This is a genomic window from Pedobacter sp. N23S346 (assembly GCF_048515415.1).
In the GTDB taxonomy this organism is placed as follows: Bacteria; Bacteroidota; Bacteroidia; order Sphingobacteriales; family Sphingobacteriaceae; genus Pedobacter.
In genome coordinates this window covers 57,672-173,014 of the sequence record NZ_JBLYEE010000001.1, presented here as the reverse complement: position 1 = coordinate 173,014, position 115,343 = coordinate 57,672, and the positions used below count along the sequence as shown (strand labels likewise).

Sequence of the window (115,343 nt, the reverse complement as noted above, 5' to 3'; positions counted from 1 at the left end):
TTTCGAATTACCCCAACACCAATACCAACATAAGCACTTTTAATATTATCAAGAAATCTGCTGCTTTCAAAATCAATCAGTTCACCAAGAGCCATTTTAAAATTTAGGCTGATACTGGAATATTCATTTACAAATTGCCTGTTGTGTGGATCGGTTCTAATATTTCCGCCCTGCACTAAACCATATTGAGCTTCAACACCCAGGGATACAAAAGGAGTGAGGTAATGATTAACTTCTCCATATGCAGTATGGCCCCAACTGCCTTCTACCACATCTGTTTTAGAAAAATTAGGTCCGGCACCAAAACCGACAGACCATTTAAAATAATTAGACTGTGCAAAAGATGAATTAATTATCAGAGAGCATAAAACAGTAAGGAGCGTAGACCTGAGGCGCTTAGATGTCATGGTGTTTTTTTACAAAAATAATATGTTTATTGAATATTTATAACTTTTACCTTTGATTTATGAGCAAGTACATTAATTCAGACCAATCCCTATCGCAAAGATTTATCAGATATGCGAAAATCGATACCCAATCCGATCCTAATTCCCCTACCTGTCCTTCTACTCTTAAACAGAAAGATTTAGGTGCATTATTAGTGAAGGAGCTTCTCGAAATGGGTATTTCTGATGCAGAAATGGATAATAATGGATATATTTATGGAACGATTCCATCAAACACCGAAAAGAAAATACCGGTAATTTTCTTTTGTTCTCATATGGATACCTCGCCAGACTGTAGTGGTGCAGCGGTAAAACCGATTATCCATGATAATTATCAAGGAGAAGACTTAATTCTTCCCGATGATCACAATATCGTGCTTAAATTGTCTGATCACAGAGACTTAAAGCAACAAATCGGCAATGATATTATTACGGCTAGCGGCACCACTTTGTTAGGCGCAGACAATAAAGCGGGCCTCGCAGAAATTATGGAAGCGGCGAACTTTCTAGTTAAAAATCCTGATGTGAAACATGGAACAATTAAAATCCTCTTCACACCGGATGAGGAAATTGGTCGTGGGGTTGATCAGGTAGATCTAAAAAAACTGGGTGCAGATTTCGGTTATACCATAGATGGAGAGACATTGGGCTCGATTGAAGATGAAACCTTTTCTGCAGATGGGGCAACTTTAATAATTAATGGCGTAAGTACGCATCCTGGTTTTGCTAAGGGCAAAATGGAAAGTGCAATAAAAATTCTTGCAGATGTTATTGCTGCTTTACCAAAGGATACCTTAACACCAGAGGCTACGCATCAAAAAGAAGGTTTTATCCATCCGGTAAGCTTCACTGGCCAAGTGGAACAGGCCGAAGCACATTTCATCATCAGAGATTTTACTGATGAGAAGCTGGTCGAACATGGACAGTTTCTGGAGCAAACGGTAAAGCAAGTAATGGCACGTTACCCTAACTCCACTTTTGACTTAAAAATTAAGGCACAATACAGAAATATGAAGCAGATTTTGGATCAACATCCTCAAATTGTTCAATTTGGAATTGAAGCCATTGAAAGAGCAGGTGTTGTAGCCAAACCACAAAGCATTCGTGGTGGAACGGATGGTTCGAGATTATCTTTTATGGGCTTGCCTTGTCCGAATATATTTGCGGGCGAACACGCTTTTCATAGCAAACAAGAATGGGTAAGTGTGCAGGATATGGAAAAAGCAGTGCAAACGATTATTAACATTGCCTGTATCTGGGAAGAAAAAGGTGAATTGTAGTCTTTAGTCTAAAGTCCTTAGTCAAGAGTCCCGACTTCAGACTAAGGACTTACGACTTTGGACTAAGAAGCCTGTCCAATATCCAAACGGTTTATTTTTCCGCTTTTATCCAGTTGAAATTTAAATGCTGTTTTGAAGTCTCCCCATTGATCGGAATGAAAATCGCCATAGATAGAAAGGCCATTATCTTCTACCCTATCGATGCTGATGAAACGCTCATGGCCGAAAGCTTTTTTAAAGAAATTGGCAAACTGCATTTGATTGCCATCATCAGAAAAGGCAACGTTATCGCTAAACAACGGAAACCAACTTTTTAAATCTCCGTTTTGTAAAGCTGTAATTGCCGCTTTTACTTTAGCATTTGATAATTTTGATAAATCTAAAGCCATAATTTAAGTTGTTTGATATGCGGGGTGCCTTCAGACTTCTTAACAATGTTTCACGTTGAGTATAAGCTTAAATGTTAACAATGTAATTTAAGATCGCATTGTTTTCAATTCTGTAACCGGGCCTCCAAATTTAGCAAAAAAGATATTTTTTAAAGCATCATATTTATTACTTTTAGCCCACCATGACAACTCTTGAAAACGATTACATCAAAGTAAGCTTAGCGGCTAAGGGGGCAGAACTCCAGCGTTTATTTAGTAAAGAAACCAAACTGGAATACCTCTGGAATGGGGATGATCAGTATTGGGGAAAACACAGTCCGGTTTTATTTCCGATTGTTGGTGCTTTAAAAAACGACAGCTATACCTATAAAGACGAGACTTACCACTTGCCCCGCCATGGTTTTGCCCGTGATCAGGTTTTTAAATCCGAAAAAATAAGTGATACCGAAGCTGTTTTTACCTTAACGGAAACCGAAGAAAGTTTAAAAGTTTATCCCTTTCACTTTGAGCTTAAATTGAAATATCAGCTCAAGGATAGAAAATTAATCCTCACTTATGAAGTTATCAACACCGGTAAAGATGAGTTGCTTTTTTCGCTCGGCGCACACCCTGCATTTGCCGTTCCGAATACCCCAAAAACAGATTATACAGATTATTACCTGGCGTTTAATGCCGACGATAATTTAACGTATTGGAAGCTTGATAAAGGTTTAATTGCAAAAGATACGGGAAGTATTAAACTGGATGGACATAAGTTAAATCTGAAACACGATTTGTTTTATAATGATGCATTGGTTTTTAAAACGATGCAAAGTAATTGTATTAGTTTATTGAACACAAAAAATGATTATGGCTTACATTTTCATTTTGATGATTTTCCATTTTTCGGCATATGGGCTGCAACTGATGCGCCTTTTATCTGCCTCGAGCCCTGGTGTGGTGTAGCAGATGAGGTAGACCATAATCAGGAACTTGCACACAAAGAAGGCATAGTTCAATTGCCCGCAGGCCGTAATTGGGAACGTTTTTGGGAAGTAGAATGCTTTTAAATTTCAGATACTTAAGGAACTTGAAGGTTCCTTTTTTTATGCCTTGATTTAATGATTTAAATTTAGAGAAACAACATCAAATCTATCCTGTTGTATTATGAAAGTTTCAACAAAAATAGATAAACATGGATAACCAGGTAGAAAAAAATAAAGCCATTTGTAAAGTGTTCTTTGATGAATTATTTAATCAAAAAAACATCGATGCGATTGACAAATTTGTAGATAATAATGTAACCATTCAAAATCCATTTCCCGGACAAAGAAAAGGCGCTGACGGATATCGGGATATCAGTCAGATTTATAGCCTAGCCTTCCCTGATTTGAAAATTAATTTTAATCAAATTTTAGGTGATGGTGATAAAGTGACCTGCCATTTCACTTTAGAAGGCACGCACAAAGACATATTTATGAATGTGCCAGCCACAGGCATAAAGGTTAAGTATGACCTGGTATACATTGTAAAATTTAGCAACGAAAAAATTACCGAGCATTGGTCGTTGGTAGATTCGCTTAGCGTATTGCAACAAATAGGTGCAATTTCTATATAAATAAAAAACAAGAAACCTGATTTAAAACCTAATGACTGAAGATATTAGAATACTGTAGAAATATCGGTCACCTTTAAGGCAATCGCCATTAGCTAAAAATAAGGCTTTGAAATAAATTCGAAGCCTTATTTTTGTTTATACATTCAAGGTATCAGTTTGAAAAACCTTCCTAAATCGTTATTCTTGTTGTGGAGTCGATTAAAATTAGCCATCCACAGCAGCAGATCATGAACACCGTAAACCAGGAAATTCTTAAAACAAAACAACATTTTACTGTTCTTGATGGCTTAAGGGGAATAGCTGCATTGGGTGTGGTTACCTATCACTTTATGGAAATGGTGTATACCGATTACACTAAAAATATTATCGGACATGGTTTTCTGGCTGTAGATTTCTTTTTTTGCCTTTCGGGCTTTGTTATCGGCTATGCCTATGATGATCGGATGGAAAAAATGGGCCTAGTCGAATTTTTTAAATCTCGAATAATCAGACTTCATCCCTTAGTATTTTTTGGATCTATACTGGGCTTACTCGCCTTTTTATTTGATCCTTTTGGCGGGCATCCGGCTATTTTTAGCATGGGTAAAATCATACTTCTTTTCCTTAGTTCAGCATTCCTTATTCCTTTCCCAATTATAGAAGAAAGAGCCTTTAATTTATTTGGATTAAATGCACCATCCTGGTCATTATTCTGGGAATATGTGGCCAATATCGTTTATGCTTTTATCCTTTTCAGGCTAAGTAAAAAGTATATGGTTGCATTGGCTATATTGGGTGCCATATGTCTTCTTTTGGTAGCTTATCATAGCGGATCACTCATGGGTGGATGGGCAGGATCTAACTTTTGGGATGGAGGCGCAAGAATTTTCTACTCTTTTTTAGCAGGTCTTCTAATTTTTCGTTACAAACTTATCATTAAAAATAATTTAGGGTTTGTTGGTCTTTCTATTTTACTAAGTTTAACCTTCCTGATGCCATTTTTTAAATACAACTGGCTGGCAGAATTCTTAGTGGTATTGCTTTATTTCCCTTTGCTGATTGCTTTGGGTGCTGGTACAAACATTAGTGAAGGGTTTAAAAAGCCATGTATTTTCCTGGGGAAAATCTCATATCCTTTGTACATGACCCATTATGCTGCAATTTGGATGTTCAGCAATTATTATAATGTACATAAACCACAGGGAAGTGAACTGGCCATGATTATCATTGTGGGAGTGGCGGTATTATTGTTACTGGCTTATCTTACGATGATTTTCTATGATATCCCCGTAAGGAAATATTTGAGCAGGAAAAGAGTTCAGAAATAAGATCGAGATTGCAGACTAAACTTATTAACGTAGGTTCAATAACTATTTATTTTATGGCTTATTACATCCCCGGTCTGTGACCAGAGGCTGTATTATAAATTCGAAATGTCATCCTGAGCTTGTCAAAGGACTTATAAATAAATATCCTTAACAGTGTTTCGATAAGCTCATGATCTATCGGTCGTGTGTCCTACCGACTGAAATAAATTCTTTATTTTTTTTAATGCTTATATGTTTTAAACCTGAGCGTTCAGTTGGTGAAGATACCAAACCGATAAACTTATTTACAGGTTTAGCCAAACAAATCACTACTGAGATATCGGTCGCCACGATCGCAAGTAATAAAAACCAATAAGCCAGAATCCAGTTCAGTGGCCAGGCGAATGGCAGCAGCGCAAGCACCACCAGAGCTCATTCCGGCGAAAATACCTTCTTCTTTGGCCAGTCGTCTAGACATGTCAACCGCTTCTTCCTGGCTAATATCCATTACCCGATCTACTCTTTCCGGTTCGAAGATCTTTGGTAAATATTCTTTGGGCCAACGGCGGATACCTGGGATAGAAGATCCTTCAGTAGGCTGACAACCCACAATTTGAACGGCCGGATTTTGTTCCTTAAGGTATCTGGAACAACCCATTATCGTACCAGTGGTACCCATCGAACTGATAAAATGCGTAATCTTCCCTTCGGTATCTTTCCACATTTCTGGTGCAGTGGTTTTATAATGTGCCAGGTAATTATCTGGGTTAGCGAATTGATTGAGGAGAAAATAACCATCAGAAACACCTTTTTCTTCTGCATAATCGCGACAAGCTTCTATGCTTTCGAGCAAGGTTACCTTCGCACCAAATGCTTCCATGGTTACCTTACGCTCGCGGGTAGAATTTTCGGGCATTACCAATTCAATATCCAAATCGTAAAGTTTGGCAATCATAGCAAGTGCAATTCCGGTATTTCCGCTGGTAGCTTCTACCAATCTGGTTCCTTTTTTAATCTCGCCGCGTTCAATCGCACTGCGAATCATATTTAAAGAAGCCCTGTCTTTCACACTTCCACCAGGATTATTACCTTCCAGTTTGGCATAAATTTTTACGTTTGGATTCGGACTAAGTTTACTGAGTTCAACCATCGGTGTGTTCCCAATTAAATCTACAATTCCCGCCATAATCTTTTAATTTTTTTCTTTTATATTTCTAATGGTAATGGTTGGGGAGTGATAAACCAACGAATAAGGATCTACACTTTCAGTTAGCCAAACATTTCCGCCAATCACACTGTCATGGCCAATTGTAGTATCACCACCCAAAATGGTCGCACCAGAATAAATAACCACACGATCTTCTACAGTTGGATGCCTTCTACTGCCGGCGAACTCTTTTTTAACACTCATTGCGCCTAATGTTACCCCTTGATACAGCTTTACATGCTCCCCGATAATGGATGTTTCGCCAATTACAATGCCAGTGCCATGATCAATATAAAAGTATTTACCAATTTGTGCTGCAGGATGAATATCGATACCGGTTCTCGAATGTGCATGTTCTGTAAGAATCCGCGGAATAAGCCTGAGCCCCAACGTATTCAAAGCATGTGCAATGCGATAGAAACAAATGGCATAAAAACCGGGATAAGTTCGAATCACTTCAAATTCGCTCACTGCCGCCGGATCTCCTTTATAAATAGCAGAAATATCGGTATTAAGTAATTCGTAAAGTGCAGGCAACTGTTCGAAGAATTGATGAGTCAATTCCTGGTAATCTTTGGCTTTTCCCTCACCACTCGCTGATGCAATCAACAGGAGTTCCGTTTTTAAACGAGAGGTATAAGCAACTAATTCTTCTTTATTTTCAAATCGGGTAACGCTATGTTCAGGATATAACAAATCGACAATTTTAGCTGCCCAATTTGCTATCACTTCATTAGATGGCATTTGGCTATTCCTATCTCGTTTTTTAAATAGATAACCAAAAAAATCGTCACTCATAAAATAAATAATTAAATCTTATCTGGCATAAATGCCTTTGTTTTGTAGCGTAAATATATCCATAACCACTTATTCATACGTCATTTGCTGATCAAAATCTTCCTCGTACTCTTACTTAAATTATTTAAAGGCTGAATATTGCTCATTAACCTTAGTTATCTATTCAACATAAAACCTCAGTTTTATCGCACTAATACGTGTTGCTATCAGCTAAAAAAGCATCCATTCTCATTGCTTTCCGTTTAATATATAATCTAACCGGCGATACAAACTTATTCTGTACAGCTATTCTGTTTAAATATTTGCCCAAAAGGCTAACTAATAGTATGATAACAAAAGATCCATATCCTGATAAAACCAATATAAAAATAAAGAGGCATAAAAAAAATTGACTTTTGTCAATGCAAATCTTATTAAAACAGTTAAAAAATGTAACATTAAACCTACGCAGGGTTTATATTTTGCGAGTGTTTATATACCTTTGCACGAAATAACAATCATGAAACAATTTTCATTACGCTCAATACTCACAGCAACTCTAACTCTTTTAATATCTCATGCTTTTGCCCAAGAAAGGGTAACAGCGAATACAGTATCTTCATCATTTGAAGCTTACGAATGCATTGATGGAAATAACCTGATCAAAAAAATGATTTCGGCGAAGCATGAATTTAACAAAAAACGCAAGTCGGAAACTGTTTTGTTGTCAGAGCTTTCAGCACCGCAACATATTTTAAATAGAAATAAACCAACCATCATCACTTTTAATGGTCTTGATTATTTAATTCAGAATAACTGTGTATTGGCAGTAAAGGGATTAAATCTTTCTGATGATGTTTTAGCCCAGATTACTGAAAAACTATCATTTTTAGATCAAGTTCAATTCGATTACAACGAAAGAATAAACATGGCCTACGTAAACGAAGAAAACAATGTTCAGTACATCAGAAACTTAGATAAATGGTATTTATTAACTTTAAGAATACTATCTACTACAGTAAACGACATTGCTGCTTTAACTAAAAAACACGATGCTTCTTCTCTGGCGGCGAACTTAATTAAAATGCCAGTTCCTAATCTTAATGCCATTAGTTCACCAGCAATGGCCCAATCTACAGTTAGGTTAGCGAAGTAAGATATAATTTTTTGATTTTATATAGAGTCCCGATACGCCTGAAAACGCATCGGGATTTTTTGTTTTTATAGCTGTTTGGCGAGCTTTTTCTGAATAACATACTTGTTCAGAATGTAATCCGTCATTGGCATCAGTCTTTTTGTGCGATCTGTGGGTACACCTCCAGGTGCAGTGTAAAAATCTATGCTATCTGTCCAGACCTTATTGTACCATACTTTTCTGACAGAATTTTCGGTAAGCGTATCCGGGCGGAGTATTTTTTTTAAATTATCTGCCGTTTCTTCATTAAAGGCAATAACGGAAGTATTAGCCAGCCTTTCATCACAAGCAATTGATATGTACTGCTTCCCATTCCAATACATACATTGTTTATTTTCTTTGAAAAGAATGTAAGATGCAGTTAAAACACCAACCACAACTGCAAATGAGGCAACAGCCTTATTATATTTTTTGGGGAAACCGAAGGTATTATTCTCCTTTATAGGTTTCGGATCTTCAACTATGGTTTGAATTGTCCTGATTTCAGGTCTTTTTTCTACTTCTTTATTTGAAGCATCTATTTTCTCTTCAACTGCTGGTATCTCTACATTAGGTGGAGGATTATTTTCTATAAGAGTTTCTTCGATTTTATCTATTGGTGTCGATATATGGTAAGCATCATCCATTTGATATGGGCGAGGTTGAAAATCAATAAACCAAGCTAAAAGTTCAATATTACGATCATGCGTACCCTCGTTTTTACCTTTCAAGTAATTATCTAAAGGTTTGAATTTATCTGCGCTGGAGATCTTAATTCTTTGATAATATTCTTCTTTGCTATTTCGCAAACCAAATATTGCTCTGAAAGTCTCAAAATCCTTTTCCGTGCATCGGTCTTTAAAAATATCCAAGCATTCATTTTTGAGATTCGCAGGACTCGGCCGCTTTAAAGCTGGTGAAAGTAATCTGTCTTCTTCCATTTTTTCAAAAGCGCTAATTACTTGTCTCTTGTATAATTCAAACATAAGGAATCGTTAATCCGCACAAAGTAATTGGAATTTTTGGAATCACCAAACGGATTACCGGAATTCAATTGGAATGATCAGAATTACTGGAATTGCCTGCATATCTGCCCTTTAAACCACCCTACATTTGTTCCAGACAATCAGCGCAAGTGTTGTGAAAAAAGAAAAACAACGCCGTGCAGATTTCTAAATAAAGACAAAGATGCGGAAGTAAATAGCCGGTTTGGGAAGCAGTTATCAGCTTCCGCATTTGAGTCTCCTACTTCCCAAAAATTTTCAGAAGGCCTTCTGATTTACAACCGTAACAACCCCCTCGCATGGTGCGAGGGGAATTACAAAAGTATTTCACTTTTAAAATTTTTGAATCATGTTTATTCCATTATTTATTGCCATATTATTAGGATTTGTTAGTCCTTCAACTACGCCATGTGCCGGCGGCCCAACCACTACTGTAAATGCAACCAACAGTGAAGATGGTAATGATGGCGAAGATCCAGGGGATCAACCTCCAGGTGACGATACTGGTGGGGAGACTGGACATATCCCTAATAAAGGATAATGCGTGTATTTGTAAGGCAAGGAAACTTGCCTTACTTTCTTTATATTTGAGCAAACATAATATCCTTGAAAAATAGACTGCTCTTAGTGACCATTGTTTTAGGTATTTTAGCTTGTAACAAAAAGCAAAAAACTAATCATCAAATAGATGATATTGATTATGTTAAAGCTGAATCGTTTATGTCTAAAAATAACGATTCAGCTTTTTACTATTTTAATAAAGTGGCGACAAGTTCGAAGGATAGCTTACAAATAGCTAGAGCCTACAACGAAATGGCCATAATACAAGCAGATGCTGGAGATTACTTTGGAAGCCAAGAAACCTTACTTACCTCTCTGAATTTTTTACATGAAAATAGACCAAAAGACTTTTCTTGTCTTGCTTCAAATTACAATGAACTTGGAGCAACTAGCCTTAATATAAAAAATTATGACGCTGCTATTTTATATTATGATTTAGCAATAAAGTTCACAAAGAATAGCGAATTTAAACAGATAATTTCTAATAATAAAGCTGTAGTTTATCAGAAGAATAGGAACTATCAATTGGCCCGTAAAATTTATAATAATGCCATTTCTACTACTACTGATAATAAAGAATATGCAAGAATTTTATCTAATCTTGCCAAAACTAAGTGGCTTCAGAACGAACAATATAATGCTGCTCCAGATTTTCTAAAGGCGTTAGAAATTCGTATAAAGGAAAAGGATGAATGGGGGTTAAATGCTAGTTATTCTCATTTGTCAGATTTTTATTTTAAAAAAAATCTTGATTCTGCCATATATTATTCAACCAAAATGTATAAGATTGCTCGAAATCTTGATAGTCCAGATGATCAACTGGAAGCTTTGCAAAAGCTAATAAAATTATCCCCGACCAATACTGCCAAACAATATTTTGAAATTTATGCCAGCTTATCTGATAGCCTACAAACTGCCCGCAACGCTGCCAAAAATCAATTTGCCCTTGTCCGCTACGAAACAGAAAAACACAAAGCTGATAATCTCAAATTACAAAAAGAGAACGGTGAAAAGAAATACCAAATCATCATCATCTCTTCAGTCGCGTTATTCATCTTAGTAGGTGGTATTTTCTGGTATCGCAAAAGAAAAAGAGATATTGAAATAAAAAGCCAAAAAGCCATCACCGATAGTAAATTAAAGACTTCTAAAAAGGTACACGATGTGGTAGCCAATGGCTTGTACCGGGTAATGACGGAAATCGAAAACCAGCAGGATCTTGATCGAGATCACGTACTGGATAAAATTGAAGACCTTTATGAAAAATCACGGGATATCTCGTATGAAAAACCAACGGAAGCCAATAAACCTTTTCATGAAATCCTTTCTGCAATATTAACTTCATTCGCAACAGAAAACAGAAAAGTATTAATTGCAGGTAATGATGCCGAATTGTGGCTGAAAGTGAGCGAGCAAACCAAATACGAACTCGAACACATTATTCAGGAGCTGATGGTGAATATGAAAAAACATAGCCAGGCCAGCAATGTGGTGATGCGGTTTGAAAATAATGGCGAACAAATCAAAATTTATTACACCGATAATGGTGTGGGAATGCCCAAAGACAAAGAATTTAATAATGGTTTGCGGAATACGGGAAACCGTATAGAAGAAATTAATGGAGCAATTATCTTTGATACCGAAGTGGAAAAAGGGCTTAAAATCCAGATCTCCTTTCCTATTTCCTAAATATTAATGATGATGTTTAAAAGCGTATTAATTGCAGAAGACCATGAAATGACCAGCATTTCTGTGCGTAAAACTTTAGAAGACCTGAATATTACAAGAACTGAATACACCTATTATTGCGATGATGCTTTAATGCATATCAAAAAAAATATGCAAGGTGAAGCACCATTTGATTTACTCATTACTGATCTTTCTTTCGAGGAAGACCACCGGAAACAAGAAATTGCCGGAGGGGTAGAACTTATTGAGGCGGTGAAAAAAATAGCCCCAAATATTAAGGTGCTTGTATTCTCTGCAGAAAACAAACCTGCATTGATTGATGACCTTTTTAAAAAATATGGCATCAATGGTTTCGTGCGTAAAGCACGCCATGATGCTAAAGACCTGAAGCTGGCCATTGATGCTTTGGCAAAAGGCAAAACCTATCTTTCGCCCGATTTAAAACAAAGTGTAAAACAAAAAAATACTTTCGAATTTACCAATTACGACATCACAATTATCTCTCTGCTCTCTCAGGGTACGCTTCAAAAAAACATTCCCTCTTATTTGCAGGAAAACAACATCAAACCATCGGGTTTAAGTAGTGTTGAAAAACGATTAAATATGATGAAAGAGGTATTGGAATTCTCTAAAAATGAGCAATTGGTGGCTTATTGTAAAGACTTTGGCATTATTTAATCAGTAAAATTTAAATAATTTGTAGTGATGAGCAAAAGCTACATTCCATTCTCAAATATTTACCGTTAAAACTGACGAAGTTTTCCTCCGCACTTTCCCTTTGAAACTTCGCAAGTTAACTTGGCATTTCAATTCAAACATCAAGGCATTAAGATATTGAGCCCTAATTTAGATTTCTTAATGCCTTAATGTTTATAAACTGATGAGTTCTCTGCCTTTTGCCTGGATCCTGGTTGTAGCGTCTCGCTAAGACCACATTTAATTTAACATTAAGATTTTGAGCACTCATCAACCATCCTAAACACATTTATTATTTTTATGTTAAATAATTGATGTTTACGGTTTCCCGTATAAAATCCCTTCTGATCATCACTAATTTTGAGCTCAGAAAATCACCCAAAAAATAATATCGAATAACAATTAGCGCTCGGAAAAATGTTGAGGTTGCCTTAAGGTTGAATAAAATAAAACTGGCAACCTCACATTTTAAAGTTTGTAAAAGTATTGTCCATACATCCCATGAAAATTCTTTTCTTATCTTTTTTCTTTTTGGCAACGGCTACTTGCAAAGAAACCACAACAGTTTACCTTTGTAACAGCGGAGGTAGCAAAAAATATCACCTCAGCACCGGTTGTCGCGGCCTGAGTAATTGCAATCACAAATTAATTTCAATCTCCTTAGATAAAGCAAGAGATCAGGGTAAAACCTTATGTAAATGGGAAAAATAACTACACTTGTTTTACTGCTGTTGATTCAGCCTTTTTTACAAAAGATAGAATCGCAGAACTTAAACCTCAAAAACCAGACTTTCAGTGCAAAAGTGATTCGTATTATGGATGGCGATACGATGGAAGTTCTCTACAAAAATACCCCGATAAAAATTCGTCTGGCCCATATTGATTGTCCGGAGAAACGACGCTCACAACCTTTCGGTAATAATGCGAAGCAAGCGCTATCTGATTTATGTTTCGGACAATATGTAATGGTGTATGGTCAGAAATATGATCGGTATAAACGGTTAATTGCGGTGGTCAGCAATCAAAGAAAGCAAGTAATTAATCAGGAAATGATCAGGCAGGGAATGGCATGGCACTATAAAAAATATTCTACTGATGTTCTTTATTCGCAACTTGAAATCATCGCGAGAAAAAATAAAGTAGGTTTATGGCGGGATATAAATCCAATAGCACCATGGGAATGGCGTAAGCCAAAACCAAAACTGCATGTTTAATTTCTCTGTTGGTTAATGCTTCAGGAATCAAGCTAAAAAGAAAACGGGAATCATACTATGGACGACTCCCGTTTAATCTAAATTAACGCTCTCCATATAAAGACGGGGATTTTCGATCATTATTGTATGGGCTTGAAAATATTTTTCTCCCGGGCTTTTCTGCTATCGCTAAAAAGAAAACGGGAATCATCCTTATGGACGACTCCCGTTTAATCTAAATTAACGCTCTCCATATAAAGACGGGGATTTTCGATCATTATTGTATTGAGCTTAAAATATTTTTATTTTTTAATATCGCCAAGCCGTTTACAAAAGAGGTTTAACCACTTAGAAAGCGCTTCCCACAGTTAAACACTAGGTTTAGAATCAGCCTCATCCTGAATTATTTATCAATTTCAAATTAACCTTTTTTGCCGATCTTTACGGATATAGCTCACAGTTGCTTAATTATTTCAAAAAATCAGTGTAGCGATGCAACATTATTAACCATCCTGCGACTACAAGATAGAAACCCATTAGAATAACTAAACGCTACTTGCTTCAAAAAGAACACATATCAGATACGGAATTAATTTCCATGTGCATAGAAGGAAAGGACTCTGGCTATACCGGATTGTACAACCGTTATGCGAAGGGAATTTTCAACTCTATAAGCAGACTGATTTCGCATAGTGCAGAAGCTGAAGATATTTTGCAGGAAACATTTTTCACCGCTTTCAGTGATCAGAAGCGATTGAAGGACATCAATAGTTTCGAAGCCTGGGTAAGGAGAATGGCGATTAACAAATCCATCTCTCACCTGAGGCGAAGGAAACTGATGTTTTCAGATCTGGGTGATCATGAGCTCAGGGCCGAAGCGGAATACGACCTCAGAGCAGATGAAATTTTTGAAAGCCGTGTAGAAGATGTCCGCCGTTGCATTAACGAACTCTCGGATGGATATAGAACCATATTGAACCTGTATCTCTTCGAAAAAATGACTCAGGAAGAAATTGCCGTGCTCCTGGATGTTGCGCCCTCTACGGTAAGAACACAATACCACAGGGCAAAAAAGAAAATATTAGTATCACTAAAGGATAAAGCTTATTATGAATGATCCGATAAAAGATTTTGTGGAACAGCACCGGGAAGATTTCGATCATCTGGAGGCACCCCGGTTTGACCTTGCCGGATTTAAAGCTAAACAGGCCCAGGAACCGGTGATAAAAAAGCATCGTGTTTTAAGTATCAAACCTGCACAGTGGATGGCCGCCGCAGCTGTCTTATTGGTTAGTGCTATGGGATTTTGGTTCTTCAATAGGACAGATCAGGCCAAAAGTCCTGAACAGCATGTGGGGATAAAAAAAGACAACACAAGCCAAAAAGTAATTTTGAAGCCAGATGTAAAGGTATTTACCAAAGAGGCACAAAATTTTCAGCTTGCGAAACACGAAACAGCTCCACCAGTAAAAAAGAAAAGGTTTAAAAAAGAGGTTCAGCCCATTGAGCAATTCGACCCAATGCTTATTAAGCAGTTGAGCGACAGTACTTCATCAAGCACCCGTCTTGCCGCAGTTTTAGCCATCAAAAGAAGCGATTTGATTAGTTATGATCTCCTCGATCGCCTGGCAGGAACCATTCAGCAAGATAAAAATAGTAATGTTCGTTTGGCGGCATTAAGTATCCTGGAAAAATATCAGCAGGATGCACATGTTGCTAATTTACTGGTAACGGCACTCCATCATCAGGATGATCCAATGATACAGCTATCGCTGGTTAACCTCCTGGGCAAAATGAAGAACATTAAAATTGATGAGCAACTTTATGCCCTGGTGAATGATCCAACCACAATGGAAGCCGTAAAAGATGAAGCTTACCAGATTTTACTTAAAGAAAATAAATTTTAATCACCGTAAAAAAATAAAAATATGAAATCACAACTAATCTTATTATTCGCCTTATTCACGCTCACCCTATCTGCATCAGCGCAGAAACAATATAAACTCGCTAAAAGCAACGGCAAATTGAACCTCAATATCAGTGGTGCAACGGTAGAGGGTTATGATGGAAATGAAATCATTTTTTCTCTTCCGGAAAACGAGGATGAAGAGGTAGATGAACGCGCTAAAGGATTAAAGGCATTTAACAGTTCGGGTTTTAAAGACAATAGCGGTCTTGGTTATGATGTTACCGTAACAGGAGATGATATCAATGTAAATCCGGTTAGCGTAGGTAACCAATCAAAATTAAGCATTAAGCTACCTAGAAATATCCGTGTTTCTTTCTCTAATAATAGCAACATGTATCAGGATACGGTTACCCTTAAAAATTTAAAAATGGAGATTGATGTATCGGTAACTGGCAATGATATTATGTTAATTAACAATGTTGGGCCAATGAATATTAAAACACTACATGGCTCAGTTGATGCTTCCTTCCCTGCCGACCTGAAAGGACCTATTTCGATTGTATCTGTGCATGGCCATGTTGATGTTGCTCTTCCGACTTCTGTTAAAGCCAATCTTGAAGCTATGAGTAATTATGGGAAAATCTATGCGGCTGATGACCTGAAAATTGTAATCAACCCCATAGCCAATCCGAAAGAAAATGCAAGCGGCCAGCCTGTAAAAACGATGATTATTGGAAAAGGTGTTCAGGCTTTAACTATCAAAAGATTGGCAACCAGCGGTGAAAGCAAAGATGAAACTCCGGTGTTTGGTTATGACGGTGGAAATTATTCAGAAACACTCAATGGAAAAATAAATGGTGGAGGGGTGGATCTCATTCTAAAATCCAACCATGATAACATTTACATCAGAGATAAAAAATAAAATTACCAATTACTTATCATAATTAAAACTTGTCATGTTGGCTTGTCGAAGGACCTTTATGTAATTTTTAAAGGTACTAAATCAAGTTCAGGAGGGCGACCGTTTTAACCCACCGTTCATACGAATGCGAAAAATGGTTTGGTGTTAAATGAAGTTGATGGGTGGCAATAGCAGTATTGTCAACACTACGCTCTATGTTGACAATACTGCTATTGCCGCCCTGCTCTCCGGCCTAGGAAATGATGGAAGGAGAAAACGTTTAAAGCTTCTACCACAATTTTTCATACCACCACTGCCCAAGTCAGCACATTCTCTCCCGATTCTTCATCGGGTGCTTGTGCTGCCAAAATAAAGCTTTAACGAATTTATCCGACATCAGGTCCAAGCCTTGATTTTTTTGTTACTTTTTTGATCAAGCAAAAAAGTAAGAGCCCTTCGGCGGCCAGCCGAGGCAAGCCAGCGCAGCAGAAAGGCCCATTGCTGCGCTACCATCGAAGTATATTTGTTAGATACTTGTATTTCAGTGATATAAATTAAATACAGTAAAATCTTCTACTTTACTACAGTGGCCTCCAATTCTACCTTTAAGGTTTCGAAAAGACTTTTAACCTCCACAACCGTTGTAGCCTGCTGTATGCTATGTTTCACGATCCAGTTTTGCAGGATCTGAAAACTACCAAAAAATGCATTGATATCGGTATGGTAAACATTTAATCGTACGATGTTTCTGCAATCATAATCTGCTTCGGTAATTAGCTGTTCCAGGTTTGCAATGGCCTGGGTAAGTTGAGTTGCCATATCTGCATCACTCGATTTTCCTTCTGCATCAATAGCCGTTTGCCCTGAACAATATAGTGTTCCGGTTACGGCTTTCACTTCTACCGCCTGTACATAATTTCTTTGATCCTGCCATTTCCATGGGTTTATTGCTCGTGTTTCCATTTCAAATTGTTTTAAGCATAGCGAAATTGCTATACCACAAAATTGAAGAAATAGAAAATCAAATCAATTGCGGTACATCACCATTTTAAAGTGAGCTTTGTCACACTAACCAGCCAGCCTGCTGAGGGTTTCTCTGGATACACCGAGGTAAGCAGCCAGTAATGATTTTGGAACCCGCTGAAATAAAGATGGATACTGTTTGAGCAATTGTTCATAACGCTCTTTCGCGTTGGAAGTGAGTAATGATAAAATTCGGCGCTGTGCAGCAATATTGCCGAAATGTGCCTTTTCCAGAAAAAACGATTCTACTTTTTGAAGTTCAGCACATAGCTTTCTGTAATCTGTCAGAGAGATGCACAACACCACAGTATCCTCAATACATTCGAGCGAAAGGGTTGCTGGTGTTTGCGTGAGGTAAGCATGGAAATCGCTTTCCCACCAATCTTCCATGGCAAAAGAAATAATATGTCCCTTACCACTTTCATCATGATGCACCAGCTTGGTTAATCCTGAAACCAGAAAGTACGAATACCTTACCATTTCACCTTCCTGGATAATGAACTGATGCTTTTTATACTTTTTTGTCTCAAAATGACGTTGCACAAAAGCAAACTCTTCATCTGTTAAGGCAACCTGTTTTTCGATATGTTTGCGTAATGTTTGGTACATAAAGGAGAGGTTGAATCTGATTCAGCAAAAATAAGCATTGCTTCTTTCTATCTAACTACTTGATGGATTTTTGATAAATACGGATTCCGAATCACCTGCATTTTGGACATTTTTTTTGAGTAAGAATAAAATCAATGCTTACGGTTTCCCGTAAAAAAGAGCTTTACGGTTCTCCTATTTTTGAGGTATAAATTAAAACAATCCCCTCAGATTATGAAAATTGGTAAAACTTTAGGGTTTACACAAATCGCAGGATTATTAACGCTCTTAATAATCTCTTCCTGCGGCACAGGAAGCAAAACAGCAGATCCGTTTCAGGAAGCAAAATTCGACCCTTTCGATTCTAATTTAGGAAATCGAATTGCTGCATATAATGATACTATCGCGCAAAATGTAACCAGACCAAAAACCGGAAACCCTGCGCTTTATATCGATTTCTCCTCCGGAATAAACAAAGCCTTTAATGAGGCCGGCATCAAAGGTATGATGACTGATTGCTTCAATACCATTCTCGCCAGCAAATTTGAAGTCTACAAATTGGGTTCGAATAAAGTAACACCAATGAATGTAGCCAACTCCACAGAATTGGGGCAACAGGTAAGCGATCCGAAACAATACCTGGATATCTGGGCGCCAATACAATCAGCCGTAGATAAAATTGTTGATGGTAATAACGACGCACTTCTGATTACCGATTTCGAAGAATGGCAATCAAATGCAGAAGTAACCAGTACCGCTTTCTTAAAAATTCCATTTTCAAAATGGTTAAAAAAAGGAAACAGCATCCACTTTTTTGTTGTGGATTATAAAGAAGGTACGGTTGCTAAACACCTTTATTTTACGGTTTTTAGTTCCGGGAAACCAGATGCATCAAGTTTAATTACTAAACTTTCACCCAAACTATCACCTTTAGCGGTACAATTTGACTTATCGGATCAAACCTACCGTTTGCGAACAGATTATCCTTCTGTGAAATCAGGCGGAATTTTTTACGATGTGAATGCAAAATCAGAAAACGCCAGAAATGTACTCGACTTAAAGGAAAACTACATCAACGGGTTGAAAGACGGCCATTCGTTTGAGTTTTATCCATTAGGATTAGACTGGAAAACAATCAGTGAACTTCATGCTTCGTATGCCAGCCAAAATCAGTTTAACGATTTTTTTAGAAAGCTCTTTGTAGACCTGAGTAATCAAGACAGCTATGTTTTCGGGAATTTTGAGGTTAAGGTTTCGGATGTAACGACTGATTTTGAAAATTTTGCCAAATATGATGAAGCAAAGAAACACAAGCCGAAACTGGCTAAAGGAAATAATGGGGAAGCTAAGTTAGCCGATAATCAAGACGACCCAATTGCATCAGGTTGCTACAATGCAGATGGAAAATTAAAAGCAGAATGGATTTACAAACCACAGGCCCCCGCTAGTTTAAACGAGGTGTTTGCTTTGAATAAAGCACTGTTTGATAATACAAAAGCATCAGGATTAAAGAATGTAGAATTAGGTGTCATTTTTCATCCAAAGTTCGATTTAAAAAATATTCAGAATCCTGAAGGCTTAATTAAAGTAGATCTTGTTTTAGCCAGCGCAGAAGCCAATTTATCCAATGCGAAGCTGGCAAAATTTCAATGGATTAATGCCAGGAACAAACCCAATACCGCCCTTTCAGAATCTATAAAAAACACCTTGACAGAACTTGCTCCAACAGGCAAAACAGTCTATTCATATTACATCAAAACCAAAAGTAACTAACTAAAACTTAATCATCAAATCGATCAAAAAATGGAATCTACATCAGCGTACATCATATCAATTATTACTGCATTATTTTTTCTCCTGCTCGCCGTTATTATTGCAAATGCCATCAAATATGAGGGAGGCAGTAACCCCAGCGATCCAAAATCAAGAAAAACCTGGTTCTGGCTTTTAGCCGCATTAAATCCTATTGTCTGTTTTTTATTGGGCTACTTCGTTTTCAGGCCCGATGCCAATATGATGGTGTTGAACAACTATGTAAATGCGCTAAGCATCGGCACAGCTGTTGGCTTTTTGCTATACATCGTCTTGGGCTTCGTGTTGAGCAAAATATTTGCAAATGGAAAAATTGGTCACTGGTTTTAAGCTGAACGCCCAATGGATAAATTATTCGTAATTGCAATAGGCGGCACAGGGATGCGCTGTCTGGAATCATTCACCCACCTCTGTGGGATCGGAATGTTCGATAATCAGGAAATAGAAATATTAACCTTAGATACTGATCAGAACAATGGCAATAAAGGCCGTGTGGAAGAATTGATTGCGGTTTACAACCGAATTAAATCTACCGATGTGGCTGCTGGCGGAACCCCGAATGCCAATACTTTTTTCTCTGCAAAATTAAATTTACACCGTTTTTTTACCAACTATTCTGGATTAGGACGGGAAACTTATAAGAACATTTCCAAAATTACTACAGGTTCAACAGAGCAACAGAAAGCCAATAAATTGATTTCTGATTTGTTTCTGGATACGGCATCGGTACAAGAATTTTCTTTGGAACACGGTTATCGTGCCCAAACCCATCTGGGTTCGATGTTAATGTACCATGGAATTGTAGAGGCTGCCAAAAACCTGGTGAAAGGTACTGTGGTGCAATCTCAGGAAAGAGAATTAGATGGTTTCATCACTAAACTGGAAAGTGTCGGGGCAAACGCGAGGGTGTTTATTTTCGGTTCGGTATTTGGCGGTACTGGTGCATCATCTATTCCGGTTATTCCAAAAGCACTTCAGGATTTCGTTAAAATTCGTTCCAACGGCAATTCCAGTATCGATTTTGCTAAGGCAAAGTTCGGAGCTACACTACTTACGGAATATTTCACCTTTGGCAAGCCAGATGATCAGCAAAAGAAAAGCAAGGCGAACAGCGTAATTGCCGATTCATCTTTCTTCCCCATTAATAGCCAGGCGGCCTTACAGTTTTACCAAAGCGATCCTACCGTTCAAAAGTGTTATAAGCTTCTGTACCATATTGGCTGGCCGATAGAAAGTAAAAAGATAGATGGCTACAACTCATCCAACAAAACCATTACCGGCGGAACGGAACAGGTAAATGGCTGCCACATTACAGAACTGCTTTGTGCCTGTGCTGCTTACGATTTCTTTACCCGTAAAGACGGATTTAGCAGCGCCAAGGCCGAATATTTGTATAAAGCTGTAGAATTTACAGACAATTCATTCAATTTTTCTTTCGATGATTTTGTTGGAAATGAAAATAAAGCCGGCGAAATCTTTGTCAATAAATTAGGAGCATTTTTCTCACTAGCACACATCTCCCTCACTAAAAATGGCGCCGCATTTAATGATTCGGGGATCAAAGGTTTCATTAAACAATGTGAAAACCAGAAACTGAATCAATACAGCACCATTTCAGATGCAGAATGCAAAGACATCAACGAATATTTCAAACTTTTTGCCTATACATTTAAAGATGCCAAATTTGTGCCGGGCTGGTTATACCAGGTTAGAAATTCTGTTGCACCGGGCAAATTTTTATTTCAAAGCAAAGCCTTTCCAGATAATCAGGTAGAGTTAAAAAAACTAGATGTAGGTACCATCTTTCTGGATGAAAAACACCATTGGGCTAAGGGCGGACTTTTCGGCGATCGATATGACACTTTTGTTTCGAAACTGATCAACACCAATCCGCAGGATGAGCAAAAGGTAAACACCACAAAGGAAAAATTTCTGGCGCACATTTTTAATGCACTTACCATTTCACAAAACTTCGATATAAACTAAAGGAACATGTCAGATAAAAGAATAAAGGCACTGGCTATAAAAGTTCATGCTAAAACTGAACCCAATGGCGTTGAATTTGCATGGGACAAAATACCCCAGTTAGAAGTTTTTACCAAAAATATTTTAATCCCGGAGATTGCAGTAGATCAGGAAGGCAATTCTTCAGTGAATATTGGTACCATCGTATCAGGAATTCCATCTGTATTTGCAAGGGCAAACCTGTTCAAAAGTGCGCTGGATAATATTCAGGATAAAGATGCAGAAAGCGCAGGCTTAATGCTTTTTTATAAATCGCTGGTTAGTGAGTGGAAAGGTTTTATCAGCTGTATAGCTTTAAACTATAAAGATATCGAATCAAATAGAATTCAACTATCTTATTCTGACGGACAAGGATTAAGTACCACGGCAAATATTTATGAGCCTGTAGGTGCGTTTGGCAATATGTTGTTCGAAAGGCAGCCGCTTTGGTGTGATCAGTCTTTATCAAATAATGCAGATAAAATCCCTTTTATAGATGTCATTTCTTACAAAGGCATTGTAGTAGGCGGAACTTCGCCGGATAGTTTCCTTTTCACATCTGTAGCCTATCAAATTAAAGAAAAACTACCTTTTGTAAATGTTCAGAATGGAAAGTTTATCGATCCTTTGCAATCGGAACTTAATCCGCAAGAACTTTTTAAAATTTATGGTTATGCCAGGTATATCCTAAAAAACATAGAGAAATTCAGGTTAAATTATTCAGGCTTAGCAGAATTTATCAGGCCTGAATATGGGAACATCTCTAGTTGCATGCAAGGTTGGTTAGATGAAATGGTTGTTTATCAGCAGCAAAAAGGTTACCCTAAACTGGATCAGGCGGCAGCGCCTGAAGTGGGTGCGCTGTTTACTTATCCATTCAGTATTCTTTTCAATTATTCTACAGAATTATATGGTTCAGAAGGGATTATCTACAGCGAATCAAGAGATGGTAGTATCGTTTTCGATCCAAAAGATCTTTTACTTCCCGATACTACTGAAATTGCCCAGATAGATTTCGGGCGATATGGAATGGAAACCAAAGATTATTTAAAAACTAAACCGATCTTATTACTGAGTGCTGAAACGAAAGGTCAGCCAGGCCATTACGCCTATTTTACTTTGCCCCTCACGCCTTTGGCTTTAAATGTTTTTGGTGCTACGCTCGATGCTTTAGTAGGTTTATCTGAAGCTTCTAATGTGAAATCAAGAATTACCGCTTTATATGATCCGGAGGATAAAGATGGCGAACGTTTGATTGTGAACCTGAAGTTATATACGGAAGCCGGAAATGAAATTGTAAAGGAAGTTATTTATAAAGTTACCTCATCATCTATCGTAGGCAAAGATATTTTGATGTGGCCAAATTTCATTTCTAAACAATGGAACAGATATTTTATTTATTCAGAGATTCCACACAACGATGCTAAATTCCAGACTACTCCATTTATCGGGAATGTAGAAGATGATTTTTTCAGGATTGTATTGGATGAGAAAGGTGTTCCATTATACTTGGCAAACGATGGTAAAGCAGCCAATATTCCAGAAAAATACGGAAACATTAAAGCGCAATTGCACATCGCTTCTAACAATGCAGTAGCCGATAATAAATACAAATATGAAATTTATGAAAGCAATAAGCCGTTTAAAGGAATAAAATTTGCCTACGCGGGCATTGATTGTGGATTTGGTATTATCCGTTATGATGGATCAGGAAATGCGCAATCTTTGCCCGTAAACATGCTGAATTCTCCAAAATCGCTATCAAAGGCATTTTTAGGAATAGATTTCGGTAGTACCAATTCTTCCATCGCCTATTTTTCTGATACTAAAAATGAGGTTTGTGAAAGCTTAAAACTGAGTAACAAAAGGGTTTCTCTTTTATCAACCGATACTAAAAATAATGATGAAAGGCCAGCAGTAGAAGACGAGATTTTCTTCTTTCAAAATGATGAAATTTTAACCAACTCCATTAAGTCGGTATTAACCATTCACGATTCCCGAAGGGTGGTGAATGATGGCAGTGTGCTCAACCATTCACTCATGGCACAAGCGGTTAAAGGTGGTTTTCCTTGTTTTGAAAAAAACCTGCCAATAGAATCTGCTGAAGATAACCGATACATTTTAGGTTATAACAGAATTGGAAAGGCAGAGCTGGTTTACAATATGAAATGGTCTACACAGCCTATCGATAAAAGTTATAAAACAGCCTACCTGAGTTCTTTACTATTGCATGTTTATGCGCAGTTATTTATCGAAGGCCATGAACCCCACACGCTAAAATGGTCTTACCCATCATCAATGGGAAAAGAGTTATTAAGTGAATACAGGGCCATTTGGGATTCGCTTAGGGAGATTTCACCCATAGAAAGCGATGTGAAACTGAAAACTTACCCACCATCTGATTTAGCCGATATTGGGGAAACATCCGGCGCCAGTAGCTGGAGTGCGCCTGTAGCCGGTTCGAGCTGGAGCGATACCAGTAATGAAGCGCCTGTTGCAGGATCTGCCTGGGGTTCATCTCCGGTTACCGGTTCAAATTGGGGAAGCGAGCCGCAACCTGCAGCAAATGGCTGGGCAAGCGAAACGCGGAAGCCAACAGCCGTTATTGATATTAAAACGGAAACAGGACCTTTAAGGTTCGACTTTAAAAAATTAGGCAACGAAGAATCGCTTTCTGAAGCCTGTGCCGTAGCGAATTACCTGGTGAGGCCAAATGGTGGATACTCCATTGGCCCTAATGAACTGGTACTGTGTTTTGACATTGGCGGAAGCACAACTGATATTACGGCGCTGTGCCAAATGGATGGTGGTAAGGCGATGATTAAACAAAATTCTATCCGCTTTGCTGCCGAAAGAATTGCGCAGGCCACTAAGTTTTCGCCAAACTTTAAAAACGTTTTGCTGAAAATGTGTGAGCGGAAGAACATTTCCATTCAGGGTTTAAATGCGGGTACACCTAAATACAACGAAAATACCGCTCCGTACTATTTTGAACAGGTGGTTGATCGATTGGAAGCGGCAGATTTTGAAGCCTTTTACCTCTTAATTGCTGCCGAATGTAAAGAAATGATGAGCGTTAACTTATATGTTACCGGCCTGATTATGTTTTATGCAGGGCAACTGGCTTACAAACTTCGGAATGAAATTTTGAGGTCTGAAGATGCACCTCCGGCAGTTAAAGCCATTCCACCAAAAATTAAAATTGCCTTTGCGGGTAAGGGATCGAGAATATTCGACTGGTTTGCCGCTGTAAATTCATCCGCAGCAGAAGATTATTATACCCAAATGTTTATCAGAGGGATGGGCGGGGAATCGGTAGCCAAACAAACAATTAGTCCGGTTAGCATTAATCCTTTAAAGATCATCGATATTAATTCTCATCGGGGAACAGACAATGCCGACGTGAAATACGAGGTATCTAAAGGACTGGCTATTCCAACCAACTTCACCAGCATCCTGGTGCCTACAAATAAGCAGGCCATCGAAATTCTGGGGGAAGAAAACTTCTGTGTGGTAACGCCAAGCGGAGAATTTAAATATATAGAAGCTACGAATTCGATCACGCCAGAAATGCTGGAACATATTGGTAATCATTTCATTTGCCTTCCGCCAGATGGCAAACCACATTGCCCGAGGTTTATGGATTTTGCAGATTTATTCTTTAAAGTTTCGTCTGGCATGTTCGGCCTTAAAATGAACGCATCTGATTTTATGGCTGGCTTCCAGGATATGAATATCGAAAATTACATTAAAGGAGAACCGGGCTTTATCCGTGCACAAAAACGTAAACATGAAGATCAGAAAGATTTCGATTACGTGGCTCCAATTATCATTTTAGAAGGGATGAAATTCTTCGAAAAGCATTTACTTAAAGGCATTCAAAAGGTATAATTATGAAGTTTTGTGTGCTGGCGAAAATTTCTAAGCGTACGGTTTCCTTTTGGTATCAATCTGGAAGCGATGCCTATGCGCCTTTGATTATAAAGGAATCAAACGAGATTCCTTTATATTTCTACGTAAACGGGAACGATTTTCTGTTTGGAAGTGCTGCACGGGATCTTTTTAACAGGCATGATCCATATACTTTTGGTAACTATTTCGAAATTATAAAAGATCCCGCTAAACACTTTACCATTTATGGCAATAAAAAACCTGTAAAACAGCTGCTTTATTATGGGGTAGAGCAATATTTATCCCATTTCCTGAACACCATTCTGTATAAAACCGATTCGATAGAATCTTATCGGCAACACTTTCCGCTGCGGTTTTTATTTGATCAGGATATTGAAGATAATGAGAAATCACTGGTAGAAAACTTGTTTCAGGAAGCGGGTTATTTCAACCTGAACAGGATGCAATATAGTAAGTCGTTTTTTGAGGTGCTGAGTCAAAAACAGGTTCTGTTACCTAACAAAAGCATTCTTTTATTAAGTGGAATAGATAACGTTCTGTACTTAAGCTTGTATAGAGATAAAAATGCAGCCGCCATAGGTTCTTTGAAACTGCAGGGTCAAGGTGCAGATCCAAGGGTAAGGATTTTAGCAGACATGATTGTGGAGTACATTACTTTACAGAATTCCTATTTGTCAATTGATAAGGATAGGGAAATCGCATTATTACTTCCTTTTTGTTCAGGTCTGCTTCAAGGTACAAGTGCCATCATTAATGGTGATGCCGAACTGTCTGATGGAAATAAATATTGGTTTAAAGTGAATACTAATAATCTTCATGAGCGGCTTCTGTATTACTCGAATGATAACATGGTTTATGCTGCAATAGATGATTTATTGAAATTAAATAACCTCAAAGTGGAAGAAGTAATGCTCCTGCTGGGTACTGCAGAAGTAAGTACGGCTTATTTTTTGAACAAACTTTTAAAAAGATATCAATACGTTAAAGCAGTACAACCTACCGATATCAGCGACACCATGAAAGCGCTTTTCACCGAAATCGCTACGGCTGATTATACAGTTCAACTAAAACCCCGGGAACCAGTAATTCCATCGGTATTGCCAGTTACTCCTCCTGTATCTCAAACAAAACCAATTTCCAGACCAGTACTTCCAATGCCTAAACTACCACCACCAATGCCACCTAAAAAAGAGGCTACGGCGCCAAAAATTCCTGGCGGAATTCCAAAACTTCCGGAAATAAAGAATACACCTGATACAAAAACTAATCCTGTTAAACTACCGCCCTTACCTCCAAAAAAAGGATAAAATGGGCTTAACAATTTAAATATAATGGCAATACAATTAGAAAAAAGAAAACCGGTATCACTAAAGAAAGTGCAATCAGGATTAAGAAATATTACGGCCGGATTGGGCTGGGACCCCGCCAATGTTAATGGCCATTCGGTAGACCTCGATATCTCGCTATTTATGCTGGGAGAGAATGGTAAACTGGTTTCCGATGATCATTTTATCTTTTACAACAATGCATCAAGTCCTGATGGTTCTACGGTTTATGCGGGAGATAGCAGAGGTGGCGAAGGGGATGGAGATGATGAGGTGATCAAACTTGATTTATCTGCTATGGATGCCCAGGTAGCGTTTTTATACTTCTCGGTAACCATCGATCAGAGTGAAGAAAGGGGCCATCATTTCGGTCATGTTCAAAATTCTTACATCAACATCAGAAATGCAGCCGATAATGTTATTCTCTGCCAGTTTAAGCTGAAAGATGAATTTACAAACGAAGATTCGGTGGTTTTTGCTTCCATTTCCAGAAACGGTGGCGAATGGAATGTAGAGGCACTTGGCCAGGCATTTTCTGGCGGATTAAACACATTAGTAGAATTATATCAATAAGAAATCATGAGCAGTTTTAACTTAAATAAAGGAGATAGATTTTCGCTGTCCAAGGCAGCACCCGGACTAACCGTTGTTAAAATCGGAATGGGCTGGGACCCAAATGATGAACCTGGCGGACCAGAATTTGATTTAGATGTTTCCGCATTTTCTATCGGAAGCGATTTTAAAATCCCTTCTGATTCCTACTTCACCTTTTATGGTCAGATTAGAATGGGCAATAAAATTGAAGACAAAATCGAAAAAGGATTGTTCAGGCCCTTTACTGAAGATGGTGCCATTATCGGTGCAATAGATGATCCGGATGGAACGAGAAGTGACGGCGATGATGATGAAGACATGTTTATCGACTTATCAAAAGTGAGCCATAAAATAGAGCAAATTATTGTTTGCTGCACTATTTGTAAATATCCAAACGACAATAAAAAAGACCGCAGAACCCTTGATCTTAATTTCGGCAGCGTAAATGATTGTTACATCCGGATTGTAGATGAACGTACCGGATCAGAAATCCTCAGGTATAACCTTAAAGATCAATACACCAATGAAGATGCCGTAGAATTTGGTCGCTTATTCCGTTCCGGAGACAGTTGGGAGTTTGAAGCCATGGGCCGTGCGCATACCGGAAGCTTGCAAACTTTAGTAGATATGTACACTTAAATTCAAAAAATTATGGCATTTAATTTAAATAAAAGTGAGTCGGCAGAAAAAGCCAAAACTCCATTCAACCTTGCTAAAGGAGAAACGGTTGTAGAAACTCCAAAAAGCAGAAACTGGATCATTGGTTTGATTTTAGTTTTGCTTATTGGTGGCGGCCTTTGGTATTATCTTTATACATCTTACGCACAGATATCTGAAAGCATCGTCACAAACCGAAATTTGGTGAAGGATTCTGCTGCAAATGGAAAGTTTTCAAACAATGCTTTGGCTGCTGATAATAATTCTGATACTGCTGACTCAATCGTAAATCCAAAAGATTTGAACATAACAGCTAGTGAACCTGCAAAGCCAGAAGAGAAAAGTGCGCCGAAGCCTTTTTTAAACAGTAAAGTTGCGGCAACATTTGCGCAGGGTACTACCACTTTTGCAGGCAGAAATACCCCACTCATCAAAAAAATTGTTCAATACCTGGCAGCAAACCCTAAAGCTTCCATCAACGTTAATGGTTATGCCAGCAGTGATGGGCCTTTGGCAGCAAATGAAGCAATTGCGCAAAACAGGGCTGACGCATTTAAGAAATATCTGGTTGGACAAGGTGTTGATGAAAACAAAATCGTCGCATTAGGCAAGGGCATTGAAAACCCTATCGCATCAAACGAAAGCGATACTGGAAGAAGAAAAAATAGAAGAGTGGAAATTACTTTCGAATAAAGAATTAAGGAATTATTGTGGCAAAGCAAAAAAAGAGACCAGTTAATAATAAAAAAAGAAACATAAGCGATGTGCTGATAACGCTTGGCATTTTATTTACGATCATTCTTTTTGTCGTAAAAATCACCATAGGAAGCGTTGGATGGTTGGGGGTTTTCGCCCCAATCATTACGGCGTTTTTTTTGGTCTTTATCCTGTCGGCTTTAAAAACAGTGATTAGAAAAATTTAAGTGGAAATTGGATTAATTTAGTACTGTGGAGCTAATAGTTTTAGCATTAATAGATGGCTTTTTTTTACCTCAGCGCGTTAGCAAGGTAGTAAATAAAACGATCGTCATGCTGAACTTGATTCAGCACCTTAACAAAGCTATTATTCAGAGTGCAGCGAAAAATCCCTAGGTAATTCAGCGTGAACTTCAGGATCCCTCCTGTCCAGTTTCCAATTTAAGAATGTTATCCTAAGAAAATGTCTAAATTTCATGAATGAAGATCAACTTGCGAAGTTTTGGTGGCCATTGTTGTGGGAAATACTTCGAAAGTTTTATGGTACTCTTTCATCAAAACTTGCGAAATTCTTCAGCGCACAGGCTTTTGAAATTTCGTAAGTTGATATATTATAATTTTAGACAGTTTCTAAAAAAAAATGCCGCATCGTATTATTTGCTATTACCATTACTTGCAGTTGAAAAACAAAACCCGGCCCACATCGCTGGGTTTTGTTTTTCATTCTAAACTGTCAAACTACGCTGCATTTTTTTCACTTAGGAGCTCAACTTTTTACCACATGGCAGAGGCACATTTAGTTCGATGCCTATTGGAGTCCTGTCGCAGTCCTAAGGCAGGATAGTTGCATTTTAAGGCATGTTATATTAACGAAGTGAAAGTGAGAGATTCAGACTTCAACTCATGGTATCAAAAAAGATCTCTACTGTTTTCAAAGTATTGAAGGCTTTTACAGGCTAAGCTTATTGCTTCAAAGATTAAAAACTCCAATTGTTAACCCCGTTCGTCGAGAAATTACAGGCGTTGGTCTGAATGTAACTGATGCTGGTATAATACAAGCAATTTCGCTGCAACGTTTTCCGGTTACTTGCGTCTCATCAGTATAAAAACAATAAGAAAACCTAAAACATACAGTCATGAAAACGATAGCAAAAACATTATTCGCAGCAGCATTAACAGCAGTATTATTCACTTCATCAGTGATGACAACCTTTGCCTCTGATTCGCTACCAGTAGCATCAGCAACTTCATCGCTAAAAAACATCAACCGGATCTGGGTAAGTGGCAACGTAAAAATTGTACTTACACAGGGCGAAAAAGAAAGTGTAATCGGTGCTGAAAATTATGATGCCACAAAAACATCAGTGAGTAGTAACGGAAAAACTTTATACATCAATTCTATGGAGACTAGCCAGGTTACCCTTAATATCACGGTGAAAGATTTAGAAAGAATAGAAGCATATGGCCAATCGGTAGTGATCACCAATAACAACTTCGATGTTAAAAACCTTCAATTATTCTTAAGCCAAAGTGCCACTGCAAGGATCAAAACAACAGCAACCAGTTTATACACGGTAGTTAAAGAAGATGCCGTATTGAAATTGAATGGAACGGCAGCTGAAAGTACCATGATAGCCACTAACGCAAAAAATGTAAAACTAGGTGATTTTGTAAGTTTAAAATCAGTATCATATGCTTCTGAAACCATTATGGATGCAGAAAAAACAGCAATGACTTTAGCTAAATAAGAAATTCACTTACGCTTTTTAAATATGCAGCTGCCCGAAAGGCAGCTTTTTCTTTTTTAATCCATCTGGTTCAAACATAAAGAAACTGCCTAAATTTAATGAATGAAGATCAACTTACGAAGTTTCGGTGGCCCTTTGTTGGGGGAAATACTTCGAAAGTTTTACGTTACTGCCATCAAAACTTGCGAAATTCTTCAGCCCACAAGCTTTTGAAATTTCGTAAGTTGATAAATTATAGTTTTTAAACAGCTTCTAAGTTCGAACCCTTAAAGATTTATTTTAGGTACAATACAATAATCACTTAAAAATACCGTCTTTATTGGGAGAGCGTTAATTTAGATTAAACGGGAGTCGTCCATAAGGATGATTCCCGTTTTTCATTTTAAAGCTTTTTCCCCTATCCTTTTTAAATATTGTTTTCCTATTTTGGCAGCACAGGAGGCATAATTTTATTTACCTGCGTACTAATTGAGCGGAGAAAAGCCTCTAAAGCTTGTTGCTCTTGGAATGTAAGATTCAGCTTCTTTAACATAGCCGACTTTGGTGTTTTTAAAGAATCGGGTACTTTAGCTGCCAGCGAACGTTGCGCTGCAACTGGATTGCCCAGGTTATAAAACTCAATCACATCACGAAGTGAAGGAAAATTTCCATGGTGCATCCAGGGGCCGGTAATATTTGTTTCGCGAAGCGAAGGCGTTCTGAAAGCACCTACATCCTTAAGCTTTTTGGTTATGTTATATAAGCCCAGGTCTTCAAACCTGGAGCCTAACAGAGCTTGCCCGTCATTATGAAATTTATTATCACTAAACAACGGCGTATTGTGGCAATTAATACACCTGGCCTTGGTACGAAAAAGATGAAGGCCTAATACTTCTTCATCTTTCAATATCGTTTTATTGCCTTTCACAAAAGAGTCAAAGCGGCTATTCGTACTAACAATTCCCCTTTCAAAAGTGGCTATTGCCTGCTGAATTTTATCAAGACTAATCTCTTCACTACCAAAAGCCTGGGTAAATAAAGGTTTGTACCCGGCTATCGCACTGATATTTTTTACCATCACCGTAAGGTCTTCATTCATTTCAACATGATCCTGTATCGGAAAACCAGATTGATGTTCCAGGCTGGTTGCCCGTCCATCCCAAAACAGCTTATTGTAAAAGGCAGTGTTAAAGATAGTCATCGCATTGCGTTTCCCATTCTGGCGATCGTGGCCATAAGAAACCCTTCTACCATCTCCCCAACCCAATTCCGGATCATGGCAGGAAGCACAGGCAATTTGCCGGGAGACTGACATCCGCGGATCAAAAAATAAAATCTTCCCCAGTTTTGCCTTTTCAGCACTATACGGATTACTTTTCGGGTAAACAGGCTTACCCAAAAAGCCGATATCCTTAAAGCCGGGTTTTGCCTCAGCATCCAAAGTTGCAGCGGGCCATTTCGATTGATCACCACTATAAAGCACGCGCAGCTCTTCGATGGTGAAAGACACATTCTGCAAAAAAGCGGTACTAATGATAAAGAAAATAATACCACTCAGGATGATTGCAAGTCTTTTCATTTCATTAAAGGGTTAAAGCCGTTGGGCTTAATTTGTAGGCAAATGTTCTGGTTGTGCCACCTATCGCTGATTCATTGAACGTAACACTTAAATCAATTACTTTACTGGTTTCATTGTAAGTACCAGAGCCGCTTATGCCGATTTTAAAGGTACTGGCATCTTGCCGGGTTAAGGTAATATCTTGTGTTTTCACCCTAACAACACCTGTTTTGGCACCATCGAAATCGGGGAAAAACTGCAAAACCTGGTCGGCATTAATTTTAACGGTTCTGATATTGGTGCTTCCGGTTTGCGTAGCATAAAGCCGCACCATATCGAACACGGCCACGCCAGTATCAGCTACATTTGGATTGTTGAAGCCAATAAAAGTAGGATCAGAAACCGAAATGGTAGAAAAATGACTGGCAATTCTATTCGTCCAGGTATTGGTTGCCGGATCCAGGCGATAAACAAACATCTGGTAAAAAGCCACATTGGATTGAAAAACTGCAATAGCAGATGATGATGGTGTAGCTATCGGTTGCTCTGGATAAAGATCTGCTTTATCTGCAGGCTGATCTTTTTTACAGCCTAAAATAATGGTGATGGTAATGATCAGTATAAATATTTTTTTCATTTTTCTGGCTTGATTTAGTATCCCTGGTTTTGAACCATGCTTCTATTTGCAATAATGGTATTGGATGGAATCGGCATTACCAAACGGTAGTCATCGGCAGTGATGTTGCAATTTTGTGAGGTACAATCTGCACGAACAATATCTTTCTTTCTACGGGCCAAGTCATAAAGCAGGTTTCCTTCAAAGGCTAGTTCTTTCCTTCTTTCCAGCAAAACAGCATCAATTAAAAGATTTTTGGATGTTAAATTAAGAATTACCGCGCTGGCATCACCACGCCTTCTTATGGCATTTAAATCTGTATTTGCCTGAACAAAATTCGGCGTTGCCTTTTCCAGCGCAGCTTCAGCACGGATCAGGTATAATTCTGAAAGCCTTAGTACCTTAATCGGGGTTTGCCCGGTGCCGCCGGCTGCATATTTTTTGCTAAACAAGTAAGCAACTGAATTAATGCTAATGGGATTAAACATGGTTGTCGGTCTTCTTACATCACTTGCACTATATAATCCTGTAAGATCTGCTGTAGCTGCGTATTGGCGATAGGCCGTATTTGTGAGTTCGAAGTAACCACCTAAGCCTGTGCTGTTGAAAGTATTTTCGATGGCAAGTTCAAAAATAGATTCGCTGGAAGGTGCCCTGCCTGTCCAGCTTGCTACATAATTGGCATTGGTTAACAGGCTGTACTGATTGCTTTTGATTATCTCATCAGCGGTATTGTAAGCGTTATCCCAATTGTTGGCATTTAAATAAACCTTGGCTAACAATGCCTTGGCTGATAATTTAGTGAAGAAATTTTGCTTAAGTTCTCCGTTCAATACACCCTTGTTTGTATCGTCAAAACGGCTAATCGCTTCCAGCAAATCATTAATAATTACCTGATAGGTTTCTGCAACGGTAACCCGTACCGGGGCTGGATCTCCAAAAAGCTGCGGTTTTAAAATAACTGCAATGCCTACATGAGAAGCATTCGCGGTATAATTAAAAGGTCTTGCAAAAATTCGTACCAAATCAAAATGGATCAAGGCCCGAAGACACTTTGCCTCTGCAAGAATCTTTGCTTTTTCCAGATCCGATCCCGCAGCGCCAGGGGTATAAGAAATGATATTGTTTACATTATTAAGTTCATCATACAAACCAGCATAAGTATCATTCATAGGAGAGATAATTGGCGTTTGAATCACATTGTATACATCTTCCAGCCGATTATTGATAATTTTGCTATACTTGATATTTCCCGCAAGGAGGTCTGTATAAACCATAGTATTTCGCATATAATGGTATTCAGAAAGTAAATCGCTGTAAGCACCTGCCAAAGCTGTTTTGGCACCAGGCACATCTTTAAATAAATCAACGATGGATAACTTATCGCTAGGTTGTTTATCTAAAATTTTCTCGCAGGAACTGAACGTTAATGCTGCAATACAAAGTAATAGGATTATATTTCTTTTCATTTTTTTATTATTAGAGGCCAACTTTTATTCCGGCAGTGAAAGCCATGGTTTCCGGGTAAACAAATCTTCTTTCTGCGATTCCATTTCTGCCTTTTGTTCCGGCATCTTTATACACATAAAAAAGATTATTGCCATTGGCAAATACTGATAAACTGTTGAGGCGAAGTTTTTTCGTTAACGGATCAGCAAATTTGTAGCTTAATGAAACGTTAGAGAGTTTTAGGTAACTCACATCATATAAATATCTGGAAGAGTTACTCACCAATGCTCTGGTGGTTGATAATTTGGGAATATCAGTAATATCGTCAGGTCTTTGCCATCTGTCTACCAGGTTTACACTTTGGTTTCGGTTCGCCAAATTCCTGCCATCTGCCTCGTCAGCATAGTTAAATAATTGATCTGCACCGTAACTATACAAAATATTGAAAGAAAAGCTAAAGTTTTTGTAGTCGAAATTATTGAAAAAACCGCCTTGAAAATTCGGAAGCCTATCGCCCAGCACACTCGTTTCTGTAAGTGGCAATGCGTTAATTTCCTGCGCAGAACGCAACTGTCCATTGGCATCATAAAATTGTTCAAGGCCAGTCTCCGGATTTACGCCAGCCCATCTGAAACCGTAAATGGCATTCATGCTATTGCCCTCCTTTAATCCGTTTGCATCATCGCGAAAGCCGTAAATAGAGGCAAATCCATTGTTAAAAGATAGTAGCTTGTTTTTATTCGTACCCAGGTTGAAGGAAGTTCGCCAATCGAAATTTTGTTTATGAATAACAGTTGCACCAATGCTCAGCTCAAAACCCTGGTTCCGCGTTTTGCTTGTATTGGCAGAAATGGTTCCAAATCCGGTCTCTAAAGGCACAATTACCGATGAGATTAAATCATGAATGGTATTATTATAATATTCTGCGGTGATCTGAATTTTATTGAAAAGTTCCACATCTACTCCGAAGTTGAGTTTATAGTTTTTTTCCCAGCCCAGATCAGGATTTGGTGCCGCACTTCCATCAGGATTAGCGGCAAAGTTACCCGCATAGGTATTACCTGTTGCTGTTCCGAAATCATATAAACCCTTGGCAGAATAATTACCAATTCTTGAGTTACCTGTAGAACCATAAGTAGTACGTAACTTTAACAGATTTAATACTTTGTTATCTCTTAAAAAATCTTCTTTTGAAACAATCCAGGCCAAACCCAATGATCCGTTTAAGGCAACTTGTTTATCGCCGCCAAAGATGGATGATTTATCAATTCTGGCATTTACATTCAAATAATACTTTTTGTCTAAATCATAGCCCAGTTGTGAATAATAAGACACGGTAGCACTTTCAGATTTCGAAGATGCCGAGGTTTGCGAGGCAGCCCCATTTAGCGTACGCAATCGATCGAAGGTAAAACCCGTACCCGATCCCCTTAGCAAATTGGTTTCATTATCCTCTACCTGCGTACCTAATACAAAGTTAATGGTGTTTCTTTTAAAAGTTTTATCATAAGTAGCCTGCACAAATCCAGTGTAACCAAGATAGTTCCGGTCGAAGATTCTTAAACTTCCTTTCAAATTGCTTCCAGTAGCATTAAGTGCAGAAAGATATTGCGTTTGTTTATTCTGATAAGCATTGGCACCGAAGGTTCCGGAAATAGCAATTTCATTATTAATTTTATAGCTTGCATTAATATTTCCAATAAAATCCATGCCCTGGTTACGGCTTTCATTCTGATCATTAACAGCAACAGGATTGGGTACCCCCAGAAAATCTGTATAGGTTCCGTTGGTGAAAGGCGCTAAGTTTGGAGGCAAAATAACGGCACCAAAACTGGAAAGTGTATTGCTTTTTGTAACCGTAGGACTCAGGTTAAAACCAACGCTGAATTTATCGCTGATTTTATGATCTACTTTTAAGCGAAGATAAATTTTGGTAAGGTCGTTATTTAGTGCACTCGATTGCTGGTCTCTATAACCTGTTGAAAAGCGGAAAGTTGTAGACGGAGAACCACCTGAAATATCAATGGCAGCATTATGATAAATGGCATTTCTGGAAGTAAGATCTAACCAATCTGTATTTGTTGTTGGGCTTCCGGCTTGTTGCGAAGCTAGCGTAGCCGGCACTCCATCATTAATATAAGCTTCGCGTAACAAACTATAATATTGCGGGCCACTTAACCATTTATATTTATTTATAAATTGTGCTACCCCGGTATCATAACTAAAATTTACTGCCGTACGACCTTCTTTCCCGCCTTTAGTAGTGATAATGATTACACCATTAGCAGCGTTAGCGCCGTAAAGTGCAGATGCAGTGGCATCTTTTAATATGGAAATACTTTTAATATCATCGGGATTTATACTCGACAGTGGGTTTAAATAACTTTCATTCGAAAAACTCGAATTTTCGTTACCTCGTTGTTGTTCATAAATAGGAATCCCATCTATTACATAAAGTGGCTGACTTGACGTAGTTCTGGAGCCATTAATGGCTGGCAAGGACCCCTGACCGCGGATATAAATTTTTACTGGTGTGTTTAATTCTGTTGTGGTTTCAACTTGCACCCCAGCCACCAGACCTTCCAGCATCTTATCAAAACTTTCTATAGGCCGGTCGGTTTGCAGTCGCTGTGCGCTTACCTGTGCAATACTTCCAACTACATCTTCCCGGCGCTTATCACGGGTGTAAGATCCGGTTACCACAATCTCATCCATTCCGAAAGAATCATTCTCCATTACTACGCTAAAGAAAACCTGTTTACCAACTTTTACCTCTTGCGGTTTCATACCGATATAATTAAATACTAGTATTATTTCGCTAATGTTGGCCTCATTAAGCTGATAGATAAACTCTCCTTTATTGTTGGTAACAGCGCCCTGGCGGGTTCCTTTAATAAAAACGTTTACTCCCGGAAGAGGGCTCCCGGTTTCTCTATCGGTTACCCGGCCAGAGATGGAGCGTTTAGGAACACGTACTTTCCTGATGCCTTTCCGAATGGCAATAGCATTACCACTTACTTCAAAATCTAAACCCAACTGATCGGAAAGACTTTTTAAAAGATCGGCCAGGGTAGAACTTCCACTTGAAGATAAGCTTTGATTAATATTTATTTCGTTGGAATCGTAATTAAATTTATAACCCGTTTGTTTCTCAATGTCGGCTAAAACAATTGGTAGAAGCACTGATTTTCTGTTTAGCGTTACTATAGTTTTTTCTGGATTCTTTGTTTGTCCGAAACAGTGATAACTGGCCATAACCAGCAGTATGAGCGTAAATAAATAACAGGGGGAAGTTTTCTTCATTTTTTATTTAAGAATTATGTTTTGTTTGTCTTGACTGAATGTTAAATTTCTGGCGAAACAGATGTTTTTTATAATAGTCAGGTAATCTGTTTTATTAAAAGTTCCGGTGTATTGCCATTGGCCGGAATGGCTATTGTCTATAAGGGTTATCCCGTAAGTATTTTTAATTTTTAAGGCAATTTCTTCAAAGCCTGAATTGTTAAAAATCAGCGTTCCAGCTTTCCAGTCAATTTCTTCATTTGCGTTAATAGTTTGTAAGCTTAAGCTACTTTCAGCTCTGTTAAAAACAGCTTTTTGATTTGGCTGAAGCCGTATTCCGCCAGACTTAGAACTGGTACTAACGGCTATGCTTCCTTCAAATAATGCGATTTCTATATTTTTACTTTCCGGATAAGCATCTATATTGAATTTCGTTCCGTAAACAGTGGTTTTTGTTGCGCCTGCAGTTACGATAAATTGCCGTGTGCTATCTTTGGAAACCTCAAAAAATGCCTCACCAATAAGAGAAACTGATCGCTTATTACCCTGAAATATTTTTGGGTATTTTATTGAACTATTTGCATTTAGTGTTACTGTGGTACCATCGCTTAATGACACAATTAACATCTTGCCACTACTGGTTTTTCTGGTGATGTAGGTTTGTGGCTGATTCACACCTGGCTTGATGAGGAAAAACACGCCGCCAAAAACCGCTATTAAAAAAACAGCCATTGCGGCAAACCAAAACCGGAGTGGGGCTTTGTCTCGCTCAGTTTTTACGAATTGTTCTGGCGAGGATGTTGATCCAAGAAATTGATCAAAGCGTTCAAATTCGAGATGCAATTCTTCATCAGGCAGCCTGAGGTACAAAGCAGCCAATAGTTGCTCTGCATTATAAATTTCATCGAGCTTTTCAGGGTGATGACTGATCCATTCTTCCCAGAATTTTACAGCAGTCTGATCACTTTCAAGATAATAAGCATTGAAGGATTCGTCAGCGGCAAAATCTTCCGCATGATAGGAGTGATAATCCATATTGGTGTTTAAAATAGATGTTAGTGTGGTTTACTATTGATAAGAGACCCTTAACATTCTTTTTTACCAGAAAAATCTGAATTATTTTTTAATAACTTTATAACATGCTGTAAAATAGCACTTAATCTTCGCTTGATGGGCGCTTTAAACCAACCCGTAAGCTACTCAACGCCATGTGGACGTGGTTATAGATGGTTCTGGGCTTTAGCTGTAATTGGGCGGCAATGGATTCATAACTTAAACCCTGATAAAATTTCATGGAAATAATATCCCTTTGGGTGGGTGTGAGTTTATTGATGGCACTCCAGATTTGAAGCTTCTGTTCTTCGAAATATTGTGATTCAATCAAAAGCTGCTCATACGCATACTCTTTTAACAAAGAAATTTCCGGCTGATTTTCTATTTTTTCAACCTGCTGATCTTGTTTAATTTGTTTTAAAACACGGTTGCGGACGGATGTTTTGAGATAGGCTTTAACTTGAACAACTTCACTTAAATTCTCGCGGTTATCCCATAGGTCACAAAAAAGTTCGTGAAGAATATCTTTCACCTTTTCCTTATCTGGCAGAATCCGAAAGGCATGTGCATAAAGTTCCTGATAGCAATCCTGATAAAGGGTTTTCATTGCTGTATTACTACCATTCCGAATACTTTGCCAAAGATCAGCTTGCATGTTGCTAAACATAGTTTCCCCTAAAAGAATCAGGATAAACTCAATTAAAAATAAATAATATGTTAATGTTTTGCTAGCAGGATTTTACCGAGCGGCTAAGATACAAGAATTGGTGAAATAATTAGCGTGCATTAAATCGGTTTAACTTATTTATAGTAATACTTCAATAGATTTTACATCACTATTTCCATTCCGGATTATTGATCCAGTCTTCAGGAAATCCAGAGTAATTTAATCAGCTATTGAAAGTGGAAGCTTATCGTATTACAAATTTTATGGCAAAAGAAAGCCCCTCAAGTTGCGCATGAATCAGAGGCTTGCGAGGGATTGTTATCATGAAATTAATTTAGTTGATAAAATGAAATTTTCTTTAACATATTAATATTTTGATTATCAATCCTCACATACCTTATTTCAACATTGCCCGATAAAATGGGTAAAGCTCATCCGCCAGGATTAAATGATCTGTCACACTTGGATGACTGGTACATCCATGTGGATCCATCGGTTTAAAGAAAAAAGTTTTCACTTCCCGATCTTGGGGATACAAGGCATCGACCTGGTTTTTAATCTCTACAAGTAATTGCTCAAATACCTCTTGTTGCGCTCCCTTTACCATCGGGCTGCTTAATATCGCGATCTGAGCCTTCGGATATTTAGATTTAATCAGTTTAATAAAGTTTACATAACGTTTCATAAACAATGAATCATCAAAAGGTTTCCTAACAGATTTACCATCACCAGTACTAAAATCGTTGGTGCCGAGCGCAATGCTTACAATTGCCGGACTGTAGGTTTTAAAATCCCATTGCTGTTTGGTATTGGCGTGGAAATCGAGGTGCTCATACACATCAGGCATCGCCGGGCCATCTGCATTCCAGGTTCTGTAAATTCCAATCCCACTCACACTGCTCATTAAATAATTTAGACCTAATTTTCTCGCCACTCTTGGTCCGTAAGCCAGGTAAGCATTGTGTTGATCATGGTAATCTCCCGTTCCACAAGGATAATCTGTAGTATCAGAAGCAGCGCCACAAGTAATACTATTGCCAATAAACTCAATCAGTGGAGCTTTCGGAACAGTAAGTGCCTTAACTTTTCTGGCCACAATGTTCCCTATTAAAATGGCGCCGGTGTGTGCTTCGGTTGCTTTATAAATCCAGATCGTATGTTCACCCTTTCCTGTCGCTTTTATCGTGATTGGCCTGGGTTTATTTCCATCTATCCGGATCCGTTTTTGGTAAACACCATCAATTTCATATTGCAAATAGTTATGTTCCCAGGCATTCGGCACATCTGCAAAAATAACACAGCTATCTCCGCTAAATTTAAAGCCAAAATGTGCTGCAGAACTAATTAGTTCTAGCTTTTTCGCTACGTTAATAATTGTTCTGCCAAAAGGTTTAAGCGCCGAAGCGTGGAGGGTATCTATACCTTTATCAAAGCCAATTGCCCGGGCAGAATTAAGGAAAAAAAAGGATAAGGCAAGCAGTGGGAAAATCTTAAGTTTCATTGGTTAGCAGTTTTCGATTCACAAGATATATAAATTAAAAAGCGAAATGGTCTAACGATAAAAAACTATCAACTAATGCTGAAAAAGTATGAAACTATTGTGCCGGAGACATTTACTTTAGTCTATTGATAACCAAATGTTCTTGCTTACCATTCTACCGATGGCCAGCTAAGTTAAAATCTATGAGAAAATATACCTTTTTGCTGGCTACAACAGCGATTCTATTGTCATTTCCATTGTACAGTTTCTCACAGAACCTGCACTACCAAAAAACAAATCAAGGCATAATTGTTAGGCCGGAAATGAGCTCGGCAAATGTTGGGAAACAGATTAAGATAGATGTTATTTCTGATCAGATCATTCATACGGTGATCTCTCCAAATGATGAGTTTTCAACCGAACCAAGTTTAATGGTGCTTCCGGTTAAAGCCAATGCCGATTGGACGGTGACCGAAAATCAAGATCAGATTCAGCTTAAAACGAAGTTGCTGCTGGTTAAAGTAGATGTTAAAACTGGCCAGATTCAATACCAGCACCTAGATGGTAAAAATATTCTCGAAGAAAAAACACAAGTTTCACGGTCGTTTAGTGCTGTTTCAAATGATGGCGAAGCCAGCTATCAGATCACACAAACATTTAATTCTCCTGCTGATGAAGCACTTTACGGTTTAGGTCAGCATCAGGATGATATGATGAATTACAAAGGCAAACAGGTCGTCCTGCTTCAAAACAATACCGATGTTGCCATTCCGTTTTTACTCAGCAATAAGAATTATGGCATTTTGTGGGACAATTATGCCATCACCAAAGTGGGCGATGTTAGGGATTATCAGCCACTTTCTAACCTGGCGTTATTTTCGAAGGAAGGAAATCAGGGCTGGTTAACGGCAACTTACACCGATCAGAAAAACAATAAAAAACCCATTCAAAGAGCCGAATCAGAGATCAGTTATTCCTTTTTGAGTGATATGAAAAAATTTCCGGATAGCTTTAAACTGGCCGATGGAATTGTGAAATGGGAAGGCAAAATCGCTTCCGGTTCTTCCGGCCTCCACCAGTTTAGTGTGAAATATGCGGGTTACATCAAAGTGTGGATCAATGGTGAACTGTTGGTTGATAAGTGGCGGCAGGCCTGGAATCCGGGTTCGGCTGTTGTAGGTGCCGAAATGTTAAAAGATAAAAAGTATGATTTTAAAATAGAGTGGGTTCCTGATGGAGGTGAATCTTACCTGGCGGTGAAATGTCTGGTTCCAGTAGCCAAAGCAGAAGCAGATCAATATGCTTTTTCTTCTGAAGCAGGTGATGAAATCAATTATTATTTTGTGTCGGGCGCTAATGCGGATGAAGTGATTAGCGGTTATAGAACGCTCACTGGCAAGGCCGTGCTGATGCCTAAATGGGCAATGGGTTTTTGGCAAAGCAGAGAAAGGTATAAAACACAGGCAGAATTGCTGGATGTGGTGAAAGAATACCGGGCACGTAAAATTCCGCTGGATAACGTCGTCCTCGACTGGCAATACTGGAAACCAGATAGCTGGGGCACACATGAATTTGATAAAAGTCGTTTCCCTGATGCAGATGCCATGATCAAAATCCTGCATGATACCTACCACACCCATTTAATGGTATCTGTTTGGCCAAAGTTTTATAGCGGCAATGCCAATTATGACCTCATGAATAAAAATGGCTTTTTGTATAAACGCAACATTGCCGATGGCAGAAAAGACTGGCTTGGTTATCCTTCTACTTTTTATGATGCCTTTAATCCAAAAGCCAGAAGCCTGTTCTGGAGCCTGATGAATAAATCGCTATATACCAAAGGAGTAGATGCCTGGTGGATGGACGCTACAGAACCAGATATTCATTCCAATCTACCTGTAGACGAGCGTAAGCAACTGATGAATCCTAATTTCTTAGGGTCAGCAACCAAATACTTTAATGCCTTTCCTTTGCAAAATTCTAAAGGGGTTTATGAAGGGCAGCGGGAAGCCAACCCGAACAACCGCGTATTTATTTTAACACGCTCGGCTTATGGGGGTTTGCAACGTTACGCGGCTGCCACCTGGAGCGGAGACATTGCCTCGAGATGGGAAGACATGAAATCGCAAATTGCTGCGGGCATTAACTTCTCTCTATCTGGTTTGCCTTACTGGACAATGGATATTGGTGGTTTTTCTGTTGAAAGAAGATATGAAAAACCCAATGCCGCTAATCTGGCCGAATGGCGGGAACTTAACACAAGGTGGTACCAGTTTGGTGCTTTTGTGCCTTTGTTCAGGTCGCACGGGCAATTTCCTTTCCGCGAAATTTATAACATTGCACCGCCTGAACACGCTGCCTATAAAAGCATGTTGTTCTACAACAAATTGCGCTACCGTTTGATGCCCTATATTTATTCGCTGGCCGGAAATGCCTATCAGAAAGACCACACCATGATGCGTGGTTTGATGATGGATTATGCCGCAGATGCAAAGGTGAACAACATTGGAGATCAATATCTTTTTGGCCCATCATTAATGATCAACCCGGTTTATCAATATGGTGCAACCAGCAGAAAAGTTTATTTACCCGGGCAAAACGGCTGGTACGATTTGTACACCGGAACCTATGTTAAAGGTGGGCAAACCATTACCGCCAAGGCACCATATAGCCAAATGCCGGTTTATGTAAAAGCAGGTTCCATTATTCCTTACGGTCCGGAAATTCAATATACCGCAGAGAAACCTGCTGATCCCATTACCCTTTACATTTACACTGGCCGGGATGCTACATTTACCCTTTATGAAGATGACGGCACAAGTTATGGCTATGAAAAAGGAGCATTTACAACCATCGATCTAAAATATAGTGAAAGCGATAAAACACTGACCATTGCAGATCGAAAAGGCAGTTTCAAAGGCATGCTGGAAAACAGAACTTTTCACATCATCCGGATTACGCCGAAGAAAGCAAAGCCATTAGATTTTAATCAAACACCAGAAAAAACGCTTCGATATATGGGTAGACAAATCAACGTTAAATTTTAAATATGCAGCGGCTGATTGGTACCTGGATTTTATTGCTGTTTTGCACTTAAAGACAATGGTGCTTTTTCTCAAAAAGTATTTGTTAATGGTAAAACAACTAGTTATTCAGCTGGCGGACCAGCACATCCAGAAAAAATTAAAGCCCTTTCAGGCATCACTACCGATAAAATCAAATTTGAATCGGCACCTTATTCTGTTCAATATCTTTTAGTTGAATAATCTGCTCACTTAGCCCACTAAACCATGAAAATATTTCTCCGCTTTTTATTAATAATCATTTGCCTTTCAAAATTTGCTCAGGCACAAACCGGAGTAGAAAAAGGGCGTGAACACTTACTGATTGATACGGGCTGGCGTTTTGCACTTGGTCATCCGTTCGATACCCAAAAGGATTATCAAAACGGCACAAGTTATTTTTCTTACCTGGCCAAAACTGGTTATGGTGATGGCGCCGCAGCTGCTGGCTTTGACGACCGTACCTGGCGAAAGCTCGATTTACCTCATGATTGGGCCGTAGCGCAACCTTTTAGTGAGAAAGCCAGTTTCAGTCATGGTTTTAAAGCTATCGGCCGGAATTTCCCTGACGCGAGCGTGGGTTGGTATCGCAAATCTGTTTTTATCCCGAAAGGTGATTTGGGAAGAAAAATCAGCATCGCTTTTGATGGCGTTTTCCGGAATTCGATTGTTTGGGTAAATGGCCATTATCTTGGGAACGAACCAAGCGGTTACCTCGGTTTTGAATACGACATTACCGATTACCTGAATTATGGTGGTGAAAATGTAATTGCCGTCAGGGTAGATGTAACCATGGAAGAAGGCTGGTTTTACGAGGGCGCCGGGATTTATCGCCACGTTTGGCTGAACAAAAATAATCCACTACATGTGGCGCCAAACGGAACCTTTGTACAGAGTACAGTTAATAGCAACAATGCGCTAATTGCAGCGAGCGTTATTTTAAAGAATGATGCCTTAACCACTTCAAAATTTAACATCACACAGGAAATTATTGATGCAGCTGGAAAAGTAGTGGCTTCAGGGAATTTAGAAAATCTCAGGATGAAGGCTTTAGAAGCACATGAATTTTCATTAAAGATTGCACTTAATGATCCTCAGCTATGGGATTTAGAAAAACCGTATTTGTATCAAATGATGACAAAAATAAGCGTTGATGGGCGAATTGTAGACACTTATAAGACACCCTTTGGCATCAGAACCATCCATTTCGATGCGAATAAAGGCTTCTTTCTGAATGGAAAACGCGTTCAAATTAAAGGCACCAATAACCATCAGGATCATGCCGGGCTTGGTGTAGCGTTGCCCAATGAATTGCAATATTTCAGAATCAGTAAGTTAAAGGAATTAGGAAGCAATGCCTACCGTTGTTCGCATAATCCGCCAACGGTAGAATTACTCGAAGCTTGTGATCGTTTGGGCATGCTCGTAATTGATGAAAATCGGTTAATGGGTATTAACGATCTACATTTAAACGACTTAAAAAGACTGATCATCCGTGACCGTAACCACCCCAGCATTATCAGCTGGTCTATTGGGAATGAAGAATGGAACATTGAAGGGAACATTACCGGAGCCAGGATTGCCACCACCATGCAAGCCTATGTGAAAACCATTGATAGCTGCAGGGCCGTAACTGCCGCCATCAGCGGTGGGATTGGCAATGGCATTTCTACCGTGATTGATCTTTTAGGTTATAACTATGTGGCCACCAAAAATACCGATGAACAGCATCAGAAATATCCTGCGCAATTAAGCTGGGGAACAGAAGAGGGCTCTACTGTGGCCAGCCGGGGTTTATATGTAGATAACAGACCGAGAAATGAATTGGCAGCTTATGATGTTAAACAAAATGATAACTTTTTGAGCCTGGAAAATGGATGGAAGCATTATGCCGCCCGCCCTTACCTGGCCGGAATGTTCATCTGGACAGGCTTTGATTATCGCGGCGAACCCACTCCTTTTGGCTGGCCATCGGTACTTTCTTATTTCGGCATGCTCGATTTATGTGGTTTTCCAAAAGATAGTGCCTGGTATCTGAAGTCTTGGTGGACAGATCAGCCTACCGTGCATATCCTGCCATACTGGAACTGGCAAGGTGAAGAAAATAAGCCTAAAGAAGTTTGGGTGTACAGCAATTGCGATGAAGTAGAATTGCTCCTGAATAAACGCAGTCTGGGTAAAAAGCGCATGGAAAAAAATGGCCATTTAACCTGGACGGTTAATTATAGGCCAGGTGTGCTGGAAGCCGTTGGCTTTAAAAATGGAAAAAAAATTCAAAGTGATTTAGTCAAAACAACCAATGCTCCGGTACGGGTTTCGGTAACACAAGAAAAAATACCTGTAGAGAACCCAAATATTGCCATCTTCACTGTGGCGGTTAAAGATGCATCAGGCAATGTGGTGCCCACTGCGGTTAACGAAATAGATTTCCAGGTGAGCGGGCCTGCCAGGATTATAGGCGTAGGAAATGGCAATCCAACTTCATTAGAGGCAGATCAGTTTATTGAGCAGATTGAGGTCATCAAGATTAATCACCTCGAAGAAAAGGCCATCTCCAATATAGATAACCTGATTGAAATCGATAAAAGTCAGCAAAAATGGGAAGCTGCCTTTACGCAGGAACGGACACAGGATTTTGGGAAAAAAGTAAAAGCTTTAGCTTATCAGGGTGATTTCGATCTTCCTTATTGGAATGACCAAAACAAAATTACCTTTTTCTACAAGAGCCTCGGAAGAGAACAATCTATTTATATCAACGGTAAAAACCTGGCCTCAAAGATTCCGGCAAGTGAAAAGGGAAATCGTTTTGTTCTTGATCGTTCAGTGCTAAAAGTCGGAAAAAACACCATCACCATTCTGTCCACTCCATTACTAAAGAAGAACAGCTGGGATGTTATTAATTCAGATCTGGGTGCCATTCAGCTGTACACACCAGCCGCAAAATGGAAAAGAAAACTTTTCAGTGGTTTTGCACAGGTAATCATGCAGAAAACACCGGGACAAAATGATGTATTTTTAAAAGCTTCAGGCTCCGGATTAAAACCGACAAATCTGAAGGTAAAATTTAAGTAAGCTAATGTTGTTTAATTGGTGTAAGTGATAGGAAATGAGAATGATGAAGGCAATACATTAATTCTTTTCAGCAAAAAAGTACAACACGAGCTTTTCTTGCTTTATGCTGATAATGATTGCTTTAGTTGTTCTTTATTAATGCAGATGTCTTTTTTTAACTAGGTTAAGTTAAAATACTATTACAAATGTTTCTATTAAGGGTGGTAAATTTGAGTAAAAATACAACTAACCCAAATATAAACATTATGTATAAAACGTTACGAGCAACCATGCTGTGTGTCGTATTTCTGGCTTCGCTATTCCCTGCGCTGGCACAGAACACTACAAGCAGACAAATTTCAGGAACTGTTTCAGACGAGAAAGGTACTACACTGCCCGGTGCAGTGGTTTCAGTAAAAGGCTCAAAAACAGCAGTTTCTACCTCATCAGATGGTAAATATGTTATTACCGTTCCAACAGGATCAGCCATCACATTGGTCTTCTCTTTCATTGGCCTTACCAGGCAAGAGGTTTTGGTAGGAAACAGAAATGCCATCAATATTGTGCTTAAATCGGCTACAACAGACTTATCTGATGTAGTGGTAATTGGCTATGGAAGTCAGAAAAGAGGCGATGTTAATGGTGCAATTTCTTCTGTTAAGGCAGCAGATATTGCCAATGTTCCCCAGGTAAGTATCGATCAGATGCTTCAGGGAAAGGCATCCGGCGTAACCATTACTCAAAACTCAGGTGCGCCAGGGAGTTCGACTTCCGTTCGGGTACGCGGTGTAACTTCACTTAGTTTATCCAATGAACCTTTATATGTAATTGATGGGGTGCCGATTTCCGGCGATGCGACCAATCAGGCCACCAGTGGTAGAACTGTGGGTTTATCGCCAAACAATGGCGAATCTGCTGTGAGTCCGCTTTCTGCCATCAATCCAAGTGATATCGAATCCATAGACGTATTAAAAGATGCTTCTGCTACCGCCATTTACGGAAGCCGGGCATCAAATGGTGTAATTATCATCACCACCAAACGGGGTAAAAATGGTTCGGCAAGAGTTACTTACGATGGCTATGGCGCCATTTCACAACAAGGGAAGTTTCTGGATGTGATGAATCTTCAGCAGTATGCCGTATTACAAAATGCATTGGCAGATGTAACCGGCGTTCAGCGGAGATCTGAATTTGCAGACCCTAATTTATTGGGAAAAGGTACAGACTGGCAAGATGAAATTTTCAGAAATGCGGCCATGCAAAATCATCAGCTAGGTATATCTGGCGGTAAAGATGGCTTAGATTATTACTTATCCGGAGGTTATCTTAAACAAGATGGTACGATCTTAGGCAGTGATTATAAAAGATACACTTTCCGTTCTAACATCAACAGCCAGGTAAAGCCATGGTTAAAAGTTGGCTTGTCTTTATTTGGTAGTCGTTCAAATGAAAACCAGGGCTTATCTAACAATACCGGTGTGGTTTATAATGCGCTTTTAAGTGCGCCTGATCAAGCCGTTAGAAATCCCGATGGCTCTTTTGCCGGCCCGATTCCAAATTCAAATCAGCAAGGTGGACAAATTAATCCGGTTGCACAGTCTTTGGATATCACCAACGTTTTAAATAGAAGTAATGTTAATGGTGCATTTTATGGTGAGATTAAGTTCTCAAAAGATCTGACATTAAGATCGGAAGTAAACGGCGATTTCAATTATTCTGCAGCCCGGGTATTTACGCCAACTTACCAATATGGAATTTTTGGAAACCAGACCGCCAGATTACAGGAATACAATTCAAATACCACATATTGGGGTTGGAAAGAGTATTTAACCTATGCACATACCTTCGGGAAACATAACCTTACTGCGCTTTTGGGTTATGAAGTAAATGAACAATCATGGGGAGGCACAGATGCTTCCATCCAAAAGTTTTTAAGCAATGATTTGCAAACGCTTGGTTTAGGAGACCTTAAAACAGCCATTATTGGTGAGTACAAAGACAGTCAGGCTTTAGAATCTTATTTTGCGCGTGGTATTTACACTTACAACAATAAATACAGCTTAACGGCAACCATTCGTTCAGATAAATCATCCAAATTTGTAGAAGGAAAACAAACTGGTTATTTCCCGGCATTTGCAGTTTCGTGGCGCCTTTCTGATGAATCTTTCATGGCTGGCCTGAAGGATATTGCGGATAATATTAAATTCAGATTGGGTTATGGAGAAGTGGGAAATCAGAATTTGCCAAATTACCAGTACGGATCTGCCTTAACACCAGTGGTTACTGGATTAGGTACCGGTTTTGCTGTTGATAAAGTGGCTAACCCTAACTTAACCTGGGAGAGTGCCATACAAACCAATGCGGGGATTGATTTTAGCTTAGCCAAAGGCAGAATCGATGCCTCTTTCGATTATTTCAATAAAACATCAAAAGATTTCCTTTTCCAAAAACCACTTCCGGCTTATTTGGTTGGGCAACCAGCCGCTTATTCTGGCACAGGAGTAATTAGTCCACCTTATATTAATGGTGGTAAAGTAAGCAACAAAGGTTTCGATTTTACATTAAACAGCAAAAACTTAACGGGTAATTTCAAATGGCATACTACCCTCATCCTTTCAAAATACACCAATAAGGTATTGTCTCTGGCAGATGGTGTTCCTTTTATCGATGGAAAAATTAACGTAAGCTTCTTGCAGATGACGGTAACCAGAACACAGGTAGGTGGATCAATCGGAGAATTTTACGGTTACAAAGTGAAGGATATTTTCCGTACCGATGCACAGTTGAGAAATGCGCCTGTTCAGTTTGCAAGACCAATAGCTAACAATAGCGCAGGTACCTGGTTAGGTGATATCCAATATGAAGACATTAACGGAGATGGTAAAATTGATGAGCTGGATCAGACCTCATTAGGCAATCCAAATCCAAAATTCACTTACGGCATTACCAATAATTTCTCTTTTAAATCTTTCGACTTATCGATCTTTTTAAATGGTTCTTATGGAGCTAAAATCTATAACGCATTAAATTATCAGTTGCAAGGGCTTTCTGGTCAATACCAAAATCAACTGGCATCTGCCATTAATTTCTGGACACCAACAAACACAAGTTCTAACATCCCTGCACCAAGAGGTGGAGATAATCCGAACCTTAAAAGTTCAGACCGTTTTATAGAAACCGGTTCATTCTTAAGGGTTCAGAATGTAAACCTGGCTTATAATATTCCACAGGAAATTATCCGCAAGGCTAAACTAAACAGGTTAAAAGTTTTCGCCAGTGTGCAAAACCTGTATGTATTTACGAAATACAAAGGGCTTGACCCAGAGGTAGGTAATCAGAACTATAACGTGTTTTTAACCAATGTAGATAGTGGTAGATACCCGATTCCACGCACGTTTACTTTTGGACTTAATGCAGAATTTTAACTATAAAAACATGAAGACATATATAAAATATTCCCTTGCAATTGCTGTGCTTACCATGACTACGGTAACCAGTTGTAAAAAAGAATTTTTCGATCGGCCGCCACAAAGCTCCATCACTTTAGATAACTTTTACAAAACTGCCGATCAGGTATCATCAAGCACCAACATTCTTTATAGTGCAGCCTGGTTTGGCTGGGTAACTAAAGGTGGGTGGGCCATTACAGAAATGGCCGGCGGAAACGGCCGTTCTTATTCTTCTGATGTGGCTAACTTTGGAAACTTCTCGGTAACAGATGGCAACAGTGAACTGGCTAATGCATACAATTCTTTATGGATCGTAGTTGCACAATCGAATGCGATTATTAACAACTTGCCTGCTAAAGTTCCAGCTACTGTAGATAGAAAAGTGGTTAACCAGGCTTTAGGAGAAGCGCGTTTATTCAGAGCCCTTTCTTATTTCCATTTGGTGAGGCTTTTTGGCAATGTGCCAATTATTGAAAACACCCTGGATTATGTAGAAAATTTCCAGGTAAATACCAACCCGGTAACTGATGTGTACAAATTTATTCTGAACGATCTGAAATTTGCAGAGGCCAATTTAATCCCTCAAATCAGAAGTGGAAATTCACTAGCTCAGGGTCGCGTTTCGAGTGGATCTGCAACTGCATTACTGGCTAAAGTTTACCTCTACATGCAGGATTATACAAACGCACGTGCTGCGGCAGAGAAAGTAATTTCGAGTGGCGAATTTAAATTATACGGTGCTGATGTTCCTGGCAAAGAGTTCAAGGATCTGTTTTTAACCGCCAATAATAATAACGAAGAATCGGTAATTGCATTGCAATGGGCAGGTGCAGGTGGTTATGGCAAGGGTAATCCTTTACAAGCTTCCTGGGCAGCCAATACGTCCATTACCGGAACCGGAGATGGATACGGCGTTTTAGGAGTAACATTTGATGCTTTATTTGCTTTTCAACAGGATGATAAACGTTTTAAACCAACCATTATGGTAACGGGATCAAACTATCCGGAAATCAATCAGGCGGCGGGCGGTTATACCCATCAGGCCAACCAAGGACAGGGAACAAGTGCTTTCGTTAAAAAATATGTAGTGGGTACACCTGCAGATAATGGTGGCATTGGCTCTGCACAATCTTCAAACAATAATACTTACATGATGCGTTATGCAGAAGTTTACCTGATTCTTGCCGAATCGATTATGGGTACTTCCAGAAACAGCACAAACCCTCAGGCTCTAGCGGCAATCAATAAAATCAGAACCCGTGCCGGCCTTGGTAACCTTACCGAAATCAGACGTGGTTATTTTACTGCCAACAATACGCCAGGCAAACCATCAAATGCACCTGCGCAGTTCTATCGCGATGATATTCTGGAAGAACGCAGACGTGAATTTATGTTTGAGTTTGATTATTGGTTCGATTTAGCTCGCCTGGATGGATTTAATGTAAGCAACCATCCTAATGCCATTACCATTATTAATCAACAGGATCGTGGTGCGGGTGATAACAGTGTGCCTTCAAACAGTTTTGGAAATGGCTATTACAGCATGACGAACAGTAAATTCCTGTTCCCTTTCCCGGCAACAGAAGTAGCCTCGAATCCTAAATTAATTCAACCACCAGTTCCTTATGTTTTTAAATAAAATGAACATGAAAAAGATCAATAAACAATCAAACTTTGCCATGTTCATGGTATTGTTCACCCTGGTATTGGGTTATGCCTCATGTAAAAAAACAGATGAAGGCGCTGGCGGTCAGCCGGTAATTACCAGAGTAAGGCTCATCAGTAAAACTGATACCCTTAAAAACGTGGTTCATCGCATTACGCTGGATTCAAATCTTACTTATGATGAAACCAGACAAGTGAGTTTCGATTCTACCGTTGTGGCCGGAAGATTAAATAACCAATATGCAATTGTTGGGGAGAACCTTTTAACCACGCTTTCGGTTTCTTTTAATGGCTTGCAGGTGAATTATAATCCAGCATTGCTGACAGATAAAAGCATTATCATCTCCATCCCGGAGCAAACACCTTACGGAACCAGTCAGAGCAATAAATTGGTAGTAACCACTAAGTTCGGTACTGCGAGTTTCGATTTCCCGATTTTGCAACCACCACCCGTAATTACCTCTTTTAGTCCGGTAGCGGCCGGAGCTGGCGAAACGGTTACCATTTTAGGAAGCATCTTTGAAGGCGTAACAAGAGTTGCTTTTGATTTAGTTCCTGCTGAGATTATTGGCACACCAACCAAGACACAAATTCAGGTAAGAGTGCCTGCAGGAGTTGTACAAGCCCGGATTTTAGTAACTACACCGGGTGGTACTACCCAATCAGTTGGTTCGTTTGGCTTTAAATCTCTTCTTTACGATGATGCCTTCCCGACAGGATGGGGTTCTTATTTAGGCTATAACAGTACCATAAACCTGGCTAGTACTGTTCAGGTTAAACGCGGTACAAATGCCATAGCCACCACCTTTACCGATGCCTATGGTGCATTACAAATTGGTTATAATGGCTCAACTATTGATGTAACCCGGTCAGGCTTAACAGCGATTAAATTGTCTATTTATGGAGGTGCCGGAATTGTTGCAGGAAGCCGGGTACAACTGGTTATTAATGGAAACTACGGAAACGCAGTGCCGATTACACTAACGCCAGGAACTTATACTGATTATACGATTCCACTTAAGGATTTAGGTAATCCAACGGTAATTACAGAGTTTGTGCTGCAAAGTTTAGGCAATGCCGTACCAAGTGTAATTTATGTAGACGATATTGGATTTATCTAGCTATTAGTCATTAGTCATCGGATGAATATAGCCAACGTGCTAAGTATTTACCCGATGACTAAAATGACTCAGCCTTTTTTAAAAATAAAAATGATTAAAAAAATAAATCTCTTCCTCTTAAGTTTCAGCCTTATGCTAACCGCAAATGCACAACAGGCATTTGTGAAACAAACCGCACAACAATTTACCATTGCCGGAAAACCTTATTATTTTATTGGTGCAAATTACTGGTATGGTGGTCTCCTGGCGTTGGAAAAAGATCCTGTAAAAGGGAAAAAAAGATTAATCAGCGAACTCAATTTTCTGAAATCGCGTGGCATTAATAACCTAAGGGTACTGGTAGGTGCCGAGGGCGAAGGAAAGATTAATGGGGTAGACCGGGTAAAACCAGCTTTACAGCCACAACATCAGATCTTTAATGAGGAGATTTTAAATAGTCTGGATTTCCTGTTGATGGAAATGGCTAAACGTAAAATGTATGCCGTAATTTATTTAAGTAACAATTGGGAATGGAGCGGAGGCTTTTTGCAATACCTGAATTGGAATGGCAAAATTGATCAGGAAACCCTGAAACGAAAACTCACTTGGGATGAACAACGGGATTATACCAGTAAATTTTACGATTGTGACCCCTGCAAAAGCGATTACAAAAAGCAGCTGGATTTCATCATTAGCCATAGAAATAGTTATACCGGAATAAAGTATATCAACGAAACTGCCATCATGGCCTGGGAACTGGCAAATGAACCCAGACCTATGCGTGCAGATGCAGTTGAAAGTTATCAGAAATGGATTTCATCAACAGCTGGTTACATTAAATCAATTGATAAAAACCATTTGGTTACCATCGGGACGGAGGGTTTCATGGGCACGGAAGAAAACTGGGACTTGTTTAAAGAAATTCACAGCGATAGAAATGTTGATTACCTGACGATACACATCTGGCCAAAAAATTGGGGGTGGTTTAAAGATTCACCAACAAAGGAAAGTCTTCCTGAAGTGATTCAGAAAACAACCGAATACATTCAACAGCATGAAAATATTGCCAAAGCGTTAAACAAGCCACTGGTTATTGAAGAATTTGGCTTGCCCAGAGATGGGCATTCATTTGACCCGGCATTAAGCACCCAGCTTCGCGATGAATATTTTGGAAGCATTTTTAAGCATTGGAAAAATAGTAAGAAAATGAACGGCGCAATTGCCGGGTGCAATTTCTGGACTTTTGGTGGTAGTTCCCGCCCTGTAAAAGGTCAGTTGTTCTGGCAAGATGGCGATGATTTTTCTGGCGATCCGCCACAGGAAGAGCAGGGTTTAAATGCCGTTTTGATTCAGATCATTCGACCTGGAAGGTAATCAGACAGTTTACAAAGAAGTAAGTCAACGAATTTTAAAAACAACTTTCAATTCCAATCTGATGAAGAAGAAATTTTTAATCTTATTAATTGCGGTGTTAGTAGCTGCCACAACATTTGCTCAAAACATTAATTGGGTAGAAAGAAATGGTCAGCTAAAAGTGCTGAATGGAAAAATTGTAAACAGCAAAAATGTTCCGCCACAATTGCGTGGCATCAGTTTATCATGGAGCATTTGGCAAGGAAAAAAATATTATAATCCTAAGGTGGTGAACTGGCTAAGGTCAGATTTTAGCATCAATTTGCTGCGGGTATCTATGGCGGTCCAGCCTGATAGCGGATATTTGCAACAATCCGCTGAACAAGAAAAACTGGTGGTAAAAACCATTGATGCGTCCATTGCAAACGGTTTGTATGTGCTGATCGATTGGCACGACCATCATGCAGATCAGCACCTGGCACAATCGAAAGTTTTCTTCACAAAAATGGCTAAAATATACGCTGGCAAACCTAATGTAATTTATGAGGTGTTTAACGAGCCAGAGAAAATAGCCTGGCAAACGGTTAAAGATTACGCAACACAGGTGATTGCAGAAATTAGAAAATATGATGCTGCGAACCTCATCATTGTTGGGAGCCCGACCTGGGACCAGGATATCGATGTGGCCGCTAAGGATCCGATTAAAGGTTATAACAATATCGCCTATTCCTTCCATTTTTACGCATCTGATCCAAATCATCAGGAACTTTTGATGAAAAAGGCAGATGCAGCCATCGCTGCCGGGGTGCCAATAATGGTAACTGAATGGGGCGTTGGAGAAGCTGATGGAAATGGCGAATTTAACCTCGAAAAGACGAATAAATGGCTGGCCTGGATGGAACGCCACCAGCTCAGTTGGGCGAACTGGAACATCACTGATAAAAAAGAAACCACCGCAATTCTTCAACCTGGTGCTTCAGTAAAAGGACAATGGAAACCTGAAGAACTTACCCCTGCTGGACAATATATCCGTACGCAACTCAAAAAATTAAATCAATAAATTTAAAAAATGAAATTAAAACTGGCATTATTTACAATGGCCATGCTCCATATTTCCATCGCCTTTGGCCAGGGGAATAATTATGCCCAGAAATATACCAAGTTTGAAGGCTTAGCACTCACTCCACCCATGGGATGGAACAGCTGGAACAAGTTTTCCTGCAATGTGGATGAAAAACTGATCAAAGAAACAGCAGATGCCATGGTAAGTTCTGGGATGAAAGCGGCGGGTTATACCTACATTAATATTGATGATTGCTGGCATGGCGACCGTGATAGTTTGGGTTTTATTCATCCGGATGCCAAGAGATTTCCCTCAGGGATGAAGGCACTGGCAGACTACATTCACAGTAAGGGACTAAAATTAGGCTTGTACTCTGATGCCGGTTCTCAAACTTGTGGCGGCCGGCCTGGAAGTCGAGGTTACGAATTTCAGGATGCTCTCACCTATGCCAAATGGGGTGTAGATTATTTAAAATATGACTGGTGTAATACTGAAGGATTAAAAGCAGAAGGCGCATACAAAACCATAATGGCTGCATTGCAAAAAGCAGGCAGGCCGATGGTGTTGAGTATTTGCGAATGGGGAACGGATAAACCCTGGATCTGGGGGCCTGCTGTTGGTCAGCTCTGGAGAACCAGTGGCGATATTTTCAACTGTTTCGATTGCGTGGAAGACCACGGCACCTGGAAATCTTTCGGCGTAATGCAGATTGTAGATAAGCAGGATGGCTTACGACAGTATGCAGGGCCGGGCTATTGGAATGATCCTGATATGCTGGAAATTGGAAATGGAAAGTTAACGCCAGGTGAAGACCGTGCACATTTTTCGATGTGGGCCATGCTTGCTGCCCCTTTAATCGCCGGTAATGATTTACGCAATATGGACAAAGAAACCCAGGCTGTGCTAACCAACAAGGAAATCATTTCTATTAATCAGGATTCTTTAGGTATTCAGGCATTTCGATATGCTAAAGCTGATGGATTTGAAACCTGGTTTAAACCCATGAGTAATGGAAAATGGGCGGTGTCTTTTCTAAACCGTTCGGCTACAGCTAAGAAAATCGCTTTTAACTGGAAGCAAGAAAAGATTGTAGATGATGTGTTTAACAAAACCCTCAACGTCAGCGCAATTTCTTATCAAATTAAAAATGCCTGGACGAATAAACAGCTGGGAACAACAAAGAATATTCTAAATGCAGAAGTTCCATCACACGATGTGCTAACGTTAATTTTGGAACCAAAATAATTGGTAAAAATTTGATTTGGGTTTCCTAAAAAGATACCTGAATCAATCAATTATGACCAACCAAGCCAAAAAACTAACCAACAATCATAGTTCTAAATAAACACCCTCGTTCCGGAGAAATTTTCTCTAAACTCTTTCGGTGTACAATGTTTCTTCTTTTTAAATAAACGGTTAAAGTTGGAGATATTATTAAAACCACATTTATAAGAAATTTCAGAAACTGAATGTGTGGTTTCGATCAACATCCGCGTGGCATGGCCCAAGCGGATTTCATTTAAACTATCGATGAAGGTATTTCCGGTCCGCTTTTTAATAAACCGGCTAAAGGAAACTTCCGTCATGCTTACCAACTTTGATAAATCTTTTAACGTAATGGCCTTATAAAAATTGGCATTCATAAATTCAAAAGCCTTATCAATCCGCCGGCTGTTGTAATTCATCACCTGGTCGTTGTTAAACGTGCCATCAGATAAAATCCGCATGCTTTTCGATGATGATAAATCGTGCAGAATGCTCATCAGTTCCAGTACAGAATCAAACCCTTGCAATTGGTCGATGTCCAGAATGCGTTTATAAACTTTTTCAATGGTTTCCCGGGGGAAGAGAATCCCCCGCACCGAGCGTTCAAACATTTTCCGGATAAAACTTAGTTGATTTCTTCGAAGCATTTTATCATCAAAAAGATCTTTATGCCACTGAATGGTTACCTCGGTAATCTCCTCGCTTTTGCAATGGTGGGTAGTCCATACATGAGAAAGGTTCGGGCCAATCAGCACCAGTTCCATGTCGGTAATTTCTTCAATATTATCGCCAACAATTCGCTTTGCCCCAGGTGCATTTAAAATCAGGTTCAGCTCAAATTCTTCATGAAAATGTAGCGGAAAATCAAATTCCTTTTTCACCCTCGAAAATATAGTGAAACAATCGTTCTGAGTGAGTGGCGTAATTTCCTTGATAATATTATTCATAACCTTTGGCGTTCAAAATAGATATCTTTAAGATAAAAGAACATTGATGCAATTTAATAAAAAAATGGGTTTTTCATTAAACTTCAAGGCACTTATAAGAATAAAAATGATAGTTATTCTATGTCATTTGGTTAAAATAGTATTATTATAAAAATGATTACCTTCCTACTTTAGACTTTAATTATAGCAGACCTCATTTCTAACCAAAAGATAGCAATATGATCAAGAAAACAATGCCTTTCTTCCTCTTTTTATGTGTCAGTTTCATTGTGTCTTTTGGCCAGCTGATTGATCATAAATCTACCTTGGAAACCCGGAATCTCTATAAAAACTTAACCAGCCTTTATGGCAAAGCAACGCTTATCGGACATCAGGATGACCTGGCATATGGTGTGGGTTGGAAATACCAGGAAGGACGGAGTGATATCAAAGATCTTACGGGCGAATATCCGGCAGTTTTTGGTTGGGATGTAGCAGGTTTGGAAACCAATAAAAAAGAAAATATAGATGGTGTTCCATTTGCTAAAATGGAGGATTACATCAAAAAAGCATATGATATGGGGGCAATCAGCACCTTAAGCTGGCATATGCACAACCCTGATAATGGAAAAACTGCATGGGATACCAGCTCAACTGCGGTAAAATCTATTCTTCCAAAGGGCGCTAAACATGCGCTGTATAAAAGCTGGCTAGATCAGTTTGCGGCCTTTGCCCATACCTTAAAAGGCAGCGATGGGAAAGCCATTCCAATCCTGTTCAGGCCCTTCCACGAAAATGGTGGTGGCTGGTTTTGGTGGGGAACAAAGTCGTGTACGCCCGATCAATACAAAGCATTATGGCGATTTACCGTTGGTTATTTGAAAGATAAAAAGAAGTTGCACAACCTGATTTATGTGTTTAATCCCTGCGATTTTACTACAGAAGCACAATATCTGGAACGTTATCCGGGTGATAAGTTTGTAGATGTGCTTAGCTTTGATCAGTACCAATACGGAGCAGAAAAAGGAGAAACCTTTGCCAAAGAAATTGCAAGAAACCTGGCCATTCAGCATAATATTGCTAAGCGTGTAAATAAAATCAGCGCCATTGCAGAAATCGGTTTTGTAGAAATTCCGGTAGCCAACTGGTGGACAACCATCCTGGCAAAGGCAATTCAGGAAAATAAACCTTCGTATTTGCTTTTATGGCGAAATGCCGGATACCGTGAAATGGAAAAAGATAACCATTATTATGCGCCATATCCCGGCCAGGTTTCTGCAGCAGATTTTCTTAAGTTTATTAAGCAAGATCAGATCCTTCTTCAAAAAGGACTTAAATCCATTTACAAATAGCACAATAACCAAATATGAAGTTACAATTAATCGATGTCCTGATCATTATGCTGTACCTCGGTACCATGATTTTTATTGGATTCTGGTATCGAAAAAAAGCAAAGCAAAACAAGGAAAGTTACATGATGGGCGGGAAGTCGCTGCCCTGGTATAAGTTGGGGCTGAGTGATGCCTCTGATATGTTCGATATCAGCGGAACCATGTGGATGGTTGCCCTTTGTTTCGTTTATGGCTTAAAAAGCATCTGGATTCCGTGGCTCTGGCCCGTGTTTAACCAGGTGTTTATGATGATGTTTTTGAGTAAATGGCTGCGCCGGAGTAATGCCAATACCGGAGCAGAATGGCTGCAAACGCGGTTTGGTTTGGTTGGTAAAGGCGTGAGGGGATCGCACATGGTAGTCATTGCTTTTGCACTGATCAGCTGTTTCGGTTTCCTGGCTTACGGTTTTATCGGCCTGGGGAAATTCATGGAGATTTTCATCCCATGGGATCAGGTAAAAGCTTACGTCCCCTTTGAAGTTTCTCCTCAATATGTACCTCATTTCTATGGCATCCTGTTTACCCTTTTTGCCATGTTTTACTCCATTTTAGGCGGAATGCACAGCATCGTATTGGGGGATATGATTAAATATGCCTTCATGACGGTCGGCTGTATCGCAATCGCGGTAATTGCCATGAATCACCTGCAAGGCCATACTTTAAATGTACCAAAAGGTTGGGATGATCCCTTTTTTAGCTGGAAACTCGACCTCGACTGGAGCAAAATCGCAGCCGACGCCAATAAAAAAATCGCCGATGATGGCTTTAGTCTATTCGGTATTTTCTTTGGGATGATGTTGCTGAAAGGTGTATTTGCATCGCTGGCTGGTCCGGCACCAAATTACGATATGCAGAAAGTATTGAGTACAAGAAGCCCTAAAGATGCCAGCAAAATGACGGGTTTTGTGAGCATCATTTTATTGCCTATCCGTTATTCGATGGTGATTGGCCTCACCGTTTTAGCGCTACTATATTACAATCAGATTTATTTAAAAGGACCGGATGGCGTAACCGACTTCGAAAGGATTTTACCTGCTACCATCAACAACTTTTTACCTGTCGGGATTTTAGGCATTGTACTCACCGGACTGCTTGGCGCCTTTATGGGCACTTTCAGCGGTACGCTCAATGCCGCGCAGGCTTATATTGTGAATGATATTTACCTGAAATATATCAACCCAGTTGCCAGCACTAAAAAAATCATCAACATGAATTACATCGTGGGTGTAGCGGTGGTAACCATTGGTGTGGTCCTCGGCTTTTTCGCCAACAATGTAAACGATATTTTGCAGTGGATTGTTGGTGGCCTTTATGGTGGCTATGTAGCGGCCAACTGTTTAAAATGGTATTGGTGGCGCTTTAATGCCAATGGTTTTTTCTGGGGAATGGCGGTAGGAATCGGCGCAGCATTGCTCATGCCTTATGTAACCAGTGGCCTCCCACTCTATTGGTGGCCGCTGCTTTTCGTGCTTTCCCTTGCCGGCTGCATTATCGGTACTTATGCCGCGCCACCAACTGAAGAAGCTACACTTAAAAAATTCTACAGTACAGTCAGGCCATGGGGATTCTGGAAACCCATTCATGCTTTGGTTGTTGCAGAAGATCCTGGCTTTCAGTCCAATAAAAGGTTTAAGCTAGATATGTTGAACGTGGTGTTGGGGATTATTGCCCAGTTATGTCTCACCATTTTACCCATGTATTTCATTTTGGGCATGCACACCCCTCTTTTCGCCACGATTGCGGTATTAGCCGTTATCGTCATCATTTTGAAAAGAACCTGGTGGAATAAATTAGAAGATTAGATAATACGATATAATATTTTTATGATAGATTTTGAAAAAAGAAAACTGCAACTGGAAGAAGCGCAAGCAGAACTGATTGCAGTCGATAATAAAAAAGTAGCTTTAGGAAATGGGATCTTCGACCGGTATGAAAATCCGATCTTAACTGCAGCACATGCCCCGCTAAACTGGCGGTATGATTTTAATCCTGAAAGCAATCCATTTTTATTGGAACGGATCGGAATTAATGCAACATTTAATGCTGGCGCGATAAAATTTAATAACAAGTATTTGCTTATTGTGCGGGTGGAGGGCAGAGACCGTAAATCGTTTTTCGCGGTAGCAGAAAGTGATAATGGCATTGATCATTTCTCTTTCTGGAACGAGCCGATTTTGCTTCCGGAAACAGAAGAACCCGATACCAATGTTTACGACATGCGTATTGTGGCCCATGAAGATGGCTGGATGTACGGCTTATTCTGTACGGAAAGAAAAGATCCGAATGCACCTGCGCATGATCAATCTATGGCGGTTGCACAAAATGGAATTGTACGTACTAAAGATTTAAAAACCTGGGAGCGTTTGGCCGACTTAAAAACACCATCGCCGCAGCAAAGAAATGTAGTGCTTCACCCGGAATTTGTAGATGGAAAATATGCTTTTTATACGCGTCCGCAGGATGGTTTTATTGAAAGTGGAACCGGTGGAGGTATTGGTTTTGGCTTAAGCGATTCGATTGAAAATGCAGTGATCGAAAAGGAATTTATTGTCGATAATAAAAACTATCATACCGTTTACGAAGCGAAAAACGGCATGGGTCCGGAGCCTATAAAAACGGAGCATGGCTGGTTATTTTTGGCACATGGCGTGCGGAACACGGCTGCTGGTTTGCGTTATGTTCTTTATATGTTCATGACGGATTTGAATGATTTAACAAAGGTAATCTATAAACCTGCCGGGTATTTCCTGGCGCCACAGGGCGAAGAACGCATTGGCGATGTTTCTAATGTGGTATTCAGCAATGGATGGATTTTGGATGAAGATGGAACGGTTTTCATTTATTATGCTTCTTCTGATACCAGGATGCATGTGGCCACCAGTTCGCTGGAGGTTTTAGTAGATTACGTGATGAATTCGCCGGCAGATGGATTCCGCTCTACCACCACGGTACAAGTGATCTTAAAAAACATTGAAAATAACAAAAAAGCGCAGTAACCTCCAATGGCATTGAAAGCAGATTTAGTAACCTATCAGGCAGAATTAGACCAGGAATTGGATAACATTCTGAGCTTCTGGAAAAATTTCACTATTGATGAGGTGAATGGCGGATTTGTGGGGAAAATCGACAATAATAATTACATCGATGCTACTGCACCCAAAGGAAGCGTGCTGAATGCCCGCATCCTTTGGACGTTTTCGGCCTGTTACAATTTAAAAAAAGACCCTGAAAATCTGGTGCTTGCAGATCGCGCCTTTCAATACCTTCGAGACTATTTTATAGACCCCGAATTCGGAGGCGTTTACTGGATGCTGGATGCAAAAGGAAATCCGATTGATACTAAAAAACAAGTTTATGCGGTAGCTTTTACCATCTATGCCCTGAGCGAATATTTTCTGGCCAGTAACGTAGAACAGAGCAAAGTGCTGGCGATTAGTCTGTATAACGATTTAATTCAGCACAGCTATGATAAACAAAATGGAGGCTATTTTGAGGCTTTCAGCAGGGATTGGAAAGCATTGGAAGATTTGCGCCTGAGCGATAAAGACGCGAATGAAAAGAAAACCATGAATACCCATCTTCATGTACTGGAAGCCTTTACCACACTTTACCGCATCTGGCCAGATGAGCAGTTGAAAAACAACATTATCGGTTTAATTGATGATTTCACTTCCCATATCCTGAACAAGGAAACGGGAAACCTGATCCTTTTTCTGGATGAAGATTGGAATCCTAAATCTGAAATCATTTCTTACGGACATGATATCGAAGCCGCTTGGCTTTTACTGGAAGCCGCAGAGGTGGTACATGATGAAAAATTAATTAGTGAGATTAGCGCCCTTGCTGTGCAAATGGCAACAATATCTAAAAACGGAATTGATGCAGACGGAAGCTTATGGTACGAATTTGATCCTGTTCACGATCATTTTATTAAAGAAAAACACTGGTGGGTTCAGGCAGAAGCCATGGTGGGATTTTTCAATGCCTGGCAAATTTCTGGCGACGAAAGTTTCTTACAAACCAGCCTGAATAACTGGGCATTTGTAAAAAGCAAAATCATCGATCATCAAAACGGAGAATGGTTTTGGGGCATAACCGAAACAGGCGAAATCATGGACAATGAAGATAAGGTTGGCCCATGGAAATGCCCTTACCACAATAGCCGCGCCTGTATAGAATTAATTAAGAGGATTGGGGTGGAGCTGGCGTAAACTTTGTAAAATATTGCCTAAATATTTTAGGTTTATTTGATAAATCTCATCGCAATTTCATGTTGTTTTAATAGGGTGCCATCTGGCAGTATTAAGGAATTTTTGCCATCAATTGGGTTAATGATTATATGATAACCATTCCTGCAATTTTTATAGCGAAAGGTTAATGCCTTTATTGCTTTAATTAGCCCTTTATCTTTAGCAACTTGATAGACATGCCGAGAACAACTTACGCTGAAAATACATTTGGGCGCCTGGTTTTTATTCTTCAGCGCCCAATACATTCGAATTATGGCAAGCAGCAAAAATTTCATGTTTAAATTTTACTGAAAACAACCATTTGATAAGCTGCTAAATACCCTGGTTTTGCACCAAATCCAAAGCATCCGGGATCAGGCTGTACGTATGTAGAAACACTTTCTAATCGCACATATACCCAGCCCTGGGTACGATAGGAATTTACAATTTTCTCTAACTGTTGTGCAACAGCTGGTAGTTTCCTTCTTTTGATCCAAAGTAGCGGTAAAGGGTACAACTTTATATTCCATATTAACTGATTTTTCTTGAAAATTTAGTTCTTACATTTTTCGTAATAAATGTATTTAGTCCACTTCCAGATTTTGCCAGAGATTTCATGCTTTCAATGTTTCCTGACCCGGCGCTAGCATACGTGTATTCATAGATGCTTCCTGATGTGAACTGAACCCAGATGTAGTCTGTGCCGATCTGATAAGCGGCTACTCCTGAACTACCGCCTTTATTTGCATATTTTTCCATTTGTTTCTTATTTAAGGTCCAAATGTAATATGTTAACACAGAGAATATTTACGGGTTTCCGTAGGGAAATATTTTATATTGATTTAGTTATAAAACTACCTGATGAATACCACAACAAATTTCATTTCTTGAAGGTTTCTAACACAGATATATTATCTTTTCAAGTCAGCAAGGAGAAAAGTGCCGAAATTAATTAGATTAATTTATTATCCTTACAATAAGCAATCAATTGCTCGTTATTAGAAATGTTAAGTGTAGATTTAATTTCGCTCAATCTTTTTTCCAAACTGCTTAAGCTGGAAGGCTTTATGTTATTTTTCTTTAAATAAGTAGCAACTTCTTTTTGTGAATTGCCTTCCATAAGCATAGCAAGAACCATTTTGTCGTATTCATCAAAAATAATGGAAAAATTAGCCTTCAAATCCTTTCTGAGGTTGGAAGAAAGGTACCTTTGATCCGTAGCCATTTTTTCAATTGCCGCTTTTAGATCTTTAATGTCACCCCGACCTTTAGGAATATAACCATCAAGATTCAAGTCTCGATATAAGCGACTGGCTACGGCACTTCGGTCTTCGCCAGCAAATACCAGTATTTTTAATCCCGGCTGAACTTTTTGTGTCGCCAGAATCAGATCTGTGCCATCTTCAAGTATTTGAGGTATATCATTATTGAAAGACAAATCTGTAATCAGCAGATCATATGGCTCGCCATTAGCTAAAGCTTTTTGAATGCGACTCAATGCTGCATCACAATAAGTTACATGATCGCGATTGTCTTGAACAATATTTAAGTCTGCCAATGTATTTTGAACAGAAATACTGATGCTCTTATGATCATCGGCTATCAAAACTTTTTTAAACATCATTTTCTGGATTTAAAAGCAAAACTCAATTGAATCAAAGATAATTTCAACTAGGATATCTTTTTTACGGTTTTCCTCATTTCATAAAATATGTTGGAGACAAATTTAAAAAGGAAGTCTTGCTCTAAGCAATTAATCACAATCATCATTTTGTTTTTTCAGAATACTCCTTATTTTTCAGTAGTTTTTTATGCCCAATTTTTAGTAATTACTTTTCAATCTCGCACTAAACACTGTCGGTTATTCAAAATTTTATAAATTTAGTTTTCCTAATTCCCAGTTGTAATGAAAACAAGCCTTTATTTATTTTTGTTTATTTCCCTGTCATTTGGTGCGTTGGCCCAAAAAACAGTGGTTCCAGGAAGTGCAGATATTAAGACTGCTAATCTAAATCCTGGCAAATCTTTATATACGATCTATTATGTAAAAGACACTTCCTGGACCAAAAAAGGAACCTTTACCCATGAGCTTTCTGTTTCCGGTAATGAGGTAAAGCTGGTGTCTAATTATAGTGATCAAAATAATAAATGGTACCGGAAAACTATTTCATCGGCAGATGCCAAAACATTAGCCCCATTGGCCTATAAATTTGAAGGCCCCAAAAATACCTTTCAACTTACCTTTGGCGATCCCATTACTGGTAAATTCCATTTTTTCGATAACAGGAAAGATGAATTGGTTAGTGTAGCACCAAAAGAAAAATTTGTGGATTATAATCTGGCCGAACATCTTTTTACCACATTACCACTTTCTGTAGGCTATAAAGCTACGATCCCGGAATTCTATTATGATGGTAAAACAAAGAAACTGATTACCAATTACATCATTAAAGAAGTGAAAAGCTTTCAGCAGCGTTCGCCAAAAACAGGGATTCATGAAAGCTGGCTGGTTACTGTACTAGAAGAAAGTACGGGTGCCATCTATTATTATGTGATTGATAAAAGCAAACACTTTATCTGGCAGCGGGAAATGTCTATGGCAAATGGCATGTGGGAAATCTGCGTGAACGAAGAACTGGATTATCAACCCATTAAAAATAAATTTAATAAAGAAGAGGCTTTAGCAAAGTTAGAGAAAGGAAACAGTGTAATTACAGGAACTTCATTTGCCAGAGATCATGCACGAAGGGGCATCACCCTCGTAAACATTAATAAGGCACAATATGCCCCAAAAGGAACCGTTATTTCTATTATTCCTAATTCACCCTATCTTGTAGAATGGAAAGAAGTAAATAAAAAACTCCGGAAGGGTAAGAAAATACCAGAAGTACCCATAGATCCTAATCTGACGCAATGCATCAAAACCACCAAGGTTTATGATGATCAGGGGCATTTTGAATTTACCAATCTCATGCCTGGTGAATATGTTTTAATGACCTCCTTCGGCTATACACACGCCTATTCTTATAGTTATTATGCAGGTACATCCTACCTGATGCACCCTAGTGGAGCAGTGCTTTCTTCTTCTGCAGTTTACAATACGGCAACTGCTAATGAAGGGGCAAACGCTGTTATTGAAACACTCGTAACCATTAAAACTGATGGAGAAAAATTAAAAGTTAATCTTAAAGATGTGCGATGATGAGGCTTAGTGGGATTGCAACTACTTGCAGACCTTAAGTATCTTCTTCATTGGTTCTCAAACCCGAAGCCTGGTGATGACTATTTTATAACGCTAAAGCGGAATGCAGCCAAAACAGCTGCCAGTTTTTCCAATGCGTCTATTTTGTTATCTTTAACAAAAAAACAAATGCCGCGCTATCGCATACATGCTGAGGAAAAGATCAGAGAATGCCTGCTTTTGAAAGATAGCAATATTCAGCAGGTACTTTATGAAACCTATTGTCTGGAGGTTTACGGGCAGTTTTTTATGTTTTGCAGGGAGCGCGACAAGGCCAGGGAGTTGACCATTAAGGTATTTGAAGTGGCAAGAATGGAAGTAGAAAACAATATTCCTGTAGAAGGTAGGCTACTGATCTGGCTGATGAAAATCTCCAGAAAGATCTCAAGAGAATATTTACTGGATTATTCTGTTAAAAAAAGTAGCGATCAGCGATGCATTAAGCAACTTGTACTTTCAGAAGGGTTTAGTATCCGGGAAGCTGCGGGCATACTTGGCCTTAATGTGCAGGATGCCATCATCAGGTTAAGAAAAGAATTAAAGGAACAGCATTGACAAAATGGATTTAACAGCGTTTTTAAATAGTGGCTTGCTCGAACTTTATCTAATTGGCACATTGGATCAGGAAGAGGCATTACTTGTTAATCAAATGCGGGCTGCTCATCCCGAAGTAGCCGTTGAATTGGCCACGCTGGAGGCATTCTTTGAAACGGAAGCCATGCGGCGTGTGGTAAAACCTGATCCGAAATTTGATGAGAAAATGGAATCGCTGTTTTTAAATCTTGAGATTGAACAAGTAATGCAGTTATCAGCGCCACCATTAATTACCAGTTTTTCTGATGCAAATGCCTGGCTCAAAATGATATCTCCATTATTGCCAAAAGGTAATTCCGGAGATCGGTTTGAAAAACTGTTGCGTAACGACGATAAAGTGATGCAGGCATTGGTAATTACCTCAGAAGGTGTAGAGGAAGAAGTACACGAAAATATACAGGAGAGCTTTTTGATCCTGAAAGGCACTTGTATTTGTACCATCGGTAATGAAACCATCACGATGGGGCCGGGCGATTTTATGCAAATCCCACTTCATCAGCCACATACCATTTCAGTTGTCTCAAAATCGGTTATCGCGATATTGCAGCATGTGGAGTGTACCGCATGATTTTAGAATATGGATTCTGGGCTAAAATTGATGTTGATCAGATCATGCTAAAAAAGAAAAAGCTGCCTTTCGGGCAGCTGCATCTATTTAAAAGCGGAACTTAATTTCTTATTTTGCTAAAGTCATTGCTGTTTTTTCTGCATCCATAATGGTTTCAGAGGCATATGATACTGATTTTAAACTTACAAAATCCCCTAGTTTTACATTTTTTGCGTTACTGGCTATCATCGTACTTTCAGCTGCCGTGCCATTTAATTTAAGTACTGCATCTTCTTTAACTACTGTATACAAACTTGCTGCCGTTGTTTTGATCTTAGCCGTAGCGCTTTGATACAAAAATAATTGAAGGTTCTTAACATCAAAGTTGTTATTGGTGATCACTACCGATTGTCCATAAGCTTCTATTCTTTCTAAATCTTTCACCGTAATGTTTAGGGTAACCAGGTTAGCTTCCATAGAGTTGATGTATAAGGTTTGTCCGTTACTTCTTACCGATGTTTTGGTGGCATCGTAATTTTCAGCACCTACTATACTTTCTTTTTCGCCCTGTGTAAGTACAATTTTTACATTGCCACTTACCCAGATCCGGTTGATGTTTTTTAATGATGAAGTTGCTGATGCTACTGGTACAGGCTCGGAGGCAAAGGTTGTCATCACTGATGAAGTGAATAATACTGCTGTTAATGCTGCTGCGAATAATGTTTTTGCTATCGTTTTCATGACTGTATGTTTTAGAGTTTCTTATTGTTTTTATACTGATGAGACGCAAGTAACAAGAAAACGTTGCAGCGAAATTGCTTGTATTATACCAGCATCAGTTACATTCAGACCAACGCCTGTAATTTCTCGACGAACGGGATTAACAAGGGGAGGATTTAGATTCAATGCTGATGCATGAATTAATCGCATCATTTTATGACTACCCAGGAATATGTCCATTTTTCAATGCCGTTTTTAAAAAAAAATATTGTATTATAACCCAAATAAACAATTTGATTCTTTCTAGGTTACTTTACTAAAGTTAAACTGCTAATCAGCGCATATACAGGTAGATTATTGTACGCATATCAGTATTGGTAATCTATTTATGATTGTATTAACAGCAACTTCTGTTGCCACTTATTTTAAAGTGATTTGTTGATTTTAAAATTACTGTGTAGCTATCTTTGGCTTTTAGCGAATAGTAAACTACTTAGCTTCTATTTAGGAATTAATATCATGTAATGAATTTAAAACACGGCATATGTATAGCTTAATATATACTAGTGTTGCAACCACGGTGATGCAACCTGCAAAACTTATTGAGATTTTAAAGTACTCAAGAGACTGGAATAAAGATCATGATATTACAGGCTGCCTGGCTTATATTGAAGGTCAAATAGACAATACTCATCAATGCAGGTTTATACAAGTGCTGGAAGGTCCTGAACAGGAAGTGATCAGCCTTTTCAAAAATATTAAAAGAGATACCCGGCATGGCAGTATTACCCTAATTAAACAGGGCAAGATTAAAAACCGAAATTTTGATTCATGGGAAATGGGATTTGAAAAGATGATACTTGATGATAACCCTGTTTTACAAAGTTTTTTTAAGTTAGATCCTCAGGTACTTGCGGCGCATGGCGATATCCAAAATAATATGCTGATGGAATTTATGAAGACATTCTATAATTACCTTTAAGGAAGATGGTTTGTTGTTATGCGGTGGCTATAGGTGCAAGTAGGGAGCAACCCTACCTGGAGGAGTGGGAGTAAATAAAAGCGCTCATTTCAAAAACTAAAGATCAAAGCGAAACATTTCCTTTCACCAGAAAGCTAAAATATATGCAGATTTTGATCTGATTTTTTCGTTAATACGGTATAAGCATTAGCGAACTGTTCTTTCTTCTTTAGCCCGAGGAGATTTCCCATAGTTTTCTTAATACGATATTCCAATTCGATCTTGAAATTCTTAATAAAGCTTTTAGGTGCTTTTCTGTTTACAAATTCGTTAAACTTAACGGTTTCAGGGGCCGTCATCGAGACTTTATCTTCCAGAATTTCCAATCCCTCACTTTGAAGTAAAAACCGCAACGATGTTGGCGTATACATATTAATGTGGCCATAATCAAGAAAGTGTTTCATCCTTTTGTCTACCCCAAAACGGTAATCTTTAGGTACTTCCACAACGATATATTTCGATACGCGTTTCAACTCCCTGATTAATATCCGCTCATGTTCAACATGTTCTAAAACATGAGCCAGGATAATCAAATCAAAAGAATCATCTGCATAAGGAATTTTATAACCATCAAAAGTTTGCGCTTCTTTTAGTCGGGAAAGTTTTCTATCCTTTATCAGATCGACACCACTTTCTGCAATTTCCAGAGCGTAAAGTTCCGGAGCAAAATTCCAGTCATTCAGAAAGTGCAAAATGCTTCCATCGCCAGCACCAACTTCTAAAACTCTTTGAGGCTTAATGCCTTTGCATACATCAACAATGTTTTGAGCTTTGTATTTTGCGCCAAGCATACGCCAGGCTACATCGCTATTGGTATAAAAATTATCGTAGGCCGTTTTAACTTCTTCGCTTAACATAAACCTTAATTAGATTTTTAAACAATTATTGGCTTTGTAAAATACTGATGTGGCTTTTTCATAAAACAAACCAGGTGAAATACCGCTGAAACTAATCTCTTTAAAGCCATTTTCTTTAAGCAGGATCCTTGCAGGTTCATAAACTTCACGCTCACTATCATCCAAAATAACAACGCCATCCGGAGATAAAGCAGCTAGGCTATACTTGCAACAGTTCACACGATCACGTCCATCAACAATAATAATATCAAACTGCTGATTTAATAGTGTTGCCTTTCTGGCATATTCACCATCTCTGTGCAATTCGCAAAAAATCATTTCGGCATTTGCCGGACTTGTGCCCTTCACCTTGTCGAACCAGCCTTTATCATGCTCTACTGAAGTAACCTTCCCCGCTCGTTCAGCATAAAAAATGGTCGAACTGCCAGAGCCATATTCAAAGATGTGTTGTGTTTTAGTTATTCTTTCCTTAATGAAATCGATAAAGGAGTAGGTTACCCAAGGCAAAGCTTTGCCCTTGCCATCAACGGCTTGTTTCTGATCAAAGGCCGTAAACCAGCCAGTGCTGTTTAAGTAACCTTTATGTCCGTATGATAGTAATGCTTTCAGCCTATTTGGCTTTGCAATTAGTGATGCTAGTGCTTTTAAAGTGCTCAACGTTTAAGTATTTTTTGAAATGCGGTGATCAAAAATAATGATTTTAACATCATTATACCCTGATGGCGGGTTTTAGGAATTAATAAAACATAAAAAGTGGAAACAAAACAAGCTATGAGTGTAGCAATTGAAGCGCCAACGCCTGCATATTTTGGAATAAGCCAGAAATTTAGCAAGATATTTGCAATCGCGCCAGCCGCAGTACGGTAAAATGAAATTTTGGTATACCCTTCTGCGATCAGATATTGAGAACTGGCCATCCCTAAGAAAACAAAAATGCCCGACCAAATATGAATAGATAGCATTGGTCCGGCGCCATCGTACTTTCCACTATAAGCGATGTGGATAAGATCTGAACCAAAGAAGCTGATGAATATGGCAATTGGAATATTGATATAAACCAGTAGATCGTACAAATTTCCAAGGCGTTTTTTATACCTGCTTAGGTCAGTTTTTCTGGCATTTAACAAAGCCGGGAAAACAGAAGTTACAATGGCGCTGGGAATGAAATACCAGGCCTCGCTTAAATTCTGGGCACTACTGTAAATCCCGACTGCCTTACTGCCGACACTTTTTAACATCACAACATCTATTTTCATGTAGATGGTAACCATTACTGCAGAAAGAATTAAGGGGGAAGATTTAACTAGCAATAGTTTTGCCCGTTCTTTATTGAAACTCCAGTTTAATATCTTTAAACCCCTGTTTTGATAGGCCATCACTAAGCCGGTAGCCAGAACGATTGCATCTAATATGTAGGCAAAAACGATATAAATTAAAGGCAAGCTAAACGTTATGATCAGGACTTTAAAAACGGATGTTACAATAAGACTTACATTTTGCACCTGAACAACGTATTTAGATTGCACCTGTGATTGAAAATAAGAATCAATTACATTAAATGATTTAAAAAACGATGCAAATGCAAGTAAAGCGATCAGTAGAGTGAGCGAGTCGCCAGGGTTTGATGATAAATTATGACTAATGAGATAAATCCCTATGGCAATAGGAATGAGTAATCCATTTGCAACCATTCTTAAGGCTAATGACGTACCTAAAATCTCATCTCTTTTTGAAGGTTCCTGGATAACTTCGCGAATGATAAAAGTATCAAGGCCTAAACCACCAATTGCAGCTAAAATAGCTACTAATGATAACCCAAAACTTAAATCTCCAAATAATATTGGACCCAGGTACCGTGTAATAGCCAGATTTACGATAAGACTAATCACCTTACCAAACATCAGCCAGCCCGCATTTTTTAGATACTTGTTAAACGCTTCTTCATCAAAACCTTTTATGCTTGGTAACTTCATTAGCGCAAAGATGTAAAAAAAATGCGTGAACTAAGTGAGCGGTGCGCCAACTGCTATGTCACATCGGTGGCCAGGGTCGCCATGTTTTGGATTAAGTTTAACTCCATTTTGGGTCGTTTCTATAATTTTAGTATCTGTAGCTTTAACATCAGGTGTTTTAACGGCAACTGCACTGGGTGTTGTAATTGCTTTTGAATTAAGCGGTGCGCCTACCGCGATGTCGCACCTGTGGTTCGGCTGTCCATGCGCCGGATTCATTCCTTTGGCAACTTTTACCGATGAGGGTTGGATCGCTTTTGGCTGACTACTTATGGCTGTAGCAAGCGCTACGGGTTTAGAATCTAGTGGTGCACCCACAGCAATATCGCATCGGTGATCAGGTTCCCCGTGTTTTGGATTTAATTTCTTGACTGATGTATTTACAGGTGTAGGAGCTGGAAGGGATACAGGCTGTATTGTTGTGGTGTTTTTTTGAGGTTGTGCAGCGATCGTTTGATTAAGAGGAGCCCCTACCGCGAGCGCACAGGTATGGCCTGGTTTGCCATGGACCGGATTATATATTAAAGCGCTTTTGGTACTTTGAGCGGCAGGTGAAGCAATATTTTTTTGCAGTCCATTTATACCATTTGGTGTTTGAACTAAGGCCTCCTTACTTTCCTTTGTCTCGCTATTGCAGGAACAGAAAAGAACAATTGCTGATAGGTAAAAAAAGTTTTTCATGAGCGTTAGTTTATAGTTCAATCAAATATGCTAAAATATCTTATGCTTTAAAACTCTTTTCTACTCTTTCTAATTGCTTTAAATGGTGTTTAAGGTGTATTTCTATAAATCTCAACCATTGTTTGGCATTCAGATACCCTAGGCGTGGATGTTTGGTTTTTAACTGTGGGTTTGCCGTTTCGATCGCCGAATCTAAAGTATCAATCGCCCCTTCAAATTCAATAATGAAATCTAAAGCCTCGGTTTTGCTGATTTTATTTACACGGTCTGCAATCCTCTTGGGTACTTTATATCGCTGTGCAGGTGGGAATGCACCCAACAGTAAGATCAGTCTAACAATAAAATGCGTTGGTTTCTTTTCTCCCTTTCCTGTTATACTGTTATTCAATGCAATTACAGAAAGCAGGCTTGCGTCAAAAATGTGAGAATAGACCTCGCTATAACTCCAGCCACCTATAGGCGGTGTGCGTTGAAAATCATGATCAGCATAAACAGATAATCTTGATTTATAGGAAGCTATGATTTGATGTATCGAAACCTTGACCTTTGCTACATTCATTTTTAAATATAAGCATCCTGGCTTAGAATAAATGCAATAGCTCTTTTAGGTGTGTTATTTGACCACTAACATCAGCAGGCTTCTCTTTTTTAAGGGGATTGAAAAATATCGCTTCCATTCCAAAATTTAAAGCCCCATAAATGTCAGCTTCTAAACTATCGCCAATCATAATGCTTTCCTCTTTTCTTGCTTTAGCTTTTTCTAAAGCATATTCAAAAATCAGTGGATTAGGTTTATTTACGCCAACATCTTCTGAAATAATTACATTATTAAAATAAGGGTTCAGGTTGGAAAGCTTCATTTTAGTGAGTGTGGTTTCTTTGAAGCCATTTGAAATAATATGGAGCGTATACTTGCTTTGCAGGTAGGTCAAAACATCTTCTGCACCTTCAAATAAATTAGTTTTGGTAGGTGATATAGAGACGTAATCATCCTCAAACTGATTGGGAACCGCGTCCGGACTAATGCCTAATTGAATGAAGGTTTTGCTGAACCGCTCCGCCCTGAGGAAATCTTTTGTAATTTTTCCGAGGTGATAATCAGCCCACAGTTGATGGTTATTTTCAGTATATGTAAGGATAAAATCAGAACAGGAATGAAGGCCTAAGCTTTTCAGGTTGTAGGTTTGATATAATTCATTAAGTGTTTCTTCTGCGTTGCGATCGAAATCCCAAATGGTATGATCCAGATCGAAAAAGATGTGTTTTTTATGTTGATGCATGTTTATCTGCAAAGGTAGGACTTATCAGCTTTGATATATAAATAATGCGCTGCTTTTGATTTAAATTAATTAGTTGTATGCTTGCTGTTTTTGAGTTGTAAGGAGCAATATCAATCAGATTATTGAGTGGAAAGATTGTTAATAGGACAAAAAAAATGCCTGAAGATTCAGGCATTAATTATTGTTTTTTCTTTAGATCTGGCAGGCCGAATTTCTCTAGTACTGCTAATGCTTTTTCTGTTTTTTTTACAAAGTATTGATCATCTTCATAACCTTTAACATGCTTGCTAATGATAGCATTACTATGATCTATGCTTTGGTTACTTTTCTTAATTGTAGTAGGCATATCATTTCTCCTTTTCTATTGTAAACAAATATAACGATTAATTTCCGCTGATATAATTTTGTTCTTATTGTAGTACTCCCATGTGCAAAAACCAACTGATTTGGATAGTTTTCAATAAAATCATAAACCGTGTTGGCAACAGTGGCAAGAACCTTTTCCATATCACCATTGTTACTATTTGTGATATCGCTGATGTTGCCGTCCTCACTAAGATCTCCAAAGCCAAGATTATAAACTATGCCAACTCCAGGAATAGTTAATTTTGAATATTGTACAATTTTTTCAACCGAGCCTTTTACGCCTTCGCTCGTAAATTGATAGGTTAAGAAATTATTTTTAGCAAAATATTCATATTGATCTAAGAGCATAACATCGATAGTCTTATTCAAACATAATAAATCTTGGTTGAAATTCGATGTATATGGTGTGATTAATGACGGCAGAATTTTATACATTAACGGCTATAAATATCCTTCTGTTTTGGTTTTAATCTCGTCAATCAATTCTTCATCCATATATTGATACTCATCAGGAATATCAAGTGTAATCACTTCCTTGTCGTAAAGTTCTTCAGGGAAACGCTGTGTAATTCTTTGTTGATGTTTTTTTTCCATCACAAAAATCAGGTCTGCCCAGATGATCAGTTTTGCGTTGATTTTTATCCTGGCCGAAGGTTCCGTTCCGGCAGACCGAATCTGGTGTGCCGGATGATTTTTAAAAATGTTCTCGGCAGTAGCACTTCGCCATTTGTTCCGGCTACAAACAAAAAGTATGTTTACTTTAAAATCCTGAGGGTAATGTTCACACTTTTTCGCCATAAGCCAAATCACCGGCATCGCCCAAACCTGGTACAATGTAAGATTTGCTGGTCATTTCTTCATCAATTGCCCCAAGCCAGAGTTTTGCTTTTGGGAGATTAGCACGCACATGCGTTACACCTTCTGCACTGGCAATGGCAGCAACAATATGTAATTCGGAAATTTCGTATCTGCTCATCAATTCCTTACAGCACATTACCATACTTTGTCCCGTTGCTAACATTGGGTCGGCCACAATTAAAACCCGTCCGTCAAGATCTGGCGTGGAGATGTAATCCATTTGGATAACAAACTCTCCACTTTTCTTAACTTTCCTGAAAGCAGAAATAAAACAACATTCTGCCTGATCAAAAATGTTTAGCAAGCCTTGTTGCAAAGGTAATCCAGCTCTTAAAATCGTTGCCAATACTGGCTGCTGAGCCAATACTTCACAGTTGGAAATACCAAGCGGTGTAGTCACTTCTTTGCTGATATAGGTGAGCGATTTACTAATCTCATAAGCGAAAAATTCTCCGATACGTTCCAGGTTTTTCCGAAAACGCATCGAATCTTTCTGGATATTTTCATCCCTAAGTTCCGCAATAAAGGTATTGGCTATTGATTTGGTTTTGCTGAGATTAAAAATCATAAGGTTCTATCTGTTTTAGGCTGCTTTTAATTGATTGCTAAATCTACCACTTTCCCATGAAATTAATTGGAAATTTGGTTTCCTGCATATTCCAACATGTGTTTAAAAAACGATTAAAAGCATGCTTATTTAAACAATTTGAGGATATCTAAGTAAGATTTAATAGTGTTCTTACAGAGATAAACTTCAGGTTAGCGAGATATTAAATATCGATTTAATATTAATACAAGGAATACCTTTAAAAGTTTGTGGTGAATGTCTTGTCTGGGAAAAGAATTTTATTGCTATTCCGGGTCTTTCCATTCGTTACGTGGATGATACTCATTTGATCATCAAACAGATCATATAAAATCGTATTGGTAACTTCAACATTTTTCATTGAGGTAACCTTACTTGCCTCCAGGTAGATGTTCGTGGCTTCGTGATCAATTTCAAAACCAACATATTGCAAAAGAACAGGCTTACCATTCACTTTAATTTGCAGGTGGCTGATCAGGTATTTTTTTACCACCTCATCCATAGCCGTTTTCATAGATGGCTTTGAAAGATCTGTTTTTTGTTTGTAAAGCTTAGCCAGAATGGACTCAAAGTCATCAGTAAAAATACGACAACTAACCTCCAACGATTTTTCTTTCGCATTAAAACTTAATTCTGCTGTACTTACATGAAGCGGATGTCGAACTCCAGCCGAAAGACTTAAGTAAACAAAGCATAGTAATGGGAGAAGAAATTTTAATTTCTGCATGAGGTGTTTAATCTTTAAAAAAATATTGTTGAAATCAAAGTTACGATATTAATGCTTTTTTGAACGGATTTAATGTGGTTGTCAGTATGTGATGATAGTTTTCCGTTCTTAAATCGTAACAAGTTTGGTGTTTAAGCTGGTGTTTTTAAGATAATCTTACATTTCTGCAGTAAAAAATTTAATTTTATGCCGTTAAAACTCGTAGCATCAATAGAAAATTTAATTATCCATGCCTTTACAAGATTTTATCTTTTATTTTAAGTTAGGTTGGGAACACATTATAAGCCTCGATGCATTGGATCATCAGCTTTTTATCTTAGCACTGATCGCGATTTATAGCTACACTAATATTAAACAAGTTTTAATCCTCGTAACCGCCTTTACCATTGGCCATTCTGCAACCTTATTGCTCAGTGTTTTAGATATCATCAGGTTTGATAGTGCATGGGTGGAGTTTTTGATACCCTGCACCATTGTGATTACTGCAATAAGTAATTTGTTCAGGAAAAATTTTGAAATGGAATCAGTAAGAATAAATTATTTTCTTGCTTTAGGTTTTGGATTGATTCATGGAATGGGTTTTGCAAATTCAATTAGAATGATGCTGGCAAAAGACCAAAATATGGGTTGGGGCTTATTTGGTTTTAATGTTGGTTTAGAGGCGGGGCAGATTTTTATGGTGTTGATCATTTTGATCATTACTTTTCTTACTTTTAACTACACAAAGATAAAACGAATTAGCTGGGTTCTATTTATATCAGCAGCCGTATTTAGCCTGGCTTTAAAAATGGCTTTAGAGCGAATCCCTTTCAACTAAACATAATGATTAATAAACTATTTACCTTATCTGGCCTCTTACTATTTTCTGGTAGTTTGACTATGGCTCAAAACATTCAGAATAACCCTGGCAGCAACCATGGGAATAAATTCGAACAACTGGGTACTATTTTACCAACGCCAAATGAGCAGCGTACCGCAAGTGGCGCACCGGGTGTGAAATATTGGCAACAACGGGCTGATTATAACATCAAGTGCGAATTGGATGAAAAAAATCTGCTGTTAACAGGTGCCGAAACCATCACCTACACCAACAACTCGCCAGACCCATTAACTTATATCTGGTTACAATTGGATGAAAATGAACACAGCACAAGCAAAAGTGCCAATTACCAGGATGCCACCAAAATGCCAGCTGTTGGAACCACGCAAAGCCTGGATCAGCTAAGTGCAAAGGGAGATAACGGGAATGGAATTAACATCACCAAACTTACAGATGCACTCGGTAAAAATTTAAAATACACGGTAAATAAAACCATGATGCGGGTAGATTTGCCCGTAGCTTTAAAAACCGGACAAAAATTTATCTTCAATATTGATTGGAGCTATAAAATAACCGATCGAATGAGTGTTGGCGGTCGCGGTGGTTATGAGTTTTTCCCTGCGGATGGAAACTATTTATTCACCATGACGCAGTGGTACCCACGTTTATGTGTGTATAGCGATTTTCAGGGTTGGCAGAACCACCAATTTACGGGCAGAGGAGAATTTGCCTTAACTTTTGGCGATTTCAAAGTACAAATGACGGTTCCGGCTGATCACTTAGTCGGTTCAACAGGCGAATGTATTAATTATAGCGCTGTATTAACACCTGCACAGTTAAGCAGATATAATACCGCTAAAACAGCTACAGCTCCTGTAGAAATTCAAACATTGGCAGAAGCCAAAACTGCCGAAACTAAAAAATCTACAGCAAAAAAAACATGGGTATTTAATGCTAATAACGTACGTGATTTTGCCTGGACCTCATCACGTAAGTTTATTTGGGATGCCATGCCGCAAAAGATTCAAGCCAATAATAATACTGTAATGTGTATGAGTTTCTATGGCAAAGAAGCTTATAACTTATATAGCAAGTTTTCTACAAGAGCTGTTGCACACACAATAAAAACCTATTCTGATTTTACCATTCCTTATCCATATCCTGTGGCACAAAGTATTGAAGCTGCGAACGGAATGGAATACCCAATGATTTGCTTCAACTACGGCCGTACAGATGCTGATGGAACATATAGCGAAAGTACAAAAAACGGAATGTTGGGTGTAATTATCCATGAGGTAGGACACAACTTTTTTCCGATGATTGTAAATAGTGATGAACGCCAGTGGACCTGGATGGATGAAGGTTTAAATTCTTTTGTTGAATACCTAACAGAAGAGCTTTGGGATAACAAGTTTCCAAGTAAAAAAGGCCCTGCATACACTATTGTTGATTACATGAAATTACCAAAGGATGAATTAGAGCCAATTATGACCAACTCAGAAAACATTGCTCGTTTTGGTCCGAATGCTTATTCTAAACCAGCAACTGGCTTGAATATCCTTCGCGAAACGATTATGGGTAGAGAGTTATTTGATTATGCCTTTAAAGAATATTCGAGAAGGTGGGCATTTAAACATCCGGAACCTGCTGATTTATTTCGCACGATGGAAGATGCAAGTGGCGAGGATTTAGATTGGTTTTGGAGAGGCTGGTTTTATGGAACAGATCCTTGTGATATCTCTTTAGATAGCGTAAAATTTGCAAAAGCAGATTTTCCAAAAGAGGTTCCGGCGGCAAGATCCAGGATGCTTAAAATAGATAAGCCTGCTGTAAATGCTTTTGAAGATATTTCAAAAATCAGAAACAGAGAAGAGAAAAAGGGTAACTTCTATGTAGATAAAAATGCTGCAGCACAAGATTTCTATTATAAATATGATAGAGGTTTAGTTAATATAGATACCACGCTAACAAATAAAGTAGAAACAGGAATGCCTCTCGAACCCGTAGCTGAATCAGATCAGGATAAGTATAAAAATAAGTTCTTATATGAATTGAGTTTTAGCAACAAGGGTGGTTTGGTGATGCCGGTTATTGTAGAATTTACCTACAAAGATGGAACGAAAGAGATTGATCGCATTCCGGCTCAAATCTGGAGGCATAATGAGTTAAAAACCTCTAAATTCTACGTAAAGGATAAGGAAGTTGAATCTATTCTGGTAGATCCCCTTCGTGAAACAGCTGATATCGACACCACAAATAATAGCTGGGGTGGAAAGGCGAAAGAAAGCAAGTTTAGAACATTCAAAGCAAAAACTGGTGGTGCGGTTAGAGGCCAGTCAGTTGGCTCGAACCCAATGAAAGTTGCTGCAGGTAAGTAATTATTGCCTAATTTTTCAATTAGCAATTAACAATTATTGCCTTATAAAAAATCCTCGTTGAATTATTTCAGCGAGGATTTTTTGTGAACTGTTTATTTTTTTTAAGAAATATCTTTCCAGGATTGTACCTGATATTTACTTCTGTTTTGGTTTTTAGATCCACCGTTTTGCTATTGATGGTTGACAGATATATTCCTTATTATCAAATAGATGTGCGCTCTTATTTTGAATTAACATAACTTCTATTTTGAATTTACATAACATTCATTTTGAAAATACATAAAATATATACCTGAAGTTCCATCGGTTTTTGAAATTAAATGTCTAGTATTAAGTTAAACATAAAATGTCTCGCAAAAAGGCTGAAGGCATTGTGGTATATTGTAAAAGCATTTCTTTCAGCTACTAATGTTTATTTTCCTTATCTATAAAATTTTGGGTAGGATATCTGCCAGAAAATGCTTTAAGTTAGTCACTATAATTCCATTTGTTGTTTTGTAGGTTTCACTTTTAGGCGTGATAATATATTGATTTAAAGGTTCAAGATCTTGCATACAACTAACAAACCCTTTGGAAACTGTTGGGGCGTTAGAAAGCTTAATTTCTATACATGCAATTGGTTTAATTCCTTGAACAATTACTAAGTCGCATTCTGCTCCAGTTTGCGTGCGATAAAAAAATAGTTCGGTTTGTTTTGTTTTTATCTGGGCAATCTGTTCGATAACATAGCCTTCCCAGGATGCACCTATTGCCGGGTGACCATATAAATCATTATGATCTGGGATATTTAGTAGACGATGTAAAATACCTGTATCGCGGACATAAGTTTTAGGCGACTTTACCAGTCGTTTCTTCGCATTAACAAACCATGGCTGCAATCGCCTGATGAGGTATCCACCTTCCAGAAAATCAAGATATCTGTTAACTGTTGGTGCACTTACCCCAAGTGATCTGGCAAAAGATTCTCCGTTAAAAAGATTTCCATTTAAATGCGCCAGCATACTCCAAAAATTTCTTAAAAGTTTTGGAGCCAACTCAACACCAAACATTTTTGCCAAATCTCTTTCTACATAACTTACAATAAAATCATCTAACCATTCTTTACTTGATTGATCATTTTCTGATAAAAGCGACTCTGGAAATCCGCCCCGAAACCAATGTTGCTCAAATGTTATTTCATTAGGAAGCTCTGTCAAACCAATTGGAGTGAGTTCGTTATAAGAAATCCGTCCAGCCAATGTTTCCGAAATACCTTTCACTAATTCAGGAGAAGCCGAGCCTAGAAGTATAAATCTGCCAGGAGTTCTTTTAGCGTCAATTAAAGGTCTCAGCAATGAAAATAATTCGGGCAGTAGTTGTACCTCATCAATAATGACAGTTTGATCTTGTAGTGTTTCTAAAAAAGTATAAGCATCCTGAAGCTTTGCCAAATCTCTGGGATTTTCCATATCTAAATAAATGTAATGTTCTTCCAGTTGCTTGGCTATGGTAGTTTTACCAACTTGCCTTGGGCCTAATATGGCTACAGCAGGTGCCTTTTTTAAACGTATACGAAGTTGAGTAGCTAAATTTCGAATTATTAACATATCACAAATGTACAAATTAACCTAGTAAATCAAAAGTTAAACTTTCGATTTACTAGGTTGATGCTTATCTATTGCTAGCAGAGCACTTTTGCTTATTAAGATAAAGGCACTAATAATATGAAGTCAGATCAGTTAATTTTTAAAATTTGAACGATAATATTTTGAAGAGGATTTAAGATTTTATTATCCCCGCATGAGCAACTTTCCTGACTTTCTACTGTTTAGTCTTTACAGTCGAAATCGTATATTTGATATCAATGAAATTTAAGATCACATCAGAATATAAACCAACAGGAGATCAGCCAAGTGCTATAAAACAGTTGGTTGAAGGAGTAAATGCCAATGAACATTACCAGACATTATTGGGGGTTACGGGATCTGGAAAAACTTTTACTGTAGCCAATGTAATTGAGCAGACGCAAAAGCCAACACTTATTTTAAGTCATAATAAAACGCTTGCTGCACAGCTTTACGGTGAATTCAAAAACTTCTTTCCAGAAAATTCGGTCAATTATTTCGTTTCTTATTACGATTATTATCAGCCAGAAGCTTTTATAGCCTCAAGCAATACTTACATAGAAAAAGATTTGAGCATTAACGAAGAAATAGAAAAGCTTCGTTTACGCACCACCTCATCATTAATGAGTGGAAGAAGAGATGTCATTGTGGTTTCCTCTATTTCCTGCATTTATGGTATGGGAAATCCGGAAGATTTTTCCAAGATGGTTTTCCGGTTTGCTGTGGGCTTAAGGATTTCAAGAAATGCTTTTTTACATAGTTTAGTAGAGATTTTATATTCAAGAACCACAACAGAATTTAAGCGGGGAACTTTTAGGGTTAAAGGTGATACCGTAGATATTTATCCAGCTTATCTTGATCATGCTTACCGCATATCTTTTTTCGGAGATGACATCGAGGAACTTTCTGCCATAGATCCCGTTTCTGGTAAAACAATTGAAAAACTGGAGAATATGGCAATCTATCCTGCAAATCTTTTCGTAACACCAAAAGATCGTTTTAACCAGTCGATCTGGGGAATACAGGAAGAACTGGAGATTAGAAAAAACCAGTTAATTGCAGACAGACATTTGTTAGAGGCGAAACGTTTAGAAGAGCGGACTAACTTCGATATTGAAATGATGAAGGAATTAGGCTACTGTTCCGGAATTGAGAATTATTCCCGTTTCTTTGATGGAAGAACTCCAGGGATGCGTCCTTTCTGTCTTTTGGATTACTTCCCTGAAGATTATTTGATGGTGATTGACGAAAGTCACGTAACGGTGCCACAAATCAGAGCCATGTATGGTGGTGATAGATCGAGAAAATTATCATTGGTAGAATATGGTTTTCGCTTACCCGCTGCGCTTGATAACAGACCGCTCAACTTTAACGAGTTCGAAGCCTTAGCACCGCAAACCATTTATGTAAGTGCAACGCCTGCAGAATATGAATTAGAAAAATCGGAAGGTGTAGTGGTGGAGCAGGTCATTCGTCCAACAGGCTTATTGGATCCGGTAATTGAGATCAGGCCGGCCATTAATCAGGTAGATGATCTTTTAGATGAAATCGACATCACAATAAAAGAGGGCGGACGTATTTTAGTCACCACTTTAACCAAAAGAATGGCAGAAGAGCTAACGAAATACCTGGATCGACTGAATATTAAAACGAGATACATTCACTCAGAAATTAAAACGTTAGAACGTGTCGAGATTCTTCGCGGTTTGCGTTTGGGAGAATTTGATGTATTGGTTGGAATTAACTTGTTGCGTGAAGGACTGGATTTGCCAGAGGTTACTTTAGTTGCGATTCTGGATGCTGATAAGGAAGGTTTCCTTCGTTCAGAAAAATCATTAATTCAAACCATTGGGCGAGCCGCACGTAACGATCGGGGTAGAGTAATCATGTATGCTGATGGAATAACCGATAGCATGGAAAAAACAATCTCAGAAACCAATCGACGGAGAGATATTCAGATTGCCTATAACCTGGAGCATGGTATTACGCCAAAAACCGTAGGAAAATCCCGCGAAGCGATCCTGGAACAAACTTCTGTTTTAGATTTCTCGCAAAAGGCAAGCGATAATAAAGCCAGGGCATATGTCGAAAATGCCGAGATCAGTATTGCTGCCGATCCTATTGTGCAATACATGGGTAAAGGCGAATTGCAAAAAGCAATTGATACAACCAAAAAGGATATGCAAAAAGCCGCAAAAGATATGGACTTTTTACAGGCAGCAAAACTTCGGGATGAAATGTTTGCACTGGAGAAAATGTTTGCTGAGAAGTTTGGTAAATAAAATAGTTGAGGATAACTTCCAATTCCTGGCAAAATGTAGAAATTTGCCAAACACAATTATAATACAATGAACGGGCAAAACAGAAAAGATATTTATGCAGGCTTAGAAGTAGGGATTATTTTAAAGAAAGATCAGCGATCTGGGAATATTACGTATGGTGTAGTGAAGGATTTACTTACTTCTTCTGCCTTTCACTCTCGTGGAATAAAGGTGAGATTGGATGATGGTCAGGTTGGCCGGGTAGCCGAAATTGTAGAAGATTAAAACTATATCTTGCATACTTACGTTAATTATTTGTAATCAGAATGCAATCAAAGGCGTAAAAAGTAACAAAATAAATGCTCATAAGTCTATATTTGTAACAACAGTACTTAAAGAATGGCAATAATAAAATTCATTTTCATAGCAATATTAGTGCTTTGGCTCATCAGAATGCTGATCCGACTAATACTTCCTATGCTATTTAGTAACCTGGCGAGCAAAATGCAACAGCAGGCAAGCGGGCAGACACAACAACAGCAGAGGCGATCAAAACCAGAACCAGAAGGTTCAATATCCATAGATTATATGCCACCCAAACAAACAGGTAAAACTGATAAGCTTGGTGATTTTGTAGACTATGAAGAAGTAAAAAAATAAAAAAACCCTGAGCAATGTCTCAGGGTTTTTCGTTTAGTACTTTTCTGCTTCCATTTTAATCATCTGGTTGCGTTCAAATAACAACTTTCTCATATATCTTTTTAGAATTAACCAGGTTACCAATTTACCTAATAGACCTGCCGGAGCAACAAACTCAAAAATATCAGTCATCTCTGTTTTTGTATCTAAAGATTTAAACAGGTGTTGATGGTGAAGTTTTTTAAATGGACCGCTAACCATTTCATCTACAAAAAGCTGTGGATATCCCATCTCTGTTATTTTTATCTTCATCGTAAAATAAATTTTGAAGTGACTGGCTTTCCAGGTTACGGTTTCACTCAAATTAATTAACCCTGATTGCCTGCCCGCAATGGCTTCTTCCTTAGAGAATTGCATGGATTGCAGGTGCAGATCAATACTCCTGGCCAAATCAAAGCACTTGCCTATTGGTGCGTTAATTAATGTTTTGAGTAATATTATCGCCATCTTTTAAATCCTTAAGCTTAAGATATCATGTACTGCTTCATCTATTTTGCCATATTGGAATTCAAATCCATTATCCAGCAAGACTGCAGGCTTAACCCATCTGCTTTTTAAAATCAGTTCAGTTTCGGTACCGATGATTTTTGCACCAATGGCTAGTAACCAAGCAGGAGTAGGTAGGCCAAATGGGATTCCGTAAGCCTTTCTGATGGTTTGCATCAGTACTTCATTGGTAACCGCATTTGGTGCTGTACAATTTACTATCCCATTTATTTCTAGGTGATTGAACAGCCATTCGATGGTATGGATTGCATCTTGCTCATGTACCCAGTTTACATACTGTTTTCCATCGCCCTGTCTCCCACCCAATCCGAACTTCACCAGGTTCAATAGCCTTGGAAAAGCACCATCGGCCCTACCCAATACAATGCCCATTCTTAAGGCAACCATTCTGGTTTGAGGTAATTCATTCTCAAAAAAGCTGTTTTCCCATGCTTTACAAACATCTATTGAAAAGCCATATCCAATTTCGCCAGTATATTCATCCTGAGCATGATCTTCGGCATGGCGGTAAATGGTAGCAGATGTAATATTGATCCAAAGTTTTGGTGGAATGGTTAAGCCTTTAATTACTTCCCCAAGTAAACGGGTTGGTACAACTCTTGAATCAATAATCTCTTTCTGGTTTTTCGGGGTATAACGGCAGTTTACGTTCTTACCACATAGGTTAACGAGCAAATCTGCATTTTCCATTTCGCTAACCCATTTATCTGCAGTTTTTCCATCCCAAACAATAGTTTTGATGTTTCCATTCTGAGCTCTCGGTTTTCTGGCTAATATAATCACCTGTTCCGCCTCATTACTAAAATGCTTTGCTAATAAGCTGCCCAGATATCCATTACCGCCAGCTAAAATAATTTTTTGATAGGTCATGATTTTTAAATGCTAAAGATTAACCCTAAAACGAACAGGCGATAAATAACCCAGGTGATGGTCATCAACCAACCCAGTTGTAACAATCTACTCCTGCGTATATGCTCCAAAAACATGAGTCCTGCCACCATTAAGAAGTAAAGAATATATATAACTGGATGAAGATGAACAATCTGATCTAAAATCAATCCCAAGGTAAGTAAAATTGATCCTGCAAATGAGATCGTCATCATGTTTCCCAGATAATCCCAGAGTTTTTCCCTTTTGTAGTAATAGATTATTATTCCTTGAAAGATCATCTGACCGCCACAAATAAAATACTCCCTGTATGCTCCACCTAATGGCACATATTCAGTTAGCAAATGTGCATAAACGGTGAGAATATAAGATGTACCTAACCAGGTAAGTAAAAGGTATGCCATGCGGTAAATGGCCTTAAAGGTTGGTTGAATGCTGTTTGTCTTTGCCGCAGCCGGGATAATTACTTTCCGGTTGTAAGATATAAAGGCGTAAAGTTTAGCCATTATATAAAGAAATGGCTTAAAGGCAAATAGCGGCCTGAAGGCTGGCATTGAATTTCCAATCACTTTAAAAAGACTTGCTATGCCATAGGTCACTTCACCACTTTCGGTATTTACCAACGCAATTTCGTTCGCTGCACGTTGCCGGTCTATCAACGGACAAATTTCTGCAGGTACCTTTTGATAAGACACTCGTCCATTAGCTGGTAACATACTGGTTTGAACAAATGCTTTGGTGTAGACCTCACACATCGGGCATTCTTCATCAAATAGAATTACATGGTTTTGAAGTGTTTTCATTTCTTTTAATATTTAAACTTTCAGTAATAAATGAAAGTTTGGATTAAAAAATAAAGCCATATAAAGGTATAGGGCTTAGGGTTTTTGGTGTTAGTCGGTTATCTATCTTGATACTTGCTACTGAAATCTTAATACTTTACTTAAAAACTTTCAAGACGGATCCCCAAAACCAACTTTCTTCTGCTTTCAACATTGTTTCAAGTGTTTTATCTACGTTTCCGGCAAGCTTATTAATATCTGCAACAGATTTCTTAAAGGTAATCAGTTCAGGGTCTTTCTCATTACCGGTAACTGCAGATAATTCATTTAAAACTTTCAGCACGGGTTCCAGTTCTCTTTTTTTACGTTCTTTAGCCACCTGGCGGGCAATGTTCCATACATCTTTATCTGCAAAAAAATATTCCTTGCGTTCACCTGCTTTGTGTTGCTTTTCGATCAAACCCCAACCAATTAAATCTCTCAGGGTCATGTTCGCATTTCCTCTGGAGATACTCAAATTCTCCATAATTTCCTCTGTGGTTAATGCTTCGGGTGAGATCAGTAATAAAGCATGCACTTGCGCCATGGTTCGGTTAATTCCCCATTCGGAACCTAATTTGCCCCAGGCCTCAATAAATTTCAACTTTGCTGCTGCTAATTCCATGAACAAATATAATTAAATTTTTAAACTTTCAAAAATTATTGAAAGTTTATTTATTTTGTTTTTTATGCCAGATTAATGAATCTTTACTAAGCTATTTTTTATGCTTTATTCTATCAGCGATGGTTTGTATGTTCGTATTATCTTGAAATTTTTCTAAAGTTTCGGCTAACGATGAGTCAAAGTACACTGCCAGTTTTAAAATCGGAACGGCGAGTTTTGGTTCAAACATCGTTCCTGGCGCAAAACCTGTCTCATTATTCTTAGCCCGGTCACGGTCGAACTTTACTGTTGTATTTACATATTCCTCATGTTGCTTTACTCCTGTTACATACGGTAAAAGCCATTCTATAGACTTTCTGATCGAAGACCCTTTTGGAGATTCGTAGGTATAGAAATTCTCGCCTTTTCCTCGATTGATTATGATGGCAAGCTTGAGTAATGGTTCTAAATCATAAAGATGATAATGTAAGGCATCCCTTTGCTTAAAATCCAGACTCGTTCCATCGGCATTTAAATTAATGTTGATGTGGCTTTTTAAATTATCAATAGCCCAGGTGATAAATTCAGGGTTATTTAAAACGTAACCAATTTCTCCAACTTCTTTTAACCGGTGTGCATTCCAGTTATTAATGGCGGTGGCTTTACCAGGTTTCATGCGCTTACTGTTAATTTCTGCCCGGGCAGTTTCCATTAGCCATTTGTCTATTACTTTTTTCTCCTGAGCCGGAATTTTGGTCTTAATAAGATCATAGGCTTCAATTGCTTTATCCAAATTGGTATCATCTATTGGATCACCTTTTGAATGATTGGTTTTTGCCCAGGCATTTAAAAATACTACGCATTTATTTAGATATTTCTGGTCATCGGTTAATCTATAGGACAGCGCCAATGCAAACATTTTATTCATGTCTGCCAGTGCAAGTTTTGTTTTTTCCTTTCGAAGATCTCCTTTAAGTAAACCTTCAGTTCTTATGGTATCAATAGGGTTTGGAAGATCAGTTAAATAGACAGCAGTAGATTTTTGGAAGCTCAAATAGGCTTTTTTTGTAGCAGGCTCATTTAAGGTCATCGCTTTCAAAGCTTTGATTTCTCCAGCATTTAAGCTGACAATTTGAGCTTCCGTAACCGAATACGCAATAAATAATATAAAACTAAGCACAAACTTTTTCATAATAAACAGGTTAAATTGAAGTTTCGATCTTCAAAATTAATTTTTTATTCTACTCACATTTAATTTATTCCTTTTTTATACCGCCCAATTTTTTATTTTTGACGTTCGTTTAAACTTAAACAAACCTTAATGAATAACTGGTTTAATAAAAATGGCATCCATTTAGCCATTATAGCAATTTTTGTAGTCATTACTTTTGCCTACTTCAGTCCTGTTTTGCAGGGTAAAGCACCACAGCAGGGCGATGTTTTGCAGGCGAAAGCCATGCAAAAAGAAATTATGGATGTAAAAGAAGCAACTGGTAAAGGCCCGCTATGGACAAACCAAATGTTCGGCGGAATGCCAGCCTATCAAATCTGGGTTCAGTATCCTTCAAATATTACTACATATGGTATCGATTTAATAAAAGGTGTATTTCCTGATCCGGTTGGCACAGTAATTCTATATTTGTTAGGGGCTTATCTTCTTTTTTGTGTGCTCAAAATCAATCCATGGCTTGCTGCAGCTGGCGCGATAGCTTTCGCGTTTACTTCGTACAACTTTATCATTATCGCTGCGGGACATAGCAATAAGGCATTAGCCATCGGGTTTTTTGCACCAATTTTAGCAGCTATCATTTTAACTCTACGAGGGCGATATCTGGTTGGAGGAAGTCTATTAGCCTTATTTATGGCTTTAGAAATTCGTTCCAATCACATCCAAATGACTTATTATCTTTTTATAGCATTATTCATTTTAGCTTGTATCGAACTCTATCATGCCTATAAAGATAAACAGTTAGCTGGTTATGGTAAATCACTCGGTTTTATTTCAGCAGGAATAGTATTGGCTGTTTTGGTAAATGCAGGTACTTTGTGGACAACCTATGAGTATGGAAAAGAAACCATCCGTGGAAAATCTAACTTAACGACAGATAAGTCAGAGCCTGCAAATGGTTTGGATAAGGAATATGCTTACCAATGGAGCCAGGGTGTTGGAGAAAGTTTCACTTTCCTAATCCCTAATTTATATGGTGGCGCCAGCAGTATTGATGAAATGATCAAGCCGGAAAGCAATACTTATAAGGCTGTAGAAAAGAATCTTCAAGGTGTTGACCCCAGACAGGTAATTGGCTATGTTGCTCAAAATTTAAATACAAATCAATATTGGGGAAACAAACCCGGTACCTCCGGCCCCTACTATTTTGGAGTGATTATTTGCCTGCTTTTTGTATTCGGTTTATTCATCGTTCAACACCGTTGGAAATGGTGGATTTTGGGAAGTAGTATTTTGTTGTTGTTTCTTTCATTCGGGCAAAACTTTCCATTAATCTCTGATATCTTTTTTGATTACCTACCCATGTATAACAAATTCAGAGCAGTTGAATCAATCCTAGCAGTTGTAGGTTTACTTGTTCCATTATTGGCGATTTTAGCCATCAAGGAAGCGCAAGAAGGCAAATACGATCAAAAATATTTAGTGCAGAGATTAACCTGGTCGGCAGGGATTACAGGTGGCTTATCTTTAATTATTGCGGTTATGCCAACTGCATTCTTCAGCTTTACGCAAGCAAATCAATCTCAGGTTTTGGATGCGCTAACACAAACGCTGCAAAATAATAGAGGCGCGGCAATGGAAATCATTAACGGAGTTGTTGCTGATCGTGTGGCACTTGCCCGTGCTGATGCATTGCGTACTTTATTATTCATTGCGATTGGATTCGGTTTAACCTGGGCTTTCATCACTAAAAAAATGAATATGCAATTGGCCTTTGGCTTATTGGCTCTGTTCATTTTAGTAGATTTATGGCAGGTTGACCGTCGTTACCTTAATAGCCAGAATTTCGTAAGCAAATCAGATCTTGCAAATCACTATCAAGCCAGGGATGTAGATAATTTTATTTCTGCAGATAAAGATCCAAATTTTAGGGTTTTCGATTTATCGCTCGGCGATCCGTTCAAAAGTGCTGAAACATCGTATTTCCACAAAACGGTTGGTGGTTTCCACTCGGCAAGGTTGAAGCGTTTCCAGGAGTTGGTTGATCATCAATTAACCAAAAGCATCAATCAGGATGTATTGGATATGTTGAATACTAAATATATCATTACCCAGGATCCTCAAAATGGGTCTTATAAAATGCAACGTAATCCTACTGCGGCAGGTAATGCCTGGTTTGTGGAAAGCATTCAGTTTGTTAAAAACTCTGATGAGGAAATGAAAGCCATCAGCAGTTTCGATGCTAAGAAAGAAGCCATTGTAGATGAAAGCTATAAAGCATTAGTAGACAGCAAAATTTTAGGTACTGGACAAGAAGGTTTCATCAAATTAACTGACTATAAACCTGATCATTTAACTTACGAATACTCTACTGCTAAGGAAGTAGTGGCTGTTTTCTCTGAGATTTACTATAACAAAGGCTGGAAAATGTACATCGATGGTGTTGAGAAACCCTATTTCCGTGCAGATTACGTATTACGTGCTGCAAAATTGGAAGCAGGTAACCACAAACTTGAGTTTATTTTCCATCCAACATCATATTATGCTGGTGAGAATATTTCTCTGGCTGGATCGATCATTTTAGTGATAGCCTTAGGATTCGGGATTTACACAGAAAACAGAAAGAAAAAAATGGAGTGAAAGTGTAGTTCTTTCTTTAATAGATTTACACCCCGTAGGATTTTGATCTTACGGGGTTTTTTATTTCAAGGATTGTTTTTTTTGCCACGGAAACACAGAAAGCACGGAATTTTAGTTTGGAGTCTTTAGTCAGTATTCCCCGCAGTCCAGAGTTGATCTATCAATAATTTTCTAAAATATGGGAGGAAACTCTTTTCCAAAGATCTATACAAGAGCAGTTGGGTAATTATTAGATCAATGTTATCAGTCTTATCTTTAAACAATATCCTTTAAGAATCATTTTAACATTATTTATCAATGTGAAGAATAATTTAACAATGGCGTAACATTTGTTTGATAAACAGCATCTTATCTTTATAATGTTAAAATAGATGATATGTTAGAATCACTTTTTGCCATATGCCTGCTAATTATTGTACTTTATTTTTTCAGCCCATTTGAGGTGAAACTCGATGAGGAAGAAGATTGGTAGCAAATCCTTTTTAAATCTAAACTGCTTTTCTGAAGCGGTACTAAATTCGTTCCCCCTAAATTTTATTTATGGATAAAAGAAATATTGATGTAGTCGTGATTTCCGATGTACATTTGGGTACCTATGGTTGCCATGCCAAAGAGCTTTTAAAGTATTTAAAAAGCATTAAGCCTAAAACATTAATTTTGAATGGTGACATTATAGATATCTGGCAGTTTAGCAAAAGCTATTGGCCTGAATCGCACATGAAGGTTATTCGTAAACTGATGAAGTTTGTTTCCGAAGGAGTGCAGGTTCATTATCTTACCGGGAACCATGATGAGATGCTTCGTAAATTCGATGGCATGGAAATGGGTACATTTCATCTCCAGAATAAATTAATTATGGAATTGGATGGCAAGAAGGCCTGGTTTTTTCATGGTGACGTTTTCGATGTTACTATGCAGCACTCCAAATGGCTGGCAAAAATGGGTGCCGTGGGTTATGATACCCTTATCCTCATCAATAGCTTCGTTAATTGGGTACTTACCGCATTCGGAAGAGAGAAGATGAGTTTTTCTAAAAAGATAAAAGCCCGGTTTAAAGATGCCGTAAAGTTTATTAATAGTTTTGAGCAGACCGCAGCAGAACTGGCAATCGAAAAAGGATATCAATATGTGGTTTGTGGCCACATTCACCAGGCAGAACAAAGGGAAATCTCCATGGAAAATGGGGAAGTAACTTACCTGAATAGTGGTGACTGGGTTGAAAGCTTAACTGCACTTGAATATCAAGATCAAAACTGGACCGTCTTCAAATATGATCACAAAGATTTTATGAAGGATCAAACAGATGAAGGAATCCTTTCTGATAATGAGGATTTGAAGAGCAAATTGGATATAAATATTCTTTTACAAAGTATAAAATATGAAATTGCTCAATAATTTTGAGATATTCGGGATTAAATGAAGATACTATACGCGATACAGGGAACAGGAAACGGACACATTAGCAGGGCAAGGGAGATTATTCCTTTACTTCAGAAATATGGTGAACTGGATATTCTCGTTAGCGGAACCCAGGCTGATGTGAAACTAAGTCAGCCAGTTAAATATCAGCTGCATGGTTTCAGCTTTATTTTTGGGAAAAAAGGCGGAGTAGACCATTTTAAAACCTGGTTGAACATGAATTTATTCCGTTTCAGAAAGGATATGAAGCAGTTGCCGCTAAAGGATTATAACCTGATTGTGAATGACTTTGAGCCAGTAAGTGCATGGGCTTGCAAACTTCAGGGTATAGAGTGTATCTCATTGAGTCATCAGGCAGCATTCAAATCTAAAAAGGTACCTCGTCCAAAAACACTAGACTGGGGTAAGCTTATTTTAAGTCGTTATGCACCAACAAAGTATCACATCGGTTTTCATTTTGATCGTTACGATAGTTTTATTCATACGCCTGTAATCAGATCTGAAATCAGGGCGATGAAGACTGAAAATTTGGGGCATTATACGGTTTACTTACCAGCGGTGGATGATAAAAGATTAGTAAAACTTTTTATGCAGATACCGGAAGTAAAATGGCAGGTGTTTTCCAAACATGCTAGTGAACCTTATCAGGAAGGAAATGTATCTGTTGAGCCTGTAAACAATGAAAAATTTAATAAAAGTTTAGCTACTTGCGAAGGCTTATTTACAGGCGGTGGTTTTGAAGGCCCGTCAGAAGCGCTTTATCTAAAGAAAAAATTACTCGTTGCCCCCATGCGTTTTCAGTTCGAACAGCAGTGTAATGCCTATGCTTTAAAGCAGTTTGGTTTACCTGTTATCTGGGGAAGTACAAATAACTGGCTGCCAATTATAAAAGATTGGGTGGCAAACGCTCAAAAGCATGAATTTGATTTTCCAGATGAAACAGCACAAATCATTGATGATATGGTGAAAAAATACGCCAGAGTTTAAGCTTAATCCTTTCAGCTTTCAGCTTTTTATCTTTACTTTGCTTGCTCTTTGAAAAGGCATGATTAATCAGTTTAGAAAGCTAAATCCTATTAACCTCATTTTGTTGTTGGCTTACACATTCTTTATGCGTATTGCCATATTTTATGAGTTGCCGAGTCAGTTAAATTTTGATTTTCTAGAGCCTTTTGCCAGGTTGTTGATTAACGTGGATTTGGATGATGCACTGTCTCCAGCCACCAATATTTTTTTTGCAGGCACACTCGTTTTTATTCAGGCATTAATATTTAATCGCGTAATTAATAATCATAATTTACTGGCGAAGCCCAACTTTTTGCCTGGCTTGATGTATGTTACCGGAACTAGTTTGTTTATGCCATTTATGGTTTTAAACCCGGCATTAATTACCAACATTCTACTTATTTGGATAATTGATAAATTTCTCAAACTAAATAAAAGCGCAAATTCCATCACCACTGTTTTCGATATCGGGATGATTATTGGAGTGGGAACGCTTATTTACTTTCCATTTATGTCCATGTTATTGATGATCTTTTTAGCACTTTTGCTTTTCAGGTCATTTAATTGGCGGGAGTGGATAGCCGGAATAGTGGGCTTTATCACGATCTTCTTCTTTTTGGCTGTATTCTACTATTGGAATGATAATATCGTTTCCTTTTACCAGATCTGGCGACCGCTGGGGAGTAAGTTTCCATCTGTATTTAAAATAAATTACAATGATTATTTGGTTTTAATACCTGTAACAGTGATTATTATCCTGGCATCATTGCAGCTTCGTGAGAACTTTTTCAGGAGCTTTATCAGTACCCGAAAAGGATTTCAGCTGTTATTTTTTATGTTTATCGTTGCAGGAGCTAGTTTTTATCTAAAACCCAACTTTCGTACCTGGCATTTTTTACTTTGTGTACCTCCGGGTGCAGTATTACTGGCCTATTATTTTAGTAATGCGAAGGTGCGGTGGTTCTATGAAACATTGTTCGTTTTATTTGTCCTGTCGGTACAATATTTTCTTTTTGTTTAACCTTTTTTAACAAAAAACTAGAACAAAACTTGACAAAGATTAATAGCTTTGTGGCATGAAGTTTCGCATTAAGGCTGTTTTAGGTTTTAATCTGTTGGATAAGGGCATGGTTTCATATCAGATAATAATCGCATAATTAGCGTCTTAAATGCATAGATTAACTATTGATATTGGAAACTCATCAGCGAAAATTGCTGTTTTTGCTGATCGTGAAATGATTCATCATCTTCGCTTGCTTAAGATAGGTATTATTGATCTGGCGCATTTGATCGATAAGTTTTCGCCTAAAAAAGCGATCATCAGTAGTGTAAATCAGGAAATCGCACCATTAGCGGAATTTTTAAAAAAACGTACCAATTATACCCGATTTACAACTTCATTAACCAATGGTGTGAAGAATCGATACCAGACGCCAAATACATTAGGACTGGATAGATGGGCCGCAATTTTGGGGGCAAATGGTTTATTTGGCGGATCAGCTTGCTTGGTTGTAGATGCAGGAACCTGTATCACTTATGATTTGTTGACCGGAAAAAATGAGTATTTTGGGGGAAGTATCAGCCCGGGGATAAAAATGCGTTTTAAAGCTGTGCATGAATATACCGGAAGACTGCCCCTGGTTGATTGGGATGCGAATGAAGAAATTCCTGAAGGTTTGGATACTATTTCTGCAATAAAGAATGGTGTATTGCAGGGGATAATCAATGAAATTGAAGGTTATATAGCCTTAAACAATATAAAAGAAAGTGCTTTAAAGGTGATTATAACGGGTGGCGATGCTAATTTTTTGTATAAGCAATTACAAAACAGCATCTTTGCCCCTCAAATTATAAAAGATCCCTACTTAGTATTAAAAGGATTAAATGAAGCTATTGCAGATTAAAATGTACAAAAGAATAAATTATATTGCAGCCATACTCGTTCTAGTTTGTGGTTTAGGTGCTCAGGCACAGGTTACCACTTCATCACCATATTCAAGATACGGCCTTGGAAATATAAAGGGTTCATTGCTTCCTCAGCTTAGGGCAATGGGTGGAATTTCTACTGCCGTGAATAAAGTAACCGGGTTTAATTATATCAATATGCAAAACCCGGCATCGTATTCTGGCGTCACTTTAACCACTATTGATATTGGGATGAGTGCCAGTTTAACCAGCTTATCGCGCAATAGTTTAAAAGAGTCTAGTTTCAACTCAACATTTAGTCACCTGGCTTTTGCAGTACCGGTGAGTAGAAAATCGGCCATAAGTTTTGGGATTCTGCCCTATTCAGATTTGGGATATTCCTATAGAAATAGTGTTAGAATAGATACTTTATCTGTTGATCAGCTTTACGAAGGTGAAGGTGGTTTATCAAAAGCATATTTCGGTTATGGTCATCGTTTTGGCGATCATTTAAGAATTGGCGGTAATGTGGAATATATTTTTGGAAATCTACAAACCTCCAGAGCAACTGAATACACTGCTTTAGGTGCAATTAATGCAAAGCTTCAAAATAAAAATAGTGTTGGTGGCTTAAACTATTCATACGGAATTCAGTATGATTTTAATCTTGGTGCAAAAACGCTTTTAACGCTTGGTTACTCCGGAAGTTCTGGTTCTAAAATCAATTCTGAGCAAAGTGCTTTCGCTATACAATACACCAGGGCTTTAGATGGAACTGAAAATCTTGCTATAGATACCTTAAATGCGATCAATTCAGGAAAGTCTGATTTGAAACTCCCATTAACGCACAACTTCGGAATCTCCATTCAACAAAATGATAAATGGTTAATTGGTGCAGATTTCAGAATGAGCAAGTGGGCTGCAACGAGTATTAATAATGTGAACTCTGGCTTACAGGATAGTTGGGGTGCATCATTAGGTGGACAATGGACACCAGATTACACCTCATACAACAATTATATGAAACGTATTGATTATCGTTTAGGTGTGAGCTATGATAAGACCTATATCAAAATAGGAAATCAAGATATTAAGCAAATGGGCGCGTCGCTAGGGTTTGGCTTCCCGCTTCCTACTGCGAATGCAGGTTCGGCTTTCTATAAAATCAATTTTACTACCGAGTTTGGTCAGAGAGGTACATTAACAAACAATCTTGTTAAAGAGCAATACATTAATTTCCATCTTGGCTTTACACTTAACGATACCTGGTTCCGTAAATACAGGGTAGATTAATGAAATTACAACCATTTTTATACGGTTTGATACTTGGGTTACCTCTCTTTCTGGTAGCTTGTGGAGAAGACGACCTTAAAAATGCAAATGCAGTATCTTCTAAAAAAGTAACTTTTACCCGAGACCGTACCTTGGGGGTCGAAATCATTTATAGTGATTCGGCAAGGGTAAAGGCGAAAGGTAAAGCGCCTATTATGGATAAAGTTACTCCCTCTACTGGTACAGGATATGAAGAAATGATCAAGGGAGTTAACATAGATTTCTTCAACCCCAACGGCACAATCAGTGGAAACCTGGTGTGCGATTATGCCATTAGAAAAGAAGAGATTAAGCAAACGATATTCAGAAAAAATGTTGTAGTTAAAAACGATAAGGGCGATACCTTTTCTTCTGAAGAATTAATATGGGATGAAGCTAAAAAGATCTTCTATTCTACCCAAAGGGTTTTTGTTAAAGGTGTAGATGGCAGCATTGGAGATGGAATTAACTTCAAAGCCCCTCAGGATTTCAGTACCTATGAGATGGAAACGGGAAGCGGCCAGTTAAATATGCAGGAAGGTATTGCGCCGTAAATAATAATTTTGAATGAGTGAATTTTGAATGAGAGAATACTGTTTTCGATTTGATTAAATTATATGCTATTCTATCATTCTATCCATCTCTCATTCCCTAATTAAGTAGTTCTATTTGCTTAAAAATTAAACACTTGATAAATAAAATTTTGTGTTTTCTTTTTTAAGGCAAATTTGTATCTTGCGCCCTCTTAAAAAAAACTAAATAAATTTATAAAGTACAATATGGGATTAATGACATTTTTGCGTAACCGTGCGGGCTATATCCTGGTCTTCGCTATAGGTTTTGCAATTGTTGCATTTTTAGTAGGTGATGCAATTAACGTGGGTAAACCTTTCTGGTCAGCAAACCAAAAGGTAGTAGGTTCTGTAGATGGCAATGACATCAGCATTGATGATTTTCAACCAAAGGTAGATCAAAGCTTAAATCAATTTAAACAACAATACGGTGGAAGCCTAAATCCACAGATGACTGCAATGGCGGTAGATCAAGCCTGGAATGCAGAACTTGGAAAAGTATTGTTAACAAAAGAATATGATCGTTTAGGTCTTACTGTTTCTGAAGATGAGTTGTTAGATCTTTTGCAAGGTCAAAACCCTAGCCCATTAATTAAACAATATTTTGCGAATCCTCAAACCGGCCAATTAGACCGTGCAACATTGATGAACTTTTTAAAATCAAAAGAACCTCAGGCACTTCAACAGTCTACCATGTTGCAACAGGAAATTACTAACCAGGCTTTGCAGACTAAATATTCTAATTTAATTCGCAATTCTGTATATGTAACTTCATTAGAGGCTACAGATGAATATACCAACCGCAATAAACTGGCGAATTTTAAATATGTAAGTTTAGATTATACCAGCGTTCCGGATGCATCTGTAAAATTAACCGATGGCGACTATTCTGAATATTATGATCAGAATAAAGCACGTTTTAATAATCCTCAGGAAAATCGTTCGTTTGATTATGTAACCTTCAGCATTAATCCTACTGCAGCTGATTCAGCAGCCGTGAAAGCACAGGTTGAGAAAATTGCAGCCGATTTTAAAGTGGCTAAAAATGATTCTCTTTTTGCAGCTATTAATTCGGAAGTTAAAGTTCCGTTTACTTACTTAACCAAAGGTAAATTAGATCCTGCAGTAGATTCAGCAGTTTTTGCTTTACCTGCCGGAAGTTATTACGGTCCGGTTTTATCTAACAACTCTTATAAATTAGTAAAAGTAGTAGATACCCGTTTCTCTCCTGATTCAGTTAAAGCCAGTCATATTCTAATTGATCCGGCTAAAATTGGTGGTGAAGATAAAGCCGTAAAATTAGCAGATTCACTAAAAGCATTAATTGCGAATGGTGGTAATTTTGCTCAATTGGCTCAAACCTACAGTGTAGATGGTTCTAAAGATAAAGGCGGAGAATTGGGTACTTTCGCTCGTGGAGCAATGGTTCCTGAATTCGAAAACGCAGTGTTTGAAGGAAAGGCTGGTGATATTAAAGTAGTAAAATCACAGTTCGGTGTACATGTAATCAAAATTGAAAAACAAATTGGTTCTTCTAAAGTTGCTAAGTTGGCATACATTGAGAAAGCATTAGCTGCTAGTAGTAAAACACAAGCTACTGCTTATAAAGCAGCAAGTAGCTTCTTAAACGATGTGAAAGGAAAAGACTTCGCAGCTTATGCAAAAGAAAAAGGACTTAAAGTTGCGGTGGCTGATAAGATTGCACCAACTCAGGGTTTCGCCCCAGGATTAGATAACCCACGTAAGTTAATTCAAGATGCTTATGCGGCAGATCAAGGTGATGTTTTACCAGAAATCTATACCATGACAAATGCCTACGTTGTTGCGCATCTAACTGATGTTAAACCAAAAGGTACTTTAACGTTAGCGCAAGTTAAAAAAGAAATAGAGCCAATGGTTCGCAATGCTGTGAAAGCTAAAATGTTGAAAGAGAAATTTAACAGTGCAGGCAAAGCAGGTTTAGCTCAAATTGCTTCAAAACTTGGCCGTACGGTAAATCCAGTTCAAAATATAGTTTTTGCAAACCCGATTATTCCAGGTATTGCTCAGGAAAATAAATTGGTGGGTAGTGTATTTGGTTCTCAGCCAGGTAAAGTTTCTGCTCCAATTGATGGCGATCGTGGTGTTTATGTATTCACGGTTGATGGATTCACTAATCCTGCACCAATTGCGAATATGTTCAAACAAAAAGAAGGAATGCTATTAAGCTTAGGTCAGCGTTCTTTACAATCTGCTTTCCAGGCATTACAAGATAATGCGAAGATAAAAGACAATCGTGTGAAATTCTATTAATTAGAAATTGCGTAATTTTGTAACCGTTCCGATGTTTAGTCGGAACGGTTTTTTTATTTCAATGCCATGGAGATTCAGGAAAATATTATTAATAAAGTTACCAATAGCGGATTAATCACCTTAAATCTGGAAGACTTTTATCATAAAGGCGAAAGGGTTCTTTATGATATCAAGGACAATCTTTTCCATGGACTTATGTTAAGGGAAAAAGATTTCAGGGCATTTATAAAAGACCACAACTGGGCGCAATATCAAGATCAGAACGTGGCCATTATTTGTTCTGCCGATGCCATTGTACCTACCTGGGCCTATATGCTCCTGGCCAATAGAATTAAGCCTTATGCTAACGAAGTGGTATTTGGCGGTTTAGATACGCTGGAAGCGGTGATGTTTGCCAAAGCCTTATCAAAAATAAATCCTGCAGAATATGCAGATGAGCGCGTAGTGGTAAAAGGTTGCGGGGATATTGATATTCCGGTATCTGCCTATGTAGAAGTGACCAATTTGCTTACGCCGGTAGTTAAAAGCATTATGTTCGGTGAGCCCTGTTCAACAGTTCCTGTATTCAAAAGAAAAGATTAAATTGGTTTGCTTTTTGTATATCTTTCCTAAAGATTCTGCAATTTTAGGGTTATCATGTTGAATCTCCACCATTGACACCAATAAGCAAATGAAACAAATATTAATCACCATCTCGGCAGTTTTTCTAACATTGACGAGTTTTTCACAGCAGTTACCCTTAAAAAAAGACCCTGTTTTTCAGGAGGGCGAGGTATTGCAATACCGGCTTAGATATGGCTTTATTACGGCAGCAGAAGCTACCATAAAAGTAACCAACTCTGATCTTAAGTTTGATAATAAGCCCACGTACAGGATTTCAGTCGATGCACAGACCTCTGGCACTTTTGATGTTTTCTACAAGATCAGGGATCGTTATGATTCTTATATTGATAAAACTGATTTGTTGCCTTATTTCTATCAGGAAAACATCAGGGAAGCCAGTTATAAAAGACAGGATAAGGCGAGGTTTAATCAGGATGGTAAAAAGGTAGTTTCCAATAGAGGTACCTTTAACACGCCTACTACGCAGACTTTCGATTTGGTTTCTGCCTATTACTTCGCCAGGAGTTTGGATGTGACTAAAATGAAGATCGGGGATACTTTTAAACTTAACTATTTTCTGCAGGATGAAATTTCTGCTTTAGAAATAGAATATGTAGGGAAAGAGACCATCAAAAGTAAGTTGGGTAATATCCGATGCCTTAAATTTAGTCCGTCTATTAAGCCAGGTCGGATTTTTAAGAAAGACAGTCGCCTGTATCTTTGGGTAACAGATGATGGGAATCGCGTACCTGTAAAAGCACAGGTAGAGATATTGGTAGGGGCTGTAACCATGGAATTAAAATCAGCCGCAGGCTTAAAATATGCTTTGGCAAAAGAATAATGATGATAGAAGTTGAACAGGTGCTCGTGCACGAAGATGTTTTGAAGGAGAATTTCGTTTGTAACCTCAGCAAATGTAAAGGGATTTGTTGTGTAGAGGGCGATTCTGGTGCGCCACTAGATCATGATGAGACGGCTATCCTGGAAGAGATTTATCCGAAAATCAAGCATCTTTTAAATGAAAAAGGAATTAAAGCCATCGAAGAGCAAGGTACTTATGTGATTGATGAAGATGGCGATTTAACTACTCCTTGTGTAGAAAAAAACGAAGAGTGTGCGTATGTACTATTTGAAAATGGTATTACTAAATGTGCTATAGAAAAAGCTTACGAACAAGGTATTGTAGCATGGCAAAAGCCAATATCCTGTCATTTATACCCCATCCGCATCACTAAATACCCGGAGTTTGATGTCTTGAATTACGATCGCTGGCACATCTGTCATGATGCCTGTACTTTCGGGAGGGAGTTAAAGGTTCCAGTTTATAGTTTCTTAAAAGGACCACTGATCAGAAAATACGGCGAAGACTGGTATAAAGAACTGGAGAGTTCTGTTGCAGCTATGTAACCAGGGATTCCTACCGATTCATTTAGAGGTGCCCGCAAAGCGGGGGTTGTTTCTTTGTCCTGGCCAGACGGGCTTTTTTCTTTTGGCATCAAAAGAAAAAAAAATGTCGGCTTAAATTTTTGTTTTAAAGTTTGTGGTTAGGCTTAAATAAGCTATCCCCAAAAATTTGTTAGGCCGATTTGAGCGGAACGGAGATGCAATACTTAGGCTTAGCCAGGTGGAAACACAAGTAGTAAAAAGATTCATTATCAATTAATTGAAAATAACTTCAATGGTAGAAAATATGGCGAAGACCGATATAAAGAACTGGAGAGTTCTGTTATAGCTATGTAACCAAGGATTGCTAATCTAGTATTTGTCTTTCAGAGGGTTAATTTATTTTATAAAAATCAATATAAATGACGTTTGTGCGGGATATAGGTTCTGCGATATGCAATTCCCACCGATTCATCTGGAGTTGCCTGCAAGGCGGGGTTGTTTATTTGTCCTGGCCAGACGGGCTTTTTTCTTTTGGTATCAAAAGAAACAAAACCGAGCATTTCTGCGAGCTCATTAATACAGAAAAAAACAATAAATAACACATTAATAAATGTCGGCTTAAAATTTTTGTTTTAAAGTTAGTGGTTAGGCTTAAATAAGCTGTCCCCAAAAATTTGTTAGGCCGATTTGAGCGGAACGAAGATGCAATACTTAGGCTTAGCTAGGTTAAAACACAAATAGTAAAAAGACTCATTATCAATTAATTGAAAATAACGTCAATGGTAGCTGATCGAAACGCCCCCTAAAGAGCAGTTTTTATTGGCTCTTCGACAGGCTTAGAACGACCTTTTGAATTTATATTCTGCCTTTTATTAAGCGCATATTGCTATGCAAGCATAATATATGCCTTTATATGCAACTATCATGCAATAGAACAGCAATAGGATACGGCTAAGCCTGCCACCAGATTGCCAATTGGCTGGCGCTTAAAGTCACCCTTTTCTCTGTTTTTTTACGCTCATTAAACACGTGCTCCCGTTTGGTCAATCACTTCAAATGTTGAAATCGTTGAGCTTCTAAATCACAAAGATTATCGACTTAAATTGTTTATATGTAATAACTATGTTATTTTAGCCAATTGAAAACATTTAATATACTGTGAAAAAAATTCTAATCACCGGTGGGGCAGGCTTTATAGGCTCTCATGTAGTACGTCGATTCGTTAAAAACTATCCAAGTTACGAAATCGTAAATCTAGATAAGCTTACCTATGCAGGTAACCTGGCGAATTTAACCGACATTGAAAACGAAGCTAATTATCGTTTTGTAAAAGAGGATATCACTGATGCCAATGCAATGAGTGAATTGTTCAAAAAAGAAAACTTTGATGCAGTGATTCACCTTGCAGCAGAAAGTCATGTAGATCGTTCTATTACAGATCCAACTGCTTTCGTGATGACCAATGTGATTGGTACAGTGAATTTACTGAATGCTGCCCGCGAACACTGGAAAGGCGAATATGATCAAAAACGCTTTTATCATGTTAGTACTGATGAGGTATATGGTGCATTAGGTGAAGAAGGTATGTTTACTGAAACTACTGCTTATGATCCGCATAGTCCATACTCTGCATCAAAAGCCAGTTCTGATCATTTTGTTCGTGCCTATCATGATACTTATGGAATGGATTGCGTAATTTCTAACTGCTCGAATAATTATGGTTCCCATCACTTTCCAGAAAAGCTGATCCCGTTAGCCATTAATAATATTAAAAATAATAAGCCAGTTCCGGTTTATGGTAAAGGCGAAAATGTTCGCGATTGGTTATGGGTAGAAGATCATGCCAGGGCTATTGATGTGATTTTCCATCAGTCTAAAACCGGCGATACTTATAACATTGGCGGACATAACGAATGGAAAAATATTGATCTAATTAATTTGCTTTGCGAAATCATGGATGAGAAATTAGGTCGTGAGAAAGGCGAATCAGCCAAACTGATTACCTATGTAACCGATCGTGCGGGTCATGATTTACGTTATGCTATCGATTCTTCGAAACTTCAAAACCAGTTGGATTGGGTACCTAGTTTACAGTTTGAAGAAGGCTTAGCCAAAACGGTTGACTGGTATCTTCAAAACGAAGAATGGTTAAACAATGTTACTTCAGGAAATTATCAGTCTTATTACGAAAAACAGTATAGCGAAAAATAAATGGAAATCGAACAGACAGGTTTAGCAGACTGTATTATCATTAAACCAAGGGTTTTCGATGATCCGCGAGGATATTTCTTCGAAAGTTTCAATAAGCAAACATTTGAAGAAAAAACCGGCTTGTCCGGCGATTTCGTTCAGGATAATCAATCTTATTCGTCTTATGGCGTTATCCGTGGTTTACATGCCCAAACCGGTGCATTTACACAAGCCAAACTGGTGCGTGTAACCAAAGGTGAAGTATTAGATGTGGCTGTAGATGCCCGTCCGGGATCTCCAACCTATGGCAAGCATGTTGCCGTGCGTTTGAGTGCTGAAAATAAATTACAATTGTATATTCCAAGGGGGTTTGTGCATGGCTTCTCTGTATTGAGTGAGACTGCTGAATTTCTTTATAAATGCGATAATTTCTTCAATAAGGCCTCTGAAACTGGTGTGATTTTTAACGATACCGATTTGAATATCGACTGGATGATTCCAGAAGATCAGCAGTCTGTATCTGATAAAGATCTTTTATTAAAAACTTTTGCTGAACTGCATCATGGGTAAAATATTAGTAATAGGTGCTGGCGGACAGTTAGGACAATGTTTGAAAATAGTATCTACACGGCGTAACCTCACCGACATTGTATTTCCATCAGAAGCTGATGCAAATATTTTAGATCAGGCAGGCCTTCAGGCGCTTCTTTCTAAAGAACAGCCAGCTTTTGTGATTAACTGTGCGGCTTATACTGCTGTTGATAAGGCAGAAGATGAAGTAGAATTAGCCAAGGCCGTTAATGAAACTGGTGCAGCTAACCTGGCGATCGCCTGTGCAGCTAATGGAGCCGCATTAATACACGTTTCCACTGATTTTGTATTTGAAGGAAATGACGTGAAACTTCTTATTGAAGATGATGTAGCGAATCCGATCAATGTTTATGGTCAAACCAAATTGGATGGTGAGAAAGCCGTTATTGCATTATTGAAAGAACATTTTATTCTTCGTACGAGCTGGTTGTATTCAGAATATGCCAATAATTTTGTGAAAACCATGTTAAAGCTGGGTGCAGATCGCGATGAATTAAATATTATTGCAGATCAGGTAGGTACACCCACTTATGCCATTGATTTAGCGAATGCTATTTTTGATATCATCAATGCTGATTCTGATGCTTATGGCGTTTATCACTATAGCAACGAAGGGGTAACCTCCTGGTTCGATTTTGCAAAAGCTATTTTCGATATTAGTGATACAAAGGTAAAGGTTAATCCTATTCCTGGTTCAGCATATCCAACTAAAGCCTCCAGGCCTGCGTTTTCAGTTATGGACAAAACAAAAATCAAAAAAACTTTTAATATAGAAATTCCGTACTGGAGAGATAGTTTGGTGGAGTGTATAGCAAAATTGCAGTAATCAGTTAACAGTTAACAATTTTCAGTTAGCAGTTGACAATTAACAGTTGGTGATGACATTAAGAAGTGAATGGATAATTATTGATCAATAAGCAGCAGTCATGACTAATGGCTATTGAACAAATGAACTAATGACAAAAATATGAAAGGTATAATTCTTGCCGGAGGAAGCGGTACACGCTTGCATCCATTAACGCTTGCCTGTAGCAAACAAATGATGCCGGTTTACGATAAACCGATGATTTACTATCCGCTTTCTACTTTAATGTTAGCCGGAATCAAAGAAATTCTAATCATTTCTACTCCACATGACCTTCCTAATTTTGAAAAATTATTAGGTGACGGATCTGCCATTGGCTGTAAACTCAGCTATGCTGTACAGGCAGAGCCGAACGGATTGGCACAAGCCTTTGTGATTGGTGAAGAATTTATCGGTAAGGATAAGGTTGCACTGGTACTGGGTGATAACATCTTTCATGGAGATGGAATGGCAAAACTGTTGCAAGCCAGTTCAGATCCTGATGGTGGCGTGGTGTTTGCCTACCAGGTTTCCGATCCTGAGCGTTATGGTGTAGTGGAATTTGATGCCAATAAGAAAGCCATCTCGATTGAGGAGAAACCAACCTCACCAAAATCTGATTATGCTGTTCCGGGATTGTATTTTTACGACAATGAAGTGGTAGAGATTGCCAAAAATATTATACCTTCTCCCCGCGGCGAGTATGAAATTACAGACATTAACCGGGTTTATCTAGAGCGTGGTAAATTGAAAGTAGGCGTGCTAAGTCGCGGTACAGCCTGGTTGGATACGGGTACATTTACCTCCTTAATGCAGGCGGGTCAATTCGTGCAAATTATTGAAGAACGTCAAGGTTTAAAGATTGGATGTATCGAAGAGATTGCCTATCGCATGGGCTTTATCGATGCGGATCAGCTTAAAGCTATCGCCACACCATTGGTTAAAAGTGGATATGGTTCTTACCTATTGAAACAGATTAAGTAGTTGATGAATATTGTATCAATTATTTAAGATAAGATTTGTTATGTTGAGCTTGTCGAGACACCTGTAAGAACATTTTTACAAGTCTTTCGACAGGCTCAGGATGACGTTAATGGTAAAGCGATAGCAAGATCGTTAGTGCAAAGATCCTGAATCAAGTTCAGGAGGACGATCGCTTTAACCCACCGTTCATATGAATGCAAAATAACAGGTTCGGTGTTGAACAAAGTTGGTGTGTATGACCTGAGGGATGCTTCGATAGGCTCTTGATGAAGAGGCAGCAGATCGTTAAGACAAAGATCCTGAATCAAGTTCAGGAGGACGATCGCTTTAACCCACCGTTCATATGAATGCAAAATAACAGGTTCGGTGTTGAACGAAGTTGGTGTGTATGACCTGAGGGATGCTTCAACAGGCTACCATTGATGTGCTTTGTTAAATCTATTTTTCAGTATCATAAGTTAACGTCAATCATATTGGTTTTTATGAATAAATTATCCCGCAGGATGATAGTAAGTTATTCATTGATAGCAAACGCATTAAAAACACAAGATGATTGATAACACCAACCGAAAGAAGCGAGGTACCCGCAAAGCGGGGTTGTTTATTTGTCTTAGCCAGACGGGCTTATTTTCTTTTGGCACCAAAAGAAACAAAAGTGCCGGCTCGCAATTTTTCTGTTTAAGTCAATAGATAGGCTTAGTCAGTGCCAACCCGAAAAATTGACCATGCCGGTCTAAGAGCAGAACGAAGAAACAGTGGTTTGGCCTTTCTGAATTACTATAGCGATCGCTATAAACATTCGCTGTCATGCAGATGGGTGATTTATTCCATAAAAATCGATATAAGTGATGTTTTTGTAATTAATTGATTTTTAGTTATTTAATTAATTACGTCAATGGTAGATTGTCGAAACATTGTAAAGTATATTTTTTACAAATCCTTCGACAGGCTCAGGATGACATTCGAATTTATGATACAGGCACTTAGTATCCATCAAATCTGTATCGCTGCTTTAATTCCGAAATCAGAATTTAAGCCCTATCTTTGGCTGGATCATCATCATTAATGGATACAAAAAAAAAGATTGCAATCATTGGCCTTGGATATGTTGGCCTACCTTTAGCGATAGAATTTGCCAAATATTTTAACGTTACCGGCTTCGATATTAACGCCAGCAGGGTTAAAAGTTTAAACGAACTGGTCGACTTCACGCATGAGGCCAATCTAAATGACCTTGCCCAGGTATTGCATCCAGTTAAGTCAGGAAAAGGTCTTACGCTCACTTCCAATCTGGCTGATCTTTCCACCTGCAATATCTACATTGTTACGGTTCCAACGCCAATTGATCATTTGAAAAGGCCGGATCTGCAGCCCCTACTTAAAGCCAGCCAGATGATTGGTTCCCTTTTAAAAAGAGGCGATCTGGTTATTTATGAATCAACCGTTTACCCTGGCTGTACGGAAGAAGATTGTGTGCCTGAGCTTGAGCGGATTTCTGGCTTACAATACAACCAGGATTTCTTTTGCGGGTATTCTCCAGAGCGGATCAATCCGGGAGACAAGATCAACACGCTTACCAAAATTAAAAAAGTAACCTCTGGCTCTACGCCTGAAATCGCAGTAGTGGTTAATGAACTTTATGCTACTATCATTACCGCAGGTACCCACCTGGCACCCAGTATAAAAGTTGCAGAAGCCTCTAAGGCCATAGAAAATGCGCAACGGGATGTTAATATTTCATTTGTAAACGAACTGGCCCTGATTTTCGATCGGATGGAGATTGACACGGCTGATGTATTGGCTGCAGCAGCTACAAAGTGGAATTTTCTGAACTATAAGCCCGGCCTCGTTGGCGGCCATTGCATCGGGGTTGATCCCTATTATCTTGCTCATAAATCTGAGGCTTTGGGTTATAAACCCGAAGTTATACTTTCTGGCCGGCGGGTAAACGATAATATGGGCATGTTTGTAGCCAATAAAGTAATTAAAATGCTTGTTGCCCGGAATAAGCAGATTCAACATGCTAAAGTGCTGATTCTTGGTTTTACTTTTAAAGAAAATTGTCCCGATACCAGGAATACCAAAGTAATCGATATTTATAAAGAGCTTCAATCATTCAGCATTCAAGCCGATATTCATGATCCCTGGGCCAATGGCGAAGAGGCGCATCGTGAATATGGAGTTAACCTGGTCCCGGAAGGTGATTTTACGTCGTATGATGCCATCATACTTGCTGTGGCTCATCAAGAATTTCAGAAGATAAATTTCAGTTTGTTAAAGCAACAGGGGGTTATTATTTATGATACCAAGTCTTTCATTAACCGGGATGCTGTTGATGCGAGGCTTTGAAGGAGGGAGAAAGACTAAAGCTAAAAGACTAAAGCGGAAAGGTTAAAGCTGAAAGACTAAAGCTAAAAGACTAAAGCGGAAAGGTCAAAGCTGAAAGATTAAGGCTTAAAGACCAAAGCCTAAAGTTTGTTAGTAAGCAGAAAAAAACAAAAGAAAAGTAAAACAATTACTGCCGCATTTTGTTTTGCCATTAGTTTATCCCATTATTATGATTACTCCAATCGAAATCCTAGGCATTGCTGCTGTAGTTTTTTCAAATATAGTAGCGTATTTTTCCCTGAAGCGTTTAAAAAATATTGAAAAGCGCAGAGTGCTTGACAAGCATAATCAGCTGAATTCTTTAATCTAATTTTCTTCTATTAATATGTTTTTTGCTTCATAATCAAAATGCTACCAGATGGGTATGTCTCCTCGTTTCCTAAAAGACTTAAGTGTTTTGTCAATCGAATAAATTATTCAGTATGTTTGCAGTTCAAAATTTAGAATAGTTTATGAAAGTTGCTTTAATTACAGGTGTAACCGGACAAGATGGGGCGTATTTAGCCGAATTCTTACTTAAAAAAGGTTATTTCGTACATGGATTGAAAAGACGTGCATCATCCTTTAATACTGATCGCATTGATCATTTGTATCAGGATCAGCATGAAAGCAATGTTCGCTTTAAGTTACATTATGGCGATTTAACCGATTCAACCAATTTGATCAGAATTGTTCAGGAAGTACAACCAGATGAGATTTATAATCTTGCGGCCATGAGCCATGTTCAAGTGAGTTTTGAAATGCCCGAGTATACTGCCAACGCCGATGGGATTGGAACCTTACGTTTACTTGAAGCTGTTCGAATATTAGGATTAACTGAAAAAACTAAAATATATCAGGCCTCTACTTCTGAGTTATATGGTTTAGTGCAGGCGGTTCCGCAAAGTGAAACCACACCTTTCTACCCACGTTCTCCATATGCGGCAGCAAAAATGTACGCTTATTGGATTACTGTAAATTACCGTGAAGCTTACCATATGTTTGCCTGCAATGGTATTCTATTTAACCATGAAAGTCCTTTACGTGGCGAAACTTTCGTAACCCGAAAAATTACCAGAGCATCGTGTAAAATCGCTTTAGGTTTACAGCACTGTTTATATCTGGGTAATCTTTCCGCTCAAAGAGACTGGGGACATGCCAAAGATTATATTGAGGCCATGTGGCTAATTCTTCAGCAAGATCGTGCAGAAGATTTTGTAATTGCTACCGGCGTTACCACCACGGTTCGTGATTTTGTTAGAATGAGTTTTGCCGAACTTGGGATTGAAATTGAATTCTCCGGAAAAGATGAAAATGAAAAAGGGGTAATTATTGATATTGATGAACAAGTGATTAAAACACTCGGTTTAAATAGTGAATTCCTGAAACCAGGACAAACGGTGGTTCGGGTAGATCCAAAATATTTCAGACCAACTGAAGTGGATTTATTATTGGGCGATCCTACCAAATCAAAAACTCAACTGGGTTGGGTGCCTAAGTACGACCTTCCTTTGCTGGTTAAAGATATGATTGCCTCCGATCTTAATTTGATGAAAAAAGATGAATACCTGAAACAAGGTGGTTATAAAACGCTTAACTATTTTGAGTAATCCATCATTGGGTGCAGAATTATGGTTTAAAGGTTATTTTGATGATTCAAATTATTGCAGGGGGTATTTTGCTTCAGATAACCTGATCTATTTTTTTAGATGCGGTATTTTTGAAAAAATAAACGCTTTTTTAGTAATTTTATAAATTGAAATCCCAGAAAGACAAGAAAACTAACCATTGCTTTTTGGTAAAATGCATAAATGGTTAGCACAATGATTAAAATTGCCGCTTCTCCAACCATATTTCAATATTCAGATAAGATGTTTAACTTTTTTACAAAAAAAAATAAGATAACTGATATTTCCTGGTTAGGAATAGATATGCATTCGCATATTTTGCCTGGAATTGATGATGGATCTCCAGATGTAGCTACCTCTTTGCGGTTTGTGAAGTCATTGGAGGATCTGGGCTTTCATCAACTTATTGCCACACCTCATATTTTCAAAGAATTATATCCCAATACCAAAATTACAATCGATCAGGCTAAGCTTGCTTTGCAACTTGCCATGGACCAAGCGAAGGTTTCTTTAAAATTAGATTCTGGTGCAGAATACATGATCGATCAGGATTTTGATCTGGAAGCCGAGATGTGTTCTATTCAGGAAAAGTTTCTATTGATAGAGATGTCTTATCTTAATGAAAGCCCGAATATCAGTCAAAGGGTATTTGACGTGGAGATTAAGGGATACCAGCCAATTTTAGCGCATCCAGAGCGCTATATTTTTTATTTTAAAGACAAAACCAAACTCAATCGTTTCAAAGAAAAAGGCTGTTTGCTACAGCTAAACCTTTTATCGATAGTTGGTTATTATGGAAAAGAAGTAAAACAGCTTGCAGAATACCTGTTAAAGGAAAATATGTATGACCTGGCTGGAACAGATTTACACCATGATAAACACCTCAATACTTTGACAGATGCCGTTCAAAGCGGAAAGCTATACGATCTAATTGGTCTGTATCCGTTTAAAAATAAAGAATTGTTTGGTCAAAGCGTTACTGAAACCCTGTAAATTTTTTAATCCATTATCACATTGACTTTGATAAGGTAAAACAGGTGTTAATGTTTTGTGCGTTTCCACACGCAATGAAATAATTTTGTATTTTTGGGGCAACATAGCATATAAATAAAATGATCTTGTGTTGGGTAATGGTTTTTAATGACCTGGCTACACAAATTTTCATAAACTACCTACACATGAAGTTTAAACATTTACTTAAGGCAATTTTAATTTTTTGCGCCTTTATCCTTTCCCATTCCCTATATGCTCAAACCAATTATGCCGATGTAAAGGTAGATGAGCTGAGTGATGCCAAGATCAGAGAATTGATGCAGCGTGCCGAATCCATTGGCTATACCGATGCCCAATTGGAGCAGCTAGCATTGGCACAAGGTATGCCACAAACGGAAATTGAAAAACTTCGGGTGAGGGTAGAAAAGATCAGGAAGCAGGATGGAGGTGGAAATTCGGGGACCAATGGAGATCCTACACTTACCAAACCATTTGTAGATGTAGAGCGTACCAGGGTAAATAATTCGCAAAGTAAAATTGATTCTTTAAAAAGGGTGAATTCGGCTTTATCTTCCAAGGCCCTAGCCAATACTATTGTTCCTGATAAATTAAAAATATTTGGTGAAGAATTATTTGGGTTAAGTACCCAAACCTTTGAACCCAACCTCAGGATGGCTACACCTAAGAGTTATGTAGTGGGGCCGGATGATGAATTGCTAATCGATATTACCGGTGATAATGAAGTAAGCTACAAATCAAAAATAAGTCCGGATGGTAACATCAGAATTCAGTATGTAGGTCTTATTTCAGTTTCAGGCCTCACCATTGAGCAGGCAACTTCTAAAATCAAATCATCACTTTCAGGAACATATCCTGCCTTAAAATCAGGAAGGACCTCCGTATCTGTAACGCTTGGTAATATTAAAAGCATTTCAGTTATTGTAGTAGGCGAAGCCGTAAAACCGGGTTCTTATACCGTATCTTCCCTTTCATCTTTATTTAACGTTTTAAGTACGTCCGGAGGTCCCAATAGTAACGGAAGCTATCGTAATATCCAGGTGATCAGAAATAATAAAGTAATTTATACCGTAGATATTTATGACTTTCTTTTAAATGGAATCCAGAAAGGTAATATTCGCTTGCAGGATCAGGATGTAATTAATATCCCGGTTTATCAAACCCGTATCGAATTATCAGGCGCGGTTAAAAGACCTGCCTATTTTGAAATTAAAGATTCAGAGACACTGGCTGACGCTTTACGTTTTGCAGGTGGATTTGCCAATGATGCCTATTCGGCACAAATTAAAGTATTGCAAAATACCAACAGGGAACGTAAAATTACAGACATTCCAGAGGCGGAATTCAGTACTTATCAACCGAAAAATGGTGATAAGTATATTGTGGAGCGTATTCTCGACCGCTTTGCTAACCGTGTTGAAATTGAAGGTGCTGTTTTCCGTCCGGGTCAATATGAGCTTGATGATCAATTGACGCTTAAAAGTCTGATTCAAAAGGCCGATGGCGTGAAGGAAGATGCTTTCTTAAACCGGGGATATATCTCCAGATTAAACGCAGATAACAGTTTAGCCCTGGTTTCTTTTGATTTGGGTAAGATTTTAGCCGGTACAGAACCCGATATCAAATTACAGCGGGAAGATAAGGTGAGCATCAAATCGATCTTTGAGTTACGCGAAGAGTTCAGGGTAACTATTCAGGGTGAGGTAAGGCAGCCAGGAACATTTGTTTATGCAGCTGGGATGAACCTGGAATCTTTAATTCAGATGGCTGGTGGTTTCAGAGAAAGCGCAACACCTAACAGAATTGAAATCTCCAGAAGGATTAAAAACAGTGATGCTACTTCGGTATCTGCTCAAACGGCAGAAGTGTTTACTGTAAATGTAGATCCGGATTTGAAACTGCAGGATCAGGACTTTACTTTAAAGCCATTTGATATTGTTTCTATCAGAAGTTCAGAGAGCTATCATACGCAGCGTCAGATTAAGATTGAAGGCGAGGTATTGTATCCTGGTATCTATACTGTTACCAAAAAGGATGAAAGAATTTCCGACATTATCAAGCGTGCAGGAGGTTTAAGTCCATTGGCTTACGTAGAGGGTGCTTCATTAAGGCGAACTGGTAAAGGAGATCTTCGGATGGATAGTCTGGAAACCAGAAGAGAAGAAAGAGAGAAGATTTTAAATTTACAACGTTTAAAACAATCTGGCGCCAGAGATACCACCAGCCTGGATAAGGACCTGGAGATTCTGAGAAGTGATCTGGTAGGGATCGACCTTAAAAAAATCATGGGTAAGCCCTTATCCCGCAATGATTTAATTGTGGAAAATGGTGATGTGATCAGGGTACCTAAAGAACTTCAAACGGTACGTGTTACCGGAGAAGTGTTGAAACCAAACAGTATTGTCTATACGAAAGGCAAAAGTTTTACGGGCTATATTAGTGGCTCAGGAGGCTTTAGTTACAATGCCTATAAAAAAGGGGCGTTTATCGTTTATTCAAACGGATCAGTTGCTGCAAACCGGAAGTTTTTATTCTTTAATAATTTCCCACAAGTAAAACCAGGTTCTGAAATTTTTGTACCCAAAAGGGCTGAACGAGAAAAACTCAATGCGGCCACGTTTATTGGGGTATCAACAGGTATAGCCTCACTGGCTGCCATTATTGTTAGTTTATTACGTTAAGCCATGTCTGAAACCAATCATAAAGAAATTACGCTGAAGGAGTTAGCCATTAAAACGAATGAGTGGTTATCTTATCTTCGATCCAAATGGCTGGTTATTTTAATCGGTTGTTTATTCGGTGTTGGATTGGGTTATCTCTATGCCACATATAAAAAACCTAAGTATGTAGCAGTAAGTACTTTTGCACTCGAAGATGCAAATGGAGGAGGTAGCCTTGGGCAAATGGCAGGCCTGGCTTCTATGGTTGGGATTGAAATTGGAGGTTCTGGGAATGGTGGCGTATTTCAGGGCGATAATCTGATTGAACTGTATAAATCAAGAACCATGATTCAGCAGTCACTTTTATCTGAAGCAGACTTTAACGGGAAAAAACAATTGCTGATTGACCGTTACCTGGATTTCAATAATCTGAAAGCAAAATGGCCACAGCATCGTATATTGAAAGATATTAATTTTAAGGTAAGTAAAAATGCACGTTTAAATCGTGCTCAAGATAGTATTTTAGGTGTAGTGGTTAAAGAGATTGGCAAGAGCAACCTTGTTGTAACAAAACCAGATAAAAAACTGAGTATTTTAAAGGTACAGGTAACTTCTAAAGATGAGTTGTTTTCCAAGGCGTTTGATGATGAGATTGTTAAAACTGTAAATGAGTTTTACGTACAAACGAAAACAAAAAAATCACTGCAAAATGTAGCCATTCTACAGCATCAAACTGATTCGGTTAAACGCGAATTAAATGGCGCACTTGCAGGAATGGCCTCACTAACAGATGCCAATCCTAATGCAAACCCCGCGAGGCAGATCTTAAAGGTGCCTTCACAGCGGAGACAGGTAGATGCACAGGCTAATACGGCCATTCTAACTGAATTGGTGAAAAACCTGGAAATGTCTAAAGTATCTCAACGCAAGGAAATGCCGTTGATCCAGATGATTGATGCCCCGGTTTTACCCTTAACCAAATTAGCCACTACAAAAACACAGGGTATGATAACCGGGTTTTTTCTGGCAGGTTTTTTAATGTCTCTGATGTTACTGGTAAGGAGAGGATTTTTATTGATGATCAAATAATGCATGTCTGGCTTAAAGAAAAATATTGCCTTTAATACGCTCTTATCTGTTTCTCAAATCTTATTTCCACTTGTCACCTTTCCGTATGCATCCAGAATTCTGGGGCCAGCAGGAATGGGAGCGGTAAACTTTGCAGACAATTTTATCACTTACTTTTTGATATTTTCAGCACTTGGAATTCCATTGTATGGGGTTAGGGAGATCGCCAAAGTGAAGAATGACTCCATCGCACTTGGGCGGGTTTTTTCTGCACTCATTTTTATTCACCTCCTCACGTCTATTGTTTCTATTGTAATTTTGCTGGTGATCAGTTTGTCCAGTGAAAAGTTATCCGCTAATTTTCAGCTCTATCAAATCGGGATGGCCATTTTACTCGGTAATGTTTTCATTGCCGAATGGTTTTTCCAAGGGATAGAAAAGTTTAAATACATCGCTATCCGAACGGTTGTTATCAGGTTATTTACCATAGGTCTACTTTTTGCTTTGGTACATTCTGTTG

The 115,343-nt window shown here is 38.5% G+C and carries 100 protein-coding genes (2 of these 100 cut by a window edge); 64 read left to right on the top strand and 36 right to left on the bottom strand.

What is annotated here, in order from left to right:
* Positions 1 to 407: the 5' portion of a hypothetical protein gene (locus tag ACN1CD_RS00755; RefSeq protein ID WP_419128337.1), read on the bottom strand. Its footprint begins 325 nt before the window's first position; only the first 407 of its 732 coding nucleotides appear in the window; the start codon lies at positions 405 to 407; its stop codon lies off the left edge, out of view.
* A gap of 59 nt (positions 408 to 466) precedes the next feature.
* On the opposite strand from ACN1CD_RS00755, the gene pepT reads away from it, so the two are divergent.
* Complete coding sequence (pepT, locus tag ACN1CD_RS00750; protein WP_419128336.1) at positions 467 to 1,726, top strand: peptidase T; 1,260 nt, start codon at positions 467 to 469, stop codon at positions 1,724 to 1,726.
* Between the two features lie 62 nt (positions 1,727 to 1,788).
* Here the strand turns inward: pepT and ACN1CD_RS00745 are convergent, their stop codons facing one another.
* Entirely contained in the window at positions 1,789 to 2,115 is a 327-nt protein-coding gene (locus ACN1CD_RS00745; protein ID WP_419128335.1) for a hypothetical protein, read from the bottom strand.
* Between the two features lie 182 nt (positions 2,116 to 2,297).
* Between ACN1CD_RS00745 and ACN1CD_RS00740 the strand changes: the two genes are divergently transcribed.
* The 3 genes from ACN1CD_RS00740 to ACN1CD_RS00730 all read left to right on the top strand — a co-directional run bounded on the left by ACN1CD_RS00740 (position 2,298) and on the right by ACN1CD_RS00730 (position 5,019).
* Positions 2,298 to 3,164, top strand: a complete 867-nt coding sequence (locus tag ACN1CD_RS00740) for an aldose 1-epimerase family protein (protein WP_419128334.1) — start codon at positions 2,298 to 2,300, stop codon at positions 3,162 to 3,164.
* Between the two features lie 125 nt (positions 3,165 to 3,289).
* Positions 3,290 to 3,712 (top strand): ester cyclase, encoded by a 423-nt coding sequence (locus ACN1CD_RS00735; RefSeq protein WP_419128333.1) that lies wholly within the window; start codon positions 3,290 to 3,292, stop codon positions 3,710 to 3,712.
* Between the two features lie 227 nt (positions 3,713 to 3,939).
* Positions 3,940 to 5,019, top strand: a complete 1,080-nt coding sequence (locus tag ACN1CD_RS00730) for an acyltransferase family protein (RefSeq protein ID WP_419128955.1) — start codon at positions 3,940 to 3,942, stop codon at positions 5,017 to 5,019.
* A gap of 292 nt (positions 5,020 to 5,311) precedes the next feature.
* Here ACN1CD_RS00730 and cysM read toward each other — a convergent pair whose 3' ends face one another.
* Both cysM and epsC read right to left on the bottom strand, forming a co-directional pair.
* Positions 5,312 to 6,184, bottom strand: a complete 873-nt coding sequence (gene cysM, locus ACN1CD_RS00725; RefSeq protein ID WP_419128331.1) for a cysteine synthase CysM — start codon at positions 6,182 to 6,184, stop codon at positions 5,312 to 5,314.
* Positions 6,185 to 6,190: 6 nt separating this feature from the next.
* Complete coding sequence (epsC, locus tag ACN1CD_RS00720) at positions 6,191 to 7,003, bottom strand: serine O-acetyltransferase EpsC (protein ID WP_419128330.1); 813 nt, start codon at positions 7,001 to 7,003, stop codon at positions 6,191 to 6,193.
* A gap of 499 nt (positions 7,004 to 7,502) precedes the next feature.
* On the opposite strand from epsC, the gene ACN1CD_RS00715 reads away from it, so the two are divergent.
* Entirely contained in the window at positions 7,503 to 8,138 is a 636-nt protein-coding gene (locus tag ACN1CD_RS00715; RefSeq protein ID WP_419128329.1) for a hypothetical protein, read from the top strand.
* A gap of 65 nt (positions 8,139 to 8,203) precedes the next feature.
* Here ACN1CD_RS00715 and ACN1CD_RS00710 read toward each other — a convergent pair whose 3' ends face one another.
* The gene (locus ACN1CD_RS00710; RefSeq protein ID WP_419128328.1) at positions 8,204 to 9,142 is read right to left on the bottom strand and encodes a hypothetical protein; all 939 of its coding nucleotides are present in this window, start codon (positions 9,140 to 9,142) and stop codon (positions 8,204 to 8,206) included.
* Positions 9,143 to 9,509: 367 nt separating this feature from the next.
* Between ACN1CD_RS00710 and ACN1CD_RS00705 the strand changes: the two genes are divergently transcribed.
* From ACN1CD_RS00705 to ACN1CD_RS00675, 7 genes are all read left to right on the top strand, one after another.
* Entirely contained in the window at positions 9,510 to 9,701 is a 192-nt protein-coding gene (locus ACN1CD_RS00705; protein ID WP_419128327.1) for a hypothetical protein, read from the top strand.
* A gap of 65 nt (positions 9,702 to 9,766) precedes the next feature.
* Positions 9,767 to 11,410 (top strand): tetratricopeptide repeat-containing sensor histidine kinase, encoded by a 1,644-nt coding sequence (locus ACN1CD_RS00700; RefSeq protein ID WP_419128326.1) that lies wholly within the window; start codon positions 9,767 to 9,769, stop codon positions 11,408 to 11,410.
* Between the two features lie 6 nt (positions 11,411 to 11,416).
* On the top strand, positions 11,417 to 12,088 hold the full coding sequence (locus ACN1CD_RS00695; RefSeq protein WP_419128325.1) for a response regulator: 672 nt from the start codon (positions 11,417 to 11,419) through the stop codon (positions 12,086 to 12,088).
* Positions 12,089 to 12,804: 716 nt separating this feature from the next.
* Positions 12,805 to 13,320 (top strand): thermonuclease family protein, encoded by a 516-nt coding sequence (locus tag ACN1CD_RS00690; RefSeq protein WP_419128323.1) that lies wholly within the window; start codon positions 12,805 to 12,807, stop codon positions 13,318 to 13,320.
* Between the two features lie 577 nt (positions 13,321 to 13,897).
* On the top strand, positions 13,898 to 14,416 hold the full coding sequence (locus ACN1CD_RS00685) for an RNA polymerase sigma factor (RefSeq protein WP_419128322.1): 519 nt from the start codon (positions 13,898 to 13,900) through the stop codon (positions 14,414 to 14,416).
* Complete coding sequence (locus ACN1CD_RS00680) at positions 14,409 to 15,206, top strand: HEAT repeat domain-containing protein (protein WP_419128321.1); 798 nt, start codon at positions 14,409 to 14,411, stop codon at positions 15,204 to 15,206. Before ACN1CD_RS00685 ends, ACN1CD_RS00680 begins: the two co-directional genes overlap by 8 nt.
* 21 nt (positions 15,207 to 15,227) lie before the next feature.
* Complete coding sequence (locus tag ACN1CD_RS00675; protein WP_419128320.1) at positions 15,228 to 16,130, top strand: DUF4097 family beta strand repeat-containing protein; 903 nt, start codon at positions 15,228 to 15,230, stop codon at positions 16,128 to 16,130.
* Positions 16,131 to 16,682: 552 nt separating this feature from the next.
* On the opposite strand, the gene ACN1CD_RS00670 is transcribed toward ACN1CD_RS00675, so the two are convergent.
* The gene (locus ACN1CD_RS00670; protein ID WP_419128319.1) at positions 16,683 to 17,072 is read right to left on the bottom strand and encodes a RidA family protein; all 390 of its coding nucleotides are present in this window, start codon (positions 17,070 to 17,072) and stop codon (positions 16,683 to 16,685) included.
* A gap of 105 nt (positions 17,073 to 17,177) precedes the next feature.
* Positions 17,178 to 17,741: a Crp/Fnr family transcriptional regulator gene (locus tag ACN1CD_RS00665; RefSeq protein WP_419128318.1), complete on the bottom strand. Its 564-nt coding sequence runs from the start codon at positions 17,739 to 17,741 to the stop codon at positions 17,178 to 17,180.
* Positions 17,742 to 17,954: 213 nt separating this feature from the next.
* Between ACN1CD_RS00665 and ACN1CD_RS00660 the strand changes: the two genes are divergently transcribed.
* The 9 genes from ACN1CD_RS00660 (at position 17,955) to ACN1CD_RS00620 (ending at position 30,468) form a co-directional block, all read left to right on the top strand.
* On the top strand, positions 17,955 to 19,493 hold the full coding sequence (locus ACN1CD_RS00660) for a hypothetical protein (RefSeq protein ID WP_419128317.1): 1,539 nt from the start codon (positions 17,955 to 17,957) through the stop codon (positions 19,491 to 19,493).
* A gap of 30 nt (positions 19,494 to 19,523) precedes the next feature.
* Complete coding sequence (locus tag ACN1CD_RS00655) at positions 19,524 to 19,862, top strand: hypothetical protein (RefSeq protein ID WP_419128316.1); 339 nt, start codon at positions 19,524 to 19,526, stop codon at positions 19,860 to 19,862.
* Positions 19,863 to 19,874: 12 nt separating this feature from the next.
* Positions 19,875 to 21,518, top strand: coding sequence for a hypothetical protein (locus ACN1CD_RS00650; RefSeq protein WP_419128315.1), 1,644 nt, complete (start codon positions 19,875 to 19,877; stop codon positions 21,516 to 21,518).
* A gap of 6 nt (positions 21,519 to 21,524) precedes the next feature.
* A complete protein-coding gene (locus tag ACN1CD_RS00645) occupies positions 21,525 to 25,427 on the top strand; it encodes a hypothetical protein (RefSeq protein ID WP_419128314.1) in 3,903 nt (1,300 codons plus the stop codon).
* Positions 25,428 to 25,429: 2 nt separating this feature from the next.
* Positions 25,430 to 26,755: a hypothetical protein gene (locus ACN1CD_RS00640; RefSeq protein WP_419128313.1), complete on the top strand. Its 1,326-nt coding sequence runs from the start codon at positions 25,430 to 25,432 to the stop codon at positions 26,753 to 26,755.
* A 24-nt stretch (positions 26,756 to 26,779) separates the two neighbouring features.
* Entirely contained in the window at positions 26,780 to 27,346 is a 567-nt protein-coding gene (locus ACN1CD_RS00635; protein ID WP_419128312.1) for a TerD family protein, read from the top strand.
* A 6-nt stretch (positions 27,347 to 27,352) separates the two neighbouring features.
* Positions 27,353 to 28,006, top strand: coding sequence for a TerD family protein (locus ACN1CD_RS00630; protein ID WP_419128311.1), 654 nt, complete (start codon positions 27,353 to 27,355; stop codon positions 28,004 to 28,006).
* A gap of 12 nt (positions 28,007 to 28,018) precedes the next feature.
* Entirely contained in the window at positions 28,019 to 28,717 is a 699-nt protein-coding gene (locus ACN1CD_RS00625) for an OmpA family protein (RefSeq protein ID WP_419128310.1), read from the top strand.
* 1,139 nt (positions 28,718 to 29,856) lie between these two features.
* On the top strand, positions 29,857 to 30,468 hold the full coding sequence (locus ACN1CD_RS00620; RefSeq protein WP_419128309.1) for a GIN domain-containing protein: 612 nt from the start codon (positions 29,857 to 29,859) through the stop codon (positions 30,466 to 30,468).
* A gap of 421 nt (positions 30,469 to 30,889) precedes the next feature.
* Here the strand turns inward: ACN1CD_RS00620 and ACN1CD_RS00615 are convergent, their stop codons facing one another.
* From ACN1CD_RS00615 to ACN1CD_RS00585, 7 genes are all read right to left on the bottom strand, one after another.
* Entirely contained in the window at positions 30,890 to 32,026 is a 1,137-nt protein-coding gene (locus ACN1CD_RS00615; RefSeq protein WP_419128308.1) for a cytochrome-c peroxidase, read from the bottom strand.
* A 4-nt stretch (positions 32,027 to 32,030) separates the two neighbouring features.
* Complete coding sequence (locus ACN1CD_RS00610) at positions 32,031 to 32,642, bottom strand: hypothetical protein (protein WP_419128306.1); 612 nt, start codon at positions 32,640 to 32,642, stop codon at positions 32,031 to 32,033.
* Positions 32,643 to 32,656: 14 nt separating this feature from the next.
* A complete protein-coding gene (locus ACN1CD_RS00605; protein ID WP_419128305.1) occupies positions 32,657 to 34,090 on the bottom strand; it encodes a RagB/SusD family nutrient uptake outer membrane protein in 1,434 nt (477 codons plus the stop codon).
* A gap of 10 nt (positions 34,091 to 34,100) precedes the next feature.
* Positions 34,101 to 37,373: a SusC/RagA family TonB-linked outer membrane protein gene (locus tag ACN1CD_RS00600; protein WP_419128304.1), complete on the bottom strand. Its 3,273-nt coding sequence runs from the start codon at positions 37,371 to 37,373 to the stop codon at positions 34,101 to 34,103.
* A gap of 3 nt (positions 37,374 to 37,376) precedes the next feature.
* On the bottom strand, positions 37,377 to 38,387 hold the full coding sequence (locus ACN1CD_RS00595; protein ID WP_419128303.1) for a FecR family protein: 1,011 nt from the start codon (positions 38,385 to 38,387) through the stop codon (positions 37,377 to 37,379).
* 121 nt (positions 38,388 to 38,508) lie between these two features.
* Entirely contained in the window at positions 38,509 to 39,060 is a 552-nt protein-coding gene (locus tag ACN1CD_RS00590; protein ID WP_419128302.1) for an RNA polymerase sigma factor, read from the bottom strand.
* Positions 39,061 to 39,469: 409 nt separating this feature from the next.
* Positions 39,470 to 40,573, bottom strand: a complete 1,104-nt coding sequence (locus ACN1CD_RS00585; protein WP_419128301.1) for a GDSL-type esterase/lipase family protein — start codon at positions 40,571 to 40,573, stop codon at positions 39,470 to 39,472.
* Positions 40,574 to 40,755: 182 nt separating this feature from the next.
* On the opposite strand from ACN1CD_RS00585, the gene ACN1CD_RS00580 reads away from it, so the two are divergent.
* From ACN1CD_RS00580 to ACN1CD_RS00540, 9 genes are all read left to right on the top strand, one after another.
* The gene (locus ACN1CD_RS00580; RefSeq protein ID WP_419128300.1) at positions 40,756 to 43,599 is read left to right on the top strand and encodes a TIM-barrel domain-containing protein; all 2,844 of its coding nucleotides are present in this window, start codon (positions 40,756 to 40,758) and stop codon (positions 43,597 to 43,599) included.
* A 15-nt stretch (positions 43,600 to 43,614) separates the two neighbouring features.
* Complete coding sequence (locus ACN1CD_RS00575; RefSeq protein WP_419128299.1) at positions 43,615 to 43,818, top strand: hypothetical protein; 204 nt, start codon at positions 43,615 to 43,617, stop codon at positions 43,816 to 43,818.
* 24 nt (positions 43,819 to 43,842) lie between these two features.
* Positions 43,843 to 46,686 carry a beta-galactosidase GalA gene (gene galA, locus ACN1CD_RS00570; protein WP_419128298.1) on the top strand — a complete coding sequence of 948 codons (2,844 nt, stop codon included), beginning with the start codon at positions 43,843 to 43,845 and terminating at the stop codon, positions 46,684 to 46,686.
* A gap of 245 nt (positions 46,687 to 46,931) precedes the next feature.
* A complete protein-coding gene (locus ACN1CD_RS00565) occupies positions 46,932 to 50,090 on the top strand; it encodes a SusC/RagA family TonB-linked outer membrane protein (protein ID WP_419128297.1) in 3,159 nt (1,052 codons plus the stop codon).
* A gap of 10 nt (positions 50,091 to 50,100) precedes the next feature.
* A complete protein-coding gene (locus ACN1CD_RS00560; RefSeq protein WP_419128296.1) occupies positions 50,101 to 51,753 on the top strand; it encodes a RagB/SusD family nutrient uptake outer membrane protein in 1,653 nt (550 codons plus the stop codon).
* 7 nt (positions 51,754 to 51,760) lie between these two features.
* Positions 51,761 to 52,900: a hypothetical protein gene (locus tag ACN1CD_RS00555; RefSeq protein ID WP_419128295.1), complete on the top strand. Its 1,140-nt coding sequence runs from the start codon at positions 51,761 to 51,763 to the stop codon at positions 52,898 to 52,900.
* A 90-nt stretch (positions 52,901 to 52,990) separates the two neighbouring features.
* Complete coding sequence (locus ACN1CD_RS00550; RefSeq protein ID WP_419128294.1) at positions 52,991 to 54,253, top strand: glycoside hydrolase 5 family protein; 1,263 nt, start codon at positions 52,991 to 52,993, stop codon at positions 54,251 to 54,253.
* 61 nt (positions 54,254 to 54,314) lie between these two features.
* Positions 54,315 to 55,292 carry a glycoside hydrolase family 5 protein gene (locus tag ACN1CD_RS00545; protein ID WP_419128293.1) on the top strand — a complete coding sequence of 326 codons (978 nt, stop codon included), beginning with the start codon at positions 54,315 to 54,317 and terminating at the stop codon, positions 55,290 to 55,292.
* Positions 55,293 to 55,301: 9 nt separating this feature from the next.
* The gene (locus ACN1CD_RS00540; protein ID WP_419128292.1) at positions 55,302 to 56,540 is read left to right on the top strand and encodes a glycoside hydrolase family 27 protein; all 1,239 of its coding nucleotides are present in this window, start codon (positions 55,302 to 55,304) and stop codon (positions 56,538 to 56,540) included.
* Positions 56,541 to 56,632: 92 nt separating this feature from the next.
* On the opposite strand, the gene ACN1CD_RS00535 is transcribed toward ACN1CD_RS00540, so the two are convergent.
* Positions 56,633 to 57,508, bottom strand: a complete 876-nt coding sequence (locus tag ACN1CD_RS00535; protein ID WP_320463636.1) for an AraC family transcriptional regulator — start codon at positions 57,506 to 57,508, stop codon at positions 56,633 to 56,635.
* A gap of 218 nt (positions 57,509 to 57,726) precedes the next feature.
* Between ACN1CD_RS00535 and ACN1CD_RS00530 the strand changes: the two genes are divergently transcribed.
* The 4 genes from ACN1CD_RS00530 to ACN1CD_RS00515 are packed head-to-tail and all read left to right on the top strand — an operon-like array spanning position 57,727 to position 63,089.
* Positions 57,727 to 58,839 carry a glycoside hydrolase family 26 protein gene (locus tag ACN1CD_RS00530; RefSeq protein ID WP_419128291.1) on the top strand — a complete coding sequence of 371 codons (1,113 nt, stop codon included), beginning with the start codon at positions 57,727 to 57,729 and terminating at the stop codon, positions 58,837 to 58,839.
* Between the two features lie 14 nt (positions 58,840 to 58,853).
* On the top strand, positions 58,854 to 60,680 hold the full coding sequence (locus ACN1CD_RS00525; RefSeq protein WP_419128290.1) for a sodium:solute symporter family protein: 1,827 nt from the start codon (positions 58,854 to 58,856) through the stop codon (positions 60,678 to 60,680).
* Positions 60,681 to 60,701: 21 nt separating this feature from the next.
* Positions 60,702 to 61,874 carry a glycosidase gene (locus tag ACN1CD_RS00520; RefSeq protein ID WP_419128289.1) on the top strand — a complete coding sequence of 391 codons (1,173 nt, stop codon included), beginning with the start codon at positions 60,702 to 60,704 and terminating at the stop codon, positions 61,872 to 61,874.
* A 6-nt stretch (positions 61,875 to 61,880) separates the two neighbouring features.
* Positions 61,881 to 63,089 (top strand): AGE family epimerase/isomerase, encoded by a 1,209-nt coding sequence (locus tag ACN1CD_RS00515; protein WP_419128288.1) that lies wholly within the window; start codon positions 61,881 to 61,883, stop codon positions 63,087 to 63,089.
* A gap of 32 nt (positions 63,090 to 63,121) precedes the next feature.
* Here the strand turns inward: ACN1CD_RS00515 and yidD are convergent, their stop codons facing one another.
* From yidD to ACN1CD_RS00495, 4 genes are all read right to left on the bottom strand, one after another.
* Positions 63,122 to 63,403, bottom strand: coding sequence for a membrane protein insertion efficiency factor YidD (yidD, locus tag ACN1CD_RS00510; protein ID WP_419128287.1), 282 nt, complete (start codon positions 63,401 to 63,403; stop codon positions 63,122 to 63,124).
* A 2-nt stretch (positions 63,404 to 63,405) separates the two neighbouring features.
* The gene (locus ACN1CD_RS00505; RefSeq protein WP_419128286.1) at positions 63,406 to 63,624 is read right to left on the bottom strand and encodes a hypothetical protein; all 219 of its coding nucleotides are present in this window, start codon (positions 63,622 to 63,624) and stop codon (positions 63,406 to 63,408) included.
* A gap of 14 nt (positions 63,625 to 63,638) precedes the next feature.
* Positions 63,639 to 63,866, bottom strand: a complete 228-nt coding sequence (locus ACN1CD_RS00500; protein ID WP_419128285.1) for a hypothetical protein — start codon at positions 63,864 to 63,866, stop codon at positions 63,639 to 63,641.
* Between the two features lie 193 nt (positions 63,867 to 64,059).
* On the bottom strand, positions 64,060 to 64,731 hold the full coding sequence (locus ACN1CD_RS00495) for a response regulator (RefSeq protein WP_419128284.1): 672 nt from the start codon (positions 64,729 to 64,731) through the stop codon (positions 64,060 to 64,062).
* Between the two features lie 282 nt (positions 64,732 to 65,013).
* Between ACN1CD_RS00495 and ACN1CD_RS00490 the strand changes: the two genes are divergently transcribed.
* From ACN1CD_RS00490 to ACN1CD_RS00480, 3 genes are all read left to right on the top strand, one after another.
* A complete protein-coding gene (locus ACN1CD_RS00490) occupies positions 65,014 to 66,309 on the top strand; it encodes a hypothetical protein (protein WP_419128283.1) in 1,296 nt (431 codons plus the stop codon).
* Between the two features lie 168 nt (positions 66,310 to 66,477).
* Entirely contained in the window at positions 66,478 to 66,903 is a 426-nt protein-coding gene (locus ACN1CD_RS00485) for a hypothetical protein (protein WP_419128282.1), read from the top strand.
* A gap of 4 nt (positions 66,904 to 66,907) precedes the next feature.
* Positions 66,908 to 67,510, top strand: coding sequence for a cupin domain-containing protein (locus ACN1CD_RS00480; protein WP_419128281.1), 603 nt, complete (start codon positions 66,908 to 66,910; stop codon positions 67,508 to 67,510).
* Between the two features lie 108 nt (positions 67,511 to 67,618).
* Here the strand turns inward: ACN1CD_RS00480 and ACN1CD_RS00475 are convergent, their stop codons facing one another.
* Positions 67,619 to 68,230, bottom strand: a complete 612-nt coding sequence (locus ACN1CD_RS00475; RefSeq protein WP_419128280.1) for a GIN domain-containing protein — start codon at positions 68,228 to 68,230, stop codon at positions 67,619 to 67,621.
* Between the two features lie 523 nt (positions 68,231 to 68,753).
* Between ACN1CD_RS00475 and ACN1CD_RS00470 the strand changes: the two genes are divergently transcribed.
* Positions 68,754 to 69,191 (top strand): BLUF domain-containing protein, encoded by a 438-nt coding sequence (locus ACN1CD_RS00470; RefSeq protein ID WP_419128279.1) that lies wholly within the window; start codon positions 68,754 to 68,756, stop codon positions 69,189 to 69,191.
* A gap of 134 nt (positions 69,192 to 69,325) precedes the next feature.
* On the opposite strand, the gene ACN1CD_RS00465 is transcribed toward ACN1CD_RS00470, so the two are convergent.
* The 10 genes from ACN1CD_RS00465 to ACN1CD_RS00420 all read right to left on the bottom strand — a co-directional run bounded on the left by ACN1CD_RS00465 (position 69,326) and on the right by ACN1CD_RS00420 (position 76,597).
* Complete coding sequence (locus ACN1CD_RS00465; protein ID WP_419128278.1) at positions 69,326 to 70,087, bottom strand: class I SAM-dependent methyltransferase; 762 nt, start codon at positions 70,085 to 70,087, stop codon at positions 69,326 to 69,328.
* 9 nt (positions 70,088 to 70,096) lie between these two features.
* Entirely contained in the window at positions 70,097 to 70,744 is a 648-nt protein-coding gene (locus tag ACN1CD_RS00460) for an FkbM family methyltransferase (RefSeq protein WP_419128277.1), read from the bottom strand.
* A complete protein-coding gene (locus tag ACN1CD_RS00455) occupies positions 70,741 to 72,060 on the bottom strand; it encodes a flippase (protein WP_419128276.1) in 1,320 nt (439 codons plus the stop codon). The genes ACN1CD_RS00460 and ACN1CD_RS00455 overlap by 4 nt, the downstream gene beginning before the upstream one ends.
* A gap of 30 nt (positions 72,061 to 72,090) precedes the next feature.
* Positions 72,091 to 72,780 carry a hypothetical protein gene (locus tag ACN1CD_RS00450; RefSeq protein WP_419128275.1) on the bottom strand — a complete coding sequence of 230 codons (690 nt, stop codon included), beginning with the start codon at positions 72,778 to 72,780 and terminating at the stop codon, positions 72,091 to 72,093.
* Between the two features lie 40 nt (positions 72,781 to 72,820).
* Entirely contained in the window at positions 72,821 to 73,339 is a 519-nt protein-coding gene (locus ACN1CD_RS00445; RefSeq protein WP_419128274.1) for a DinB family protein, read from the bottom strand.
* Between the two features lie 22 nt (positions 73,340 to 73,361).
* Positions 73,362 to 74,060: a YjjG family noncanonical pyrimidine nucleotidase gene (locus ACN1CD_RS00440; RefSeq protein ID WP_419128273.1), complete on the bottom strand. Its 699-nt coding sequence runs from the start codon at positions 74,058 to 74,060 to the stop codon at positions 73,362 to 73,364.
* A gap of 309 nt (positions 74,061 to 74,369) precedes the next feature.
* Positions 74,370 to 74,795 (bottom strand): DUF6934 family protein, encoded by a 426-nt coding sequence (locus ACN1CD_RS00435; protein WP_419128272.1) that lies wholly within the window; start codon positions 74,793 to 74,795, stop codon positions 74,370 to 74,372.
* 72 nt (positions 74,796 to 74,867) lie between these two features.
* Positions 74,868 to 75,224 carry a low molecular weight protein tyrosine phosphatase family protein gene (locus tag ACN1CD_RS00430; protein ID WP_419128271.1) on the bottom strand — a complete coding sequence of 119 codons (357 nt, stop codon included), beginning with the start codon at positions 75,222 to 75,224 and terminating at the stop codon, positions 74,868 to 74,870.
* On the bottom strand, positions 75,208 to 75,852 hold the full coding sequence (upp, locus tag ACN1CD_RS00425; protein WP_419128270.1) for a uracil phosphoribosyltransferase: 645 nt from the start codon (positions 75,850 to 75,852) through the stop codon (positions 75,208 to 75,210). Before upp ends, ACN1CD_RS00430 begins: the two co-directional genes overlap by 17 nt.
* 238 nt (positions 75,853 to 76,090) lie before the next feature.
* Positions 76,091 to 76,597 carry a DUF6702 family protein gene (locus ACN1CD_RS00420; protein ID WP_419128269.1) on the bottom strand — a complete coding sequence of 169 codons (507 nt, stop codon included), beginning with the start codon at positions 76,595 to 76,597 and terminating at the stop codon, positions 76,091 to 76,093.
* A 229-nt stretch (positions 76,598 to 76,826) separates the two neighbouring features.
* Here ACN1CD_RS00420 and ACN1CD_RS00415 point away from each other — a divergent pair, with 229 nt between their 5' ends.
* Both ACN1CD_RS00415 and ACN1CD_RS00410 read left to right on the top strand, forming a co-directional pair.
* Positions 76,827 to 77,414, top strand: a complete 588-nt coding sequence (locus tag ACN1CD_RS00415; RefSeq protein WP_419128268.1) for a HupE/UreJ family protein — start codon at positions 76,827 to 76,829, stop codon at positions 77,412 to 77,414.
* 5 nt (positions 77,415 to 77,419) lie between these two features.
* A complete protein-coding gene (locus tag ACN1CD_RS00410) occupies positions 77,420 to 79,795 on the top strand; it encodes a M1 family metallopeptidase (RefSeq protein ID WP_419128267.1) in 2,376 nt (791 codons plus the stop codon).
* Positions 79,796 to 80,220: 425 nt separating this feature from the next.
* On the opposite strand, the gene ACN1CD_RS00405 is transcribed toward ACN1CD_RS00410, so the two are convergent.
* Positions 80,221 to 81,381 (bottom strand): ATP-binding protein, encoded by a 1,161-nt coding sequence (locus ACN1CD_RS00405; RefSeq protein ID WP_419128266.1) that lies wholly within the window; start codon positions 81,379 to 81,381, stop codon positions 80,221 to 80,223.
* A gap of 257 nt (positions 81,382 to 81,638) precedes the next feature.
* Here ACN1CD_RS00405 and uvrB point away from each other — a divergent pair, with 257 nt between their 5' ends.
* From uvrB to ACN1CD_RS00390, 3 genes are all read left to right on the top strand, one after another.
* Positions 81,639 to 83,681 carry an excinuclease ABC subunit UvrB gene (uvrB, locus tag ACN1CD_RS00400; protein WP_419128265.1) on the top strand — a complete coding sequence of 681 codons (2,043 nt, stop codon included), beginning with the start codon at positions 81,639 to 81,641 and terminating at the stop codon, positions 83,679 to 83,681.
* A gap of 66 nt (positions 83,682 to 83,747) precedes the next feature.
* Positions 83,748 to 83,945, top strand: coding sequence for a YwbE family protein (locus ACN1CD_RS00395; RefSeq protein WP_419128264.1), 198 nt, complete (start codon positions 83,748 to 83,750; stop codon positions 83,943 to 83,945).
* 114 nt (positions 83,946 to 84,059) lie between these two features.
* Positions 84,060 to 84,320: a DUF4834 family protein gene (locus ACN1CD_RS00390; RefSeq protein ID WP_419128263.1), complete on the top strand. Its 261-nt coding sequence runs from the start codon at positions 84,060 to 84,062 to the stop codon at positions 84,318 to 84,320.
* Positions 84,321 to 84,353: 33 nt separating this feature from the next.
* Here ACN1CD_RS00390 and ACN1CD_RS00385 read toward each other — a convergent pair whose 3' ends face one another.
* The 5 genes from ACN1CD_RS00385 to ACN1CD_RS00365 all read right to left on the bottom strand — a co-directional run bounded on the left by ACN1CD_RS00385 (position 84,354) and on the right by ACN1CD_RS00365 (position 88,371).
* Positions 84,354 to 84,806 (bottom strand): SRPBCC family protein, encoded by a 453-nt coding sequence (locus ACN1CD_RS00385; RefSeq protein ID WP_419128262.1) that lies wholly within the window; start codon positions 84,804 to 84,806, stop codon positions 84,354 to 84,356.
* Positions 84,807 to 84,809: 3 nt separating this feature from the next.
* Positions 84,810 to 85,736 (bottom strand): TIGR01777 family oxidoreductase, encoded by a 927-nt coding sequence (locus ACN1CD_RS00380; protein ID WP_419128261.1) that lies wholly within the window; start codon positions 85,734 to 85,736, stop codon positions 84,810 to 84,812.
* A 5-nt stretch (positions 85,737 to 85,741) separates the two neighbouring features.
* Complete coding sequence (locus tag ACN1CD_RS00375) at positions 85,742 to 86,557, bottom strand: DUF393 domain-containing protein (protein WP_419128260.1); 816 nt, start codon at positions 86,555 to 86,557, stop codon at positions 85,742 to 85,744.
* 136 nt (positions 86,558 to 86,693) lie between these two features.
* Positions 86,694 to 87,200 carry a GbsR/MarR family transcriptional regulator gene (locus ACN1CD_RS00370; protein ID WP_088301060.1) on the bottom strand — a complete coding sequence of 169 codons (507 nt, stop codon included), beginning with the start codon at positions 87,198 to 87,200 and terminating at the stop codon, positions 86,694 to 86,696.
* Between the two features lie 91 nt (positions 87,201 to 87,291).
* A complete protein-coding gene (locus ACN1CD_RS00365; protein ID WP_419128259.1) occupies positions 87,292 to 88,371 on the bottom strand; it encodes an alginate lyase family protein in 1,080 nt (359 codons plus the stop codon).
* A 129-nt stretch (positions 88,372 to 88,500) separates the two neighbouring features.
* On the opposite strand from ACN1CD_RS00365, the gene ACN1CD_RS00360 reads away from it, so the two are divergent.
* From ACN1CD_RS00360 to ACN1CD_RS00260, 21 genes are all read left to right on the top strand, one after another.
* Positions 88,501 to 90,987: a YfhO family protein gene (locus ACN1CD_RS00360; protein WP_419128258.1), complete on the top strand. Its 2,487-nt coding sequence runs from the start codon at positions 88,501 to 88,503 to the stop codon at positions 90,985 to 90,987.
* 540 nt (positions 90,988 to 91,527) lie between these two features.
* Entirely contained in the window at positions 91,528 to 92,382 is an 855-nt protein-coding gene (locus tag ACN1CD_RS00355; protein WP_419128257.1) for a UDP-2,3-diacylglucosamine diphosphatase, read from the top strand.
* A gap of 21 nt (positions 92,383 to 92,403) precedes the next feature.
* The gene (locus tag ACN1CD_RS00350) at positions 92,404 to 93,393 is read left to right on the top strand and encodes a glycosyltransferase family protein (protein WP_419128256.1); all 990 of its coding nucleotides are present in this window, start codon (positions 92,404 to 92,406) and stop codon (positions 93,391 to 93,393) included.
* Positions 93,394 to 93,451: 58 nt separating this feature from the next.
* Positions 93,452 to 94,432, top strand: a complete 981-nt coding sequence (locus ACN1CD_RS00345; protein WP_419128255.1) for a DUF6427 family protein — start codon at positions 93,452 to 93,454, stop codon at positions 94,430 to 94,432.
* Positions 94,433 to 94,580: 148 nt separating this feature from the next.
* A complete protein-coding gene (locus ACN1CD_RS00340) occupies positions 94,581 to 95,315 on the top strand; it encodes a type III pantothenate kinase (protein ID WP_419128254.1) in 735 nt (244 codons plus the stop codon).
* A 1-nt stretch (position 95,316) separates the two neighbouring features.
* Positions 95,317 to 96,609 carry a hypothetical protein gene (locus ACN1CD_RS00335; protein WP_419128253.1) on the top strand — a complete coding sequence of 431 codons (1,293 nt, stop codon included), beginning with the start codon at positions 95,317 to 95,319 and terminating at the stop codon, positions 96,607 to 96,609.
* Entirely contained in the window at positions 96,609 to 97,181 is a 573-nt protein-coding gene (locus ACN1CD_RS00330) for a hypothetical protein (RefSeq protein WP_419128252.1), read from the top strand. Before ACN1CD_RS00335 ends, ACN1CD_RS00330 begins: the two co-directional genes overlap by 1 nt.
* Before the next feature lie 225 nt (positions 97,182 to 97,406).
* Entirely contained in the window at positions 97,407 to 99,491 is a 2,085-nt protein-coding gene (locus ACN1CD_RS00325) for a peptidylprolyl isomerase (protein WP_419128251.1), read from the top strand.
* A gap of 66 nt (positions 99,492 to 99,557) precedes the next feature.
* The gene (locus tag ACN1CD_RS00320) at positions 99,558 to 100,073 is read left to right on the top strand and encodes a DUF2480 family protein (protein WP_419128250.1); all 516 of its coding nucleotides are present in this window, start codon (positions 99,558 to 99,560) and stop codon (positions 100,071 to 100,073) included.
* An 88-nt stretch (positions 100,074 to 100,161) separates the two neighbouring features.
* Positions 100,162 to 100,935 (top strand): DUF3108 domain-containing protein, encoded by a 774-nt coding sequence (locus tag ACN1CD_RS00315; RefSeq protein ID WP_419128249.1) that lies wholly within the window; start codon positions 100,162 to 100,164, stop codon positions 100,933 to 100,935.
* A gap of 2 nt (positions 100,936 to 100,937) precedes the next feature.
* Positions 100,938 to 101,501: a DUF3109 family protein gene (locus ACN1CD_RS00310; RefSeq protein WP_419128954.1), complete on the top strand. Its 564-nt coding sequence runs from the start codon at positions 100,938 to 100,940 to the stop codon at positions 101,499 to 101,501.
* A 1,137-nt stretch (positions 101,502 to 102,638) separates the two neighbouring features.
* Positions 102,639 to 103,691: a dTDP-glucose 4,6-dehydratase gene (gene rfbB / locus ACN1CD_RS00305; RefSeq protein ID WP_419128248.1), complete on the top strand. Its 1,053-nt coding sequence runs from the start codon at positions 102,639 to 102,641 to the stop codon at positions 103,689 to 103,691.
* Entirely contained in the window at positions 103,692 to 104,240 is a 549-nt protein-coding gene (gene rfbC / locus ACN1CD_RS00300; RefSeq protein ID WP_419128247.1) for a dTDP-4-dehydrorhamnose 3,5-epimerase, read from the top strand. It begins immediately after the preceding gene.
* Entirely contained in the window at positions 104,233 to 105,087 is an 855-nt protein-coding gene (rfbD, locus tag ACN1CD_RS00295; protein ID WP_419128246.1) for a dTDP-4-dehydrorhamnose reductase, read from the top strand. The genes rfbC and rfbD overlap by 8 nt, the downstream gene beginning before the upstream one ends.
* A 141-nt stretch (positions 105,088 to 105,228) precedes the next feature.
* Entirely contained in the window at positions 105,229 to 106,089 is an 861-nt protein-coding gene (gene rfbA, locus ACN1CD_RS00290) for a glucose-1-phosphate thymidylyltransferase RfbA (protein ID WP_419128245.1), read from the top strand.
* 1,065 nt (positions 106,090 to 107,154) lie between these two features.
* On the top strand, positions 107,155 to 108,438 hold the full coding sequence (locus tag ACN1CD_RS00285) for a nucleotide sugar dehydrogenase (protein WP_419128244.1): 1,284 nt from the start codon (positions 107,155 to 107,157) through the stop codon (positions 108,436 to 108,438).
* A gap of 491 nt (positions 108,439 to 108,929) precedes the next feature.
* The gene (gene gmd, locus ACN1CD_RS00280; protein ID WP_419128243.1) at positions 108,930 to 110,066 is read left to right on the top strand and encodes a GDP-mannose 4,6-dehydratase; all 1,137 of its coding nucleotides are present in this window, start codon (positions 108,930 to 108,932) and stop codon (positions 110,064 to 110,066) included.
* Between the two features lie 213 nt (positions 110,067 to 110,279).
* Positions 110,280 to 111,077 (top strand): tyrosine-protein phosphatase, encoded by a 798-nt coding sequence (locus ACN1CD_RS00275; protein WP_419128241.1) that lies wholly within the window; start codon positions 110,280 to 110,282, stop codon positions 111,075 to 111,077.
* A 185-nt stretch (positions 111,078 to 111,262) separates the two neighbouring features.
* Complete coding sequence (locus ACN1CD_RS00270; protein ID WP_419128240.1) at positions 111,263 to 113,776, top strand: SLBB domain-containing protein; 2,514 nt, start codon at positions 111,263 to 111,265, stop codon at positions 113,774 to 113,776.
* Positions 113,777 to 113,779: 3 nt separating this feature from the next.
* Positions 113,780 to 114,844, top strand: coding sequence for a lipopolysaccharide biosynthesis protein (locus tag ACN1CD_RS00265; protein ID WP_419128239.1), 1,065 nt, complete (start codon positions 113,780 to 113,782; stop codon positions 114,842 to 114,844).
* Positions 114,845 to 114,847: 3 nt separating this feature from the next.
* Positions 114,848 to 115,343 carry the start of a flippase gene (locus ACN1CD_RS00260; protein ID WP_419128238.1) on the top strand. Its footprint extends 953 nt past the window's final position, so only the first 496 of its 1,449 coding nucleotides appear in the window; its start codon is at positions 114,848 to 114,850; the stop codon falls past the right edge of the window.

Excerpts from the sequence above, each read along its gene's own strand:
- ACN1CD_RS00590 (WP_419128302.1), bottom strand. The coding sequence starts at position 39,060 with ATGCAAGCTGATCTTTGGCAAAGTATTCGGAATGGTAGTAATACAGCA.
- ACN1CD_RS00620 (WP_419128309.1), top strand. The coding sequence starts at position 29,857 with ATGAAAACGATAGCAAAAACATTATTCGCAGCAGCATTAACAGCAGTA.
- ACN1CD_RS00585 (WP_419128301.1), bottom strand. The coding sequence starts at position 40,573 with ATGAAACTTAAGATTTTCCCACTGCTTGCCTTATCCTTTTTTTTCCTT.
- ACN1CD_RS00630 (WP_419128311.1), top strand. The coding sequence starts at position 27,353 with ATGAGCAGTTTTAACTTAAATAAAGGAGATAGATTTTCGCTGTCCAAG.
- ACN1CD_RS00325 (WP_419128251.1), top strand. The coding sequence starts at position 97,407 with ATGGGATTAATGACATTTTTGCGTAACCGTGCGGGCTATATCCTGGTC.
- ACN1CD_RS00625 (WP_419128310.1), top strand. The coding sequence starts at position 28,019 with ATGGCATTTAATTTAAATAAAAGTGAGTCGGCAGAAAAAGCCAAAACT.
- ACN1CD_RS00680 (WP_419128321.1), top strand. The coding sequence starts at position 14,409 with ATGAATGATCCGATAAAAGATTTTGTGGAACAGCACCGGGAAGATTTC.
- ACN1CD_RS00615 (WP_419128308.1), bottom strand. The coding sequence starts at position 32,026 with ATGAAAAGACTTGCAATCATCCTGAGTGGTATTATTTTCTTTATCATT.
- ACN1CD_RS00275 (WP_419128241.1), top strand. The coding sequence starts at position 110,280 with ATGATTAAAATTGCCGCTTCTCCAACCATATTTCAATATTCAGATAAG.
- rfbD (WP_419128246.1), top strand. The coding sequence starts at position 104,233 with ATGGGTAAAATATTAGTAATAGGTGCTGGCGGACAGTTAGGACAATGT.
- rfbA (WP_419128245.1), top strand. The coding sequence starts at position 105,229 with ATGAAAGGTATAATTCTTGCCGGAGGAAGCGGTACACGCTTGCATCCA.
- ACN1CD_RS00495 (WP_419128284.1), bottom strand. The coding sequence starts at position 64,731 with ATGATGTTTAAAAAAGTTTTGATAGCCGATGATCATAAGAGCATCAGT.
- ACN1CD_RS00545 (WP_419128293.1), top strand. The coding sequence starts at position 54,315 with ATGAAGAAGAAATTTTTAATCTTATTAATTGCGGTGTTAGTAGCTGCC.
- galA (WP_419128298.1), top strand. The coding sequence starts at position 43,843 with ATGAAAATATTTCTCCGCTTTTTATTAATAATCATTTGCCTTTCAAAA.
- yidD (WP_419128287.1), bottom strand. The coding sequence starts at position 63,403 with ATGAAATTTTTGCTGCTTGCCATAATTCGAATGTATTGGGCGCTGAAG.
- epsC (WP_419128330.1), bottom strand. The coding sequence starts at position 7,003 with ATGAGTGACGATTTTTTTGGTTATCTATTTAAAAAACGAGATAGGAAT.
- ACN1CD_RS00405 (WP_419128266.1), bottom strand. The coding sequence starts at position 81,381 with ATGTTAATAATTCGAAATTTAGCTACTCAACTTCGTATACGTTTAAAA.
- ACN1CD_RS00560 (WP_419128296.1), top strand. The coding sequence starts at position 50,101 with ATGAAGACATATATAAAATATTCCCTTGCAATTGCTGTGCTTACCATG.
- ACN1CD_RS00470 (WP_419128279.1), top strand. The coding sequence starts at position 68,754 with ATGTATAGCTTAATATATACTAGTGTTGCAACCACGGTGATGCAACCT.
- ACN1CD_RS00360 (WP_419128258.1), top strand. The coding sequence starts at position 88,501 with ATGAATAACTGGTTTAATAAAAATGGCATCCATTTAGCCATTATAGCA.
- ACN1CD_RS00430 (WP_419128271.1), bottom strand. The coding sequence starts at position 75,224 with ATGGCGAAAAAGTGTGAACATTACCCTCAGGATTTTAAAGTAAACATA.
- ACN1CD_RS00520 (WP_419128289.1), top strand. The coding sequence starts at position 60,702 with ATGATAGATTTTGAAAAAAGAAAACTGCAACTGGAAGAAGCGCAAGCA.
- rfbC (WP_419128247.1), top strand. The coding sequence starts at position 103,692 with ATGGAAATCGAACAGACAGGTTTAGCAGACTGTATTATCATTAAACCA.
- ACN1CD_RS00455 (WP_419128276.1), bottom strand. The coding sequence starts at position 72,060 with ATGAAGTTACCAAGCATAAAAGGTTTTGATGAAGAAGCGTTTAACAAG.
- ACN1CD_RS00565 (WP_419128297.1), top strand. The coding sequence starts at position 46,932 with ATGTATAAAACGTTACGAGCAACCATGCTGTGTGTCGTATTTCTGGCT.
- ACN1CD_RS00465 (WP_419128278.1), bottom strand. The coding sequence starts at position 70,087 with ATGTTAAGCGAAGAAGTTAAAACGGCCTACGATAATTTTTATACCAAT.
- ACN1CD_RS00375 (WP_419128260.1), bottom strand. The coding sequence starts at position 86,557 with ATGAAAACACTTCAAAACCATGTAATTCTATTTGATGAAGAATGCCCG.
- ACN1CD_RS00480 (WP_419128281.1), top strand. The coding sequence starts at position 66,908 with ATGGATTTAACAGCGTTTTTAAATAGTGGCTTGCTCGAACTTTATCTA.
- ACN1CD_RS00385 (WP_419128262.1), bottom strand. The coding sequence starts at position 84,806 with ATGGCGATAATATTACTCAAAACATTAATTAACGCACCAATAGGCAAG.
- ACN1CD_RS00515 (WP_419128288.1), top strand. The coding sequence starts at position 61,881 with ATGGCATTGAAAGCAGATTTAGTAACCTATCAGGCAGAATTAGACCAG.
- ACN1CD_RS00355 (WP_419128257.1), top strand. The coding sequence starts at position 91,528 with ATGGATAAAAGAAATATTGATGTAGTCGTGATTTCCGATGTACATTTG.
- ACN1CD_RS00485 (WP_419128282.1), top strand. The coding sequence starts at position 66,478 with ATGCCGCGCTATCGCATACATGCTGAGGAAAAGATCAGAGAATGCCTG.
- ACN1CD_RS00550 (WP_419128294.1), top strand. The coding sequence starts at position 52,991 with ATGATTAAAAAAATAAATCTCTTCCTCTTAAGTTTCAGCCTTATGCTA.
- ACN1CD_RS00595 (WP_419128303.1), bottom strand. The coding sequence starts at position 38,387 with ATGGATTATCACTCCTATCATGCGGAAGATTTTGCCGCTGACGAATCC.
- pepT (WP_419128336.1), top strand. The coding sequence starts at position 467 with ATGAGCAAGTACATTAATTCAGACCAATCCCTATCGCAAAGATTTATC.
- ACN1CD_RS00710 (WP_419128328.1), bottom strand. The coding sequence starts at position 9,142 with ATGTTTGAATTATACAAGAGACAAGTAATTAGCGCTTTTGAAAAAATG.
- ACN1CD_RS00555 (WP_419128295.1), top strand. The coding sequence starts at position 51,761 with ATGAAAAAGATCAATAAACAATCAAACTTTGCCATGTTCATGGTATTG.
- ACN1CD_RS00730 (WP_419128955.1), top strand. The coding sequence starts at position 3,940 with ATGAACACCGTAAACCAGGAAATTCTTAAAACAAAACAACATTTTACT.
- ACN1CD_RS00445 (WP_419128274.1), bottom strand. The coding sequence starts at position 73,339 with ATGAATGTAGCAAAGGTCAAGGTTTCGATACATCAAATCATAGCTTCC.
- ACN1CD_RS00450 (WP_419128275.1), bottom strand. The coding sequence starts at position 72,780 with ATGAAAAACTTTTTTTACCTATCAGCAATTGTTCTTTTCTGTTCCTGC.
- ACN1CD_RS00705 (WP_419128327.1), top strand. The coding sequence starts at position 9,510 with ATGTTTATTCCATTATTTATTGCCATATTATTAGGATTTGTTAGTCCT.
- ACN1CD_RS00285 (WP_419128244.1), top strand. The coding sequence starts at position 107,155 with ATGGATACAAAAAAAAAGATTGCAATCATTGGCCTTGGATATGTTGGC.
- ACN1CD_RS00640 (WP_419128313.1), top strand. The coding sequence starts at position 25,430 with ATGAAGTTTTGTGTGCTGGCGAAAATTTCTAAGCGTACGGTTTCCTTT.
- ACN1CD_RS00685 (WP_419128322.1), top strand. The coding sequence starts at position 13,898 with ATGTGCATAGAAGGAAAGGACTCTGGCTATACCGGATTGTACAACCGT.
- ACN1CD_RS00395 (WP_419128264.1), top strand. The coding sequence starts at position 83,748 with ATGAACGGGCAAAACAGAAAAGATATTTATGCAGGCTTAGAAGTAGGG.
- ACN1CD_RS00380 (WP_419128261.1), bottom strand. The coding sequence starts at position 85,736 with ATGACCTATCAAAAAATTATTTTAGCTGGCGGTAATGGATATCTGGGC.
- ACN1CD_RS00310 (WP_419128954.1), top strand. The coding sequence starts at position 100,938 with ATGATAGAAGTTGAACAGGTGCTCGTGCACGAAGATGTTTTGAAGGAG.
- ACN1CD_RS00580 (WP_419128300.1), top strand. The coding sequence starts at position 40,756 with ATGAGAAAATATACCTTTTTGCTGGCTACAACAGCGATTCTATTGTCA.
- upp (WP_419128270.1), bottom strand. The coding sequence starts at position 75,852 with ATGATTTTTAATCTCAGCAAAACCAAATCAATAGCCAATACCTTTATT.
- ACN1CD_RS00350 (WP_419128256.1), top strand. The coding sequence starts at position 92,404 with ATGAAGATACTATACGCGATACAGGGAACAGGAAACGGACACATTAGC.
- ACN1CD_RS00390 (WP_419128263.1), top strand. The coding sequence starts at position 84,060 with ATGGCAATAATAAAATTCATTTTCATAGCAATATTAGTGCTTTGGCTC.
- ACN1CD_RS00330 (WP_419128252.1), top strand. The coding sequence starts at position 96,609 with ATGAAATTACAACCATTTTTATACGGTTTGATACTTGGGTTACCTCTC.
- ACN1CD_RS00605 (WP_419128305.1), bottom strand. The coding sequence starts at position 34,090 with ATGAAAAGAAATATAATCCTATTACTTTGTATTGCAGCATTAACGTTC.
- ACN1CD_RS00650 (WP_419128315.1), top strand. The coding sequence starts at position 19,875 with ATGGATAAATTATTCGTAATTGCAATAGGCGGCACAGGGATGCGCTGT.
- ACN1CD_RS00735 (WP_419128333.1), top strand. The coding sequence starts at position 3,290 with ATGGATAACCAGGTAGAAAAAAATAAAGCCATTTGTAAAGTGTTCTTT.
- ACN1CD_RS00500 (WP_419128285.1), bottom strand. The coding sequence starts at position 63,866 with ATGGAAAAATATGCAAATAAAGGCGGTAGTTCAGGAGTAGCCGCTTAT.
- gmd (WP_419128243.1), top strand. The coding sequence starts at position 108,930 with ATGAAAGTTGCTTTAATTACAGGTGTAACCGGACAAGATGGGGCGTAT.
- ACN1CD_RS00600 (WP_419128304.1), bottom strand. The coding sequence starts at position 37,373 with ATGAAGAAAACTTCCCCCTGTTATTTATTTACGCTCATACTGCTGGTT.
- ACN1CD_RS00540 (WP_419128292.1), top strand. The coding sequence starts at position 55,302 with ATGAAATTAAAACTGGCATTATTTACAATGGCCATGCTCCATATTTCC.
- ACN1CD_RS00365 (WP_419128259.1), bottom strand. The coding sequence starts at position 88,371 with ATGAAAAAGTTTGTGCTTAGTTTTATATTATTTATTGCGTATTCGGTT.
- ACN1CD_RS00490 (WP_419128283.1), top strand. The coding sequence starts at position 65,014 with ATGAAAACAAGCCTTTATTTATTTTTGTTTATTTCCCTGTCATTTGGT.
- ACN1CD_RS00440 (WP_419128273.1), bottom strand. The coding sequence starts at position 74,060 with ATGCATCAACATAAAAAACACATCTTTTTCGATCTGGATCATACCATT.
- ACN1CD_RS00335 (WP_419128253.1), top strand. The coding sequence starts at position 95,317 with ATGTACAAAAGAATAAATTATATTGCAGCCATACTCGTTCTAGTTTGT.
- ACN1CD_RS00610 (WP_419128306.1), bottom strand. The coding sequence starts at position 32,642 with ATGAAAAAAATATTTATACTGATCATTACCATCACCATTATTTTAGGC.
- cysM (WP_419128331.1), bottom strand. The coding sequence starts at position 6,184 with ATGGCGGGAATTGTAGATTTAATTGGGAACACACCGATGGTTGAACTC.
- ACN1CD_RS00670 (WP_419128319.1), bottom strand. The coding sequence starts at position 17,072 with ATGGAAACACGAGCAATAAACCCATGGAAATGGCAGGATCAAAGAAAT.
- ACN1CD_RS00695 (WP_419128325.1), top strand. The coding sequence starts at position 11,417 with ATGATGATGTTTAAAAGCGTATTAATTGCAGAAGACCATGAAATGACC.
- ACN1CD_RS00660 (WP_419128317.1), top strand. The coding sequence starts at position 17,955 with ATGAAAATTGGTAAAACTTTAGGGTTTACACAAATCGCAGGATTATTA.
- ACN1CD_RS00420 (WP_419128269.1), bottom strand. The coding sequence starts at position 76,597 with ATGCAGAAATTAAAATTTCTTCTCCCATTACTATGCTTTGTTTACTTA.
- ACN1CD_RS00415 (WP_419128268.1), top strand. The coding sequence starts at position 76,827 with ATGCCTTTACAAGATTTTATCTTTTATTTTAAGTTAGGTTGGGAACAC.
- ACN1CD_RS00635 (WP_419128312.1), top strand. The coding sequence starts at position 26,780 with ATGGCAATACAATTAGAAAAAAGAAAACCGGTATCACTAAAGAAAGTG.
- uvrB (WP_419128265.1), top strand. The coding sequence starts at position 81,639 with ATGAAATTTAAGATCACATCAGAATATAAACCAACAGGAGATCAGCCA.
- ACN1CD_RS00535 (WP_320463636.1), bottom strand. The coding sequence starts at position 57,508 with ATGAATAATATTATCAAGGAAATTACGCCACTCACTCAGAACGATTGT.
- ACN1CD_RS00320 (WP_419128250.1), top strand. The coding sequence starts at position 99,558 with ATGGAGATTCAGGAAAATATTATTAATAAAGTTACCAATAGCGGATTA.
- ACN1CD_RS00370 (WP_088301060.1), bottom strand. The coding sequence starts at position 87,200 with ATGGAATTAGCAGCAGCAAAGTTGAAATTTATTGAGGCCTGGGGCAAA.
- ACN1CD_RS00690 (WP_419128323.1), top strand. The coding sequence starts at position 12,805 with ATGGGAAAAATAACTACACTTGTTTTACTGCTGTTGATTCAGCCTTTT.
- ACN1CD_RS00410 (WP_419128267.1), top strand. The coding sequence starts at position 77,420 with ATGATTAATAAACTATTTACCTTATCTGGCCTCTTACTATTTTCTGGT.
- ACN1CD_RS00745 (WP_419128335.1), bottom strand. The coding sequence starts at position 2,115 with ATGGCTTTAGATTTATCAAAATTATCAAATGCTAAAGTAAAAGCGGCA.
- ACN1CD_RS00270 (WP_419128240.1), top strand. The coding sequence starts at position 111,263 with ATGAAGTTTAAACATTTACTTAAGGCAATTTTAATTTTTTGCGCCTTT.
- ACN1CD_RS00655 (WP_419128316.1), top strand. The coding sequence starts at position 19,524 with ATGGAATCTACATCAGCGTACATCATATCAATTATTACTGCATTATTT.
- ACN1CD_RS00345 (WP_419128255.1), top strand. The coding sequence starts at position 93,452 with ATGATTAATCAGTTTAGAAAGCTAAATCCTATTAACCTCATTTTGTTG.
- ACN1CD_RS00525 (WP_419128290.1), top strand. The coding sequence starts at position 58,854 with ATGAAGTTACAATTAATCGATGTCCTGATCATTATGCTGTACCTCGGT.
- ACN1CD_RS00645 (WP_419128314.1), top strand. The coding sequence starts at position 21,525 with ATGTCAGATAAAAGAATAAAGGCACTGGCTATAAAAGTTCATGCTAAA.
- ACN1CD_RS00265 (WP_419128239.1), top strand. The coding sequence starts at position 113,780 with ATGTCTGAAACCAATCATAAAGAAATTACGCTGAAGGAGTTAGCCATT.
- ACN1CD_RS00530 (WP_419128291.1), top strand. The coding sequence starts at position 57,727 with ATGATCAAGAAAACAATGCCTTTCTTCCTCTTTTTATGTGTCAGTTTC.
- ACN1CD_RS00475 (WP_419128280.1), bottom strand. The coding sequence starts at position 68,230 with ATGAAAACGATAGCAAAAACATTATTCGCAGCAGCATTAACAGCAGTA.
- ACN1CD_RS00675 (WP_419128320.1), top strand. The coding sequence starts at position 15,228 with ATGAAATCACAACTAATCTTATTATTCGCCTTATTCACGCTCACCCTA.
- ACN1CD_RS00665 (WP_419128318.1), bottom strand. The coding sequence starts at position 17,741 with ATGTACCAAACATTACGCAAACATATCGAAAAACAGGTTGCCTTAACA.
- ACN1CD_RS00340 (WP_419128254.1), top strand. The coding sequence starts at position 94,581 with ATGCATAGATTAACTATTGATATTGGAAACTCATCAGCGAAAATTGCT.
- ACN1CD_RS00740 (WP_419128334.1), top strand. The coding sequence starts at position 2,298 with ATGACAACTCTTGAAAACGATTACATCAAAGTAAGCTTAGCGGCTAAG.
- ACN1CD_RS00715 (WP_419128329.1), top strand. The coding sequence starts at position 7,503 with ATGAAACAATTTTCATTACGCTCAATACTCACAGCAACTCTAACTCTT.
- ACN1CD_RS00315 (WP_419128249.1), top strand. The coding sequence starts at position 100,162 with ATGAAACAAATATTAATCACCATCTCGGCAGTTTTTCTAACATTGACG.